Source organism: Mycobacterium kyogaense (assembly GCF_003254575.1).
GTDB lineage: Bacteria > Actinomycetota > Actinomycetes > Mycobacteriales > Mycobacteriaceae > Mycobacterium > Mycobacterium kyogaense.
Genome location: NZ_QJUA01000009.1, coordinates 1 through 113397, shown reverse-complemented (window position 1 = coordinate 113397; position 113397 = coordinate 1). Strand labels below are relative to the sequence as shown.

At 67.4% G+C, this 113397-nt stretch carries 116 protein-coding genes and 4 tRNA genes; 53 read left to right on the top strand and 67 right to left on the bottom strand.

Features of this window, described 5'->3' with window-relative positions; translation table 11 throughout:
• Positions 1-680 precede the first annotated feature (680 nt).
• A complete protein-coding gene (locus DMB80_RS09470) occupies positions 681-1271 on the bottom strand; it encodes a hypothetical protein (protein WP_111509608.1) in 591 nt (196 codons plus the stop codon).
• 376 nt (positions 1272-1647) lie between these two features.
• Positions 1648-1721 (bottom strand) — tRNA-Leu (locus DMB80_RS09465).
• Between the two features lie 70 nt (positions 1722-1791).
• Between DMB80_RS09465 and DMB80_RS09460 the strand changes: the two genes are divergently transcribed.
• The 5 genes from DMB80_RS09460 (at position 1792) to DMB80_RS09440 (ending at position 6533) form a co-directional block, all read left to right on the top strand.
• Complete coding sequence (locus DMB80_RS09460; RefSeq protein WP_111509607.1) at positions 1792-2403, top strand: TetR/AcrR family transcriptional regulator; 612 nt, start codon at positions 1792-1794, stop codon at positions 2401-2403.
• Between the two features lie 83 nt (positions 2404-2486).
• A complete protein-coding gene (locus DMB80_RS09455; RefSeq protein WP_111509606.1) occupies positions 2487-4046 on the top strand; it encodes an MFS transporter in 1560 nt (519 codons plus the stop codon).
• Positions 4047-4114: 68 nt separating this feature from the next.
• Positions 4115-4972, top strand: coding sequence for an ABC transporter substrate-binding protein (locus tag DMB80_RS09450; RefSeq protein ID WP_205538601.1), 858 nt, complete (start codon positions 4115-4117; stop codon positions 4970-4972).
• On the top strand, positions 4969-5796 hold the full coding sequence (locus tag DMB80_RS09445) for an amino acid ABC transporter permease (protein WP_240431091.1): 828 nt from the start codon (positions 4969-4971) through the stop codon (positions 5794-5796). Before DMB80_RS09450 ends, DMB80_RS09445 begins: the two co-directional genes overlap by 4 nt.
• Positions 5793-6533 (top strand): amino acid ABC transporter ATP-binding protein, encoded by a 741-nt coding sequence (locus DMB80_RS09440; RefSeq protein WP_111509604.1) that lies wholly within the window; start codon positions 5793-5795, stop codon positions 6531-6533. Before DMB80_RS09445 ends, DMB80_RS09440 begins: the two co-directional genes overlap by 4 nt.
• A 3-nt stretch (positions 6534-6536) precedes the next feature.
• Here DMB80_RS09440 and DMB80_RS09435 read toward each other — a convergent pair whose 3' ends face one another.
• On the bottom strand, positions 6537-6848 hold the full coding sequence (locus DMB80_RS09435; RefSeq protein ID WP_111509603.1) for a hypothetical protein: 312 nt from the start codon (positions 6846-6848) through the stop codon (positions 6537-6539).
• A 168-nt stretch (positions 6849-7016) separates the two neighbouring features.
• On the opposite strand from DMB80_RS09435, the gene DMB80_RS09430 reads away from it, so the two are divergent.
• Complete coding sequence (locus DMB80_RS09430) at positions 7017-7199, top strand: hypothetical protein (RefSeq protein WP_111509651.1); 183 nt, start codon at positions 7017-7019, stop codon at positions 7197-7199.
• Here DMB80_RS09430 and DMB80_RS09425 read toward each other — a convergent pair.
• Both DMB80_RS09425 and DMB80_RS09420 read right to left on the bottom strand, forming a co-directional pair.
• Positions 7196-8041, bottom strand: a complete 846-nt coding sequence (locus tag DMB80_RS09425) for an alpha/beta hydrolase (protein ID WP_240431099.1) — start codon at positions 8039-8041, stop codon at positions 7196-7198. The genes DMB80_RS09430 and DMB80_RS09425 overlap by 4 nt on opposite strands.
• A gap of 158 nt (positions 8042-8199) precedes the next feature.
• Positions 8200-9216: an alpha/beta fold hydrolase gene (locus tag DMB80_RS09420; RefSeq protein WP_111509601.1), complete on the bottom strand. Its 1017-nt coding sequence runs from the start codon at positions 9214-9216 to the stop codon at positions 8200-8202.
• 83 nt (positions 9217-9299) lie between these two features.
• Between DMB80_RS09420 and DMB80_RS09415 the strand changes: the two genes are divergently transcribed.
• Positions 9300-10187 carry a LysR family transcriptional regulator gene (locus DMB80_RS09415; protein ID WP_111509600.1) on the top strand — a complete coding sequence of 296 codons (888 nt, stop codon included), beginning with the start codon at positions 9300-9302 and terminating at the stop codon, positions 10185-10187.
• 1 nt (position 10188) lies between these two features.
• Here the strand turns inward: DMB80_RS09415 and DMB80_RS09410 are convergent, their stop codons facing one another.
• The 5 genes from DMB80_RS09410 to DMB80_RS09390 form a co-directional block, all read right to left on the bottom strand.
• Positions 10189-10446 carry a DUF7218 family protein gene (locus DMB80_RS09410; RefSeq protein ID WP_111509599.1) on the bottom strand — a complete coding sequence of 86 codons (258 nt, stop codon included), beginning with the start codon at positions 10444-10446 and terminating at the stop codon, positions 10189-10191.
• A gap of 67 nt (positions 10447-10513) precedes the next feature.
• A complete protein-coding gene (locus tag DMB80_RS09405; protein WP_111509598.1) occupies positions 10514-11536 on the bottom strand; it encodes a DNA topoisomerase IB in 1023 nt (340 codons plus the stop codon).
• Between the two features lie 48 nt (positions 11537-11584).
• The gene (locus DMB80_RS09400) at positions 11585-12766 is read right to left on the bottom strand and encodes a zinc-dependent alcohol dehydrogenase (RefSeq protein ID WP_111509597.1); all 1182 of its coding nucleotides are present in this window, start codon (positions 12764-12766) and stop codon (positions 11585-11587) included.
• Between the two features lie 39 nt (positions 12767-12805).
• Positions 12806-13645, bottom strand: a complete 840-nt coding sequence (locus DMB80_RS09395; protein ID WP_111509596.1) for an SDR family oxidoreductase — start codon at positions 13643-13645, stop codon at positions 12806-12808.
• Positions 13646-13708: 63 nt separating this feature from the next.
• A complete protein-coding gene (locus DMB80_RS09390) occupies positions 13709-14209 on the bottom strand; it encodes a DUF6328 family protein (RefSeq protein ID WP_240431090.1) in 501 nt (166 codons plus the stop codon).
• A gap of 73 nt (positions 14210-14282) precedes the next feature.
• Between DMB80_RS09390 and DMB80_RS09385 the strand changes: the two genes are divergently transcribed.
• Together DMB80_RS09385 and DMB80_RS09380 are read left to right on the top strand one after the other, a co-directional pair.
• Positions 14283-14558, top strand: a complete 276-nt coding sequence (locus DMB80_RS09385) for a DUF4235 domain-containing protein (protein ID WP_111509594.1) — start codon at positions 14283-14285, stop codon at positions 14556-14558.
• Between the two features lie 70 nt (positions 14559-14628).
• Complete coding sequence (locus DMB80_RS09380; protein ID WP_111509593.1) at positions 14629-14862, top strand: hypothetical protein; 234 nt, start codon at positions 14629-14631, stop codon at positions 14860-14862.
• 2 nt (positions 14863-14864) lie between these two features.
• Here the strand turns inward: DMB80_RS09380 and DMB80_RS09375 are convergent, their stop codons facing one another.
• Together DMB80_RS09375 and DMB80_RS09370 are read right to left on the bottom strand one after the other, a co-directional pair.
• Positions 14865-15533, bottom strand: a complete 669-nt coding sequence (locus DMB80_RS09375) for a type III PLP-dependent enzyme domain-containing protein (protein WP_111509592.1) — start codon at positions 15531-15533, stop codon at positions 14865-14867.
• Between the two features lie 146 nt (positions 15534-15679).
• Positions 15680-16552 (bottom strand): alpha/beta fold hydrolase, encoded by an 873-nt coding sequence (locus tag DMB80_RS09370; RefSeq protein ID WP_111509591.1) that lies wholly within the window; start codon positions 16550-16552, stop codon positions 15680-15682.
• A 37-nt stretch (positions 16553-16589) separates the two neighbouring features.
• Between DMB80_RS09370 and DMB80_RS09365 the strand changes: the two genes are divergently transcribed.
• Entirely contained in the window at positions 16590-18461 is a 1872-nt protein-coding gene (locus DMB80_RS09365; RefSeq protein ID WP_111509590.1) for a propionyl-CoA synthetase, read from the top strand.
• Between the two features lie 72 nt (positions 18462-18533).
• Positions 18534-19001, top strand: coding sequence for a DUF4383 domain-containing protein (locus DMB80_RS09360; protein WP_046363133.1), 468 nt, complete (start codon positions 18534-18536; stop codon positions 18999-19001).
• A gap of 19 nt (positions 19002-19020) precedes the next feature.
• Here DMB80_RS09360 and DMB80_RS09355 read toward each other — a convergent pair whose 3' ends face one another.
• The 5 genes from DMB80_RS09355 to DMB80_RS09335 all read right to left on the bottom strand — a co-directional run bounded on the left by DMB80_RS09355 (position 19021) and on the right by DMB80_RS09335 (position 23226).
• Positions 19021-19962 carry a Ppx/GppA phosphatase family protein gene (locus DMB80_RS09355; RefSeq protein WP_111509589.1) on the bottom strand — a complete coding sequence of 314 codons (942 nt, stop codon included), beginning with the start codon at positions 19960-19962 and terminating at the stop codon, positions 19021-19023.
• Positions 19959-20450 carry a DUF501 domain-containing protein gene (locus tag DMB80_RS09350; RefSeq protein WP_111509588.1) on the bottom strand — a complete coding sequence of 164 codons (492 nt, stop codon included), beginning with the start codon at positions 20448-20450 and terminating at the stop codon, positions 19959-19961. The genes DMB80_RS09355 and DMB80_RS09350 overlap by 4 nt, the downstream gene beginning before the upstream one ends.
• A complete protein-coding gene (locus tag DMB80_RS09345) occupies positions 20443-21117 on the bottom strand; it encodes an FtsB family cell division protein (protein ID WP_111509587.1) in 675 nt (224 codons plus the stop codon). The genes DMB80_RS09350 and DMB80_RS09345 overlap by 8 nt, the downstream gene beginning before the upstream one ends.
• Before the next feature lie 3 nt (positions 21118-21120).
• Positions 21121-22410 (bottom strand): phosphopyruvate hydratase, encoded by a 1290-nt coding sequence (gene eno / locus DMB80_RS09340; RefSeq protein WP_046363104.1) that lies wholly within the window; start codon positions 22408-22410, stop codon positions 21121-21123.
• Positions 22411-22476: 66 nt separating this feature from the next.
• On the bottom strand, positions 22477-23226 hold the full coding sequence (locus DMB80_RS09335; RefSeq protein WP_111509586.1) for a lytic transglycosylase domain-containing protein: 750 nt from the start codon (positions 23224-23226) through the stop codon (positions 22477-22479).
• Positions 23227-23392: 166 nt separating this feature from the next.
• Here DMB80_RS09335 and efeU point away from each other — a divergent pair, with 166 nt between their 5' ends.
• From efeU to DMB80_RS09310, 5 genes are all read left to right on the top strand, one after another.
• Complete coding sequence (gene efeU / locus DMB80_RS09330; RefSeq protein ID WP_111509585.1) at positions 23393-24316, top strand: iron uptake transporter permease EfeU; 924 nt, start codon at positions 23393-23395, stop codon at positions 24314-24316.
• Positions 24313-25470 carry an iron uptake system protein EfeO gene (gene efeO / locus DMB80_RS09325; RefSeq protein ID WP_046363101.1) on the top strand — a complete coding sequence of 386 codons (1158 nt, stop codon included), beginning with the start codon at positions 24313-24315 and terminating at the stop codon, positions 25468-25470. Before efeU ends, efeO begins: the two co-directional genes overlap by 4 nt.
• On the top strand, positions 25451-26761 hold the full coding sequence (gene efeB, locus DMB80_RS09320; RefSeq protein WP_420812160.1) for an iron uptake transporter deferrochelatase/peroxidase subunit: 1311 nt from the start codon (positions 25451-25453) through the stop codon (positions 26759-26761). The genes efeO and efeB overlap by 20 nt, the downstream gene beginning before the upstream one ends.
• Positions 26762-26912: 151 nt before the next feature.
• Positions 26913-27542, top strand: coding sequence for a TetR/AcrR family transcriptional regulator (locus DMB80_RS09315; RefSeq protein WP_240431089.1), 630 nt, complete (start codon positions 26913-26915; stop codon positions 27540-27542).
• Positions 27539-28444 carry an SDR family NAD(P)-dependent oxidoreductase gene (locus DMB80_RS09310; protein WP_111509583.1) on the top strand — a complete coding sequence of 302 codons (906 nt, stop codon included), beginning with the start codon at positions 27539-27541 and terminating at the stop codon, positions 28442-28444. Before DMB80_RS09315 ends, DMB80_RS09310 begins: the two co-directional genes overlap by 4 nt.
• Before the next feature lie 24 nt (positions 28445-28468).
• On the opposite strand, the gene DMB80_RS09305 is transcribed toward DMB80_RS09310, so the two are convergent.
• The 3 genes from DMB80_RS09305 to DMB80_RS09295 form a co-directional block, all read right to left on the bottom strand.
• On the bottom strand, positions 28469-29458 hold the full coding sequence (locus tag DMB80_RS09305; RefSeq protein WP_111509582.1) for a nucleoside triphosphate pyrophosphohydrolase: 990 nt from the start codon (positions 29456-29458) through the stop codon (positions 28469-28471).
• Complete coding sequence (mfd, locus tag DMB80_RS09300) at positions 29455-33093, bottom strand: transcription-repair coupling factor (RefSeq protein WP_111509649.1); 3639 nt, start codon at positions 33091-33093, stop codon at positions 29455-29457. The genes DMB80_RS09305 and mfd overlap by 4 nt, the downstream gene beginning before the upstream one ends.
• Before the next feature lie 63 nt (positions 33094-33156).
• Positions 33157-33750, bottom strand: a complete 594-nt coding sequence (locus tag DMB80_RS09295; protein ID WP_046361833.1) for a TetR/AcrR family transcriptional regulator — start codon at positions 33748-33750, stop codon at positions 33157-33159.
• A gap of 124 nt (positions 33751-33874) precedes the next feature.
• Here DMB80_RS09295 and DMB80_RS09290 point away from each other — a divergent pair.
• From DMB80_RS09290 to pth, 8 genes are all read left to right on the top strand, one after another.
• Positions 33875-33946 (top strand) — tRNA-Gln (locus tag DMB80_RS09290).
• Between the two features lie 336 nt (positions 33947-34282).
• Complete coding sequence (glmU, locus tag DMB80_RS09285) at positions 34283-35737, top strand: bifunctional UDP-N-acetylglucosamine diphosphorylase/glucosamine-1-phosphate N-acetyltransferase GlmU (protein WP_111509648.1); 1455 nt, start codon at positions 34283-34285, stop codon at positions 35735-35737.
• A gap of 103 nt (positions 35738-35840) precedes the next feature.
• Entirely contained in the window at positions 35841-36821 is a 981-nt protein-coding gene (locus DMB80_RS09280; RefSeq protein WP_046361835.1) for a ribose-phosphate diphosphokinase, read from the top strand.
• Positions 36818-37159: an arsenate reductase (glutaredoxin) gene (gene arsC / locus DMB80_RS09275; protein WP_111509581.1), complete on the top strand. Its 342-nt coding sequence runs from the start codon at positions 36818-36820 to the stop codon at positions 37157-37159. Before DMB80_RS09280 ends, arsC begins: the two co-directional genes overlap by 4 nt.
• Positions 37156-37839, top strand: coding sequence for an LpqN/LpqT family lipoprotein (locus DMB80_RS09270; RefSeq protein ID WP_420812159.1), 684 nt, complete (start codon positions 37156-37158; stop codon positions 37837-37839). Before arsC ends, DMB80_RS09270 begins: the two co-directional genes overlap by 4 nt.
• A gap of 21 nt (positions 37840-37860) precedes the next feature.
• Positions 37861-38730, top strand: coding sequence for an oxidoreductase (locus DMB80_RS09265; RefSeq protein WP_111509579.1), 870 nt, complete (start codon positions 37861-37863; stop codon positions 38728-38730).
• Between the two features lie 136 nt (positions 38731-38866).
• Positions 38867-39538, top strand: coding sequence for a 50S ribosomal protein L25/general stress protein Ctc (locus tag DMB80_RS09260; protein WP_111509647.1), 672 nt, complete (start codon positions 38867-38869; stop codon positions 39536-39538).
• A gap of 8 nt (positions 39539-39546) precedes the next feature.
• Complete coding sequence (gene pth, locus DMB80_RS09255; RefSeq protein WP_073683333.1) at positions 39547-40125, top strand: aminoacyl-tRNA hydrolase; 579 nt, start codon at positions 39547-39549, stop codon at positions 40123-40125.
• Positions 40126-40128: 3 nt separating this feature from the next.
• Here the strand turns inward: pth and DMB80_RS09250 are convergent, their stop codons facing one another.
• From DMB80_RS09250 to DMB80_RS09220, 7 genes are all read right to left on the bottom strand, one after another.
• Entirely contained in the window at positions 40129-40359 is a 231-nt protein-coding gene (locus DMB80_RS09250; protein WP_111509578.1) for a hypothetical protein, read from the bottom strand.
• A gap of 44 nt (positions 40360-40403) precedes the next feature.
• On the bottom strand, positions 40404-40823 hold the full coding sequence (locus tag DMB80_RS09245; protein WP_111509577.1) for a hypothetical protein: 420 nt from the start codon (positions 40821-40823) through the stop codon (positions 40404-40406).
• Positions 40824-40920: 97 nt separating this feature from the next.
• Positions 40921-41958 (bottom strand): epoxyqueuosine reductase, encoded by a 1038-nt coding sequence (locus tag DMB80_RS09240; RefSeq protein ID WP_111509576.1) that lies wholly within the window; start codon positions 41956-41958, stop codon positions 40921-40923.
• A 34-nt stretch (positions 41959-41992) separates the two neighbouring features.
• On the bottom strand, positions 41993-42844 hold the full coding sequence (locus DMB80_RS09235) for an ABC transporter permease (RefSeq protein ID WP_111509575.1): 852 nt from the start codon (positions 42842-42844) through the stop codon (positions 41993-41995).
• Positions 42841-43797 carry an ATP-binding cassette domain-containing protein gene (locus tag DMB80_RS09230; RefSeq protein WP_111509574.1) on the bottom strand — a complete coding sequence of 319 codons (957 nt, stop codon included), beginning with the start codon at positions 43795-43797 and terminating at the stop codon, positions 42841-42843. Before DMB80_RS09230 ends, DMB80_RS09235 begins: the two co-directional genes overlap by 4 nt.
• Positions 43798-43855: 58 nt before the next feature.
• A complete protein-coding gene (locus DMB80_RS09225) occupies positions 43856-45490 on the bottom strand; it encodes a fatty acyl-AMP ligase (RefSeq protein WP_111509646.1) in 1635 nt (544 codons plus the stop codon).
• Positions 45491-45813: 323 nt separating this feature from the next.
• Positions 45814-46782 carry a 4-(cytidine 5'-diphospho)-2-C-methyl-D-erythritol kinase gene (locus tag DMB80_RS09220; RefSeq protein ID WP_111509573.1) on the bottom strand — a complete coding sequence of 323 codons (969 nt, stop codon included), beginning with the start codon at positions 46780-46782 and terminating at the stop codon, positions 45814-45816.
• A gap of 51 nt (positions 46783-46833) precedes the next feature.
• Here DMB80_RS09220 and DMB80_RS09215 point away from each other — a divergent pair, with 51 nt between their 5' ends.
• The gene (locus DMB80_RS09215) at positions 46834-47634 is read left to right on the top strand and encodes a serine/threonine-protein kinase (RefSeq protein ID WP_111509572.1); all 801 of its coding nucleotides are present in this window, start codon (positions 46834-46836) and stop codon (positions 47632-47634) included.
• Between the two features lie 85 nt (positions 47635-47719).
• Positions 47720-49243, top strand: coding sequence for an amino acid permease (locus DMB80_RS09210; RefSeq protein ID WP_111509571.1), 1524 nt, complete (start codon positions 47720-47722; stop codon positions 49241-49243).
• Here DMB80_RS09210 and rsmA read toward each other — a convergent pair.
• The 3 genes from rsmA to DMB80_RS09195 all read right to left on the bottom strand — a co-directional run bounded on the left by rsmA (position 49240) and on the right by DMB80_RS09195 (position 52245).
• The gene (gene rsmA, locus DMB80_RS09205) at positions 49240-50178 is read right to left on the bottom strand and encodes a 16S rRNA (adenine(1518)-N(6)/adenine(1519)-N(6))-dimethyltransferase RsmA (RefSeq protein ID WP_046361847.1); all 939 of its coding nucleotides are present in this window, start codon (positions 50176-50178) and stop codon (positions 49240-49242) included. The genes DMB80_RS09210 and rsmA overlap by 4 nt on opposite strands.
• Positions 50175-51302 (bottom strand): resuscitation-promoting factor, encoded by a 1128-nt coding sequence (locus DMB80_RS09200; RefSeq protein ID WP_111509570.1) that lies wholly within the window; start codon positions 51300-51302, stop codon positions 50175-50177. Before DMB80_RS09200 ends, rsmA begins: the two co-directional genes overlap by 4 nt.
• A gap of 79 nt (positions 51303-51381) precedes the next feature.
• Positions 51382-52245 (bottom strand): TatD family hydrolase, encoded by an 864-nt coding sequence (locus DMB80_RS09195; RefSeq protein WP_111509569.1) that lies wholly within the window; start codon positions 52243-52245, stop codon positions 51382-51384.
• A gap of 17 nt (positions 52246-52262) precedes the next feature.
• Here DMB80_RS09195 and metG point away from each other — a divergent pair, with 17 nt between their 5' ends.
• The 4 genes from metG (at position 52263) to DMB80_RS09175 (ending at position 57212) form a co-directional block, all read left to right on the top strand.
• Positions 52263-53819: a methionine--tRNA ligase gene (gene metG, locus DMB80_RS09190; protein ID WP_111509568.1), complete on the top strand. Its 1557-nt coding sequence runs from the start codon at positions 52263-52265 to the stop codon at positions 53817-53819.
• A gap of 75 nt (positions 53820-53894) precedes the next feature.
• Complete coding sequence (locus DMB80_RS09185; RefSeq protein ID WP_111509567.1) at positions 53895-55085, top strand: NAD(P)/FAD-dependent oxidoreductase; 1191 nt, start codon at positions 53895-53897, stop codon at positions 55083-55085.
• On the top strand, positions 55082-55963 hold the full coding sequence (locus DMB80_RS09180) for an RNA polymerase sigma-70 factor (RefSeq protein ID WP_111509566.1): 882 nt from the start codon (positions 55082-55084) through the stop codon (positions 55961-55963). Before DMB80_RS09185 ends, DMB80_RS09180 begins: the two co-directional genes overlap by 4 nt.
• A 7-nt stretch (positions 55964-55970) precedes the next feature.
• A complete protein-coding gene (locus tag DMB80_RS09175) occupies positions 55971-57212 on the top strand; it encodes an aminodeoxychorismate synthase component I (RefSeq protein ID WP_111509565.1) in 1242 nt (413 codons plus the stop codon).
• Here DMB80_RS09175 and rsmI read toward each other — a convergent pair.
• Positions 57182-58021, bottom strand: a complete 840-nt coding sequence (gene rsmI, locus DMB80_RS09170) for a 16S rRNA (cytidine(1402)-2'-O)-methyltransferase (protein ID WP_111509564.1) — start codon at positions 58019-58021, stop codon at positions 57182-57184. The genes DMB80_RS09175 and rsmI overlap by 31 nt on opposite strands.
• A gap of 24 nt (positions 58022-58045) precedes the next feature.
• On the opposite strand from rsmI, the gene DMB80_RS09165 reads away from it, so the two are divergent.
• Positions 58046-59596 (top strand): dolichyl-phosphate-mannose--protein mannosyltransferase, encoded by a 1551-nt coding sequence (locus DMB80_RS09165; RefSeq protein WP_111509563.1) that lies wholly within the window; start codon positions 58046-58048, stop codon positions 59594-59596.
• A gap of 66 nt (positions 59597-59662) precedes the next feature.
• On the opposite strand, the gene arcA is transcribed toward DMB80_RS09165, so the two are convergent.
• Positions 59663-60871: an arginine deiminase gene (gene arcA, locus DMB80_RS09160; protein WP_111509562.1), complete on the bottom strand. Its 1209-nt coding sequence runs from the start codon at positions 60869-60871 to the stop codon at positions 59663-59665.
• 44 nt (positions 60872-60915) lie between these two features.
• On the opposite strand from arcA, the gene soxR reads away from it, so the two are divergent.
• On the top strand, positions 60916-61350 hold the full coding sequence (soxR, locus tag DMB80_RS09155; protein WP_046361857.1) for a redox-sensitive transcriptional activator SoxR: 435 nt from the start codon (positions 60916-60918) through the stop codon (positions 61348-61350).
• 35 nt (positions 61351-61385) lie between these two features.
• Positions 61386-61994, top strand: coding sequence for an alpha-ketoglutarate-dependent dioxygenase AlkB (locus DMB80_RS09150; protein ID WP_111509561.1), 609 nt, complete (start codon positions 61386-61388; stop codon positions 61992-61994).
• 5 nt (positions 61995-61999) lie between these two features.
• Here DMB80_RS09150 and DMB80_RS09145 read toward each other — a convergent pair whose 3' ends face one another.
• Positions 62000-62659 (bottom strand): DUF5642 family protein, encoded by a 660-nt coding sequence (locus DMB80_RS09145; RefSeq protein WP_111509560.1) that lies wholly within the window; start codon positions 62657-62659, stop codon positions 62000-62002.
• Between the two features lie 29 nt (positions 62660-62688).
• The gene (locus tag DMB80_RS09140) at positions 62689-63348 is read right to left on the bottom strand and encodes a DUF5642 family protein (RefSeq protein WP_111509645.1); all 660 of its coding nucleotides are present in this window, start codon (positions 63346-63348) and stop codon (positions 62689-62691) included.
• Positions 63349-63483: 135 nt separating this feature from the next.
• Here DMB80_RS09140 and lpqN point away from each other — a divergent pair, with 135 nt between their 5' ends.
• Positions 63484-64188 carry an envelope biogenesis lipoprotein LpqN gene (lpqN, locus tag DMB80_RS09135; protein ID WP_111509559.1) on the top strand — a complete coding sequence of 235 codons (705 nt, stop codon included), beginning with the start codon at positions 63484-63486 and terminating at the stop codon, positions 64186-64188.
• Positions 64189-64194: 6 nt separating this feature from the next.
• Here the strand turns inward: lpqN and DMB80_RS09130 are convergent, their stop codons facing one another.
• Both DMB80_RS09130 and DMB80_RS09125 read right to left on the bottom strand, forming a co-directional pair.
• On the bottom strand, positions 64195-65043 hold the full coding sequence (locus DMB80_RS09130) for a shikimate 5-dehydrogenase (RefSeq protein WP_111509558.1): 849 nt from the start codon (positions 65041-65043) through the stop codon (positions 64195-64197).
• Entirely contained in the window at positions 65040-66038 is a 999-nt protein-coding gene (locus DMB80_RS09125; RefSeq protein WP_111509557.1) for a GNAT family N-acetyltransferase, read from the bottom strand. Before DMB80_RS09125 ends, DMB80_RS09130 begins: the two co-directional genes overlap by 4 nt.
• Before the next feature lie 89 nt (positions 66039-66127).
• Here DMB80_RS09125 and DMB80_RS09120 point away from each other — a divergent pair, with 89 nt between their 5' ends.
• Positions 66128-66622: a MarR family winged helix-turn-helix transcriptional regulator gene (locus DMB80_RS09120; protein ID WP_162938467.1), complete on the top strand. Its 495-nt coding sequence runs from the start codon at positions 66128-66130 to the stop codon at positions 66620-66622.
• A gap of 20 nt (positions 66623-66642) precedes the next feature.
• Complete coding sequence (locus DMB80_RS09115) at positions 66643-67059, top strand: DUF5313 domain-containing protein (protein ID WP_111509643.1); 417 nt, start codon at positions 66643-66645, stop codon at positions 67057-67059.
• A 3-nt stretch (positions 67060-67062) separates the two neighbouring features.
• Here the strand turns inward: DMB80_RS09115 and DMB80_RS09110 are convergent, their stop codons facing one another.
• From DMB80_RS09110 to DMB80_RS09100, 3 genes are all read right to left on the bottom strand, one after another.
• Complete coding sequence (locus tag DMB80_RS09110) at positions 67063-67776, bottom strand: PE-PPE domain-containing protein (protein WP_162938466.1); 714 nt, start codon at positions 67774-67776, stop codon at positions 67063-67065.
• A 332-nt stretch (positions 67777-68108) separates the two neighbouring features.
• Positions 68109-69113, bottom strand: coding sequence for a cation diffusion facilitator family transporter (locus DMB80_RS09105; RefSeq protein WP_111509555.1), 1005 nt, complete (start codon positions 69111-69113; stop codon positions 68109-68111).
• Positions 69110-69508, bottom strand: coding sequence for an ArsR/SmtB family transcription factor (locus DMB80_RS09100; RefSeq protein WP_111509554.1), 399 nt, complete (start codon positions 69506-69508; stop codon positions 69110-69112). Before DMB80_RS09100 ends, DMB80_RS09105 begins: the two co-directional genes overlap by 4 nt.
• Before the next feature lie 100 nt (positions 69509-69608).
• On the opposite strand from DMB80_RS09100, the gene DMB80_RS09095 reads away from it, so the two are divergent.
• Both DMB80_RS09095 and DMB80_RS09090 read left to right on the top strand, forming a co-directional pair.
• Complete coding sequence (locus DMB80_RS09095) at positions 69609-70016, top strand: DUF302 domain-containing protein (RefSeq protein WP_111509553.1); 408 nt, start codon at positions 69609-69611, stop codon at positions 70014-70016.
• Between the two features lie 66 nt (positions 70017-70082).
• Entirely contained in the window at positions 70083-71546 is a 1464-nt protein-coding gene (locus DMB80_RS09090; protein WP_111509552.1) for a multicopper oxidase family protein, read from the top strand.
• A gap of 40 nt (positions 71547-71586) precedes the next feature.
• Here the strand turns inward: DMB80_RS09090 and DMB80_RS09085 are convergent.
• Positions 71587-71671, bottom strand: a tRNA-Ala gene (locus DMB80_RS09085).
• A gap of 250 nt (positions 71672-71921) precedes the next feature.
• On the opposite strand from DMB80_RS09085, the gene DMB80_RS09080 reads away from it, so the two are divergent.
• Both DMB80_RS09080 and DMB80_RS09075 read left to right on the top strand, forming a co-directional pair.
• Positions 71922-72824, top strand: coding sequence for a hypothetical protein (locus DMB80_RS09080; RefSeq protein ID WP_111509551.1), 903 nt, complete (start codon positions 71922-71924; stop codon positions 72822-72824).
• 37 nt (positions 72825-72861) lie between these two features.
• Entirely contained in the window at positions 72862-73746 is an 885-nt protein-coding gene (locus tag DMB80_RS09075; protein WP_111509550.1) for a hypothetical protein, read from the top strand.
• Positions 73747-74357: 611 nt separating this feature from the next.
• Here DMB80_RS09075 and DMB80_RS28065 read toward each other — a convergent pair.
• The 5 genes from DMB80_RS28065 to DMB80_RS09050 all read right to left on the bottom strand — a co-directional run bounded on the left by DMB80_RS28065 (position 74358) and on the right by DMB80_RS09050 (position 78715).
• Entirely contained in the window at positions 74358-74723 is a 366-nt protein-coding gene (locus DMB80_RS28065) for a hypothetical protein (RefSeq protein ID WP_162938465.1), read from the bottom strand.
• Positions 74724-74729: 6 nt separating this feature from the next.
• Complete coding sequence (locus tag DMB80_RS09065; protein WP_162938464.1) at positions 74730-75158, bottom strand: hypothetical protein; 429 nt, start codon at positions 75156-75158, stop codon at positions 74730-74732.
• Entirely contained in the window at positions 75155-75412 is a 258-nt protein-coding gene (locus tag DMB80_RS09060) for a hypothetical protein (protein WP_111509547.1), read from the bottom strand. Before DMB80_RS09060 ends, DMB80_RS09065 begins: the two co-directional genes overlap by 4 nt.
• A 1067-nt stretch (positions 75413-76479) precedes the next feature.
• A complete protein-coding gene (locus DMB80_RS09055) occupies positions 76480-78135 on the bottom strand; it encodes an AAA family ATPase (RefSeq protein ID WP_162938463.1) in 1656 nt (551 codons plus the stop codon).
• 325 nt (positions 78136-78460) lie between these two features.
• Positions 78461-78715 (bottom strand): helix-turn-helix transcriptional regulator, encoded by a 255-nt coding sequence (locus tag DMB80_RS09050; RefSeq protein ID WP_338043862.1) that lies wholly within the window; start codon positions 78713-78715, stop codon positions 78461-78463.
• Between the two features lie 60 nt (positions 78716-78775).
• Here DMB80_RS09050 and DMB80_RS09045 point away from each other — a divergent pair, with 60 nt between their 5' ends.
• Both DMB80_RS09045 and DMB80_RS09040 read left to right on the top strand, forming a co-directional pair.
• On the top strand, positions 78776-79324 hold the full coding sequence (locus tag DMB80_RS09045) for a hypothetical protein (RefSeq protein WP_111509544.1): 549 nt from the start codon (positions 78776-78778) through the stop codon (positions 79322-79324).
• A 73-nt stretch (positions 79325-79397) separates the two neighbouring features.
• A complete protein-coding gene (locus DMB80_RS09040; protein ID WP_240431088.1) occupies positions 79398-80480 on the top strand; it encodes a tyrosine-type recombinase/integrase in 1083 nt (360 codons plus the stop codon).
• 24 nt (positions 80481-80504) lie between these two features.
• Here DMB80_RS09040 and DMB80_RS09035 read toward each other — a convergent pair whose 3' ends face one another.
• The 6 genes from DMB80_RS09035 to DMB80_RS09010 form a co-directional block, all read right to left on the bottom strand.
• Positions 80505-82130 (bottom strand): ORC-CDC6 family AAA ATPase, encoded by a 1626-nt coding sequence (locus DMB80_RS09035; RefSeq protein WP_162938462.1) that lies wholly within the window; start codon positions 82128-82130, stop codon positions 80505-80507.
• Between the two features lie 192 nt (positions 82131-82322).
• Positions 82323-82395 (bottom strand) — tRNA-Ala (locus tag DMB80_RS09030).
• A 52-nt stretch (positions 82396-82447) separates the two neighbouring features.
• A complete protein-coding gene (sepX, locus tag DMB80_RS09025; RefSeq protein ID WP_111509541.1) occupies positions 82448-83461 on the bottom strand; it encodes a divisome protein SepX/GlpR in 1014 nt (337 codons plus the stop codon).
• Positions 83462-83614: 153 nt separating this feature from the next.
• Positions 83615-84268 carry a GNAT family N-acetyltransferase gene (locus DMB80_RS09020; protein WP_111509540.1) on the bottom strand — a complete coding sequence of 218 codons (654 nt, stop codon included), beginning with the start codon at positions 84266-84268 and terminating at the stop codon, positions 83615-83617.
• A 21-nt stretch (positions 84269-84289) separates the two neighbouring features.
• Positions 84290-85558: a molybdotransferase-like divisome protein Glp gene (gene glp, locus DMB80_RS09015; RefSeq protein ID WP_111509539.1), complete on the bottom strand. Its 1269-nt coding sequence runs from the start codon at positions 85556-85558 to the stop codon at positions 84290-84292.
• Positions 85559-85620: 62 nt separating this feature from the next.
• Entirely contained in the window at positions 85621-86544 is a 924-nt protein-coding gene (locus DMB80_RS09010; protein ID WP_046361877.1) for a UTP--glucose-1-phosphate uridylyltransferase, read from the bottom strand.
• 65 nt (positions 86545-86609) lie between these two features.
• On the opposite strand from DMB80_RS09010, the gene DMB80_RS09005 reads away from it, so the two are divergent.
• From DMB80_RS09005 to DMB80_RS08995, 3 genes are all read left to right on the top strand, one after another.
• A complete protein-coding gene (locus DMB80_RS09005; RefSeq protein ID WP_111509538.1) occupies positions 86610-87197 on the top strand; it encodes a 5-formyltetrahydrofolate cyclo-ligase in 588 nt (195 codons plus the stop codon).
• 72 nt (positions 87198-87269) lie between these two features.
• Positions 87270-87623 carry an FmdB family zinc ribbon protein gene (locus tag DMB80_RS09000; protein WP_111509642.1) on the top strand — a complete coding sequence of 118 codons (354 nt, stop codon included), beginning with the start codon at positions 87270-87272 and terminating at the stop codon, positions 87621-87623.
• Positions 87624-87692: 69 nt separating this feature from the next.
• Complete coding sequence (locus tag DMB80_RS08995) at positions 87693-88352, top strand: SAF domain-containing protein (RefSeq protein WP_111509537.1); 660 nt, start codon at positions 87693-87695, stop codon at positions 88350-88352.
• Here the strand turns inward: DMB80_RS08995 and DMB80_RS08990 are convergent, their stop codons facing one another.
• Entirely contained in the window at positions 88353-88649 is a 297-nt protein-coding gene (locus DMB80_RS08990) for a hypothetical protein (protein WP_111509536.1), read from the bottom strand.
• A 117-nt stretch (positions 88650-88766) separates the two neighbouring features.
• Here DMB80_RS08990 and mscL point away from each other — a divergent pair, with 117 nt between their 5' ends.
• The gene (gene mscL, locus DMB80_RS08985) at positions 88767-89225 is read left to right on the top strand and encodes a large-conductance mechanosensitive channel protein MscL (protein ID WP_111509641.1); all 459 of its coding nucleotides are present in this window, start codon (positions 88767-88769) and stop codon (positions 89223-89225) included.
• Between the two features lie 58 nt (positions 89226-89283).
• On the opposite strand, the gene DMB80_RS08980 is transcribed toward mscL, so the two are convergent.
• The 11 genes from DMB80_RS08980 to rpmF form a co-directional block, all read right to left on the bottom strand.
• The gene (locus tag DMB80_RS08980) at positions 89284-89796 is read right to left on the bottom strand and encodes a hypothetical protein (RefSeq protein ID WP_240431087.1); all 513 of its coding nucleotides are present in this window, start codon (positions 89794-89796) and stop codon (positions 89284-89286) included.
• Positions 89797-89839: 43 nt separating this feature from the next.
• Complete coding sequence (locus DMB80_RS08975) at positions 89840-90487, bottom strand: porin MspA (RefSeq protein WP_048423725.1); 648 nt, start codon at positions 90485-90487, stop codon at positions 89840-89842.
• A 215-nt stretch (positions 90488-90702) separates the two neighbouring features.
• Positions 90703-91350: a porin MspA gene (locus DMB80_RS08970; RefSeq protein ID WP_048423725.1), complete on the bottom strand. Its 648-nt coding sequence runs from the start codon at positions 91348-91350 to the stop codon at positions 90703-90705.
• Positions 91351-91568: 218 nt separating this feature from the next.
• Positions 91569-92216 (bottom strand): porin MspA, encoded by a 648-nt coding sequence (locus tag DMB80_RS08965; protein ID WP_111509535.1) that lies wholly within the window; start codon positions 92214-92216, stop codon positions 91569-91571.
• An 86-nt stretch (positions 92217-92302) separates the two neighbouring features.
• Positions 92303-92950, bottom strand: coding sequence for a porin MspA (locus tag DMB80_RS08960; RefSeq protein WP_111509534.1), 648 nt, complete (start codon positions 92948-92950; stop codon positions 92303-92305).
• Between the two features lie 393 nt (positions 92951-93343).
• A complete protein-coding gene (locus tag DMB80_RS28060; RefSeq protein WP_162938461.1) occupies positions 93344-93511 on the bottom strand; it encodes a hypothetical protein in 168 nt (55 codons plus the stop codon).
• A gap of 160 nt (positions 93512-93671) precedes the next feature.
• Complete coding sequence (locus DMB80_RS08955) at positions 93672-94169, bottom strand: MogA/MoaB family molybdenum cofactor biosynthesis protein (RefSeq protein WP_162938460.1); 498 nt, start codon at positions 94167-94169, stop codon at positions 93672-93674.
• Between the two features lie 77 nt (positions 94170-94246).
• On the bottom strand, positions 94247-95590 hold the full coding sequence (locus tag DMB80_RS08950; protein WP_111509532.1) for a S1C family serine protease: 1344 nt from the start codon (positions 95588-95590) through the stop codon (positions 94247-94249).
• Between the two features lie 158 nt (positions 95591-95748).
• Positions 95749-97200 carry a HAMP domain-containing sensor histidine kinase gene (locus DMB80_RS08945; RefSeq protein WP_111509531.1) on the bottom strand — a complete coding sequence of 484 codons (1452 nt, stop codon included), beginning with the start codon at positions 97198-97200 and terminating at the stop codon, positions 95749-95751.
• Positions 97200-97886 carry a response regulator transcription factor gene (locus DMB80_RS08940; protein WP_046361906.1) on the bottom strand — a complete coding sequence of 229 codons (687 nt, stop codon included), beginning with the start codon at positions 97884-97886 and terminating at the stop codon, positions 97200-97202. The genes DMB80_RS08945 and DMB80_RS08940 overlap by 1 nt, the downstream gene beginning before the upstream one ends.
• 84 nt (positions 97887-97970) lie before the next feature.
• Positions 97971-98144, bottom strand: a complete 174-nt coding sequence (gene rpmF / locus DMB80_RS08935) for a 50S ribosomal protein L32 (protein ID WP_046361907.1) — start codon at positions 98142-98144, stop codon at positions 97971-97973.
• 276 nt (positions 98145-98420) lie between these two features.
• On the opposite strand from rpmF, the gene DMB80_RS08930 reads away from it, so the two are divergent.
• From DMB80_RS08930 to DMB80_RS08900, 7 genes are all read left to right on the top strand, one after another.
• On the top strand, positions 98421-100136 hold the full coding sequence (locus tag DMB80_RS08930; RefSeq protein ID WP_240431098.1) for an acyclic terpene utilization AtuA family protein: 1716 nt from the start codon (positions 98421-98423) through the stop codon (positions 100134-100136).
• Complete coding sequence (locus tag DMB80_RS08925) at positions 100133-101281, top strand: acyl-CoA dehydrogenase family protein (RefSeq protein WP_111509530.1); 1149 nt, start codon at positions 100133-100135, stop codon at positions 101279-101281. Before DMB80_RS08930 ends, DMB80_RS08925 begins: the two co-directional genes overlap by 4 nt.
• 56 nt (positions 101282-101337) lie before the next feature.
• Entirely contained in the window at positions 101338-102870 is a 1533-nt protein-coding gene (locus DMB80_RS08920; protein WP_240431097.1) for an acyl-CoA carboxylase subunit beta, read from the top strand.
• Positions 102871-102934: 64 nt separating this feature from the next.
• Complete coding sequence (locus DMB80_RS08915; protein ID WP_111509528.1) at positions 102935-104896, top strand: acetyl/propionyl/methylcrotonyl-CoA carboxylase subunit alpha; 1962 nt, start codon at positions 102935-102937, stop codon at positions 104894-104896.
• Positions 104896-106056 (top strand): acyl-CoA dehydrogenase family protein, encoded by a 1161-nt coding sequence (locus DMB80_RS08910; RefSeq protein ID WP_046361893.1) that lies wholly within the window; start codon positions 104896-104898, stop codon positions 106054-106056. The genes DMB80_RS08915 and DMB80_RS08910 overlap by 1 nt, the downstream gene beginning before the upstream one ends.
• Complete coding sequence (locus tag DMB80_RS08905; RefSeq protein ID WP_111509527.1) at positions 106056-106823, top strand: enoyl-CoA hydratase family protein; 768 nt, start codon at positions 106056-106058, stop codon at positions 106821-106823. The genes DMB80_RS08910 and DMB80_RS08905 overlap by 1 nt, the downstream gene beginning before the upstream one ends.
• Positions 106824-106909: 86 nt before the next feature.
• Entirely contained in the window at positions 106910-107488 is a 579-nt protein-coding gene (locus tag DMB80_RS08900; protein WP_046361895.1) for a DUF1707 SHOCT-like domain-containing protein, read from the top strand.
• 3 nt (positions 107489-107491) lie between these two features.
• On the opposite strand, the gene DMB80_RS08895 is transcribed toward DMB80_RS08900, so the two are convergent.
• The 4 genes from DMB80_RS08895 to purN form a co-directional block, all read right to left on the bottom strand.
• The gene (locus DMB80_RS08895) at positions 107492-109465 is read right to left on the bottom strand and encodes a vWA domain-containing protein (RefSeq protein ID WP_205538597.1); all 1974 of its coding nucleotides are present in this window, start codon (positions 109463-109465) and stop codon (positions 107492-107494) included.
• Between the two features lie 53 nt (positions 109466-109518).
• On the bottom strand, positions 109519-110910 hold the full coding sequence (locus DMB80_RS08890; RefSeq protein ID WP_048424022.1) for a sigma 54-interacting transcriptional regulator: 1392 nt from the start codon (positions 110908-110910) through the stop codon (positions 109519-109521).
• A gap of 92 nt (positions 110911-111002) precedes the next feature.
• Positions 111003-112586 carry a bifunctional phosphoribosylaminoimidazolecarboxamide formyltransferase/IMP cyclohydrolase gene (purH, locus tag DMB80_RS08885; protein WP_111509525.1) on the bottom strand — a complete coding sequence of 528 codons (1584 nt, stop codon included), beginning with the start codon at positions 112584-112586 and terminating at the stop codon, positions 111003-111005.
• Positions 112583-113212, bottom strand: a complete 630-nt coding sequence (purN, locus tag DMB80_RS08880) for a phosphoribosylglycinamide formyltransferase (protein WP_111509524.1) — start codon at positions 113210-113212, stop codon at positions 112583-112585. The genes purH and purN overlap by 4 nt, the downstream gene beginning before the upstream one ends.
• Between the last annotated feature and the right edge of the window lie 185 nt (positions 113213-113397).

Here is a 113397-nt window from a genome sequence, read left to right as displayed (position 1 = left end):
GAGATGGTCCGGTCGACATCTGTGCCCCCTCTCGAATGGAAGCAGCGTAGCAATGCCGTGAGCACACGACCACGACGTAGTGGCTCGCCCTGACTACCAGCTAGAACATATCGATCTACAAAGACCGCCGCAGCGAGGGAGCACCGCACATCGGCAGTAGGTCGTATGTCACCCGGTGGGGTGAACGCCCCAGGCGGCACCGACTGTCGCGGGTCTTATCGGGATGGCCACCAGGCCGCACCTTTGACCTGAAGCGGGCCGCGTGGCGCCAAAGACGCTAGTAGTTAACCGATCTCACGTCTTCGGACTGAAATTGACGCTAGGGGGATATGGTGCTGTCGCACCGGTGTCCCGCCAACACCTCGAAAGAGGTTACCCCCCAGGCATCCGGCGACCAAAGCAGCGAGTTCGGCTACGGGCCAGGCCTCGTCCCGCAACACCTCAATGGCCGGGCACCAAGTGACGGCGGCGCGTATCAGCCAAAGGCACCGCCGGTTGAGCTTGTCGAGGGGTCGCCCATTCCGCGGCAGCAGCGGCGACCGCGCGGCGAGGTTCGCGGATACCCCGGCGAGCAGATCGCCCGCTAGAACCTCCGACCGGGGTGGGTGCCCTCAGACCCCGCCCCGGTTGGACCGCCTAGTCGCGGCGCACTTCAAGCCCATAGTGCAGCCACCGAAAAATCACATTCGGCGGACGCGACCGTCGGTATCGACCTCCCAGCGCCGCCCGGACGAGTCGGTGTATTGCACTGCCACGTAATCGGTCTGCTCGATGGCGAAGGTCTTAATCAGAATGTTTAAGGACTGGTCTGTATCTAAGGGCTGCGCGGGGTCCGACAACTCCTGAAGCTGCCCCTGCGACCCCAAGTGGAACTCGACTTCATCAAGCGAGGTATCGGAGAGTCTGTCGCTGCCGCCGGTCGCGAGTCGGATCAACTTGATATCGAAGATTCGATTTGATCGACGGTTTTCAATTTTAATCCCAGGTATGTCGTAGTCATGCCATATGTCGGGACGGTACTTGGTTATCTCGACTCTGACCAAAGCCGCTTCCCGCTTCAGATCTGCCTCAGTTCGCGCGTCGATCTGGCGACGATCCGAAACTGCAATCCACAATGCCGCACCGGCAGCGATGAGGCTACTGAGCGCGCCCAACCATTGCCCGAATCCGGTGTACCAGTCAACGTTCTGTCCCATCCAGACCGCGACTTGCGATCCGACCCATAACGCAATAACCGAGCCGAGGGTGATGACGGCGGCCCAGAACCACACGCCCCTCGAACGCATACAGTCAAGCGCAGATGACTTTCTAGCAGGAGGTTCGCCAGACACGTGTCGAACGTAGCTCAACAGCATCGGAAGGCGGGCCACTTCGCGCAGGCGTCCGACGTCGCGCGTCGGCTTCGCAGGCTTTAACCCAGCGCGCCCTTATTCGCCCACTGACATGTGCGTTGACCTCGCCCGCCCCCTCGGAGCGGGTCCCACGCCGCATCACGCCTACGCAGCCATGAGCGGGCCAGGTGGGCGTGTTAGCTACGGGCGCGGTCCCGCCGTCGCGATCCCGCGACCCGCCGGGGTGACGCCGGGGTGAAACCGTCCGTCTCGCCGATTGGACCGACCGATAACGCCCCTATCAGCGGTTTTACAGTGCCCCCAATCGGACTCGAACCGACACTTGGCGGATTTTAAGTCCGCTGCCTCTGCCAATTGGGCTATGGGGGCGTACGCCCTCAGAACATACTTCAGGCCGCCTCGGCTTTGATGTGGCGTGTCCGATGTAAGACTGGTCAACATGGCGGCGAGCTCGTATCACCACGGCAATCTGCGTCAGGCGCTTCTCGAGCAGGCCGTCGAACTTGCTCGCGCCGGCGGCCCCGACGCCGTGGTCATGCGCGACGTTCAGCGCGCCGTCGGCGTGAGTAACGCTGCGGCATACCGGCATTACTCCGATCGTCACGCACTTCTGGCCGCCGTCAAAGAGCACGCCATGGGTCTCCTCGGCGACCAGATGCTCGAGGCGCTGGCCCGCATCCCCAACCGCGGGCCGCGCGGTCCCCGCGCCGTGGCCCGTCTGCGCGCCACCGGGCAGGCCTACGTCGACTTCGCCCTTGCCGAGCCCGGCCTGTTCCGCGCCGCGTTCGCCCCCGGCGGGCCGAGCCGCACCGATGACGCCACCCCGTCGAGCCGCCATCCGTTCCACATCCTCGGCCGTTGTATCGACGACCTGGTCACCGTCGGCCTGCTCGACGAGCGCAAGCGCGACGGGCTCGACGAAGCCGCCTGGGCCTCGGTCCACGGCCTCTCCGTCCTCTATCTCGACGGGCCGTTGGCAACGACCGACGACGCGCGCAAACAGGTGATCACCGGTCGCTTGCTCGACGTCATCGGCGAAGGCATCCGCTAACGGCTCGCCGCACATGTTGACAGCGATAACTTCCACTGTCATGCTCGACGAAGTTATCCGCGTCAACATAAGGCGGTTCTTCCATGACCTCACACGCGCTCGACCGTTCCACGGCCGGCAGCATCACGCGCCACACGAAACGTCCCGGCGCCGTACTGGCCGTCGTCCTCGTCGCCGCCCTGGCGATCAACGTCGAAACCACCATCGTCAATGTCGCTCTGCCGACGCTGAATTCATCACTCGACGCATCCACACGCGGCCTCCAGTGGATCGTCGACGCCTACAACCTGGCGTTCGCCGCACTCGTTCTGGCCGGCGGCACCATCGGCGATAAGTTCGGCCGCCGTCGCACACTGATCGCCGGCCTCGTCCTCTTCGCGGCAGCCAGCATCGGTGCGGCGTTGTGCACCACCACCGGTGAGCTCATCGCGATGCGGGTGGTGATGGGCGTCGCGTCAGCGATGATCTACCCGACCACACTGGCGATCATCACCGACACCTTCCGCGAACCCCGCCAACGCGCCGCGGCGATCGGAGCGTGGGGCGCCGTCACCGGCCTCGGGGTAGCCATCGGCCCGATCCTCGGCGGCGCTCTGCTCGAAGCATTCTGGTGGGGCAGCCTGTTCCTCGCGCTCGCCCCCATCGCACTCGCCGCGGCCGTCGCGGCGCCGATGGTCATCCCTTCCGCGAAGGCCGACGCGACATCGCGCCTCGATCGCGGTGGCCTGCTGCTGTCCGTCGTCATGCTCGCCGCGCTGGTGTACACGATCATCGAGGCACCGGAGCGGGGTTGGACGTCGATTCCGACCCTCGCCGGCTTCGCGGTGACGCTCCTCGCGGGCATCTGGTTCGCGGTCTGGGAGCGCCGCCAGGCCGACCCGCTCATCGACGTCAGCCTCTTCGCGAACCTGCGGTTCAGCGCCGCCAGCGGAGCCGTCACCGTGGCGTTCTTCGCGCTGTTCGGCTTCATCTTCTTGATCACTCAGTTCATGCAGTTGCTGCAGGACTTCGGTCCGCTGGAGACCGGCGTCCGCATCCTCCCCGTCGCACTGTCGATCGCCATCGGTTCAGTGCTCGGCACCCGGCTCGCCGTCGGGCGCATCGGCACGAAAGTCATTGTGGCGCTCGGCCTGGTGCTGATGGCGGCGGCCTTCGCCTGGGTGAGCGTGGTCGACGTCAGCGTGAGCTACCCGGTGATGGCGGCCCAGATGGTGCTCCTCGGCGGCGGACTCGGCCTGACCAGCGCTCCGGCGACCGACTCCATCATGGGTGTCGTGCGTCCCGAGCAGGCCGGCGCGGGCTCCGCCGTCAACGACGCCACCCGTCAAGTCGGCGGCACCCTCGGCGTCGCCGTGCTCGGCAGCATCTTCTCGACGCTGTATCTCACCCGGCTGAACGACGCTGCAGCCGTGCAGATCTTGCCGGAATCGGCGCGTGCCATCGCGGGCGAAGGGCTGGCGCAAGGGCTTGCCGTCGCTGCACAGTCCCCCGCGGCGATCGCCGGCTCTGTTCGCAGCGCTGTGGGCGACGCGTTCCTGTCCGGCATGAGCGCGGGGTGCCTGACCGCGGCCGTGGTGTGCCTCGCAGGAGCGTTCTTCGTACTCTTCGCTCTTCCCTCGCATCCGCTGGAGAAGCGGTCATGAGCACACCGATCCGATCACGTCGCACCGATACGTAGCGTGCGGCGGCCAGATGCGCGATGATGCCGCGCATGCATCGCCTCACTGGTGTCCTCTGCGCGCTCGCCCTCGTCCCCGCGGCCATGACCGCGTGCGCCCCGGCCGACGAGCAACCGGCCGCCTCGTCGTCGGCGTCGGCCAGCGCCGACACCTGCACCAAGGACAACCTCAAGACACTGAAGCCGGGCACCTTCACCGTCGCCGCCGACCAGCCGGCGTACTCCCCCTGGTTTGACAGCGACGACCCCACCAACAGCAAGGGCTTCGAGTCGGCCGTCGCCTACGCCGTCGCGGGCGAACTCGGCTACGCCAAGGAAAACGTCACCTGGATTCGCGTCCCCTTCAACGCCGCGATCGCACCCGGGCCCAAGCAGTTCGACGCTGACCTCAACGAGTTCTCCATCACCGACGAACGCAAGCAGGCCGTCGACTTCTCCTCCCCCTACTACGACGTCACCCAGACCGTCGTCGCGTTGAAGTCCTCCCCCGCAGCCAATGTCACCACCGTCGACGGACTCAAAGGCCTCAAGCTCGGCGCGCAGGTGGGCTCCACCAGCTACACCGCCGCCCAGAAGATCGACCCCGGCGTCGCGGTGTTCAACAACAACGACGACGCCAAAGCCGCACTCGCCAACGGCCAGATCGACGGCCTCGTCGTCGACCTGCCCACCGCGTTCCAGATCCAGGCCGAGCTCACCGACGGCAAGATCGTCGGGCAGCTGCCGGCCGGCTCGGACAAGCCCGAACAGTTCGGGATCGTCCTCGACAAGGGCAGCCCGTTGACGGCGTGCGTCTCCCGCGCCGTCGATCAACTCCGTGACCGCGGCGAGCTCGCGGAGCTGCAGAAGACGTGGCTCGCCCAGGCGGGGAACGCACCGGTCCTGTCGTGACCACCGTCGGCATCGACCGCGTGGCCTACCGGCAGGCGCGGGCGCGCCGCTCGACCCTGGTGGCGCTGCTGTCGACGGTCGTGTTCGCCGCGGTGCTGCTGTTCGCGGTCACCTCGGCGCCGGGTTGGCCGCGGGTGCGCGATTCCTTCTTCAACCTGCGCATCGGCTGGGACAGCCTACCCGCTCTGCTATCCGGCCTGTGGCTGAACATCCGCGTGCTCATCGTCTGCCAGATCCTCGTGCTCATAGCCGGGCTCACCCTCGCCGCGCTGCGCACCCTGCGCGGACCCGTCTGGTTTCCGTTGCGCGCCTTGGCCACCGGCTACGTGGACCTGTTCCGCGGGCTGCCGCTGCTCATCTGCCTCTACCTCGTCGGCTTCGGCCTGCCCGGCCTGCGCCTCACCGGTCTGCCTACCAGCGCCGTGATCCTCGGCGGTCTCGCCCTGGTGCTCGTGTATTCGGCCTACGTCGCCGAGGTCCTGCGGGCGGGCATCGAATCGGTGCACCCCTCTCAATTCGCCGCCGCACGCTCACTTGGCCTCGCCTACCGCCAGACCATGCGCCTGGTGGTCCTCCCCCAGGCCACTCGCCGGGTCACCCCCGCCCTGCTCAACGACTTCGTCGCGCTGCAGAAGGACTGCGGGCTCATCTCCGTGCTCGGTGCCGTCGATGCCGTGCGCGCCGCGCAGATCCAGTCCGCCACCACGTACAACTTCACCCCGTACGTGGTGGCCGGCCTGTTGTTCGTCGCGCTCGCAGTACCGTCGGCGCGGTTGGCCGACTGGGTCGCCCGACGCTCCGCGACACGGCAGGGCGCGCTGTGACCCCGCTGCTCCAGATCCACGGCCTGGTCAAGGCGTATCACGACCGCACCGTACTGGCCGGTGTCGATCTCGACATGAACGAACACGAGGTCGTGGTGCTCATCGGCGCGTCCGGCTCGGGCAAGTCGACGCTACTGCGCTGCGTCGACCTGCTCGAAGACATCGACGACGGTCGAATCCTGTTGAACGGCCGCGACATCAGCGATCCGCGGATCAATGCCGAAGAGGCACGCCAGGCCGTCGGAATGGTCTTTCAGTCGTTCAACCTGTTCCCGCATATGACCGCGCTCGGTAACGTCGCCCTCGCCCCGCGGGTTGTCCATCGCAACAGCCGCCGCGACGCCGAGCAACGGGCCCGCGAACTCCTGGCCCGCGTCGGCCTGGAGTCACACGCCGACTCGTATCCCGACAAACTCTCCGGCGGTCAACAGCAGCGCGTCGCCATCGCCCGCGCGCTCGCATATGAACCCAAACTGCTTCTGCTCGACGAGATCACCAGCGCGCTGGACCCTGAACTGGTGGGTGAAGTGCTGACCCTGGTCGGCGAGCTAGCGGCGTCGGGAGCAACCATCATGATGGCCACCCACGAAATGGCCTTCGCCCGAGACGTGGCCGACCGGGTGTGCTTCCTCGACGGCGGTCAGATCGTCGAATCCGGTTCGGCCGCCGATGTATTGGACAGCCCGCGGGAGGAGCGGACGCAAAAGTTCTTGCAGCGGTTCACTGGCGGCCGCTGAGCATCAGCTGGTCGGCGGCTCGTACGGCACGTCGGGGTGGTTTCGATACCATTCCTCGTTCTTTGCCACGACCTTGCGGTGCCGGAAGGTGATCCATCCGAACCCGGCAGCGGCCAGCACCACGGCGAGGATCACGGCGATCACCCCGGTGGTCCGCGATCCGTTGGCGAACGAGAACAGGGCGATCACCAGCGACAGCACCCCGAGCCCGATGCCGATCAGGCCCAACGCGTTCTTACCTGCCTTCATCGTCTCGCCGGAGTATTGGCGATAAGTGCGGGAGTGGTCGACGGGATCTCTCGATGTATCTGGCATGGGCGCTCCTCTCACAGTCTGGGCGTCACTCCGGGCCATGCAGAGGCGATACCCGAGGCCCTACCCCCCAAACGATGATCGACAGCCGGTCACAACTCAGTCATCGTTCGAGGGGGTTTGGTCACGGGCGGTCCGGGCATGCCGTGCGGAACCGATCAGGAGGCAGCGATGAGCAATCCGGAATCCGAGAAGGCCGAATCGGACGTCGAACCCGACCCCAAGGTGGCCGGCTCACGCGCCAGTGAAGGCGACGACGATCAGGCCGAGGGTCCGTACGTGGGGCGCGCCGGTTCGGACGACCACATCGACACCCAGGAGTCCGGCGCAGAAGCGCGCGCCCAGCAGGACTAGCGCGTCCCGACGCGCGCGACGTGCTCGGCGATCTGCGCGTACACCCGTTCCGTGACAGCCGTATCGGCGCCCATGATGTTGTAGCCGTGGTCCACCCCGGCCACCTCGATGTAGTCGACCAGCGACCCCGCCGCGGCCAGCCTGTCGGCGTACCACCGCGCCTCATCGCGAAGCCGGTCGAATTCTGCGGTCACCACTACCGCAGGAGCGATACCGACGATGTCGTCGGCGTTCGCACCCCAGGCAGGTGACACCAAGCGATCGCGTCGGCGTGACCGGTCCGGGGTGTAGGCGTTGTCGAACACGTGCCCCATCCACGGCTTCATCACCGCTCGCGAGCCCAGCGGTGAGGGCTTGTCCCCTACCGCGGTGACGAGATCCAACGGTGCATAGTGCAACACCTGCAAGCCGATCTCAGGACCGTCGCTCTCGAGTGCCTGGCGCGCTGCGGCGGCGGCGAGATTTCCGCCGGCGCTCTGGCCACCCACCGACAACCGGGCACCGTCCCACTCTCGCGCTGGGTCGGCGGCCCAGCGCACGACGTCGTAAACCTGTTCCGCCGCAATGGGAAAGCGATACCGCGGGGCGAGCAGATAATCGGTGTTGACGACCACCACGCCCGCGGCCTCTGCCAGGTACCGGCACCACGGATCATCCTGCTCACGGTGCCCCACGACGAAGCCCCCGCCGTGGATGTTCACGTACACCGGCGGGCGGTGCACCCGCGGGTCCGGCCGGTACACGGTCGCGGTGACGGGGCCGTGTCGCGTGGGGACGCTGACCAGAGACGTGCGACCCACGATGTCGGGAAATCGCTCCGCCGGCTTCGGGGCGGGGTTGATCGTTGCGGCGAACAGCCGCGCCAGCGGATCGGTGAACACGTGATGCACGAAGAGTCCTTCGGGTCAGACCGCCGCGATGCCGGCGCCCAGTCCTGACGTCGAGCCGGTCACCACGGCGGTGTGGCCGGTCAGGTCGGTTGATGTGGTCATGGTGTTCCTCACTTCTGGCGGGTCACGTCGGTGATCGCCGACGCGAAGTCACGGGGCGCTTCCTGCGGCACGTTGTGACCGATGCCGTCGAGGACGCGATGCTGGTAGGGGCCGGTGTAGAGCTTTCGGTAGGCGGCATCGTTCCTGGCGGGGCCGTCGAAGTCGGAGCTGATCGTGATGGTGGGCACGGTGATCGCCGGCATGGCGGCCAGCCGCCGCTCGTCGTCGTCGTAGCGGGCTTCGCCCTCGGCCAGACTGAGGCGCCACCGGTAGTTGTGGATCACGATGTCGGTGTGGTCCGGATTGGCGAACGCGGCGGCCGACAGGTCGTAGGTGGAATCGTCGAAGTGCCACAGCGGCGAAGCGTTGCGCCAGATGAGCTTGTTGAAATCTGCGGTGTTGCTGCGATATCCACGCTCGCCGCGCTCGGTGGCGAAGTAGTACTGGTACCACCAGCCGTATTCGGCCTGCGGTGCGAGCGGTGCCAGGTTGGCCTCGCGGTTTACGATGATGTAGCCGCTGACCGCGACCAGCGCGGTGCATCGCTGCGGCCACAGCGCGGCAACGACATTGGCGGTGCGACCGCCCCAGTCATACCCGCCGAGGATGGCGGCGGGAATGTGGAGCGCATCCATCAGCGCGATGACATCGCGCGCCAGCGCGGCCTGCTGTCCGTTGCGGGCGGTGCGATCGGACAGGAAGCGGGTGCTGCCGAAGCCGCGCAGGAAGGGCACGATGACGCGGAAACCCTGCCCGGCCAGAATCGCGGTCACGTCGGCGTAGCTGTGGATGTCGTAGGGCCACCCGTGCAACAGGATGACGGGCTGACCGTCCCGCGGCCCGGCGTCGACATAGCCGACGTCGAGGTCACCGGCTGCGATCTGACGGACCGGACCGAGTGCGTGCGTGGGCGCTGGTGGCGGGGTCGCGCCGGCCGGCGTCGACGAACACGCGGCCAGCGTCGCCGCCCCTGCTGCGGCCGTCACCAAGAAGCCGAACTGCCGCCTGTTCACTCCGTCGCTCATGCATCCATGACAACCCAGACAAGCAATCAATGCCAACGATAGATATTGATTTTTGTCATCAACAGATGAGATAGCTTGGCACGATGGAGTTCCGTCAACTCGAGCACTTCCTCGCCGTCGCCGGCGAGATGAGCTTCACCCGCGCCGCCGAGCGCGCACACGTCGTGCAGTCGGCACTGTCCACCTCGGTGGCCAAACTGGAACGGGAACTCGCCGTCGCGCTGTTCGACCGCTCCCGACAGCAGATCACCCTCACCCCCGCCGGAGAACGGTTCCACACTCACGCGCACGACGTGCTGCGCGCCGGCCGGGCAGCCGTCGATTCCGTCGGCGAGTTCCGCGGCTCGCTGATGGGCACCGTCGAATTCGGTTCACTCATCGCATTCGGGCCCCTGGACGTCGCGGGGGCTCTCGGGCAGTTCCATCGCCGGCATCCACACGTTCGACTTCGGTTGCGGCTGAGCCAAACCGGCGCATCGTCCTATCTGTCAGCGCTGCTCGAGGGATCCCTGGACCTCGCGCTGGTGTCCGTGCCGGATCGCTTCCCCGCACCCTTGACCTTGCAGAAATTGTTCGATGATCCGCTGGTGTTCGTCTGCCGCAGCGACCACGCCGTCGCCGGCCGGTGCGAGGTCTCGATCGACGACCTCAGCGAAGAGGATCTGATCGGCTTTCCGCCGGGCTTCGGTCTGCGCCGCCTCGTCGACGACGCGTTTCGCGCCGCCGGCCGCGAGGCCCGCACGCTGTACGAGGTACCGGCTGGCTTCCATGCCGTGGCTGACCTGGTCGGCAGTGGGCTGGGAACCGCGTTCATGCCGAGGTCGGAAGCATCATGCTTCCCCGCGCTGCGAACCGTCGATCTCGCCGACCCGGTGCTGTGGACGGTGTACCTGGCCTCGCCTGCCCGAGGGCGCATGACACCTCCCGCCGCGCAGCTGGCACAGGCACTGCTGGACGCGGCGGGTGGGTAGGTCAGTGGTTACGCAGTTCCGAGATGAGCTTGTTCTTGGTCAACCGCGAATACCCGCTCAGCCCCAGCTCTTTGGCGCGTTTCTTCAGCTCGTCGACGCTCCAGTCGTCATAGGACCCCGAGCGGCCGCCCTTCCTGCCGACCGCAGACGCACCGCGCGCGGCCGCTGCGTTCGCGATGCGGGCCGCTTTCTCTATGGAGTTTCCCTCACGACGGAGATCCTCGTACATCTTCTCGTTCTTGATCGATGAGTTCGGCATCGCAACGATCCTCCTTCGACGTCGTCAATGACGGAAGGATTTCCGCGCACGTCAGCCGCCAAACACCTCACTTGCTCTTCGCGACCCTCCGGATCAGCTGGCGGGTGGCCTTCTCCATCAGCTCCTGCGCCTTGTCGAGGTCGCGCATCGTCTCGGCCCGCTTGGTCGCCGAAGCGATCGTCAACCCGTTCTCGTAGCCGATGACCACCCGCGGATCGACATAGGAGGCCCGGGCGACGGCGGGCGTGTTGCCCAACTCGCCCGACACCTCCTTCATCACCGCCGACGTCTCCCGCTTGATCGTGGTCTTCGAGGTGGGCGGCTTCGCGGCAGCGAATGCCGTCGCAGCCAGCACCGTGCCGTGCCAGGTCCGCAGATCCTTGACCGTGAACTCTGCGCCGACGATCTCTTTGAATCGTGCGTTCAGATCGTCGGCCTTCACGTCGACCCAGCCGCTGTTTCCGCTGCGGCACACCAGAAGACGCTCGGTGCGCTCGGTGCGCCGCATCAGCGAGCGGACGGCGCGCACCACCTCCGGGTCGTCGATCTCGATGGTGCGCTGCACCCCGCTCTTGGCCGGATAGTCGAACTCGACCGCGTCCTTCTTCACCGTGACGTGTTCACACAGCAGCGTGGCCAAGCCGTAGTGCTCGAAATCCTCGGCCGACTGCTCACCGCCGGCCCGGAAATATCCCCGGTCCAGCAACTGCAGGGCCAGCGCGAGCACGCGATCACGGGTCAAGCCGCGGCCGGCCAGATCTCGCGCGATGCGGGATCGCCACTCCGGCAACCGCGTAGAGAGCTCGAGCACCCGATCGAACTTCTCCTCGGCCCGTTCCTGTTGCCAGCGCTCGTGATACATGTACTGACGCCGGCCGGCGGCATCGGTGCCGACCGCCTGGATGTGACCGTTCGGCCGCGGGCTGATCCACACGTTCTTCCACGCCGGCGGGATCACCAGATCCTTGATGCGTTGCGCGGTGTCAGGATCGGCAAGCAGCTCACCGTCGGGCCCGTAGTAGGCGAAACCCTTGCCGCGTCTCTTACGGACGATCCCCGGTGTGTCCAGTTTGCTTCGTGCCAGCCGCATCGTGATGTGCCCCTTGTTGCCAACCCAACGTCAGGCCGTAATACCCACTCAGGGTTGCAGGATCACCTTGACCGCGCCGTCCTGCTTCTTCTGGAAGATGTCGTACGCGTGCGGCGCCTGATCGAGCGGCAGGACGTGGGTGGCGAACGAGTCGACGCCCAGCGGGTCCGCATCGGTCAACAGCGGCATGATGTCATCGACCCACTTCTTGACGTTGGCCTGCCCCATCCGCAGCTGAATCTGCTTGTCGAACAACGTCAGCATCGGCATCGGGTCGGCCATGCCGCCGTACACGCCGCTCAGCGAGATCGTCCCGCCGCGGCGCACACAATCGATCGCCGAGTACAGCGCACCGAGTCGGTCGACTCCGGCCTTCTGCATGAACGGTTTGGCGACGAAATCGGGGAGGAACGCCGCAGCCGTCTGCGCCGCCTGCGCGACCGGCGAGCCGTGCGCTTCCATTCCCACCGCGTCGATGACGGAGTCGGTGCCCCGTCCGTCGGTGAGGTCGCGCACCGCGTCCCCGACCGAGCCGCTCAGCCCCACCATGTCGATGGTCTCGATACCCCGGGCGGTGGCGCGCGCCAGGCGCTCCGGGACGCGGTCGACGGCGATCACGCGGTATCCGAGGTGGGTGGCGATGCGCGCTGCCATGTCCCCGATCGGACCCAAACCGAGCACGGTCACCGATCCGCCGTCGGGAATGCCGGCGTAGGCAACGCCCTGCCATGCGGTGGGCAGCACGTCGGACAGGTAGACGAAGCGTGAATCCGGCGGCCCATCAGGCACTTTGATGTGGGTGAACTGTGCCTGCGGAATGCGTAGGTACTCGGCCTGACCGCCGGGCACCTCACCGTAGAGCTCGGAGTAGCCGAACAGTGCGGCTCCCATACCCTGATCGCGGACCTGCGTGGTCTCACACTGCGTGTACAGCGATTGATCGCACATGAAGCAATGGCCGCAGGAGATCTGGAACGGCACCACGACACGGTCGCCGACCGCCAGATTCTGCACGCCGGACCCGACCTCCTGCACGACACCCATGGCCTCGTGGCCGAGGATGTCACCGGCGTTCATGAACGCGCCGAGCACCTCGTAGAGGTGGAGGTCCGAGCCGCAGATGTTGGTGGACGTCACCTCGATGATCGCGTCCGTCGGCTCCTGGATACGGGGGTCGTCAACGGTGTCGACGCGCACATCGCGCCGGCCGTGCCAAGTGACTGCCTTCATGCCGCCTGCCGTACCCGGGCAGGTGCGGCGCAAACGCGCTCAGCCCGGCAGAGTTTCGCCGCCGATCGGAGTCAGCACCTCACCGCTGTAGTACGACGAGAGCCGGCCGGCGGCGAAGAACACGTACGACGGGGCGATCTCGTCGGGCTGGGCCGCCCGCCCCATCGGCACCTGCTCGCCGAAGGACTCGACCTTCTCGGCCGGCATGGTCGCCGGGATCAACGGAGTCCAGACCGGCCCGGGCGCAACACAATTGACCCGGATGTTGCGCTCGGCCAGCGACTGCGCCAACGAATACGTCAGTGCGATCACGGCGCCCTTGGTCGCCGAATAATCGATGAGCGACTTGTTACCGCGCAACCCGTTGATGGATCCGGTGTTGATGATCGCCGCGCCGTCGGGCAGATGCGCCAGCGCAGCCTTGGTGACGTGGAAGAAGCTGTCGATGTTGACCGCGAAGGTCCGCCGCCACTGCTCGTCGCTGATCTCCGTCAGATCGGACACCGGCGACTGGAAGGCCACGTTGTTGACGACGATGTCCAGTCCGCCGAGTCCTGCGACCGTCTCCTCGACCACCGAGCTGCAGTGCGCGGGGTCGGCGAGGTCACCCTCGAGGGAGAGGGCCTGCCGGCCCGCCGCCTCGACCAACGACACCGTGTGTGCCGCGTCGTCCAGTTCGGACAGGTACGCGATCGCGACGTCGGCTCCCTCCTTGGCGAACGCCACCGCCACGGCGCGCCCGATGCCGGAATCCCCGCCGGTGATCAGCGCGCGTTTGCCGGTGAGCAGTCCTGTGCCGACATAGTCGGCCATCTCGTCGCGTGGCCTCTCGGACATCTCAGCTGTCTCGCCGGGGTAGGAAATCACACCGTCGGGCATCGGGCCTCCTGAACGCTCGTGGGCTGTCAGGGCGTCGACGTACCCGGGGACCGGGCGGCGAAACTACGGGTCGCTGCGGCGTAGCGCGAGCGGCAACGCCACCCAGAACGAAGCGAACAGCACGAGCGCAGCCACCCCGGCGATCAGCGCGGCGGTCAACCCGGCGACGGTGTCGAAGATGATGACCGTCATGCCGGTGACCGCGACACCGAGCAACAGCAGACCGGCGAAGGCGCAGCGGTGCGCCGCGGTGACCAACGTCTCGAGGCGATGGCGCCGGAACAGCAGGCGGTGCATCCCGACCGGGGCGATCAGCAGTGCCGTGGACAGCACGGCCGCGCTCACCGTCGCCAGATAGACCACCTGCATCTTCTGGCCCAGCATCGTGAACCGCTGCTGGAACGGAAGCGTCAGCAAGAATCCGGTGAGCAGCTGCACCCCGGTCTGCACGACCCGTAGCTCCTGCAGCAGGCTCGACCAATTGCGGTCCAGCCGTTCGGTTTCCGTCTCATGACGGGCTCGCCTGTCCCACCCTCCGTCGTCGTCGAGAGGATGTGCGTTCACAGGTCGATCTTCGCACCCGCGCATCAGCGTCGTACGGAGTTTGGTTACCGCAGGCTCGGGTAATCAGCGCCCCATGAGCAGGCTGTCGAGGAAGATGTACACCCCGCTGTCGGTGGCCACCGGTGTCGGCGGCGGCTTGCTGGCCGGGCAGATCTTCGGCCAGATCTGGAAACGGGTCGGCCAGAACGATCCCGAACCCCCTGACCCCAAAGACCTCAGCTACTCGACGTCGTCGGTACTGATCGCCGGCGCCATCCAGGGCCTGATCGTCGGGTTGGTACGGGCGAGCCTGCAGCGGGCCGGGGCTCGGGGCTACCTGGCGCTGACCAATGAGCCGCCGCCCGGCTGAGTAGCGAACTCATAGCCTTTCCACAGCTAGCGATAGGCATGTTCTTAGTCGCCGGTCGGACTGTAGAGGCATGTTTCGCTCGATCGACACCCGGCTGCTCGGGTGTGCAGCTGTGCTCGCGTTTCCCGCCAGCCTCGCGGTGATGTTGATGGCGACGCCGGGTGCCCCCCTGTTGTACTGGACCGTGTCGGCGTTCGCGTTGGTGATCGCCCTGGCCGTACTCGTCGCCGGCGAGCGCGCATGGGAAGACACCGTCGCCAAGGCTCAGGCCGCCGGCCTGGTGGCCAGCGAACCCGGGCACTGAGGTCACGTCGCGGGGCCGAGCATCACCGACGGCCGTGGCAGCCGCCACCGCGCGCATCCGTCGGTGAGCGCACCGTCGACCTCCGCGGCCACCGCCGCGCTGAACTGTCCACCGCCGTAGACCCAGTCGGAGGCGTTCCCGCCGCCCAGGCTGATCCGCGTCAACGGTAGCCCGCAGGTACGCAGCACCGCGGTGCGGCACAGCAGCCGCTCGGCTGCCGTCCCCCACTCCACCGCGCCCGCGGAGTCGTCCACATCGGCGTGCAATCCGACGACCTGGAGTCGGCGCTCGCCAATCACAGCCGGCCCTCGGTCGTCGAGGTAGACCGCGATGCCGGGGTGGCCGACCGACGCCAGCACGTCGACGTGCCGCTCGGTGGCGACCAGGAACCGCGTCACCCCGGCGGCGACCGCGGCCCGGATCAGCGACGTCGTCGCGTCACACCGCAGCATGACGTGTTCGGCCCCGATACCGCAGGATCCGGTCAGCGCGAGATCGCCCGCGCTCGCGGCCGACACGGTGATGCCGTGGGCGCGCACCCAGCCGGCCACCGCCGGATCGATCAGCGCCCCCGCGGGCACGCTGGGAGTGGACATCGGCAGCCGGCGCCGCATGCCCCGGATCGTCGACGGCAGGTGATGGGCGGGACGGGGAACGTCGAGAACGGCCATGTCCCCGGTCTACGCCGTCACGAACCACCCGCACGCGATCCTTGCGACATCTTGACGGGTGCGGGCTGATCTTTGACGCCGAGCAGACGCGGACTCGAGCTTTTCAGGCCCCTGGAGCTCGAGTTCGCGTCTGCTCGCGGGGAGAACTAGCGGGGCGGGATCTCGTTGGCGAGGTCGATCAGCCTGGCGCGCACCAGCTCTGGCTGTTCGTCGAGGATGAAGTGGCCGCCGTCGACCAGCTCCAAGGTGTAGTCGTCGGCGTGGGCGGTCTCGGCAGCGGCCAGCGACGGGTGGATGGCCGTGTCGTCCTTGCCGAACAGCGCGCGCGTCGGCACCGTCGACCGCCGCCGCTCCGGGTTACGCGCACTGTGCCGCGCCTCGCGCAACAGGAACGTGCGGTAGGTGTCCCGGGCGGTCCTCGCGACCATCGGGTCCCGGAACGCGTCGGCGTAGACCCGCGCCGTCGGGCGATCGACCTTGGGAGCGGCGACTCCGAAGATCACTCGCTCCAGATACGGCGTGCGCCGCTGCAGCGGCACCCCGATCGACGCGACGAACGGCTGATAGAGCAGGAAACGCCACAGGTGCGGCGCCAGCGCCTTCGCCGAGACCCACGGGTGCGGGATGTTGAGCACCAGATAACCGTCGATCCGCTCGGGTACCCGCAGCGCCAGCAGATGGCCGATGAAGCCGCCCCAGTCGTGACCGACGAGCAGGACATGCTCCAGACCCATCGCATCCATCAGCGCCACCAGGTCGCTGACCACGTCTTCTTTGGCCCACTTGTGCGGCGCCGGGCCCGACCAGCCGTAGCCGGGCAGATCGGGCGCGATGATCCGCAGACCGGGCGGCGGATCGGCGAGCAGGTCGCGGTACGCCCAGTGGTGCTGGGGCCAGCCGTGCAGCGCGAGCACCGGCCTGCCGTCCTCGGGTCCGGCCTCGGTCACGTGGAATCGGACACCATGCGCGGTCACGTGACTGCGGCGGACCCCTCCGATCGGAGGGGGTTGGTTCGTCATGCCCCTGAGACTAACGGGGAGGGTTTACGGTGCTGCTATGCCCGGGTACCGCGACCTGTTCGACGCCAGCATCACCGACCCCGAAGCCTTCTGGGCCGACGCGGCCACCGCCGTCACCTGGACTCGCGCACCGCAGCGCATCCTCGACGACAGCCGGCCCCCGTTCTACCGCTGGTTCCCCGACGCCGAACTCAACACCTGCGCCAACGCCCTGGATCGCCACGTCGAAGCCGGCAGGGGCGAGCAGGCCGCACTGATCTACGACTCCGCGGTCACCGACACCCAACGCACCTACACCTATCGCGAATTGACCGATCACACCGCGCGATTCGCCGGTGCGCTGCGCGATCTCGGCGTCGGCCACGGCGACCGGGTGATCATCTACATGCCGATGATCCCCGAGGCCGTGATCGCGATGCTGGCATGCGCACGACTGGGCGCGGTGCACTCGGTGGTCTTCGGCGGATTCGCACCCCACGAGCTCGCCGTCCGTATCGACGACGTCCAACCGGCCGTGATCGTCTCGGCATCGTGCGGGATCGAGCCGACACGAATCGTGGAATACAAGCCGATGCTCGACGCCGCGATCGAAATGTCCGAACACCCGCCGCGGCATTGTCTTGTCGTACAACGGGACACGCATCGCTGCGAGCTCATCGAGGGCCGCGACCTGGACTGGTCCGACGCGATGGCCGCCGCGAGCCCCGTCGACCCCGTCCCCGTCGCCGCCACCGACCCGCTCTACGTGCTCTACACCTCCGGCACCACCGGCAAACCCAAGGGCATCGTGCGCGACAACGGTGGCCACGCCGTCGCGCTGCTGTGGAGCATGAAGCACATCTACGACATCGCCCCCGGCGACGTGTTCTGGGCGGCCTCTGACGTCGGCTGGGTGGTCGGCCACTCCTACATCGTCTATGCCCCACTGCTTCTCGGCGCGACGGCCGTACTGTACGAGGGCAAACCCGTCGGCACCCCAGATCCGGGCGCGTTCTGGCGGGTGATCTCCGAACACGGCGTCAAGGCACTGTTCACCGCACCCACCGCGATCCGCGCCATCCGCAAGGAGGACCCCGAGGGTGCCTACGTGAGCGAATACGACCTGTCCGCACTGGAATACCTGTACCTCGCTGGTGAACGCCTCGACCCCGACACCTATCACTGGGCCGCCGACAAGCTGGGCGTCCCGGTGATCGATCACTGGTGGCAGACCGAGACGGGCTGGCCGATCGCCGCCAATCCCATGGGAACAGAACAGTTTCCGATCAAGGCGGGCTCACCGACCGTCCCGATGCCCGGCTTCGACGTGCACATCCTGCGCGAAGACGGCAGCGACTGCGCCCCAGACCAGGAGGGCGCCATCTGCATCCGGCTGCCCCTGCCGCCGGGCACCCTGCCGACGCTGTGGCACGCCGACGCGCGCTACGAGCAGTCGTACCTGTCCGAATACCCGGGCTACTACCTCACCGGCGACGGCGGCCACTTCGACACCGACGGATACCTGTTCGTGATGGGACGCATCGACGACGTCATCAACGTCGCCGGACACCGGCTGTCCACCGGCGCCATCGAAGAGGTGCTGGCAACCCATCCCGCGGTCGCCGAATGCGCGGTGATCGGGGTGCCCGACGAGATCAAGGGGCAGGCGCCGCGCGGGCTGGTCGTGGTCAAGGCCGGCGCCTCCACCGACGGGCTGGCCGCAGAGCTGGTCCAGCTGGTGCGTGACGAGATCGGCGCCGTCGCCGCGTTCCGGCTCGTCGACGTCGTCCCCGCCCTACCGAAGACGCGGTCGGGCAAGATCCTGCGCAAAACGATGCGCGGGCTGGCCACCGGCCGAGACGAACCCGTCCCGTCGACCATCGAGGACCCGACCGTGCTGGAGAAGCTGGGCCCGATCCTGCGCCCCTGAGGTGTTATCCCGGCGCCGAGCGGGGTACCTCTTCAGCACGCACGTCAATATGACGACGTGAAGGAGGACCGCATGGCGGACAAGCCCAAATACATGGCGGTGCAGGGCGCGGCACTCATCGTGGCGGTCGCCTTGACCGTCATCGGGGTGCTCGGATTCATCCCCGGCATCACATCGGGGATCGACCGGCTGACCTGGGCCGGTCAGCAGTCCGGTGCCCTGCTGTTCGGCATGTTCCTGGTGTCGGTGTTGCTCAACGTCGTGCACATCGTGGTCGGCGTCGCGGGGTTCGCCGGTGCGCGCAGCTACGCCGCCGCCCGCGCCTACCTGCTCGGCGGCGGCCTGATCTATCTCGGGCTGTGGCTCTACGGGCTGCTCGTCGAACGTGGTAGCAACGCCCACGTCATCCCGCTCAACGGCGCCGACAACTGGTTGCACGCAGGCATCGGGGCGGTGATGGTGCTCCTCGCCGTCACGCTCGCCGGCCAACACGACCCCACCAAGCGTCGCTCGCGGGTCCGGCGCGCCGCCAGCCACTGAGGGCCGCGGCGGCGGCCGGTCAGGCGATCGAGAGCGCAATCCCGTCGAGGATGTCGTGCTCACTGACCAGGAGCGTGTCGATGCCGGCCCGCTCGCCGAGCACCGCGGCCAACTCCGTCACGATCAGCGCACCGCCACCGATCACGTCGACCCGGCCTTCGTGCATGGGCCCCAGCACGGCGCGCTGGGCGCGCGTCATCGCCAGTAGCTCCGCACAGACCGGCAGCAGATCGTCGAACTTCACCGACGACAGGTGGATCGCGTCGGGGTCGTAGGTGGTCATCTTCCGCGCAAGCGCGGCCAACGTGGTCATCGTGCCGGCGACGCCCACCCACGTGCGGGCCTGCTGCACGGGCACCACCGAGAGCACCGTCTCGAGAGCCTCGCGCACCACCGCGCGCGCCGCCTCGATCTCCTCATCGGTGGGCGGATCGGAGTGCAAGCACCGCTCGGTCAACCGCACGCACCCGATGTCCGCCGAGTACGCGGCCACCACATCGTCGGAGCCCAGCACCACCTCGGTCGAGCCGCCACCCAAGTCGACCACCACGAACGGTGCTGCCGCCGAATCCAATTCGCCGACCGCACCGAGGAAAGACAACCGCGCCTCCTGCTCGCCGGTGATCACCTCGGCCACCGCACCCGGCACCACCGCACCGAGCACCTCGGACGTCATCGCGAAGAACTCGTCCCGATTACCGGCGTCGCGCGCCGCCGACGTCGCCACCATCCGCACCGCCGACACCTCGTGATCACGCATCAGCGCGGCGTAGGCCTCGAGCGCCGCACGCGTTCGGGCCAGCGCCTCGGGCGCGAACTCGCCCGTGGCGTCCACCCCCTGCCCCAGCCGCACGATCCGCATCTCGCGGTGCACGTCGGTGAGCCGCCCGTCGGAGACGTCAGCGATCAGCAAGCGGATCGAATTGGTTCCGCAATCCACCGCCGCCACCCTGGAGCTCATGTCCACACCTCCGGATCGAGAATGCCGGCCATCTCCGGCTCGGCCGCCAGCAGCGCCAAAGCCTCGTCGCCGAACGGATTGACACCCGGTCCCTTGGCCAGCGCGTGGGCGATCACCACGTGCAGACACTTGACCCGGTCCGGCATCCCACCCCCGGAGAACGTCGTGCCCAGCGGCTCGATCGCATCGCGTTCGGCCAGATACGACTCGTGGGCGCGGCGATACGCCGCGGCCAACTCCGGGTCGTCGACGAGCCGCTGCGTCATCTCCCGCATCAGCCCCGACGATTCGAGCCGGCTCGCCGCCGCCGTCAACGCCGGATGCGTCAGGTAGTACAGCGTCGGGAACGGCGTGCCGTCGGGCAGCTTCGGCGCCGTCTTCACCACGGCGGGATCCCCGTCCGGGCAGCGGTAGGCGATCTCGAGGACGCCGCGCGGCTCACGGCCCAACTGCCGCGCGACGATCTCGAGATCCGTCGGCTCAACCACCGGGCGCCGCAGGGGGAAGTGGAGGCGGAGCGGGTGCGAGCGGTGCCGCCGGTGAAATGCCGTGCGGCGCATCGGCGATCGTGTGCCACAGCGCTGTGTACCAGGGATCGGAGCTCGCGGCGGGACCTACACCCTGCGGCGCCTCCCCCGACTGCGTGGCCCCGGCCGGCAACTGCACCTGATACGGGATCTCCCCCGGCATCACGAAACCCAGCCGTTCGCGCGCCTGCGCGGCGATGAACACCGGGTCGGCCAGCTTGGCCTTCTGCGCCTCTAGATCGGCGATCTGATCCCGCAGTTGGGATTCCGACGCCTGCAGCTGCTTCATCTCGGTGCGCTGACTGAAATACGTGCGCACCGGCCCGGCGATGGTCAACGTGAGCACACACACCACCGCCGCCAGGATCGCAGCGCGACGCGCCGTCGAACCGAACCGCTGGTCGGCCGAGGCCTGCATGGACGCAGCGATCGACGCGCGGATGGAGGTAGCCGGAGCGTCCTGCTCGACGTCGGCGGGTGCTGACTCGGCGACACCCTCGGACACCCGTGGTTCCGCCGCGCTGCGCTCACGACGGCCCGTCGCGCCCGGCTTGGCCCGCCCGGGCTTACCCGGCCCGGCGGGCCGAGAGGTGCGCCGCCGAGGGTCGGGCCGTTTCGCTTCGGGCACAGGCTATTTCGCTCCGCCTTCGAATCGCGGGAACGCCAGGTCGCCTGCGTAGCGGGCCGCGTCACCGAGCTCTTCCTCGATGCGCAGCAGCTGGTTGTACTTGGCGACGCGCTCGCTGCGGGCCGGGGCGCCGGTCTTGATCTGGCCGCTGCCGACCGCCACCGCCAGGTCGGCGATCGTGGTGTCCTCGGTCTCGCCACTGCGGTGGCTCATCATCGTCTTGTAGCCGGCGTTGTGCGCCAGCGACACCGCGTCCAGCGTCTCGGTCAGCGTGCCGATCTGGTTCACCTTGACCAGCAGCGCGTTCGCGGCGCCACGCTCGATACCGTCCTCGAGCCGCTCGGGGTTGGTGACGAACAGGTCGTCGCCGACCAGCTGCACCCGGTCACCGATGGCAGTGGTGAGCGCGACCCAGCCGTCCCAGTCGTCCTCGGACAGCGGATCCTCGATGGACACCAGCGGGTAGGCCCCGATCAGTTGCTCGTAGAAAGCCGCCATCTGCTCGGCGGTGCGGGTCTCCTTCTCGAACGCGTAGCCGGTGCCCTCGGTGTAGAACTCGGTGGCCGCCACATCGAGCGCGAGCGCGACGTCGCTGCCGACCTTCAGGCCGGCGGCCTCGATGGCCGTGCCGATCAGATCCAGCGCCGCCTTCGTGCCGGGCAGGTCCGGGGCGAAACCGCCCTCGTCACCCAGACCGGTGGCGAGCCCCTGCTTCTTCAGCACCGACTTCAGCGCGTGGTAGACCTCCGCACCCCAGCGCAGCGCCTCCTTGAAGCTGGGGGCGCCGATCGGCGCGATCATGAACTCCTGGACGTCGACGCCGGTGTCGGCGTGCGCGCCGCCGTTGATGATGTTCATCATCGGCACCGGCAGGATGTGCGCGTTCGGGCCACCCACGTAGCGGAACAGGGGCAGCGCAGCGCTGTCGGCGGCGGCCTTCGCCACTGCCAGCGAGACACCGAGGATCGCGTTGGCGCCGAGGCGGGACTTGTCCGGCGTGCCGTCCAGATCGACGAGCGCCTGGTCGACGAGGCGCTGCTCGTCGGCGCCGAGGCCGATGACCGCGGGCCCGATCTCGTCGAGCACCGCCTCGACCGCCTTCTGCACGCCCTTGCCGAGGTAGCGCGAACCGCCGTCGCGCAGCTCCACGGCCTCGTGCTCACCTGTGGAGGCACCTGACGGGACGGCGGCGCGGGCGACCGTGCCGTCCAGCAGACCCACCTCCACCTCGACCGTCGGGTTACCCCGGGAGTCGAGGATCTCGCGGGCTCCGACCTGCTCGATGATGGGCACTACTGCCTCCTTGGTCTTTCCAGGCTTCCTGATCAGCGTGGGAATCAGCACTGAGCCTAGAGGTTCTTACAGCGGGTGTCCTTCGGCGTACGCAGTCGCCCAGTCGCGCACGGTCCGCGCGTACTGATCCGAGTGGTTGTAGGCGTGCAGCGCATCCATCCAGCCGCGCGGTGTGGCCAGGTCCTTACCGCTCCAGCACAGGTAACCCGCGGCCGACAGGGCCGCGTCGTCGATGTTGTCGGCACTGATCTTGCCGTCGTTGTTGGCGTCGACGCCGTAGAGCCGCCACGTCTCGGGGATGAACTGCATCGGTCCCATCGCGCGGGCGAACGGCTCGTCACCCTGGTCCTCGACGGCCGGGTCGTGGCTGACCGAATCGTGGTCGAGGATCTCCAGGTTGCCGCCCGTGCCGTCGAGCAGCACTCCGCGGATCGGCGGCGTGACATCGCCGTTCGCGCTGATCTGTGCACCCCGATAGGTGCCGTGATGGCTTTCCACCTGGCCGATGCCCGCCAGCGTCGTCCACTTCAGATGGCAGTCGGGGTTCTCCACCTCGGCCACCCGCGCGGCATAGGCGTAGGCCTCCAGAGCCGTCACCGGGATACCGAGCGCCGGCGCGCGGGCGGCCGCCCACTCGTGCAGCGCGTCGGCCGGGCGGCCCTTGGCGTAGGTGTCGATCTGCGGCACCGGGGCCCCGGCAGGGGGCGGCACACCCTCGGGAATCGGGTTTCCGAGCTGCCAGGAACAGCTGGCGCCCAGAAGCAGCGCCGCAGCGCCGATCACGGCCACCGTTCGCAGCCAACGCACCCGTGTCACCGGACTCCTCAACCCCTTCTGGTCTTAGCCATGCTGCCACGCAGCCAAGGACTTAAGACCTATGCCGGGCCGGACGCGGGCGGTGTACATTCACTAAGCGCATCACCAACCAAGGTGAGCCGAACCTTCCTTTGGCTAGCCAAGGCTCAACAACGAGGACGACGCGATGAGCATGAGCACCGATCTGCCGGTCACCATGCATTCGGCCACGCTGGCCGCCTCGCCCGACCTCACCTCCCAGCTGTTCGGCAGCGGTCTGATCGGGGTGCGCGAGGGCCTCGAAGCGGCGATCGTCGTGTCGATCCTCGTCGCGTTCCTGGTCAAATCGGATCGCCGCGACGCCCTCAAGTGGGTGTGGCTGGGGGTCGGCGCCGCACTCGCGATGACGGTCACCGTCTTCCTGGTCATCCAGTTCGGCGAGAACACGATCACCGGCCTGGCCGCCGAAGCCATCGCCGGGGTCGCCTCCCTGGTCGCCGTCTGCATCGTCACCACGATGGTGCTGTGGATGCGGCGCGCGGCCGCCGGCATGTCGCGTGAGCTGCGCAGCGACATGGCCCAGGCACTGGAAACCGGTCCACTCGCCGTCGCATTGCTGGCGTTCTTCGCCGTCGGCCGCGAGGGTGTCGAGACCGCGTTGTTCATGGTCGGCTACGCCGAGGCGACGTCGAACTGGCCGCTGGTCGGCCTGATCGTGGGTGTGCTGATCGCCGGCGCCATCGCCTACGGCATGTACCGCGGGGCGCTCAGCATCAACCTCGCGAAGTTCTTCACCTACACCGGCGTGTTCCTGATCGTCGTCGCCGCCGGAATCCTGTCCTACGGCATCGGCGCGCTACAGACCGTGGGCTGGCTGCCCGGCCTGGCGTCCAAGGCGTTCGACATCAGCACCTGGTTCAACTGGTCCTCCTGGTACGGCGAGGTGGTGCAGGGCGTCTTCAACGTCACCCCGACCCCGACGGTGCTGCAGCTGTGCGGCTGGCTCTCCTACCTCGCCGTGATCCTGGCGCTGTTCCTGCGTCCCACCCCGGCGCCGACCCGCTCGGCCCCGTCGACTCCCCTCCCCGATCCCGAAAGGTCCATCACGTGAAGGTCTCTCCGTCTGTCGCCGTCCTCAGCACGGCCGTGGCCGCGCTGGCACTGAGCGGCTGCCAGGCCAAAGAGGAGCCGGCCAACGCCGCTGAGGGCAGCGATGCGCCCGCGCAGATCACCGTCACCGCCTCCGACAGTTCCTGCGAGCTGTCCGGCACCGCGGGCAAGACCGGCGCCAACACCTTCGTGGTCACCAACAACGGCAACAAGGTCACCGAGTTCTACGTCTACGGCGAGGGTGAGCGGGTGATGGGCGAGGTGGAGAACATCTCCCCCGGCCTGCAGCGCAAACTGATCGTGCAGCTGTCCCAGCCCGGCACCTACCAGACCGCGTGCAAGCCCGGGATGATCGGCGACGGCATCCGGGCCGACTACACCGTGACCGGCGACGCCGTCGAGATCGACACCGAGGGCAAGTTCAAAGAGGCCGCCGACAGCTACAAGCGCTACATCAACAGCCAGACCGATGCGCTGATCCCGGCGGTCGAATCGTTCGTCGCCGCGATCAAGGCCGGCAACATCGAGGCCGCCAAGGCCCAGTACCCGACGGCGCGAACCTATTACGAACGCATCGAGCCCGTCGCCGAGTCCTTCCCCGACGATCTCGACCCGCGCATCGACCTGCGCGAAGCCGACCTCGAGCCCGGCCAGAAGTGGACCGGTTTCCACCGCCTCGAGAAGGACCTGTGGGTCAGCGGCCTGCAGCCCGACACCAACGCGATCGCCGACCAGCTGGTCGCCGACGTGAAGGAGCTCGACGCCGGGGTGAAGGCGCCCGACTACACGATCGACTCCACCCAGATCGCCGGTGGCGCACAGGGTCTGCTCGACGAGATCGCCACCAGCAAGATCAGCGGCGAAGAGGACATCTTCAGCCACACCGACCTGTGGGACTTCAACGCCAACCTGCAGGGCTCCCAGACGGCGGTCGCCTCCGTGCGACCGATCCTCGACGAGCGCAACCCCGACCTCGGCAAGCGAGTGGACCAGCGGTTCGCCGAAGCCGAGAAGCTGCTCGAGCAGTACCGCAAGGGCGACGGGTTCGTCAGCTACGACACGGTGACCGAGCCGCAGCGCCAGGAGCTCTCTCGGGCGATCGACGCGCTGAGCAAAGAAGTGAGCCAGGTGCAAGGTGTCATCGCACCCCAATGATCCTGTGCCGCCCCGGGATTCGACGCGACCGGGGCTGAGCAGACGCAAGCTGTTCGGCGCGGCCGGGGTCGGCGCCGCAGTGGTCGGCGCGGCCGGTGCGGGCGCACTGGCCGGCCGCGCCTCGGCCGCCCAGCCGGCCAACCATCTGAACACCGCCGTCGCGTTCCGCGGCGAGCACCAGGCGGGCATCGTCACCGAAGCCCAGGACCGGATGCACTTCGCGACGTTCGACGTGACGACGAACAGCCGCGACGACGTGATCAAGATGCTGGCCGACTGGACCGAGATGGCCGAGCGGATGACGCAGGGCGAGGAGGCGTTCGCCAACGGCGCCACCGGCCAGAATCCGTACGCGCCGCCGACGGACACCGGTGAGGCGCTCGGCCTGCCGCCGTCACAGCTGACACTGACGATCGGGTTCGGGCCGTCCTTCTTTCTCAAGGACGGCGTGGACCGGTTCCGGATCGCCGACAAGAAGCCCGCGCAGTTGGTCGATCTGCCGAAGTTCCCGAACGAGAAGATCGAGCCTGCCCGCAGCGGCGGCGACATCGTCGTGCAGGCCTGCGCGAACGACCCGCAGGTCGCTGTCCACGCGATCCGCAACCTGGCCCGGATCGGCTTCGGCACCGTCGCGGTGCGCTATTCGCAGCTGGGCTTCGGTCGCACCTCCTCGACCACCCGCGATCAGTCCACCCCGCGAAACCTGTTCGGCTTCAAGGACGGGACGGCCAACCTGCGGTCTGACGAGACGGACAAGCTGGACCGGTTCGTCTGGGTCGGCGACGGCGACGGGCCCGCGTGGCTGACCGGCGGAAGCTACCTGGTGGCCCGCCGCATCCGGATGCGGATCGAGCAGTGGGACCGCACCACGCTGCTCGAACAAGAACGCGTCGTCGGCCGCCAGAAGGGCAGCGGCGCCCCGATGGGTCTGAACGACGAGTTCGACGAGCTGAATTTCTCGCTGACGGACAAGAAGGACAAGCCGCTGATCGACGAGCGGGCGCACGTCCGATTGGCGTCGAAGGACAACCTCGGCGGCATCGAGATCCTGCGTCGCGGTTACAACTTCACCGACGGCTCCGACGGGTTCGGGCACCTCGACGCAGGGCTGTTCTTCATCGCGTTCGTTCGCGATCCGATCAAGCAGTTCGTGCCGATGCAGAATGCGATCTCGCGCAACGATGCGATGAACGAGTACGTGACGCCCACCAGTTCGGCGGTGTTCGCGTGCCCGCCGGGTATCCGCGAGGGCGACACGTCGACGTTCTGGGGCTCGACGCTCTTCGACTAGCGCTGATTGCGCTCCCCCTTTTCGCCCAAACCGACGTTCGGGCGAACTTTCGCGAGACCACGCCGCCATTTCGTCGATCTCGGCGACCATTGCGCACTCCGCACGTCAGCGCTAGCCTGTCTGGAACGATCCTTACAGAGAGGCGAACGCGGTGACATCCGCCCGGAACAAGCGTCAGCAACAGGGAGACACCTCTCGAGAGCAGATCCTCGACGCCACCGAACGGTTGATGTCGGCGAAGGGCTACGCAGCGACGTCCATCAGCCACATCCGTAAGGAATGCGGGCTTCCCGCCAGCTCCATCTACTGGCACTTCGGATCCAAAGAGGGTGTGCTGGCCGCCGTCATGGAACGCGGCGCCGACCGCTTCTTCGCCCAATTGCCGCGACGCGAGCCGGGCGAGCCGCATGAACCAGACATCGAGACCCGACGCGCCGCAGCAGCGAAACTGCTTGCGCAGCATCCGGATTTCCTCCGGTTGACCTACATGCTGTCGCTCGAGCGAAGCACCGACCCCGCCGTCGATGCAGCCATCCGGCGGGTGCGCGACACCGCCATCGCCGGCTTCCGCGAGGCCATCGCGCCGATGATCCCGGGCGGCGTCGCACCCGAGCGCGCCGAGCAGGTCGTCAACGAGCTCGCCGCCTTCGCCACCGCGGTATCAGATGGGGTGTTCTTCGCCGACCACCTCGAACCCGAGACGACGGACGTCGACCGCATGTACGTCCGCATGATCCAAGCCGTGCAGGCCCTCATTCCCATTCTTTTGGAGGAGACATGACATCACGATCGGTGATCATCACCGGCGCCAGCGCGGGGCTCGGCCTCGAATGTGCCCGCGCCATCCTCGCCGACGACCCCACCTGGCATCTGGTCCTCGCCGTGCGCGACCCGGCCCGCGGAATGGCCGCCGTAGACGCGCTCGGCAACCCCCAACGATGCACCGTCCTCCCGTGCGACCTCGCCTCGCTGCGATCGGTCGACGAATTCGTCGACGCATTCACCCGCGCCGATCTGCCGCCCCTGCACGCCATCGTCTGCAACGCCGGTCTGCAGGTCGTCGACGTCAGTCAGACCACAGCCGACGGCGTGGAGATGACGTTCGGCGTCAACCACCTCGGCCACTTCGCGCTGGTGACAAGCCTTCTCGACCAGCTCGCTGCGCCGGCGCGCATCGTGATCGTGAGTAGCGGCACCCACGATCCGACGAAGTTCACCGGCGGCATGCCCCATCCGCTCTACACCTCGGCCGAGGAGCTGGCACGCCCCGGCGACCCGGACGACAAGGACGGGCGACGGCGCTACACGACGTCGAAGTTGTGCAACATGCTGTTCGCCTACGAACTCGACCGCAGGCTCGGCCAGGGCGCCCGCGGTGTCACCGTGACGGCGTTCGACCCGGGCCTGATGCCGGGGTCGGGATTGGCACGGGAATACTCGCCCGCACAAAAGCTGCTGTGGCGCTACCTTTTTCCGATTCTTCGCGTCCTACCCAACGTCAACAGCATCGCGACGTCGGGTCGGCGGCTGGCAGCCCTGGTGCACGACGCGCGCCACGAGGGCGTCAGCGGATATTACGAGGGCAAGCGCCCCATCTGGTCATCGACGGACTCCTATGACACGGCCAAGGCCCAGGACCTGTGGACGACGAGCGAGCAATTGGTGGCCACTGCGAGGGCGTGATCGAACTCGACGAAATGGCGCGATCTACTCGACTTCTTGCGCCCGTTCGTCGGTGTGGGCGTCGTGGGGCTCGTCGACTACCTCATGCGGCCAGTGGGCACGCCACTCGTCAGCGCTGATGACCCCGTGCGGGCTTCCGTCGAGCTGCTCGGCGACATCGTCACCCCGCCGGGCCGCCGCGGCCGCGCGCTCGGCCACGCGCACATCGGCCATGAACTCCAGAATCGCTGTGCGCAAAGCATTCTCGGCGTCATAGTCGGCGCTCACGGTGATCCAGGTGAGGGCATCGGGAACCAGCTCGGCCGGGAAGCCGGCACCCTCGGCGCGCGCGAGTACCTTCTGCGCCAGCGCCAGCGCGGGCTGCGCGGTCGGGATGTCGTCCATGATGGACTCGCGCGCCGACTTCTCCAGCGCCTTGCGCGCCTCCCACTGCGCCAGCTGATCCTCCAGCGAGATCGATTCGCCGGCCAGCACCGCCGGCACCCGGTTGCCGAGCTTGCGCACCAGCGCGTCGGCCACATCATCGATACCGAACGCATCCTCGGGTGCATCCTCGGCGATACGCGCGTGGAACAGCACCTGCAGCAACACATCTCCGAGCTCGTCGCGCAGCTCGGTCAGATCACCGCCATGCACCGCGTCGAACAGTTCGTAGGTCTCCTCGAGCAGATAGCGCCGCAGCGAGTCATGCGTCTGCTCGCTCTCCCACGGCCCGGCGGTGCGCAGCTTGTCCATCATCGCGACCGCATCGACCAGATGTTCCCCGGGCTGCGGGGCCGGTGCGGCGATCACCCGCTCGCCGGCGGCGATCCGTGCGGCGACAGACGGGTGCTCACGATCGGACGACAGCAGCGTCGGCGCCGGGTCACCGCTGTAGGCAGGACGTGCCGACGGCAACGACCACGGCACCTTGATCGGCATCTCTTCCGTGTACTGCACGTCGCCGGCCAGCAGATCGATCGCCTCGATCGGCACCAGCGACGGGCGGCGCGGATCCACCAGAACGACCGTCATGCGCCACCTCCGAACTTCGCGATGTCGACCGGGGCCTGACCATCGCCCGCGATCGCCACGAGCAACCCTGCTACGAACGCGACCAGCTCGAGATCCCTGATGCGTGGAGCCGCCACCCCGCTGCCGGCCCGCGGGATCGGCACCTGCACCGTCGACGTGGTGGCCCGGTAGTTCGCACCGGCGTAGAGCCGCTTGAGCCGCAGCTGCGCCGAATCGGGCAGCGTCAGTGGCGAGATACGCACCGTCGACGCCGACGGCGCCCCGACCTCGGTCACCCCGAAGGCCCGCGCCAGCAGCCGCAACCGGGCGACCGCGACGAGCAGCAGGGCAGGTTCGGGCAGCGGGCCGTAGCGGTCGATGAGTTCCTCGATCACCGAGTCGACAGCGGCATCGTCGGCGGCAGCGGCCAGCCGGCGGTACGCCTCCAGCCGCAGACGATCACTGCCGATGTACTCCGGCGGCAGATGCGCGTCGACCGGCAGATCGATCCGCACCTCCTTCGGCTCCTCCGGCGCGAGAACGGTTTTCCCGTCCGCCGCGGCGCGGTAGGCCTCGACGGCCTCGCCGACGAGCCGCACGTACAGATCGAACCCCACGCCCGCGACATGGCCGGACTGCTCGGCACCCAGCACGTTGCCCGCGCCGCGGATCTCGAGATCCTTCATCGCGACCGCCATGCCGGCACCGAGGTCGTTGTTCTGCGCGATCGTCGTGAGCCGGTCATAGGCGGTCTCGGTCAGCGGAACCTCCGGCGGATACAGGAAATACGCATACCCACGTTCGCGCGAGCGTCCGACGCGACCACGCAACTGGTGCAGCTGCGACAGACCGAACGTGTCGGCTCGCTCGACGATCAGCGTGTTGGCGTTCGAGATGTCCAGGCCCGTCTCGACGATCGTCGTGCACACCAGGATGTCGAACTCGCGGTTCCAGAACCCCTCGACCGTCTTCTCGAGCTGCTCCTCGGGCATCTGCCCGTGTGCGACCACCACCCGCGCCTCGGGCACCATCTGCCGCACCCGCGCGGCGGCCTGGTCGATCGAGCGCACCCGGTTGTGGATGTAGAACGCCTGCCCGTCGCGCAGCATCTCGCGGCGCAGCGCCGCCGCGACCTGCTTGTCGTCGTGCGGGCCGACATAGGTCAGCACCGGATAGCGTTCCTCGGGCGGCGTGAGGATCGTCGACATCTCGCGGATCCCGGCCAGGCTCATCTCCAGGGTGCGCGGAATCGGTGTCGCGCTCATCGTCAACACGTCGACATGGGTGCGCATCGACTTGATGTGCTCCTTGTGTTCGACGCCGAAGCGCTGCTCCTCGTCGACGATCACCAGCCCGAGGTCTTTCCACGTCACGCCGGTCTGCAGGAGGCGATGCGTGCCGATCACGATGTCGACCGAACCGTCCTTCATCCCCTCCATCACGGCCTTGGATTCCGAGCCGGACGTGAAGCGCGACAAGCCTTTCACCGTGACAGGGAAGCCCGCCATGCGCGCGCTGAACGTCTGCAGGTGCTGGTCGGCCAGCAGCGTCGTCGGCACCAACACCGCCACCTGCTTGCCGTCCTGCACCGCCTTGAACGCCGCGCGCACCGCGATCTCGGTCTTGCCGTAGCCGACGTCGCCACAGATCACCCGGTCCATCGGGACCGGCTTCTCCATGTCGGACTTCACCTCGGTGATCGCGGTGAGCTGATCCATCGTCTCGGTGAACCCGAACGCGTCTTCCATCTCGATCTGCCACGGGGTGTCCGGGGCGAACGCGTGCCCGGGCGAGGCCTGCCGCTTGGCGTACAGCGTGACCAGCTCCGCGGCGATCTCCCGAACTGCCCGGCGCGCTTTGGTTTTCGTGTTCGCCCAATCGCTGCCGCCGAGCTTGGACAACGTCGGCGCCTCGCCACCGACATAGCGGGACAGCTGATCCAGCGAATCCATCGGCACGTACAGCCGATCCGACCCGCCGCCACGCTTGGCGGACGCATACTCCAGCACCAGGTACTCGCGGCGGGCGCCACCCACCACCCGCTCGGTCATCTCGACGAACCGGCCGATGCCGTGTTGATCGTGCACCACCAGATCACCTGCGGTCAGCGCCAGCGGGTCGACGACGTTGCGCCGCTTGGCCGCGAGTTTCTTGCCCTCCGTGGAGGCGACGCGATTACCGGTCAGATCGGCTTCGGTGATCACCACCAGGTTCGCGCCCGGCATCACGACGCCCTCGTGCAACGGGCCCTTCAGCACCCCGACCACGCCGTCGCGCGGGACTGCACCGGGCTCGAGAATCGTTGCAGCCGTATCGGCTTCGCCGAGTTGCTCGACCACGCGCATGCACGTGCCGCTGCCCGGGGTGACGACGATGCCGTAGCCACCGGTCAGGACGTGGGCCCGCAGCATCGCGAAGATCTCGGAGAGGTTGTGCTGCTGACCCCGCGCCGAGGGCGCCGACCGGATGTCCAGGCGCAGCGGCTCGTCGGCGCCGCTGTCGAGTTGGCTCAACGTCCACCACGGATGGCCACCGGCCCGCGCGGCGTCACGGCCCTCGTCGAACGGGACGAAGCCCGATGCGCCCAGCGCCTCCAGGTCGATCGGCGCGTCGCCACCCACGGCGGCCGTCGACCACGACGCTTCGAGGAACTCGCGCCCGGTCTTGATCAGATCGGCGGCACGGCTGCGCACCTTCTCCGGATCGCAGATCAGCAGCGGCGTGCCCTCGGGCAGCAGCGAGGGCAGCGTCACCAGACCGACCGGCTTCAGCAGCGGCAGCAGCGCCTCCATACCGTCAACGGGGATGCCCTCGGAGAGCTTGGCCAACATGTCGGGCACGCTGCCCGTCACCCCGTTCTCCACCACAGGGTGCTCGGCGGACAGCGCCGCGGCCCGCTCCCGCACCTCGGCGGTCAGCAGCACCTCGCGGCACGGCACCGCGATCACCGTGGCGACGTCGATCTCGGGGATGGACCGCTGATCGGCGACGGCGAACATGCGCATCTCGGAGACCTCGTCACCCCAGAACTCCACGCGCACGGGATGCTCGGCCGTCGGCGGGAAGAGGTCGAGGATGCCACCGCGCACCGCGAACTCGCCGCGTTTGGCCACCATGTCCACCCGGGTGTAGGCCAGATCGACCAGCCGCGCGACGGTGGCGTCGAAGTCGGACTCTTCACCGATGGTCAGCGTGACGGGCTCGACCGCGGCCAAGTCGGGTGCCATCGGCTGCAACAGCGAGCGCGCCGTCGTCACCAGCACCCGCAACGGCGGGCCCAGCCGCTCGTCGTCGGGACGGGTGAGCCGGCGCAGCACCATCATCCGCGCGCCGACGGTGTCGACGCCCGGTGAGAGCCGCTCGTGCGGCAGGGTCTCCCACGACGGGAACATCGCGACCGCATCGCCGAACACGCCCTTGAGCTCGGCGGTCAGGTCGTCGGCTTCGCGGCCGGTCGCGGTGACGGCCAGCACAGGGCCGGCCTGCGCGAGCGCGGCGGTGGCGAAGAGCCGCGCGCTGGCCGGGCCGACGAGGTCGAGATCGGCGGGCCGGTCGGCGGCGCGGCGAGTGACCTCCTGCAGAGAGGGGTCGCGCAGCGCCAAGTGGACGAGGCCCGCGATCGGGGTGTGGACATGAAGGGTCCCCGATGAGGTCATGATGGGCTCCATCGTAGGCCCCGACGGCGCGATGACCGAACCGGCCGAACCCGAAAAGGCGGGCTACTCCCCCCGCAGTTGCGGGTCGGCCTCCAGATGAGTGAGCCCGTTCCACATCAGGTTCACCAGATGCGCGGCCACCACTTCCTTCTTCGGCTCGCGGGTGTCGAGCCACCACTGCGCCGACATCGACACCGAGCCGACGAGGGCCTGCGCGTAGAGCGGCGCCAGGTCGGGGTCGAGTCCGCGGCGGGAGAAATCGCCGGCCAGGATCGACGACACCTGGTTGACGGCGTCGTTGAGCAACGTCGAGTAGGTGCCCGCGGTGATGCTCGCCGGCGAATCGCGGATGAGGATGCGGAACCCGTCGGTGTGTTCTTCGACGTAGGTCAGCAGCGCCAACGCGACCCGCTCCAGGCGCACGCGAGAGCGGTTGTTGGTCAGCGACGAGGTGATGCCGTCGAGCAGCGCCGACATCTCGCGATCGACCACGACGGCGTAGAGGCCCTCCTTGCCGCCGAAGTGCTCGTAGACCACGGGCTTGGAGACGTTGGCCCGCAGCGCGATCTCCTCGATCGAGGTGCCGTCGAAACCGCGCTCGGCGAACAGCGACTTCGCGATCTCGATCAGCTGCTGGCGACGCTCACTGCCGGTCATCCGGGCGCGCGGGGCGCGGACATCCTTGTCGGGAGCTGGCACGCCGTTCAGGGTAAACCGCGCCACGCATCGCGAGGCGCGGACCGCGTGGTGCGTTAAAGTCGCACGCGTATCTCGTCACCGATCCGTCGTGGTGTAATCGGCAGCACCTCTGATTTTGGTTCAGATAGTTCAGGTTCGAGTCCTGGCGACGGAGCGAGGCTTGCCGAGCGACAATGGGCACGGAGCGAGGCTTGCCGAGCGACAATGGGCACGGAGCGAGGCTTGCCGAGCGACAATGGGCACGGAGCGAGGCTTGCCGAGCGACAATGGGCACGGAGCGAGGCTTGCCGAGCGACAATGGGCACGGAGCGAGGCTTGCCGAGCGACAATGGGCACGGAGCGAGGCTTGCCGAGCGACAATGGGCACGGAGCGAGGCTTGCCGAGCGACAATGGGCACGGAGCGACGAGTTCAATCGCGAGTGTGCGAATCGATACGGCGCAGCCGGCATGTCCCGGATGAACCTGCACAGTCGACAGGCAGGAGCCGCGATGACGCGTGACGCAGCCGTCCTCATCCTCGCCGCGGGAGCCGGCACCCGGATGAAGTCCGACACCCCCAAGGTGCTGCACACCCTCGGCGGCCGCAGCATGCTGGCCCACGCCGTGCACGCCGTCGCCGGGGTCGGGCCCACGCACCTGGTGGCCATCGTCGGCAAGGATCGCGAACGCGTCGCCCCGGCTGCGCTGCAGATCGGCGAGACCCTGGGCCGCCGGGTCGAGATCGCGGTGCAGGAAGAGCAGCGCGGCACCGGCCACGCCGTCGGCTGTGGGCTCTCGGCGCTGCCGGAGGACTTCACCGGGGTCGTCGTCGTCACCTCCGGCGACGTACCGCTGCTGAACTCCCACACCCTCGACGCCTTGATCGCCGCGCACACCGCCGCCGGCGCCGCAGCCAGCGTGCTGACGACGACGCTGGCCGACGCCACCGGCTACGGCCGGATCCTGCGCACCCAGGACGGCGAGGTGATCGGCATCGTCGAACAGGCCGACGCCACCCCGGCGCAGCGGGCGATCCACGAGGTCAACGCCGGCGTGTACGCGTTCGACGCCGCAGAGCTGCGCTCGGCGCTGAGCCGGCTGCGTTCCGACAACGCCCAGCACGAGCTCTACCTCACCGACGTGTTCGCGATCGTGCGCGGCGACGGCCTACCGGTGCTCGGCCAGCACATCGACGATGCAGCGCTGGTGGCAGGGGTCAACGACCGCGTCCAGCTGGCCGCGCTCGGCGCCGAATTGAACCGTCGCGTGGTCGCCGCGCATCAGCGCAACGGGGTGACCGTCGTCGATCCGGCGACGACGTGGATCGACGTCGACGTGACGATCGGACGCGACGCCGTGGTGCGCCCCGGCACCCAGCTGCTGGGGGCGACGGCAATCGGCGCGCGATGCGAGATCGGCCCGGACACGACGCTGACCGACGTCACCGTCGGCGACGGCGCATCGGTGGTGCGCACCCACGGGTCCGAGTCGGTCATCGGCGCCGACGCCACCGTCGGACCGTTCACCTACCTGCGCCCCGGCACGGTCCTGGGTGACGACGGGAAGCTGGGCGCGTTCGTCGAAGCCAAGAACGCGACCATCGGCGCCGGTACGAAGGTGCCGCACCTGACCTACGTCGGCGATGCCGACATCGGCGAGCACAGCAACATCGGCGCCTCGAGCGTGTTCGTCAACTACAACGGCGAGACGAAGAGCCGCACGACGATCGGCTCCCACGTCCGAACGGGGTCGGACACGATGTTCGTCGCCCCCGTCACGATCGGCGACGGCGCGTACACCGGCGCGGGCACCGTGGTGCGCGACGACGTGCCCCCCGGCGCCCTCGCGGTGTCGGCCGGACCCCAGCGCACGATCGAGGGTTGGGTGGAACGCAAGCGACCCGGCAGTGCCGCCGCGCAGGCGGCCGCAGCGGCACGCGCGGCCGCTGAAGCTACCGGCGAGTAGCGTTTCGTCGCCGTTTATTGGCATTCTGGTAACCCGCCAACGTGCGAGCGTCCGCGCTACGTACGATGACCCGAGAATCGACTGCGAGAAGCCGAGGGCGCCCGTGAGCCACGACTGGACCGACAACCGTAAGAACCTGATGCTCTTCTCGGGTCGGGCGCACCCCGAACTCGCAGAGCAGGTCGCCAAGGAACTCGACGTGCCGGTCACAGCGCAGACCGCACGCGACTTCGCCAACGGCGAGATCTTCGTCCGCTTCGACGAGTCCGTGCGCGGCAGTGACGCCTTCGTGCTGCAGAGCCATCCCGCGCCGCTGAACACGTGGCTGATGGAACAGCTGATCATGATCGACGCGCTCAAGCGCGGAAGCGCCAAGCGGATCACCGCGATCCTGCCGTTCTATCCCTATGCGCGCCAGGACAAGAAGCACCGCGGCCGTGAGCCCATCTCCGCGCGCCTGGTCGCCGACCTGTACAAGACCGCCGGCGCCGACCGGATCGTCACGGTCGACCTACACACCGATCAGATCCAGGGCTTCTTCGACGGCCCGGTGGACCACATGCGGGCGCAGAAGCTGCTGTGCGGGTACATCGCGGAGAACTACGCCGACCACGACATGGTGGTCGTCTCTCCGGACTCCGGCCGCGTGCGTGTCGCCGAGAAGTGGGCCGACAGCCTCGGCGGTGTGCCGCTCGCCTTCATCCACAAGACCCGCGACCCGTTGGTGCCCAACCAGGTCAAGTCGAACCGCGTCGTCGGTGACGTCCGCGGCAAGACGTGCATCCTCACCGACGACATGATCGACACCGGCGGCACCATCGCCGGCGCGGTCAGGCTCCTCAAGGAGGACGGCGCGGGCGACGTCATCATCGCCGCCACCCACGGGGTGCTCTCGGACCCCGCCCGCGAGCGGCTGGCCGCCAGCGGTGCTCGCGAAGTCATCGTCACCAACACGCTGCCCATCGGCGACGACAAGATGTTCCCGCAGCTGACCGTGCTGTCCATCGCCCCGCTGCTGGCCAACACGATCCGGGCGGTCTTCGAAAACGGCTCGGTGACAGGGCTTTTCGACGGATCGGCATGAGCGCACGCATCCTGCACAATCCGCGATGCACCACGTCGCGCAAGGCTCTGGAACTGTTGCGCGAGGGCGGCATCGAACCCGAGGTCGTGCTCTACCTCAAGAACCCGCCGTCGCGCAGCGAGCTGACGGCGATGATCTCCGACGCAGGCATCGACGTCCGCGCGGCTGTGCGCACCCGTGAATCGCTCTACACCGAACTCGGCCTGGCCTCGGCGTCCGACGACGAGCTGCTCGACGCGATGGTCGAGCACCCGATCCTGATCGAGCGGCCGTTCGTCGTGACCGGCAAGGGAACTCGGCTGGCCCGGCCGCTGGAGCGCGTTCGCGAGATCCTGTGAGCGCCCGACAGGTGTTCGCCGCAGCCGCCGCAACGCTGACTCTGGCCGCATGCGCACCGGAAGCTCCCGACTACCAAGCGGTCTGGTCGACGACGAGCTCGCCCAGCCCGTCCCCGCAGGCGTCGAATCCGTCGGCGAACCCTTCTGGGGCGCCGGTACCGATCGCCGCGTTCCTCGAGCAGAACGGGGTGACCGGGCAACCCGTCGCCTTCAACAAGGTGACCGACCTGACGGTGACGATGCCGACCCCACCCGGCTGGCATCCCTACCAGAACACCAACCTCTCACCCGGTACCCGGATGATCGTCAAGGGCGACACCTACCCGACCGCGATGCTCATTATGTTCGAGCTGACCGGCAATTTCGACATCGCCCAGGCGCTCACCCACGCCAACGTCGACGCGCAGATGAGCCAGAACTTCCGTCAGCTCGACGCCTCCACGGCGGACTTCGGCGGCTTCCCATCGTCGATGATCGAAGGCAGCTACGACCTCAACGAATCGCGGATGCACAGCTACAACCGCATCGTCATCGCCACCGGGGCCGCCCCGAAGAAGCAGCGCTACCTGATCCAGTTCACCGTCACGGGATACGCCGAGAAGGCAGCCGAGGAGGCCGGCGACATCGAAGCCGTCATCAGGGGCTTCACGGTGAAGGTGCCCACCCCGCCGGCGCGCTGAGCGCCTCTTTACAGTGATGCCATGAGCGACTGGACCGCAGCTGACCTGCCCTCCTTCGCCGGCCGCACGGTGATCGTCACGGGCGCCAACAGCGGACTGGGCCTGGTGACCGCCCGTGAACTCGCCCGGGCCGGCGCACGCACCATCCTCGCGGTGCGCAACGTCGACAAGGGGCGGGACGCGACGGCTCAGATGGCCGGCGACGTCGAGGTGCGCCGACTCGATCTGCAGGACCTGTCGTCGGTGAAAGCCTTCGCCGACGGCGTCTCCGGGGCCGACGTGCTGGTCAACAACGCCGGGATCATGGCTGTGCCGTACGCGCTGACCGTCGACGGGTTCGAAAGCCAGATCGGCACCAACCACCTGGGCCATTTCGCGCTGACCAACCTTCTGCTGCCTCGGCTCACCGACCGGGTGGTCACGGTGTCGTCGTTCATGCACGTCTTCGGCTACCTCAGCCTGTCCGATCTGAACTGGAAGTCCCGGCCGTACCTCGCATGGCCCGCCTACGGCGCGTCGAAGCTGGCGAATCTGCTGTTCACCAGTGAGCTCCAGCGCAGACTCACCGCTGCCGGCTCCCCGGTCCGCGCGCTGGCCGCCCACCCGGGCTACTCGGCGACCAACCTGCAGGGCCACACCGGCAACCGATTCGGTAGCCGGATCTGGGACGCGGGCAACAAATTCTTCGCCACCGACGCCGACTTCGGTGCGCGACAGACGCTCTACGCGGTCGCGCAGGATGTGCCCGGCGACACGTTCGTCGGCCCCCGGTTCTCGATGCGCGGCCCCACCGGGGCGCACTGGCGCACCCCGCTGGCAAGCAGCAGCGCAAAGGCCGCCGGCCTGTGGACGCTCTCCGAGCAGCTCACCGGGGTGGAATTTCCGCTCTAGCCAAGTGCTGGGCTACCCTGGTCGACGCATCACGGCGAGGGTGGTCTGCCAGACCGCCGTTATCGACGGGACCGAGCACGTTTTCGTTCGCGTCGCCCTGGCCGTGTCCGACACCACCGGCACAGGAGTACCGAACATGGCGAAGAACGCCCCCAACAATCTGACCGCTCAGGTCCGCAGCACCACCGGCAAGGGCGCCTCGCGTCGCGCCCGCCGTGAAGGTCGCGTCCCGGTGGTGCTCTACGGCCACGGCACCGACCCGCAGCACCTCGAGCTCGACAGCCACGACTTCGCCGCCGTGCTGCGCAACGCCGGCACCAACGCCGTGCTGACGCTCGACATCGCCGGCACGGAGCAGCTCGCGCTGACCAAGTCGCTGGAGATCCACCCGATCCGCCGCAACATCCAGCACGCCGACCTGCTCGTGGTGCGCCGCGGCGAGAAGGTGACCGTCGAGGTCAACGTCGTCGTCGAAGGCGAAGCCGCCCCCGGCACGCTGGTCACCCAGGAATCCAACGCCCTCGAGATCGAGGCCGACGTCCAGTCGATCCCCGAGCAGCTCACCGTGTCGGTCGAAGGCGCCGAAGAGGGCACCCAGATCCTCGCCGGCCAGGTCGAGCTGCCCTCCGGCGTGACGCTGGTGTCCGACCCCGAGCTGCTGGTCGTCAACGTCATCACCGCGCCGACCGAGGAAGAGCTCGAGGCCGAGGGCGGCGGCGAGTCGCTCGAAGAGCAGGCCGAAGAGGCTGAGGCAGAGGCCGACGGCGAGGGCGGCGAGGACGCGCCCGCCGACGGCGACTCCGAGTAGTCGTCGACATGGCCGAACCCCTGTTGGTGGTCGGCCTGGGCAATCCGGGTCCGCAGTACGCACTGACCCGGCACAACCTCGGTTTCCTCGTCCTCGACGTGCTCGCCGACCGCATCGGCGAGACGTTCAAGGTGCACAAGAAATCCGGGGCCGACGTGGCCACCGGGCGGCTGGCCGGCCGCCCGGTGGTGCTGGCCAAGCCGCGCGTGTACATGAACGAATCCGGGCGCCAGGTCGGTCCGTTGGCCAAGTTCTATTCGGTGCCGGCTCGCGACGTGATCATCGTGCACGACGAACTGGACATCGACTTCGGTCGCATCCGGCTCAAGTACGGCGGCGGCGTGGCCGGCCACAATGGACTGCGATCAGTCGGTTCGGCGTTGAGCACCAACGATTTCCATCGGGTACGGGTCGGTATCGGCAAGCCGCCGGGCCGGCAGTCGGGGGCGTCCTTCGTCCTGGAACCGTTCAACGCCCGCGAGCGGCCAGAGGTCGCCGTGATCTGTGAGCAGGCCGCCGACGCGGTCGAGCTGCTGATCGCCCAAGGGCTCGAGCCGGCGCAGAACGTGGTGCACGCCTGGGCGTGACCGCTACCAGGTCAGGACGATTCCCGACCGGTTGTTGTTCCGTGGAATCTGGTCGGCCACATTGGGTGCCCGCGTTCCCGGCACCGACTTGATCGAGACACTGCCGTTGGTCTCGCACCGCACGATGCTCCCGGCCTCGTGGCAAGTCGGCTGCGCATCGGCGAACGGGGCCGTCGTCAGCGCAGTCCCACCCGCGATCAGCGCCGCCAGCAGGGACTTCACACATCGGCTCATGGCTGCCTTCCTGACTGAAAATGTCACTTGCGCAATGGTTCTGCTCACGGACACGAGGACGCCAGAACCTGGGCACTCGGATCGAGCGTCAGATTCGCCGCCGTGACATGCCGGAATGCGTCGTCGCGAGCCGCCTCGACGGTGGGGCCGGAGCCGCCCGACACCACGCCGCTGCCGTCGTCGGCTCCGACCGACACGATGCAGAACACGTCGTTGGTCTGCTCATCGCTGCTGCACTGTTCGGCGCCGGCACTCTGGCAGGCGGCGATGACGGCCGCGGAGGCCAGGTCGTTTGTCGGGCCCGTCGCTGTGAAGCCGATCAACATCCCGTCACGGACACCGGATCCGACCGCTCTGGACACCACGCCGGAGTCCACCACGCCTCCGGGACCACCGGCCCATGCCGGCGGAGCAAGCGCGAACAGGCAGGACAGCACAACCGTCAGACAACGGACCCACGCCATCGTTCCTCCTCCAGTACAGCGCCTCGAGCTAGAGAGTGAGCCTGGTCGAGAGGGCTCCATTCAACTCCCTCTGCGGCACTCGCGCGGCCATACTGCGCTATTCGGGCACACCGCGAATACCGCTGCCGACGTGCTTGACCGGCTTGTGCGGGAAACGTTTGAGCGCGTGCTCCTCGGCCGCCGAGCCCGGGAGCACGTAGAGCGTCTCTTGCTTCTCCTGCAACGGCTTGAGCACCACGTCCATGAACGCTTTGCGATCGTCGAGGTAGGGCTCGATGACCTCCTCCCCCGCCGGACACACGGCCAGGCAGTAGGCGGCCTTGTAGTTCGCCTTGAAGGAGAGGCTCTGCCACATCGAGGCGTTCTCGGAATCGCTGACGCGAGAGCGGAATTCCTCGCCGTCCGCGCTGTCGGCGACGGTCTGCACCCAGTCGGTGAACCCGCCCATGAACTCGCGATAGTTGTGCACCGAGCATGCGATGAAGTCGAACTCCCCGTTCTTCTTGATCGCCCCGACCGGGCACGCGGCCACGCACAGCTTGCACTCAAGACACGGTGAATAGTCGAGCGGCACATCGTATTCGGTGATCTCCGAGGCGACCACGATGGTGCCGAGCAGGATGAAGTTGCCGAAGCGCGGATGGATGACGTTGCGGTGGATTCCCATCACGCCCATCCCGGCGGCGACCGCGACGGGCTTGTGCGCCACCACCCAGATACGCCCCGGGTAGCGATCCATCTCCATCGGAAACGTCGCCGAGGGGTTGATCACCCGATGACCCGCGTCCTGCAGCACCCGGGTGATGCGGTGGGCGGCCTCGTTCATGATTTCGCCGCTGCGGTGGAACTCCTGGTTGGCGACGCTGCGCGCGGTGGAGCGCACGTTGTCGCGGTTCATCTTCACCACCAGCGACAGATAGCTGACCGCGCCTGGCAGCGCGGCTTCGACGTGCTCGACTTCAGAGGCCAGCGCCGGGTTGTCGACACGGGCGAAACCGACGTCGTCGACGCCGGCCTCCCGACAGACCGCGCGTAACCAGTCGGCGTCGATCACCCCCGGCGGTTGCGACGGCCGCTCCTGGACCGCCCGCACGGTCGGGTGGGCGGCCAGGCGTGGCGGCAACTTCTGCACCATGCTGAGTATGGTACATAATACTCAGATGTGAAGGTCAGTCAGTGGTGCGGCGCCGATAGGCAGCGAGGGCGAAGGGCGCGAACACCGCGGTCAGCGCGAGTGACCAGAGAACCGTCGCCAGGACCGGATGATGCAGCGGCAGTTGAGCATCCGGCGCCGCCGGACCACCGTTGCCCCACAGTTCTCGCATCGCCTGCGCCAACGACGACACCGGGTTCCACTCGGCGATGACACGCAGCCAGTGCGGCATCGGTTCGGTGGGGACGAACGTGTTCGCCAGGAACGTCACCGGGAACAGCACCGTGAACATCACTCCGTTCACCGCCTCCACAGTCCGCATCAACGACCCGACGAGGATGCCGAACCAGATCATGCCGAAGCCGAACACCAGGATCAGCGCGAAGGCCAGCACCGCCTCGGCGATGCTGCCGCGGATGCGCCAGCCGATGGCCAGACCGGTCAAGGCCATCACCACCACCCCCAGCGACGAATGCATCAGGCTCGCGACGCTGCGCCCGATCAACACCGAGGACCGGGATATCGGCAGGGATCGAAAGCGGTCGATGATGCCCTTCTCGACATCGGCGGTGATGCCCGAGGCGACCACGAACGCCGAGAAGACGATGGTCTGCGCCTGGATGCCGGGCAGCAGGAACTCGCGGTAGGACGCCCCGCCGGTGTTGGTGATCGAGGCACCGAACACGAACGCGAACAACAGGACGAACATGATCGGCTGCGCGGTGACGTCACTGAGCATCTCCGGCATGCGTTTGGTGTGGATCATATTGCGTTTCACCATGATCCACGACTGCTGCACTATGTTGATGGGATACGTCGGGACCGCGTCGGTGCGGACTCTCGGGTGCTCGGTGTCCAGCGCGGTCATGCGCCGACCTCCTCGGATTCGTCGGTACGGTGGCCGGTCAGGTTGAGGAAGACGTCATCGAGGCTGGGCCGGGACAATCCGATGTCGTCGACGCCGATGCCGCTGTCGCGCAGCCAGCCGGCGACGGCGATCATGTCGTCGAGACCGTCCGCCGAGGCCGTCAACCGGCGAGCGCCCGCGTCCACGTGCACCTCGGCACCGGTGCGCTGCAACAACTCCTGGGCGGAGGTGAGATCCGCGGCGTCGCCGACGGTGACGACCAGACTGGCCCGCCCCGCCTGCTGCTTGAGCTGCAGCGGCGAGCCCTCGGCGATGATGCGGCCCCGGTCGATCACCACGATGTTGTCGGCAAGTTGATCGGCCTCTTCGAGATACTGCGTGGTCAGCAGCAGCGTGGTGCCGCCGGCGACCAACTCCCGCAGCACGTCCCACAATTCGCTGCGGCTGCGGGGGTCCAGTCCGGTGGTCGGCTCGTCGAGGAACAGCACGGGCGGCGAGGCCAGCAGGCTGACCGCCAGGTCGAGGCGACGGCGCATCCCGCCCGAATAGGACTTCACCACCCGGTCGCCGGCGTCGCTGAGCGAGAACTGGTGCAGAAGTTGGTCACCCAGCTTGTCGAGCGCTTTGCGGCGGATGCCGTACAGCCCGCCGATCATCCGGATGTTCTCCCGGCCGGTGAGCAGCTCGTCCACGGTCGCCACCTGTCCGGTGAGCCCCACGTGACGGCGGACCTGATCCGGCTGGGTCCGTACGTCGTATCCGGCGACGCGCGCCGTACCGCTGGTGGGCTCGGTCAGCGTCGTCATCATGCGGACCGTGGTGGTCTTGCCGGCACCATTGGGGCCCAGCAGGCCGAGGACGGTGCCAGGTGGTACCGCGAAGCTGACGCCGCCCACCGCGGTGTTCTCGCCGAAGCGCTTCACCAGCTCGATGGCTTCGATGGCCGATTCCATACCCCGACGGTATCCGCGAGGGCCGACATCCGGCCAATGCTTTTGGCCGCGCGGTCGCCTAGGTGACGAGCGAAACCGACGTCGAGCGGCGCAGCTTGCCCGACGACGTCTTCGGGATGCTGCCCGGGCCCAGCACGACGACGTTGCGCGGACGCATCTCGACCTCGGCGACGACCTCGTGCGCAACCTGGTGCTCGATGCGGCGCACCTCGGCCGGGTCCTGCCAGGCGTTGGACTCCACGGCCACGGCGAACGTCTCGCGTGAGTGGCCGGCATCCAGGCGCACGGCGACCGCACATCCCGGGCGCACGCCCTCGACACGTCCGGCGGCCCGCTCGATGTCGGTCGGGTAGATGTTGCGGCCGGCCATGATGATGACGTCCTTGACGCGACCACACACCACGACGTGGCCGTCCTCGGTCATGTAGCCGAGGTCGCCGGTGTCGTACCAGCCGTGCTCGTCCTGGGCAGGGATGAACCCACCCATCGTCATGTAGCCCGGCGTCACGCACTCTCCGCGCAGCTCGATGACACCGACCCCGCGGGGCGGCATCACGTTGCCGTGGTCGTCGATGACGCGGGCTTCCAGGTCCGTCAGCAGCGGGCCGAGGTCGGCCAGCCGCTTGGTGTTGCCCTTGGTCGCCGGCACGGCGCGGCGCAGCGCGGCGAGCAGGTCGGCGTCGACCTCGTCGACCACGAGACCCGCGTCGCACGGCGAGAACGACACGGCAAGACAGGTCTCGGCCATGCCGTAGGCCGGCAGGATTGCCGACGCCTTGAGCCCGAACGGCTTGCCGGCATCGATGAGGTCTTCGACGTCACCCGGCTCGACGGGTTCGGCACCCGAGAGCGCGAACCGTAGCGTCGACAGGTCGAAGTCGCCTTCCTTGGCCTGCCGGCGCAGGCGCTTGGCCAGCAGCGCGTAGGCGAAGTTGGGCGCCGCGGTCATCGTGCCCTTGTACTTGTCGATGAGCTTGGCCCACAGCAGCGTGTCCCGCAGGAAGTCCATCGGCGTGACCTTGACCAGCTCGGCGCCGAAGTACATCGGGATGGTCAGGAAGCCGACCATGCCCATGTCGTGGAAGCAGGGCAGCCAGCTGACCATGACGTCCTTCTCGACGTCGTACTGCGCGCCGATGAACATCGCCTCGGCGTTGGAATGGATGTTGCGGTGGGTGATCTGCACGGCCTTGGGCGAGCCGGTCGAACCCGACGTCAGCTGCATCAAAGCCAGTTCGTCCTCGTCGACCTCGATGGGGTCGATGGGGTCGGCTGCGAGGAGGTCGGTGACCGTGAGGACGGTGACGCCCTTCTGCTCCAAAACCGGGATCGCCACGATGAAGGGATCGGAGACGATCACGGCCTTGGCCTCGATCATGCTGATCACGTTCATGGTGTCCTCGGCCCACATCACCAGATCGGTGCGGGGCGTGGGCTGGTGCAGCATCGTCAGACTGGCGCCGCGCATCCACAGGCCCTGGGCGGTCGGTGCGATCTCCACCGGGAGGCCCGCGAGGACGCCCACGGCGTCGCCGCGGCCCACTCCGGCGGCCGCGAGGCCACCGGCGATGCGCCGCGCACGCTCATGAACCTCACCCCAGGTGTGGCGCACCGGCTCGTGCGGCTCGCCGGTGACCATGCCCCGGCTGCTCGTGCGGGCGTTGCGGTACATCTTCTCGGTGAATCTGCTCACGACGACCTCCTCGCCGACATCTGCGCGTGTGCACATGCCCGTTTGCCATGTTCCGCCTGTTGAGCGGCCTTTTCATGCAGGCGCGCACACATTAAGGCAGCGGTTGTGTCTCGAATCGGTGATGGTCCGTTCCGACGATGCGCACGGCGGACAACAGCTCGGCCGCAACCATCAGGCCCTCCGCCGATGACGACGGGGGAACTGAATGCGTCCACTGCTCGACCGCTAGCTCTCACCGTCGCTCATCTTAAAAGACTCTTAAGTAACTGCCAAACGGGTGTCGAGTTTGAGGGATTCGTCACACACTCGTGATCGCGCAACGGTCAGGCCGACGGCGTCGCGCTGGGGACCACCCGCGCGCCGTGCACAGGCCCGCTGGCCACCCGCACCGTCCGGCACACCCCGGCCCCGGCCAGCTCCGTACCGACGTCGACGGCCGCCCCGGCGGACGCGCACAGGAACGCACACGTGGGTCCCGAACCGGACACCACGCCGGCCAGCGCGCCCGCTTCCACGCCGGCCCGCAGGGTGCGACGCAACCCCGGGTCCAACGTCAACGCCGCCGGCTGCAGATCGTTGCCGAGAAGCGGGGCCAACGCGGCGGGGTCTCCCGTGGCCAGCGCCGCAAGCACCGGTTCAGCGGACTCCAGCCGGGCCGGCAGGCTGTGGTCCTGCGCATCGCGCAACCGGTCGATCTCACCGAACACCCGCGCTGTGGACAGCCCACCGTCGGCGAAGGCGAGCACCCAGTGAAACGTGTTGCGGGTCAACACCGTTGCCAGCTCCTCGCCCCGGCCGGTGCCCAGCGCCGTGCCGCCGTGCAGGGCGAACGGGACGTCGGAGCCCAGCTGGGCGGCGAGTGCGTGCAGATCGCGGCGCGGCACACCCAACTCCCACAGCTCGTTCATCGCGACCAGCACGGCCGCGGCGTCGGCGCTGCCGCCGGCCATCCCGCCGGCGACCGGAATCGTCTTCTCGATCGCGATCGCGACGTCGGGTGCGCGTCCGACGTGCTCGGCCATCAGCTCGGCCGCCCGCCAGGCGAGGTTGCGCTCGTCGGTCGGCAGCGAGTCCGCACCCTCCCCGCTGATCTCCAGACTCAGCACATCGGCGGTCGTGACCGTGACCTCGTCGAGCAGCGAGACGGCATGGAACACCGTCGACAACTCGTGATACCCGTCGGGGCGGCGGTCGCCGACCTCCAGGTACAGGTTGACCTTGCCGGGGACCCGGACCGTGACCGAACCGGTGGGAACCCACTCGGGGGCGGTATTGCCGTCGCGCGCGGACACCGCACGACCCTAACGCCGCGGCAAACCGTGAGTGAACCCTAGTCTGGGAAGGTGCTTTCGCCGGGCGATCGCTTCGAGGGCTACATCGTGGACGCGGTGGTGGGGCGCGGAGGCACGGCGACCGTCTACCGGGCGCGCGAGATCCGACCTCCCGAGCGCACCGTCGCACTCAAGTTGCTCACCGACCGTCCCCCCCGCCCGGACGACTCGACCAGGCTGGACCGCGAGTTCGCCCTCGGCCGCAGGCTCGCCCACCCGCACATCGCGGCAGTGATCGCGCACGGGCCGGGCTGGCTGGCGATGGAATTCCTCGCGGGCGGTCCCATCACGAACCTCCCGGTGCGGTCCGATCGCCTCGCTGCCTTGGCCCAGATCGCCGACGCGCTGGATTACCTCCACGGCCAGGGCGTGGTGCACTGCGACGTCAAGCCCGCGAACATGCTGCTGCGTGCGAGCTTCGTCGACGACGGGGCGGCGCTCGCCGACTTCGGCTCGGCGCGCGGACTCGGTGAGGTGGCCCCGCTGCACACCACGCGGGTGACAGCGTCGCTGCCGTACTCGGCGCCCGAACTGCTGCTCGGTCGCCCCGTCGGGGCGGCCACCGACGAGTACGCCCTGGTGTGCAGCGCCGTCGAACTGCTGACCGGCGCACCGCCGTTCACCGCGGCGACCACGATGGGTCTCACGGCAGCACAACTGGCCAGCCCGACACCGCGGTTGTCCCGCCACATCGCCTGGCTACCGCACGCTTTCGACTCCATCGTCGCCAAGGCGCTGGCGAAGCAGCCTGAAGCGCGGTACTCCACCTGCGCTGAACCGGTCGCGCTGATTACCCGTCTACTCCGCCCGTGAAACCTGAAAATCATTCCCGCGCTTCGTAACCGACGCTTAACGTCAGCGAATTCCGGCGTGACACAGTGGCGCTAGCGTGCCGTCCATGACTGCCGTGCAGTACGACAATTCAGCCCTTGCCCACGAGGAAGAGGGCTACCACAAGGGACTCAAACCGCGCCAGCTCCAGATGATCGCGATCGGCGGAGCAATCGGCACCGGCCTCTTCATGGGCGCCGGTGGCCGACTCAACTCCGCCGGCCCAGGCCTGTTCCTGGTCTACGCCGTATGCGGCGTGTTCGTCTTCTTCATCCTGCGCGCCCTCGGCGAGCTCGTGCTGCACCGTCCGTCGTCAGGGTCGTTCGTCTCGTACGCGCGCGAATTCCTCGGCGAGAAAGCGGCTTTCGTCGCCGGTTGGATGTATTTCTTCAACTGGGCGTGCACGTCGATCGTCGACGTCACCGCGATCGCGCTCTACATGCACTACTGGGGCGCGTTCAAGGCGATGCCGCAGTGGACGATCGCCCTCATCGCGCTGGTGATCGTGCTCGCGGTGAACATGATCTCGGTCAAGGTGTTCGGGGAGATGGAGTTCTGGGCAGCGCTGATCAAGGTCATCGCGCTGGTCACCTTCCTGGTCGTCGGCATCGTCTTCCTCGCCGGCCGCTTCGACATCGAGGGGCAACCGACGGGCATGTCGGTGATCTCGGACAGCGGCGGGATCCTGCCGACCGGCGCGCTGGCTCTGGTTCTCGTCACCTCCGGCGTCATCTTCGCTTATGCCGCAGTGGAATTGGTGGGGACAGCCGCGGGCGAGACCGAGAACCCGGCGAAGGTGATGCCGAAGGCCATCAACTCGGTGGTGTTCCGTATCGCGATCTTCTACGTCGGTTCACTGATTCTGCTGGCCCTCATGCTGCCCTACACCTCGTACAAGCAGGGCGAAAGTCCGTTCGTCACGTTCTTCTCCAAGATCGGTGTGCCTGCGGCCGGGGACATCATGAACTTCGTCGTGCTGACCGCGGCGATGTCGAGCCTCAATGCGGGCCTGTACTCCACGGGCCGCATCCTGCGCTCGATGTCGCTGAACGGCAGCGCCCCTCAGTTCACCTCCCGCATGACCAAGCGGGGTGTGCCGTTCGCCGGTATCGCGCTGACCGCGGTGTTCACCGTGGTCGGGGTGTTCCTCAATCTCGTCGTGCCCGCGGAGGCATTCAACATCGCACTCGATCTCTCGGCGCTGGGCATCATCGCGTCCTGGGCCACGATCGTGATCTGCCAGATCCAGCTCTACCGCTGGTCGAAGAAGGGCATCCTCGAGCGACCGTCGTTCCGGCTGTGGGGTACGCCCTACACGAGCTACGCGACCCTGGTGTTCCTGTTCGCCGTCACGGCACTGATGTGCTACGAGAACTACTGGAACCTGGTGGCGCTGGTCGTGCTGGTGCCCACGCTGATCGTCGGCTGGTTCCTGGTACGCACACGAGTGATGGACATCGCGCGTGAGCGCATCGGAATCACGGGCAACTACCCGATCGCCGCGCAGACACCGTTGATGGACGAGTACCTGGAACGCGACAATCCGAAGGTGCAGTCCGACAACGGCCGGGACGGCCAGGACACCCCTTAGGAGGTGACCTGAGCCCCCAGTTCATCGGAGGTGGCCTCGGCGGTGACAGCCGGGGCCGCCTTCGGGACGATGTGCCAATCCGCATTGCGCTGCAGCAGCCGCACGAAATCCGCGATGGCCAACGTCTCGCCCCGCCGCGACGGGTCGATGCTCGCTGCCAGCAGGCGGCTCGCAGACTCGTTGCCCGAGCCCGCCCATTCGGCGAATGCGTTGCGCGCGGTCTTGCGACGCTGCGCGAACGCGACGTCGACGAGCTCGAACACCTGCTGACGGAACTCGGTGTCGGTGGGCCACGGCGAGGTTTCGTAGCGGTCGATCCGGACCAGTCCGGAGTAGACGCGAGGGATGGGCCAGAACACGGTGGGCGACACCATGCCGTAGCGGCGCACGTTTCCGAAGAACCGGACCTTGGCGCTGGGCACCCCGTAGTCCTTGCCGCCCGGCTCCGCGGCGAGGCGCTCGGCGACCTCCGCCTGCACCATCACCATCACGGTGCGGATGGACGGGAACTCCGCGAGCAGGTGCAACAGTGCAGGTACAGCAACGTTGTAGGGCAGATTCGCGACCAACGCGGTGGGTTCGTCGTCGAGATCCTCGCGGCGGAACGTGAGGATGTCGCGGTTGAGCACACGCAGCCGGTTGATCTCGCTGTGCGAGTGGTCGGCGATCGTGTTGGGCAGCTGCTCGGCCAGCACGGGATCGATTTCCACGGCCGTCACCCGGGAGCCCCGGTCGAGCAGAGCGAGGGTCAGCGACCCGAGGCCGGGACCGACTTCCAGCACGTGATCGTTGCGGTTCACGCCGGACGCGGACACGATCCGCCGCACCGTGTTGGCGTCGTGGACGAAGTTCTGACCGAACGACTTCCGGGGACGGAAATCTATCGACTTTGCCAAGTGACGAATCTCAGTTCGCCCGAGCAGCCGAATTGTCATGACGCACCGATCCTTCCACTACAGACCGGCCACGCACCCCAACCCTGGCGCGCCCTGGTCACTTCAGCAATTGCGATCTGCTCTTCTCTCGTTGCCAGATCTGCACGCTGAGCATACCTCAGACCCCCGTTGCGCTCCCAGGTGTTTTGATCAAATTGGACACCACCGAAAAATCCGTTGCCTGTATTGATCGCCCAATTACCTCCGGCTTCGCACCGAGCGAGGGCATCCCACTGACCCGGGCTCGACACCGCGGGCACCTCGGTTCCCGGCTTCGCACCGATACGAAGCACGCCGTCACGGGCCGGAACAACGATGACATTGGCTACTGGCATTCTGCCCGTTTCGATGCCGTTGACGCGGGCGACTGCGAACGTGACGTCCTGGCTGCCCGGCATTCCGGGATCCTCCACGACCTGGCGGCTCATGTTGAGCGTGACGTCGGGAATCTGCTGATTGTTGGGGGCGAGCGGAAGCCGCTCGGTGACCTTCTCGATGCGCACCCGGGTGACCGTGATCCGCATGCCGTCGACAATGGCAGCCGAGGGTGCTGGATTCACGATGTCGCTTTGCTGAAGCGGCGCCCCGGCGGCGTCGAGCAGCGCCGCGACATTCGGCGCCGCGAGTCGCACGGTACGCACCGCGCCACCGTCGTCGAGCTGAACTGTTTTGGGGCTCACCACAGGTAGCGCCATGCCGCCGAGAGGCACGCGGCTTCCACGGGACGCGGCCAGCGGCGCCTTGTCCGTCATCCGCAGCTGCGCGAGCGCCTCCTGCACCGTCGACGCCGTGGTCCACACCTGCTCGGTTCCGCCACCGTCGGTCGAGATCTCGAGCGGGCGACTGCGCCGCAAAACGATGGTGTCCGACTGGTGGACCGGCGTGTCGGCAGCCGGGAACAGGTCGTCGCGCTCCCCGACATCGAAGCCGTTTTCCTTGACGACGTCGATGACACGGCTCTTCATCGTCGGCACGGTCATCGACGCGCCGTCCACCGAGAGCGTCACGGTTTTGTGCATCGCCACCGCCGCGCTTCCCGCGAAAATCAGCGCCAGCAAAGTCGCCAAGACCAGCGCCCGCAGAATGGGCGAGCGCGTCTGATGAAGTCTGGTGATGGCATTCACGATGTCGTCGACCCCAACTTCTTCGACGCGCGCAGATCCTGTACGCGCGTTCTGTATCACGAGACGGTAACGAATAGGCCTATGCGCGGCAACTTTGCAGGCCGTAGACACGCTCCGCCGTCACCGAACTGTCATCGGCGACCACTTCCGGCGCCCGGCCGAGGAGCTCAGCCAGCGCACGAACAGTGTAAGGGAGGCAGTAGGGCTCATTTGGCGCGCCGCGGAACGGGTGCGGAGTCAGGAAGGGCGCGTCCGTCTCGACCAGCAGCTGGTCGGCGGGGATCAGCGCGGCGGCTTCCCGCAGCGCATGCGCGTTTTTGAAGCTCACCGTGCCCGACAGACTCAACAGCCAGCCCTCGTCGATGCAGGCCCGCGCCATCTCCGCGTCCGAGGAAAAACAGTGGAAGATCACACTCTCGGGCGCACCCTCGGCCCGCAGCACGTCGAGTACCTCGGCATCGGCGTCCCTGTTGTGGATCATCAGAGGCTTGCCCACGCGCTTGGCGAGGTCGATGTGCCAGGCGAACGCCTCGCGCTGCACCGCGGGCTCGGCGCATCCCTCCAGACGCCCCGGCCAGTACAGGTCCAGCCCCGTCTCCCCGATCGCCACGACGCGGGGGTGCCGAGCCAGCGTCTCGAGCTCCGCTCGCGCGTCCCCGGTCAGCGCTGCGGCGCGGGTGGGATGCAATGCGACCGCGGCGTAGACCCGCGGATCCCAGTCGGCGGCGTCGACGGCCCACCGCGCCGAGTCCAGATCGTCGGCGATGGTCACCGCGGCGCGCAGCCCGACGCTCTCGGCCCGGTCGAGGATGGTCCGCACATCGTCGGCCGTACGCGCGCCGCAAGCGTCGAGATGGGTGTGCGCATCGATCAGCGGCGCCAGGGGCTCAGGAAGCGGCGGCGGCTCACGCCGCTGTCGGGAGGAGGAGCTCACTGTCCACACCTTAGGGTGAACCACAAATGAGCGAGCCTTACTACATCACGACGGCGATCGCCTACCCCAACGGTGACCCGCACGTCGGACACGCGTACGAATACATCGCCACCGACGCCATCGCCCGCTTCAAGCGGCTGGACGGCTTCGACGTCCGCTTCCTGACCGGCACCGACGTGCACGGACTGAAGATGGCCGAGACCGCCGCGCGCGAAGGCGTGCCGACCGTCGAGCTCGCGCGGCGCAACTCCGACGTCTTCGAGAACCTGCAACGCAAGCTCAACGTCTCGTTCGACCGCTTCATCCGGACCAGCGACGCCGACCACTACGAGGCGTCCAAGGCGATCTGGCGTCGCATGGTCGATGCCGGCGACGTCTACCTGGACAAGTACGCGGGCTGGTATTCGGTGCGCGACGAACGCTTCTTCGCCGAGAACGAGACCGTGCTCGGCGACGACGGGGTCCGTACGTCCATCGAGACCGGCACGCCGGTGACATGGACCGAAGAAGAGACCTACTTCTTCCGCCTGTCCGCGTACGCGGACAGGCTGCTCGCGCTGTACGCCGAGCACCCGGAGTTCATCGAGCCGGACGTGCGGCGCAACGAGATCGTCAGCTTCGTCTCCGGCGGGCTGCGCGACCTGTCCATCTCGCGGACGACGTTCGACTGGGGCGTTCCGGTACCCGACCACCCCGACCACGTGATGTACGTGTGGGTCGACGCGCTGACCAACTACCTGACCGGAGTCGGTTTCCCCGACACCGACTCCGAGCTCTTCCGCCGCTACTGGCCGGCGGACCTTCACATGATCGGCAAGGACATCATCCGGTTCCACACGGTGTACTGGCCGGCGTTCCTGATGTCGGCGGGCATCGAGCTGCCGAAGAAGGTCTTCGCGCACGGCTTCCTGTTCAACCGCGGCGAGAAGATGAGCAAGTCGGTGGGCAACGTGGTCGATCCTCACGATCTGGTCGACTCGTTCGGTGTCGACCAGGTGCGCTACTTCCTGCTCCGCGAAGTGCCCTTCGGCCAGGACGGCAGCTACAGCGAGGATGGCATCATCGCCCGCATCAACGCCGATCTGGCCAACGAGTTCGGCAACCTGGCGCAGCGCTCCCTGTCGATGGTCGCCAAGAACCTCGACGGCGTGGTGCCCGAACCGGGTGAATTCACCCCCGAGGATCTCGAGCTGCTCGCCGCGGCCGACGGACTCCTCGAGCGGGTGCGCGGGCACTACGGCGCGACGGCCATGCACCTGGCGCTGGAGGCGATCTGGTCGGTGCTCGGCGCGGCCAACCGGTACTTCTCGGCCCAGGAGCCTTGGGTGTTGCGCAAGACGGATCAGCAGCGCTTCGCGACGGTGCTCTACACCACGCTCGAGGTGGTCCGCATCGCGACGCTGCTCAGCCAGCCCGTGATGCCGGAGTCGATGGCGCGGTTGCTCGACCTGTTGGGGCAGCGCGCCGACCAGCGCGCCTTCACGGCGGTGCCGGTCCGGCTGTCCCCCGGACTGGCCCTGCCGGCCCCCAGCGGGGTCTTTCCCCGCTACCAGACCGAGGAGAAGACGTCAGACAAGGTGTGATACGCATCACGTCGTGTCACACGGAGGCGGTCGTCGGTGTCTGGAGGTCACAAGCCCCCGGACCAAGGAGACAACATGACCGATCCTCAGCCCCGCGTCGTCGTGATCGGCGGCGGTTACGCCGGAGTGATGGCCGCCAACCGGTTGGCGTCACGTGACGATCTGGCGGTGACCCTGGTGAACCCGCGCCCGCAGTTCGTGGAGCGGATCCGGCTGCACCAATTGGCCGCCGGAAACCACGATGCGGTGGTGCCGTACGACCGCGTACTCAACGGCGGCGTGCGCGTCCTGGTCGACAGCGTCACACGCATCGACGCCGCCACGCGCACCCTCACGCTCGCCTCGGGCCTCGAATCGGGCACGGCACTGGAGTACGACCACCTCGTCTACGCCGCGGGCAGCACCGGCGCGGCTCCAGCGGCGGTGCCGGGCGCAGCCGAGTTCGCCTACCCGATCAGCGAATGGGAACAGGCCGACGCCCTGCGCCATCGGCTGGCCGACGTGGCGCTGCCCGCACCGATCGTCGTGGTCGGCGCGGGCCTGACCGGCATCGAGGCGGCGGCCGAACTCGCCGAGGCCGGGCGGTCCGTCACCGTGGTCAGCACCCAGGTCGGACCGTCGCTGAGCCGGCCCGGTCGCCGCTCGGTGACCAAACGCCTCAACAAGCTGGGTGTGACGATGCTCGAGGGCGAGGGGGCCTCGGTCACCGCCGTCGGGCCCGATCACGTGGTCCTCGCCGACGGCCGCCGGCTCAGGAGTGCGGCGACGGTGTGGAGCGCCGGCTTCGGCGTGCCCGCGCTGGCCACGATCAGCGGCCTGACGACCGACGGCATGGGACGGCTCGTCACCGACGAGACCTGCACCAGCGTCGACGACGACCGGATCGTCGGCGCCGGCGACGCCGCCGCACCGTCACGGCAGCCCTACCGAATGAGCTGCCAGGCGAGCCTGCCGATGGGTGTTCTGGCCGCCGACACCGTGCTCGCTCGGCTGGCGGGAGAGCAGCCCGCGCCACGTTCGGTGCCGATGACCGCGCAGTGCATCAGCCTCGGCCGGGACGCGGGCACCCTGCAGCTGCAGCGCAGGGACGACACCCCCGTGCCCGTGTACGTCGGAGGGCGTGCCGGCGCGTTCATCAAGGAGCAGGTCTGCCGGTGGACGGTGAAGTGGATGGCCGGCGAAGCCGCCGAGCCCGGCTCCTACCGTTCGCTGAAGGGGCCCGAGCGGATTGCCGGCCCCGCCCCCGAGGCGGTGGGCAGCCGGTGAGCGAGCACGCCGAACGGTTCACCGCGCTGCGGCCGCTACTGTTCACGATCGCCTACGAAATCCTGGGCAGTGCAACAGAATCCGACGACGTGCTGCAGGAGAGCTACCTGCGGTGGGCGCAGGTCGAGCTGAGCGGGGTGGCCGACACCAAGGCCTACCTCGCCCAGCTCGTCACCCGGCAGGCGCTCAACGCGCTGCGCGCCCAGTCCCGGCGCAAGGAGACCTACGTCGGCCCCTGGCTGCCCGAGCCGCTGCTGACCGAGGCCGACCCGTCCGCGGATGTGGTGCTCGCCGAATCGGTGTCGATGGCGATGCTGGTGGTGTTGGAGACGCTGCGCCCCGACGAGCGTGCGGTCTTCGTGCTGCGGGAGGTCTTCGGATTCGACCACGACGAGATCGCCACGACGATCGGGAAGTCGACGGCCGCGGTGCGACAGATGGCCCACCGTGCACGCCAGCACGTGCAGTCCCGCCGTAAACGGTTCGAACCTGTCGACCCGCACTACTCCGCGGAGCTGACCACTCGGTTCTTCACCGCCGCGGCGACCGGTGATCTCGAGGGGCTGATGGCCATGCTCAGCCCCGACGTCGTGTGGACCGCCGACAGCGACGGCAAGGTGAGTGCGGCGCGCCGGCCCGTCGCCGGAGCCGAACGCGTCGCCCGCTTGGTGATGGGCCTGGTGCGGCTCGGCGGACCGGAGGCCCGCGTCGAGCCCGCCGTGTACAACAACACGCCGGCGCTGGTCCTCTACACCGGCGAGCGGCTCGAGGGCGTGGTGCTGATCGAGGTGAGCGACGGCAAGATCGCGAACTTCTACGCGATGCGCAACCCCGAGAAGCTCGCCACCGTGATGGTGCCGCGGCGCATCGGCCGATAATGAGCCGGTGCGTATCGACCGGCTCGGCAGCCTCGGCGCCGCCCCGTCGGTCCTGAGCGCCCTGGCGGTCGCCGCAACGCGGCGGGGGCTGGCGCCGCCGGCCGCCCTGATCGGCGACTGGTTCGGCTCACGTGCGGTGATCGCGCCGAGCGTGGACGTGTCTGCCGTGCCGGCCGGTGGCGCCTTCGACGTGGCGGTCGGGACCCGCGCTGACGGCCCCGTGGGCGGCGGCTGGTTCGGCTACCTGTCCTACCCCGACCCGGGCGCCGACGGGTGCGGACCGCGACTGCCCGAGGCCGCCGGTGGATGGTCGGACTGCGTGCTGCGATGCGCTGCCGATGGCACCTGGTGGTACGAAAGCCTCAGTGGCGCACCGGTTTCTGAGTGGGTGCTCGAGACCTTGCAGGTGGCGCCGGCGCCGCGGGCGGCGACGGTGACCTGGCGGGCTCCGGACCGGGAGACGCACCAGCGCGGGGTGCGGGCCTGCCTGGGGGCGATCGCCGCGGGCGAGGTCTACCAGGCGTGCGTGTGCACACAGTTCCGCGGCACGCTGCAGGGCGAGCCGGTGGACTTCTTCGCCGACGCGGTGGCGCGCACGGCGCCCGCGCGAGCGGCGTACCTGTCCGGCACGTGGGGCGCCGTCGCGTCGCTGTCTCCTGAGCTGTTCCTGCGCCGCTGCGGCGAGACCGTGACGTCGAGCCCGATCAAGGGCACGCTGCCCCGGCACGCCGACCCCGCCGCACTACGCGCGTCGGTCAAAGACGTCGCCGAGAACATCATGATCGTCGACCTGGTCCGCAACGATCTGGGCCGGGTCGCCCGCACCGGGACGGTCGTCGTTCCCGAACTGCTCGCCGTCCGTCCGGCGCCGGGAGTTTGGCACCTGGTGTCGACGGTGACGGCGCAGGTTCCCCTCGACGTGCCGCATGCCGCGATCCTGGCCGCGACGTTCCCACCGGCCTCGGTCACGGGGACGCCGAAGACGCGAGCCCGCGAGCTGCTGCAGCAGTGGGAGCCGCATCGTCGCGGAATATATTGCGGGACAATAGGTTTGGCCTCGCCCATGGCCGGCTGCGAGTTGAACGTCGCCATCCGCACCGTGGAGTTCACGCCCAGCGGCGACGCAGTGTTGGGCGTCGGTGGCGGCATCACCGCCGATTCTGATCCTCTCCGCGAGTGGGAGGAGTGCCTGCACAAGGCGGCGCCGATCGTGGGTGATCAGGCGCGGGAGCGCAGCACCGCGTCGTAGAGCTCCCGGCGCGACGGCGCGCCGGGATGCGCCGCCACCACCCGGGCGCAGGCGTCCTTGACCCGCAGCCCGTCGTCGTCGACCAACCGGTTCACCTCCGCGACGAGAGCCTCCGGGTCGGCCGTCGGCGTCGCCCCCGCGAGCACCACCGTGATCTCCCCGAGCACCGGGCCGGTGGCCCACTCGGCGAGCTCGCCGAGTGGGCCTCGCACGATCTCCTCGTGCGTCTTGGTCAGCTCCCGGCAGACCACGGCGCGTCGCTGCGGACCCAGCACCTCGACCGCATCGGCCAGGCACTCCCCCAGCCGGCGCGGAGACTCGAAGAACACACAGGTGCGCAGCTCGTTCGCCAGACTCTGCAGCCACGTCGCACGCGCCGCCTTTTTGCGTGGCGCGAACCCCTCGAAGCAGAACCGCTCCGACGGCAGCCCGGCCACCGCGAGCGCGGTCGTCACCGCGGACGGCCCCGGTAGGCAGTGCACCGGCAGGCCGGCGTCCACGCACGCGGCCACCATCCGATAGCCGGGGTCGCTGATGAGCGGCATGCCGGCATCGCTGACCAGGAGCACCGTCGCGCCGCCTCGGATGTCGTCGAGCAGCGCGGGCACCCGGGACGCCTCGTTCTGGTCGTACAGGCTGACGATGCGCCCAGCGGGACGCACCTCCAGTGCGGTCGCGAGCGTCCGAACCCGCCGGGTGTCCTCGGCGGCGACCACATCCGCGCTGGCCAGCGCACGGATCAACCGGTTCGAGGCGTCCGACGGCTGGCCCAGCGGCGTGGCGCCGATGAGCAGTCGTCCGGCGGTCATGCCCAACAGCCTACGATCGCAGGCGTGACCGCCCCGCCCGACGAGCTCGTTGTCGCGCGCCGTGCGGTCCCCGTGGTCTCTCCCGGGCCGCTGGTCCCGGTGGCCGATTTCGGGCCGCTGGACCGGTACCGCGGCTGGGCGATGACACTGGTGATCACCGCGCTGGCCGCGGTGACACGCTTTCTGAACCTCGGCTCCCCCACGGACGCCGGCACGCCGATCTTCGACGAGAAGCATTACGCGCCCCAAGCCTGGCAGATGCTGCACAACCACGGCGTCGAGGACAACCCCGGCTACGGCCTGGTGGTGCACCCGCCCGTCGGCAAACAGATGATCGCCCTGGGCGAAGCGCTGTTCGGCTACACCGGGGTGGGCTGGCGGTTCACCGGGGCACTGTTCGGCGTCGTCATGGTGCTGCTGGTCGTGCGGATCACCCGGCGGATCAGCCGCTCCACGCTGGTCGGCGGCATCGCCGGGCTGCTGCTGATCGCCGACGGCGTGTCGTTCGTGATCGCGCGCACCGCGCTGCTGGACATCTTCCTGGTGTTCTTCGTCGTCGCCGCGTTCGGATGCCTGATCGTCGACCGCGACCAGGTGCGGGAACGCATGCACATCGCCCTGATGGCCGGCCGGGTCAGCGAGACGCGCTGGGGTCCGCGGCTGGGCGTGCGATGGTGGCGCTTCGGTGCGGGCGTGCTGTTGGGCCTGGCCTGCGCGACCAAGTGGTCGGGGCTGTATTTCGTGCTGTTCTTCGGGGTAATGAGCGTCGCGTTCGACGTCGCGGCCCGCAAGCAGTACCGGGTGCAGCGGCCGTGGCTCGGGACGCTGCGCCGCGATGTCGGACCGTCGCTCTACGCGCTGGTGGCCATCCCCTTCAGCGTGTACCTGGCGTCGTATGCGATGTGGTTCGCGTCCGAAACCGGGGTGAACCGCTACGAGGTCGGGCGCTCGATCGGGCCCGACAGCGTGCTCCCGCTACCGGACGCGATCCGCTCCCTCTGGCACTACACGTACGCGGCGTTCCGGTTTCACAGCGGGCTGACCAACGCCGACGGCAACCACCACCCGTGGGAGTCCAAGCCGTGGACGTGGCCGATGTCGCTGCGCCCGGTGCTGTATGCGATCGACAACCAGGACATCCCCGGCTGCGGGGCCCAGTCATGTGTGAAAGCCGTGATGCTCGTCGGCACACCGGCGATGTGGTTCCTCGCCGTCCCCGTGCTGGTGTGGGTGCTGTGGCGTGCCTTCGTCAAGCGCGACTGGCGCTACGGCGTGCTGCTGGTCGGCTACGGCGCGGGCTTCCTGCCGTGGTTCGCCGACATCGACCGGCAGATGTACTTCTTCTACGCCGCGACCATGGCGCCGTTCCTCGTCATGATGATCGCGATGATCCTCGGCGACATCCTGCACGCGCCGAGACAGAACGCCGAACGACGCACCCTGGGCCTGCTCGTGGTGAGTTGCTATGTGGCGCTGGTCATCACGAACTTCGCCTGGCTCTACCCGGTGCTGACGGGGCTGCCGATCTCGCAGGGCACGTGGAACATGCAGATCTGGCTACCGTCCTGGCGCTAGCCTCCGCGAAAGTGCTCTGACAGTTGCGCTGAGGCGGGTCGAGCTACCGCTGAGGCACTCTCGCGATCAGAGCGGGTCGCGGGCCGCCGGGCACGACATGCAGCGGGGCCCGCCGCGGCCGGTACCGAGTTCCGACGCCGCGATGGCAAGCACCTCGATACCTGAATCCCGCAGCCGCGCATTGGTTTCGGTGTTGCGCTCGTAGGCGACCACCACGCCGGGCGCCAACGCCAGCGTGTTGTTGCCGTCATCCCACTGCTCACGTTCAGCGGTCACCGGATCGAGGCCGGTGTCGATGACCCGCAGCTTCCCGATGCCCATCGCATCGGCGGCGACGTCGACGAACGGTGCGGCGCGGTCGATGCGCACGCCGCCCGCGGACTGGCGGATCGGGAACGCGGTCAGCGAGTCGACGATGTTGGGATACATCACCACGGCATCGGTGTCGACCATCGTGCACACGGTGTCCAGATGCATCTGCGCCCGCTCCTGCGCGATGGGCACCGCGAGCACGGTGTGCGCCAGCCCGTCATCGAACAGGCTGCGCGCCAACGCTTCTGCACCCGCCGGCGTGGTGCGCTCGCCCACCCCGACGGCGACGACGCCGGGCCCGAGCAACAGCACGTCGCCGCCTTCGACCGGGGCCGAACGGGACTCGTAGGCGCGGCGCACCCCGAGGAAGCGAGGGTGGTGGGCGTAGATCAGATCGGTCAGCGACGTCTCCCGCACCCGCGCGTGCATCGACAGCGACGTGATGGCCACCCGCGGCCCGATCCAGAACGACGAATCGCGGGTGAACAACAGGTTGGGCAGCGGGTCGATGACGAAATCCCCGCCGTGGTGCATGCGGCGCACCAGGGACAGCTCGTTCTCCCCGAACGGCAGCTCGTCGAACGTCATGCCAGCCATCAGCACGTGGGCCAGCGCCGCGGCGTCCAGTGTCCGTAGGTACATCGAGAGTTCTTGGGCCAGAGGCGCTCCCAGCCGTCGTGCGTCGACGGCCGCCGAGATGCCGTGCATCCGGGCCGCGCCACTGTGGGCGAGCGCCTGGCTCAGCAGATCGCCCAGTAGGAGCACCTCGACCCCGCGCGAACGGAGCAGATCGGCGAACGCATCATGTTCTTCCTGCGCTCGGCCGACCCAGGGCAGCCCGTCGAACAGCAGGGTGTCGTTGTTGCGCGGTGTCAGCCGTTTCAGCTCCGCGCCGGGCCGGTGCAGGATCACCGTCCGAAGCGTGCCGACCTCCGAGTTGCACCCGAGCACTGGCTCTGTCACAACTAGCACCGTAGCGGGAAAGCGACCTCAACTAGGGTTTACCTATGACCAGGGCGCAAGAGCTCACACCGGGTGAGATGTCGGTGCGCAGCGGCGTGGCGGTCTCGGCGCTGCACTTCTACGAACGCGAGGGCCTGATCTCGTGCCGTCGTACGAGCGGCAATCAGCGCCGCTATGCGAGGGAGACCCTGCGCCGGGTGGCGTTCATCCGGATGTCGCAGCGGCTCGGCATTCCGCTGGCACGCATCCGCGAGGCGCTGGCCACCCTGCCGACCGACCGGACGCCGACGAGCAAGGACTGGGCGCGGCTGTCGGCGGGCTGGCGAGACGACCTGGACCAGCGCATCGTGCACCTCGAGCGACTCCGCGACAACCTCGCCGGCTGCATCGGGTGCGGCTGCCTGTCACTGAAGACGTGCACGCTCGCCAACCCCGACGACATGCTGGCCGCCCAGGGTCCCGGCGCCGCACGCCTGTAGACACGGTCGAACGTCTGTGCGATAAGGTGGCTGCCATGGAGCAGGCGGTGCAGAGCTCTCTGTTCGACCAGGCCGACCGGCGCGAGCTCGGCAACGGGGCGTGGCTGGAAGTGCGCTCCGGCTGGCTCGCGCAGGACGGCGCCGACGACGCAGCGCTCTTCGGTGAGCTGCGCGAGGCGATCCCGTGGCGTTCCGAGCGTCGTCAGATGTACGACCGCGTGCTCGACGTACCGCGGCTGGTCAGCTTCCACCACCTGCTGGACGAGCCGGCACCCCATCCCCGCCTCAAGCAACTCCGGCGGCGGCTCAACGACGCCTACGCCGGCGAGTTGGGCGAACCGTTCGTCACCGCCGGGCTCTGCCTGTACCGCGACGGCAACGACAGCGTCGCATGGCACGGCGACAACATCGGCCGCAGCCGCACCGACGACACCATGGTCGCCATCGTCGGACTCGGCGCGACGCGGGTGTTCGCGTTGCGTCCACGCGGCGGCGGAGCGTCGCTGCGCATCCGTCACGGGCACGGCGACCTGCTGGTGATGGGCGGCTCCTGCCAGCGCACGTGGGAGCACGCGATCCCGAAGACCACTCGGCCGACCGGCCCCCGGATCAGCATCCAGTTCCGGCCGCACGACGTGCGTTAGACCCGTCAGCCCTTGACGAGCTCGACGGCCTTGGTGACGAGATCGCGGGCACGTCCGGTGTCGATGCGGGCAACGGGCCGATCGGCTTGCACGAGCGGATTGGCGGTGACGATCACGATGAACGTGCCGAAATGCGCGACGTAGTTGTAGAGCTCTCCGGTGCGCGGCCCCTCGGCGGTGACGGTTTGCAACACCCGGTGGGTGCCGACCGTCTGGACGCCGTCGACGTCGGGCGCGTCGACCACTTCGACGAGTCCGCGGATGCCCGCGCCCGCGACGGTGACCTTGTGGCACTGGTCGCTGGGCGTGGGCACGGGAACAGGCCCGGAGGTCTCGACGGCGATCACGACGTAACGGACACCGTCCCCCTCGGCGGTGAGCGCCGCCATGTTCCCCTTGACGTCGGCCGGAACGGTCTGCTGCTGGGTGACCTTGCCGCACTCCGCGGGATCGAAAGTCAGCCCCGCAGGCAGCTTTTGGCCGGCCAGCAGGCGCGGGTCGATGGCTGCCGGTCCGGCATCCTTCACAGTGAACGGCGCCGGGAACTCGCTTCTGAGGTCCTTGACGCGGGCGATGTCGGCGCGGGAGTAGTCGTCGGACTTGCCTCCACACGAGGCCAGCAGCCCTGCGCACAGCAGCAGCGCCATCGACTTCGAGTACGACATCGCCGCCAATGTACCCGCCCGCCTACGGCTCAGCCGCGCAGTGCCGCCACCGTTTCGGTGAGCAGGTGCGCGGCGAAATCCGGCGCCAACGCGGGGTGTGGCGATCCGGGGTCGGTGACCAGCGACACCAGACACAGGTAGTCGCCCAGTGTGGCGATGAATGTCTGTGCGTGTAGCCGGGTTTCGGTTCCGCCTTCGACGACGGTGACGGCGTCGGTTCGCATTCCGACGACGTCGGCGCCGTCGATGCGGGGCGCGGGCACGCCGACGACGGTGGCTGTCGTCGGGCCGGCCGACACGGTCCAGCTGCCGCAGTCGTGCGGCAACACCTGGGAGCCGGCAGGCACGCCGGCGACGACCGCGTACGCGATGCCACCCGGCCCGGAACCCGACCAGCCGCGTGCGGTCGACGGGTCGGCGGCCGGCGCCGCGAGCGCGGCGCACTGCGGCGGCTCCGTGACGGCGGGGACACGCATGCCCCACAGCGCCACCGGCGCCGGTGGGCCCTGGTAGGCGGTGATCTCGTAGCCGTCGGGCAGCGCCGCGCGGCTGCGCTCGACCCGGGCCGGGTTGATGGGCGCCGCAGCGTTCGCGGCGGACGGGGCGCCGGCCACCGGAGCCGGGGCTGACGAGCAGGCGGTCAGGCCCGCCGCCAACGCCACAGCAACCATGCCGGAGGCCAACCGCACGCGCTGTTGATACCACGCCGCAACGCCTCGAGGGTCGATCGACACCTCATTGTCGGGATGTCGTGCGACCACAATCGACTGGATCGTCGGTTCGGCCGGTTATGCTCGCGCTGCCATCGGCGGACAGGAGACGACATGACCACCTCTGCGCGGGCCGGGCTCATCGCACTGGCCGCCCTCACTCTCGGCATCGGCCTCTCGGGCTGCTCTTCGGACACCTCAGGTAGTGCGTCCAGCGCATCCTCGTCGGCGACATCGTCATCGGCGGCGTCATCCTCGGCGCAGGCCGCACCGCCCACGTCGTCGGCACCGCCCGCGCCGATTGTCACGCTCGCCGACTACGTGCGCGACAACAACATCGTCGAGACCCCGGTGATGCCGGGCGATGCCGGCTCTCCGACGATCGAGCTGCCGACCCTCGAAGGGTGGGAGGACATGGGCAGCAACGCCCCCGAGGGCTCGTATTCGGCGTCGGTGTTCACCTCCGACCCGCCTGTCGCCGACCCGGCGACGGTCGTCACCAAGGTGATCAAGCTGACGGGCAATGTGGACCCGGCCAAGGTCCTCGAGGTGGCGCCGGGTGAGCTGCGCACGCTGCCGGGTTTCGATGGCCCCGGAGCGGGTCAGCCCAACAAGCTCAGTGGCTTCGACGCGACGGTCATCGGCGGGACGTACACCAAGGACGGCGCGCAGCGGATGGTCGCCCAGAAGACCGTGGTGATCCCCGGGCAAGAGGGCCTGTACGTGTTGCAGATCAACGCCGAGGGCACCCCGGACGAGGCGAATGCGTTGATGGACGCGACGTCGGCGATCGACGACCAAGCCAAGATCACGCCCTGACCGACGTCAGGCCCGAGAGATCGCCGATGCTTCGGCGATCTGCTCCGGGGTGGGGCGAACCCCGGTGTAGCGCTCGAATTGCTCGGCGGCTTGCAGCGCGATCACCTGCGCGCCGGTGATCACGCCGATCCCGGCCTGACGCGCGGCAGCGATCAGCGGCGTCTCGGACGGTAGCGCGACGACGTCGAAAACGGTGTGCGCGTTGCGGATTGCCTGCTCGTCGAAGGCCAGGTCGTGCTCTTCGGCGCCGCCCGCCATTCCTATCGGGGTGACGTTGACGACGATGTCGGCGGTGTGCGGTGCGCCGCTGTCGGATTGGTAGGAGTAGCCCAACCGGTCCGCCAGCGCCCGGCCGGCGTCGGCATTGCGCGCCAGGATCGTGCCGGCCCGGAAACCGCGGTCGGCGAACGCCGCCCCGACGGCGCTGGCCATCCCTCCGCTGCCCCGGATCAGCACCGACTGTCGCGAGGTCAGGCCGTTGTCGTCGATGAGTTGTTGCACGGCGAGGTAATCGGTGTTCGACGCGGTCAGTCTGCCACCCGGCGCAGAAAGGTCGTTGACGATCGTGTTGACCGATTGCAGCGTCTGCGCCGAGGGCTCCACCTCGTCGACGAGCGCGAGCACGTCGGCCTTGAACGGCATCGACACCGAGCATCCGCGGATGCCGAGCGCGCGGACGCCACCGATGGCGGCGACGATGTCGGTGGTGGTGAACGCCTTGTAGAGGAAGTCGAGCCCGAGCACGTCGTACAGATGGTTGTGGAACCGCGTGCCGATGTTGCTCGGGCGCCCGGCCAGCGAGATGCACACGCGGGTGTCTTTGTTCAGCGGCGGTTTGCGATGGGCCGGGCTCATCCGACGGCCCTGATCACCTGGCGCGCCACGTCGCGGATCTGTTGCACGAGCTCGGCGTCGAAGGGCAGCTCGGAGGGTTTGGGCACATCGATCTCGGTGACGACGACGCCCAGATCGTCGCGATGCCAGACGGCCCCGAACCGGTCGAGGATCGCCCGCATGGGCATGTTGTCCGACAGCACACGCGCGGTGAACCGGCGCACACCGTCGTCGTACGCGGCCACCGAGATGGCGCGCATCAGAAACGTTCCGATGCCCCGGCCCTGATAGGCATCCCCGACGATGAAGGCGATCTCCGCCTCCTCGGGATAGCGCTCGTCGCGCACGAACCGTACGTCGGCCACGACGGGACCGTCCACACCCTCGGTCAGCACGAACACGAAGTGGTCGAGGTAGTCCACCTCGAACAAGTACCTCATCAGGGATTTGGTGGGTGAGCGGACGGACTGGAAGCGGCGGTAGAGCGTCTCACTGGAGAATTCGACCGCCCCCTGCGCGATGCGCGCAGTGTCGCCCGGCAGCACCGGGCGGAGGTGAAACATGCTGCCGTCGCGCATCATCACCGGGATCGGTGTGATGAACGCGGCCAGCCGCTGACGTGCCGTGCGCACCAGCTTGTCCATCATGCCGGGGATTTCGAGCATCGTGGCGAAGGCTTCGCGGCCGCCCACCCAACCGGTCAACGGCTCGGTGGCGATCACCGTGGCGGTGCGCGGAGCGTCACGCAGCAGAGCGATCTCGCCGACGATCAGCCCGGGGCTCACGTCGACCACGGTGTCGTGACCGTCGACACCGGTGTGGCTGACTTCGGCGTGCCCGGACCCGATCAACAGGAAGCTCACGGCGAGCTCGCCCTGCTGCATGAGTACCTGGCCGGGGGCCGCCGACAGCGGACGCAACTGCTCGGCCAGCGGCACCAACGTCGGCACCGCAGCGCCGGCGAAGACATCGAGAGCGGCGAGGTCGTCGGCTTCCACGGCAGTCACCCCCGGCATCTCTCGAGGCTACGGGCGGCTGTCGGCACCCGGCAAGGTGGCACGTGTGACGGCGGGCATATTGCTAGGGCACTAACTATTAGGGCACCATGATTGTTGTGACCGCAGCCGCCGACATCGACCCGCTCGCCCTCGAGCAGCAGGTGTGTTTCGCGCTGGCGGTCACCAACCGCGCCGTACTGGCGGTGTACCGGCCACTCCTGGAGCCGCTGGGCCTGACCCACCCCAAGTACTTGGTGATGCTCGCCCTCTGGGACCACCGAAAAGCAGCCGGGGACGACCCTGCGCCGATGTCGGTCAAGCAGATCGCCACCGCACTGCAGATGGATTCCGCCACACTGTCTCCCATGCTCAAACGCCTCGAGGCGCTCGGACTGATCACCCGCACCCGCAGCGCGACCGACGAGCGCGCCACCGACGTCGAGCTGACGTCCGACGGCATCGCTCTGCGCGAACGGGCACTCGCGATACCGGCAGCAGTCGTGGCCCGGCTCGGCGTCGACCTGCCCGAGCTCGAACAACTCCGCAGCGCCCTGACCCGCGTCAACACCGCCGCCCTGGCCGCCGGCGCCCTGTACGAATGAACCCCACCCGAGGAGCCGACATGTCCAGCGACAAGCCGAGTAAATGGCAGTACTTCACCTACATCTACGGGCGGCGACTGCCGAAGTCCATGCAGCGCTGGGTCGCCGAGGACCTCGCCGGCGAGGGTGCGGTCCGCCGGCACATGATCCGCTACTCGATCCCGCCGATCTTCGTCCTGGCTCCGTTCTGGCTGATCCCGGTCAACCTCTACATGCACCTGGAGATGACGGCGCCCATCTATGTGTGGGCCGTGCTGATGGCGCTCGCGTTGAACAAGCCGTGGCGGCGGCACCGCCTCGCCGTGCACGGGCTCGACCCGAATCTCGTCGACGTCATCAAGCGCAAGAAGCAGGCGCAGATGCACGAGGACTACGCCCGCCGCTTCGGCGCACGGCCCGAATCAGCCGAATGGCAGCAGAACAGCAGCCCGTTCTAGCGATCAGCCCAAGCCGGGCGTGGGCACCAACACCTCGGTGACGTTGCCGTTGACAGTGACCTGATTCGCCGGATCGTCGATGTTGATGTCCGAGTAGTCGGTGTGCCGCTTGCTCATCTGGCCGTCGATCGAGCGTTCGTCGCCGGGGATGTAGTAGCAGAAGCCGTCCCATTTCCGGCAGATGTCCACGACCTTGTAGGGGGTGTTCGGCGGGATGCCGAACCCCTGAGGTGCGCGCCAGCGGTTCTTGCCCTCGGGATCGGTGTAGACGAACCCGGTGCCCGCGCGTTCGGGGGAACCGGTGGTGACGAACCGCAGCTCGCTGGGCGGCGGCGCGGTCGGGTCGAACGAGAACTGGCGCAGCCACCGGTTGATGACGTTGGAGCCCAGCGAGTGCCCGAACACGATCTTGGGCCCCGGGGTGTTCCTGATCCATCCGTCGAGCCTGGCCACGCCGTCGTCGAGGCTGGCCTGACCGATGGCCGGGCCCGCGAGGCCGACGTTCATGTAGTTGATCGGCTCGCAGACGTTCGGGGGCGCACACAGCGAGCCGTGCAGCTGCTGCATGGTCCGCTCTGGCCTGTCGAGCGCTCCGGCGAGCACGGCGACATGGGCTCCGGAACCGGCGCCGTCATCGACGTCGGCATGGGCGATCGCGGGAGTGACGCCGCACAGCGCCATCATCACGGTCGCGAGAATCACCAAGCGTGGTCTCATCGCGTCTTTTCCTTGTGCCGGCCGAATACGGGTCTGCCATTGCATCGCAATCGCAGAGTTCAAGGTTACGTCCGAACTGGCGGACGCTGCCACAGATACCCCATGGGGTATATTCGGAGACAAGCCTCAACGGAGAAAGGACACATCATGTGCCGAGCAGTTCAGTGCCGCACGTGCGGAAAGACGACGTGGTCGGGCTGTGGGAACCATGTCGACGCGGTGCGCCGTAGCGTGCCCGCCGGCCAGTGGTGCGGCGGTCATGACGCCGCACCTTCGGCAGCACAGAGATGGAACCCGTTCCGTAAGAGGTAATCCGGTGGTGTTTCAGTGAGCTATCTCGCGGGATAGGCATGCACCAGCGCCGAGGCCAGTTTCGGCACCGCATGCGTCAGCGTGTGTTCAGCTTCGTGTGCGATGCGATGCGCATCGGCGAGACTGACGTTCGGGTCGATGTCGAGTTCGGCATCGGCGTGCAGGCGATGCCCGATCCACCGCATCTTCACGCTGCGGACGGAGGTGACGCCCGGTTCGGCCGCCAGCGCCGCCTCGGCGGTGTCGACGAACCGCGGATCCACCCCGTCCATCAGACGACGGAAGATGTCGCGAATCGCCGTGCGCAGCACTGCGAGGATGGCGACGGTGATCACGAGCCCGATCAGGGGGTCGGCGAGAGGGAAGCCCAATGCACTGCCGGCTGCGCCGAACAACACCGCCAGCGACGTGAATCCGTCAGTGCGAGCATGCAATCCGTCGGCGACCAGAGCCGCTGAGCCGATCTTCCTGCCGACGCGGATCCGGTACAGGGCGACCCACTCGTTGCCGAGGAAACCGACCAGGCCCGCGACGGCGACCCAGGCGACGTGCTCGATGGGCACCGGGTTGATCAGGCGGTGCACGGACTCGATGCCCGCGATGACTGCGGACAGCGCGATCATCGCGACGACGAACAGGCCGGCGAGATCCTCGGCGCGGCCGAATCCGTAGGTGTAGCGCCGCGTCGCCGCCCTGGTACCCAGGGCGAACGCGATCCACAGCGGAATCGCGGTGAGTGCATCGGAGAAGTTGTGGATGGTGTCAGCGAGCAGCGCCACCGACCCCGAGATGGCGACGATCCCGATCTGGGCGAGCGCTGTGGCACCGAGGACGAGCAGGCTGACCTTCACCGCGCGAATTCCGGCGGCGCTCGATTCGAGCGCGCTGTCGATACTGTCGCCTGCGTCGTGGCTGTGCGGGGCGAAGATCTCCCGCAACGCACCGCCGACCGTGGTGCCGTGATCGTGGTCATGGTGGTGGCCATGGTCTGAGTCGTGGTCGTGATGGTGAGCCTCGTGAGTCATGCCCGCTGCCCTCCGTTCGTCTCGGCATGCAGGACCGCGAGCTCGGAGTCGTCGCGGTGATGGCCGGGAACACCGGGTCCGGCGTGTTCGGCGTTGAAGACGGCGTCGGTGACCAACTGCCGCACGTGCTCGTTGTCCAGGCTGTAGTAGATCGTGGTGCCCTCGCGTCGGGTACGGACCAGACGCGCCATGCGCAGTTTCGCCAAGTGCTGGGACACCGAAGGGGCGGGCTTCCCGATGTGGCCGGCGAGGTCGCTGACCGACATCTCTCGGCTGCCCAGCGCCCATAGCACCTGCACCCGCGTGGGGTCGGCGAGCATGCGGAAGACCTCGACGACCAAGTCGACCTGGTCATCGGGCAGCCGCCGAGTGCATCCACCTTTATCTGCATGCATACGCAGATAGTAGAGAGGCCGCTCGTCGTCTCGCAACCGCCGGATACCCCCAGTAGTATCGCGGGAGGAGCCCGACGACGTGCCCAACCAAGGAGCAGACATGAGCTACGCGCTGTCGACCACCGTGCACACGTCCTTCGCGGACGCGGTCGAGCGGACCCGTCACGCGCTCGCAGAGCAAGGTTTCGGCGTGCTCACCGAGATCGACATGAAGGCCACCCTGAAGACGAAACTCGGCGAGGACATGGAGGACTATCTGATTCTCGGCGCCTGCAATCCCCCGCTCGCACACCGAGCCGTCGAAGCGGAACGCCAGATCGGGCTGCTTCTCCCCTGCAACGTCGTCGTGCGCACCGATCCGTCACAGCAGGGCGCGGTGATCGTCGACGCGATGGACCCGAAGGTCATGGTGCAGGTTTCCGAGAACCCCGAGCTTCGCGAGGTCGCCGACGAGGCGGCACGAAAACTGCGGTCGGCCATCGCATCTCTGGGCTCTGACGCCGACTGAACCTCGGTATCCGACGGGGACCTCGGACCCTAGCCGGGACACACCGGCGAGCGTAGATCTGCTCCCATGGCCTGCAGTCGACGCGCGTTCCTCTCGGGCACCGTCGCCGCGGCCGCGGCGCTGACGGCCTGTGGCCGCTCCCCCTCGTCGCCCAGCACAGCCCGATTCGACCTGACGGCAGCGATCGAGCGCACCGAAGCGCAGCGTCCGCATTCAGGCCGCGCCGTGTCGGCGACGCTGACTGCGCAGCGCTCAGCCGTCGACCTCGGCGGTGTGAATGTCCGCACCCTGGTGTACGGCGACAGCGTGCCCGGCCCGCTGATCCGAGCCGACGTCGGCGACGACATCGCGGTGACGGTGCACAACCGCCTCGATCACCCGACGTCGGTGCACTGGCACGGCATCACGCTGCGCAACGACATGGACGGAGCGGCCCCTGCGACGCCCGACATCAGTGCCGGGCAGTCGTTCACCTACCGGTTCTCCGCGCCTCGCCCGGGCACCTACTGGGCGCATCCCCACACCGGCCTCGACGCCGACTACGGCCTCTATCTGCCGGTCATCATCGACGACCCACGCGAACCCGGCGACTACGACGCGGAATGGATTGTCGTACTCGATGATTGGACCGACGGCGTCGGGCCCGACCCGCAGCAGATCCTCGACGGTCTTCGCACCCGCGGCATGGGCCACATGCCGAGCATGGGCGGGATGGGTTCGCGCCTGCTCGGCGGGGACGCCGGCGACGTGCGGTACCCGGCCTACCTGATCAACGGGCGTGTTCCGGCGGCGCCGACCAGCTTCCCCGGAAAGCCCGGGCAGCGCATACGGATTCGCTTCGTCAACGCCGCGTCCGACACCGCGTTCCGCGTCGCCCTGGCCGGCCACACGATGACCGTCACGCACACCGACGGCTACCCCGTCGCACCCGCCGACGTCGACGCGGTGCTCATCGGCATGGGCGAACGCTACGACGTCGTCGTCACCGCAGGAGATGGCGTGTTCGCGCTGGTCGCGGCCGCGGAAGGCAAGGACGCACTCGCCCGGGCGCTGCTGACCACCGGGGCGGGCAGCCCGCCCGATCCTGCGTTCACACCGACGGAGCTGACCGGGCGGGTGGGCACCGTGAGCATGTTCACCGCGGCCCCCGAGGCGAACCTGTGGTCGGGGCATTCCGACGTGAAACTCGCGGCCCGACTCTCCGGCGGCATGATGCGCTACGACTGGGCCATCAACGGGCAGCCCTACGAAAAGCACCAACCCCTCGGGATCAGCCAGAGGCAGACGGCCACCCTGACCTTCGCCAACACGACGATGATGTGGCATCCCATGCATTTGCACGGCCACACCTTCCAGGTCGTCAGGGCCGACGGGAGCCCGGGCGCCCGCAAGGACACCGTGATCGTCCAGCCGAGACAGAACGTCGGCGTCGCACTGGTCGCCGACAACCCCGGAATCTGGATGCTGCACTGCCACAACACCTACCACCAGGCAGCCGACATGATGACCAGCCTGGACTACACGGGATGACGAGCCGGCGGGTGGCCGCCGACGACATGAATGAAATGTGTGGAGCTAAGGGGAATCGAACCCCTGACCTACTCGATGCGAACGAGTCGAAATACGCCGACCTGGGCGTTTGCTGATTCAAGCTCTGTTGGCCATGCAACATCACTGCAGGTCAAAGTGGGGAGGAACCGTTGGCTTAGTTGGCTGTCTCAAACCTGGACGGAATCTCCTGCGGGCCCGACTGCGGGCCGGGTATAGCGGTTGCACTACCCAGCAAACGCTGCTCACCCGACCGTGTGCGTCGGCCCCTGCCCTCCTCGCGCGGCGGCCCCGATCTGCTGAGACACGCCGCCAACCAGCCACGCTCGGGCTCGCCCATCTGGCACGCTGAAGCGGGTGGAGTACGGGGAGGAGCTGTACGCCGAGCGGCTGCGCCGGAAGGCTCAAGAGGCAGCTTTGGCGTCCGGCGCGGTGCAGTGGACAGAGCATCTCGACATGGCCGCTCGCGTGAAGCTAGGGCTGGCGTGGGAGGACATCACGGAGAGCCTCAACAGGGACGCTGGCGCCTTTCTAGACGACTTCATCCCGGCGCGGCTGGTCCGCTCGATTGGTTGGTCACTCCGTCCTGACGCGATGCGTACGAATAGCTCGGGCAACACCAACGAACGCCTCCTGTCCCTGATCGAAGCCGAACACGAGGCGCTGGTTTCGCTCGCAGAGGCCTCGGGCGGGTTCGGCAACGCATACGGGCGCACGGACGATGTGTGGGATACCCGCAGCCTTCACGAACTTGCCAGCGAGTTTCAGACCCGGGTTAACCGCATCTTTCCGGCCCACCTCGTCGGCCTGCACCTTCACCACAACAGCCGTCTCGTGCCGATCGACTCGCACGAGATGCACGACTCCGTCGTCGTGCCCACGCTGTACCTACTCAACAGTCAGCCGCGCTTTGCGGGCGCAGAGCGGGCCTATCAGAATGCGCTGCGGGAGTTGAGGAACCAAGATGCTGCGGACGCGATCACCGACGCAGCCACGGCACTCCAGGAGGTGCTTACTGCACTGGGGTGCGAGGGCGGCGCGCTCGGAGACCTTGTGGCGTCAGCCAGAAGAAAGGGCCTCTTGGTAGGAACGGACACACCGTTGACCGAGTCCATCATCAGAACAGTCCATTGGGTTGCCGCTAAACGCAATCAAGGTGAAGCCCATCGCGGCGATCCGGACGTCGGCATGAGTGACGCCTGGATGCTTGTGCATGTTGTTGGCGCGCTGGCCATTCGGCTGGGCGAAAGCACACAGTGAGCTATCGAATCGGTCACCGGAACCGAAACGCGGCCACATGACCCCGAATGATACTGGGGGCGACGATGCCTCTACGCCTATAGAAACCGGCGTTCAGTGGCTGACCGACCGCACTGAGGCGGCCATTGCTCGATTGACATCGATCGAAATTGCCAGAAAATCAGTCATTTTCGCCGATGACGTCTTCTTTCACCCGATCCGCCGCACTGTGAGTCAGGACGTGTGCCAGCTTCTGCTGAGCGCCCTTGATCACCTGCGATTTCTTGCGTGGAGTCTGCGGAAGCACGAGAAAACTTACCCCTACGCGCAGGCCACACTTATCAGGACGGCGGCGACCGGTGCCGCTACTGCTCTATGGATCGTGGGGGCCGAGAGTACTGTCGAACGGCGCTGTCGCGCCATGGAATTCATGTTCAACGATATAAAGTCGCATCTGACGTGGATGGCGACGGCAGCCGCTGAACCGATGCACCAACAGCGCCCAGCTTCGGAGTGGACCGCCTACGAGAATCAGCGAAGTGAGTTGCAACGTCGCCAGGAATGGCTTGTCCAACAGGCTAATACGCTTCTTCAGCCCGAGACGGCTTTCACCCGTCGGACCTATGGACAGCGCCTGACCAGCGACTCCGACATGGTACGAGCTGCGGGAACAAGCACACCCGCGATAGGCGTGGGCGGATGGGACCCAGAGTTGGTGTTGCTCAGCTCGTGGCAGGTGCTGAGCGGCTACGCGCACGCGCGACCGTGGGCGGTCCCGCTGGGCTCCACCTTGGTCGTTAATGATCCTGAGCCAAACCCGACAACCGGCACGATAAGCGTGACCCCCGAAGGCAACCCTGATCGATTGCTGGACATGGCATTTCGTGCGCTCCTCGTCGCCGAGAACGCGGTCGCGCGGCTGGAGTCGCTGTCCGTGGCGTAGGACACCTCCCCGGCTCTGGGGCCCACGCTGAGCCGCGATCAGGGAGCGACCCCGGGCCCCTTCTGACCAACTAAATTTCTTTGTCCCACAGCATCTTTGGCGTCTCAAATTGTGCAGGGCGACAAGGGTTTTTCGGAACCCCTGAAATACCAGGTATATCCGCGACCCCGACTCTGCCTCGGGCGACTTGCAGCAATAGAAAACGGCCTCATCGTCGCAGCTCAAGGAATTAAATTCGCTGTGCAGCAAACTCACCTGCAGCGCCAAACCGCTTGCAGCAAACACCGCTGAATCACACTGTCCTGGCTCACCTTTGGCGATTAATACACATTCCCCCTTCGGGAGACGACCGTTGCCCGAGGCATCGAGGTTCGCATGATGTTTGCTGGTCGGTCGGGGCGCGGGCGCGCAGGGGCCCACGTCGTCATCTGATGGCGTTGGCCTCGGAAGAATGGCAAATCCCGAGCGCAACAGACGATTTCGTGGGCTTACGCGACAGGCCTACATTCGCGAGCGTCGTGCTGGCTCCAGGTCCGAACTGTCGCCGCTCAACGCTTCTAGTGCAGACTCTCCGCGCCCCGACCGACGGCTTCTCATTGTGCGACAGCCCTTCAGCGAACAGAGACGATCCGGCAGGCTCGCTCCTCCAAGCCGAGGACCTCGCCGCCAAACGCGGCGAACTGCTGCCGCCCGCTATCGTTGCCCCGAGCGTCGCGGAAATTCAGCGGCCCGCCGAACAGAACCGACTCGCCGCGCTGTTCATCCCACAGCGGGGCAGGACGATCGACGGCCCGATGACCATGGTCGACGTGGCGTTGGTGACCGGCCAGCAAGTCATCGATCTGGTCAATGAGTGTCGTTGCACGCGTGCGTAATTCAGATACCTTTGCATGACGTTGCGCTCGCTCGTCGGCGGCGGCTCGTGCCGCGAAGTGTCGCATGAGCGACGGCGGTCCGATAACTCCAGTGTATTCCATTGGTGATCACTCTCTTTCACTTATTCGATGGTAGGTTCCCGTGCCATCTTTCTGCTCTTGCCAAGCCAGGCCGGCCCGATCCATGCGTTCCGTATGATGCTCGAAAGTGACTGCGGCCATGGCGCCTTGAGATAGCTCCGCATCACCGTCGGTACCGAGGCGTTCCTGCTTGGCGCGCAGGGCTCGGATACGGCGGCGGGTGTTCTTGACCTCGCTCATCTCGGCCAAGTCTTCAGCGTCCCGTCGGCGTGCCTCACGTTCCGCGTCAAGTTTGGCGCCACGTTCAGCAATCAGGTCGCGCACTACATCGCCGGGGATGCAACGCATCCCGTACTCGTTGCGGACCATGACATCGCCACATAGTTGTTCCAACTCTCTTGTGCCGACGTTAATCTCATAGGCAACAATGCCAATCGGAAATGCTACTTCGGTCATGCTGCGGTGCCCTCCAAAGCGAGCAGTCGGTGATGCTGGCCAGTTAGGTCGGCGAACGCATCCTGAAGGTCATCGAATAGACGAATCCGGTTGATCCGCAGCGTTGATGGTCTAAGGAGGCCGTAGGGCGAGACGGCAAAGGTCGCATAGTGGTCGAGGCGATGCTGCACGTTGTGCAGGTCCGCGCACATGATGTCGCCGTACGCATCGAGGGCGAATCCGGGGGCCGTCACATCGGCGTGGCAATGATTCATATGAGTTTGTCCTTCACACCTTGAGTTGTGCCGCCGATGGTAAGCCCACTACCTGCGCCGACGCCAGAGGTCGGGGGGCATCTTCTGTTGCAATTGCGCACACGAAAGGCATTGTGCACCCCCAGATCCCGCGTATGTACCCCCAGATGCCGCGTATGTGCCCACAGTCGGGTCGAGCTGAGTCATGCCGACTCAGCCCTCAGGAGCGAGTCAACCCCCTGGCTGATACACCCACCCCCGGCCCGGACTAGTTCGTGGCCCAGCATCGCCCACAGCCCCGGGAACGGCCCGCTCCAGACACTCAGCGCGCGGCCTGTCGTACTGCCCGTCGCTCCTGACGCAGCGCTTCGACGCGGGCGCGTCCTCGTCGCCGACGCGCGGCGTCGGCGCTGGCCTTGCGACGGGCGGCGACCTCCTCGGGGGCGAGCTTCGGGCGCGGCGGTCGCGGAGGCCGAACCGCCTTCGGGCCGCCGACCACCCGACCGGCTAACACCGCTCCTGACGGGAAGCTGGCCACATCCACCCGATCGGCGCAACGAGCCAACGCGGGACCGACGGCACACCGCCAGGGCGCTCTCCCGCGCAGCCTCGTCGGTGACTGCCCTGTCGAAAAGCTCGTGCTGCCCAAGGCATGCGGCCCCGGGCAGCGAGGGCCCCGCGATGGCAGCCAGTACGTCATCCAGCAGCATGCGCCCGAGGGTACGAGGCGACGGCGACGCGGTTGATCGCATCTGCGGCGGACCACACACTTTGCACCTGAACCGTGTTCGGGGTGCCTCCTGGTCTCAGGTCTCCCCGAAACTCGTCACACGTCTCACCCCCTAAAGAGGGGGGTGAGACGAGACGCCTGGGCGGCGATGAGACGACGTGAGACGCGATGAGACGGGACGCTCACTTAATGGTCTGCGAAAGTCGCTCTCACCTGGCGGTTTCGAAAGATACAAACCAAGTCACCGAGTGTGCGGTCATGCGACGACCGTGAGACGGAGATGAGACATTCAGCCCGTTGAGACCGAAAACGTCTCATGACCATGGGACGTTCTGGACACGCTGCGTCTTGGGGTTTGCTAGTCGTCGGGTAGAGCAACGCGGTATATCGGCCTCTTCTCCGATCCGAGATTGTCTAGCCAGCCGGATTCTTCCAGTTCACCGACAACGCGGTAGAAGGTGGACCGCGACATCATGCCGTCCCCGGTCACCATATCTCGCAGGTTCGCCTGAGAGACCCCGGTGATCCGAAAGCGCTCGTTCATGAACGCCTTGAGTCTCACTGTCTTGTCGTCCATCTCGGCGGGAATCGTGCCCGCGTTGAACGCCTTCAGGACCACCGAGCCGGTACCCGGTATCGGGTCTAGGGTCAGTTGATGAGCGTCTAGCTCCGGGCCGTCCTTGCGCTTCTCACGGTTGAGCAGCACAGCCATTTCGTCGCGCGCGGTGCGATAGAGAGTGTCGACACCGTCCTCCAACGCCGAGGACCCACGAACGGTCTTCTTGTCCTTGCCGCTGTGGTGCACACCCAGCACGACACCTCGCCTGTCTGGTGTGGCGTCGAGGATGCGATACATGTTGTCGATGACCAGTCCGGTGTCCTTGGCACTGTTCTCGTCGGCGCCAACCATGCAACGGGCCATCGTGTCGACGACGATGAAGCCGTATCCGCTCCATCCCACCAGGGCCATCAAATCGGCGACATCAGCGGCTCGGGTGAGGTTGACCGGTCTCTGCCACACGGCGAACATCTCGTCGTCGATCTCGACGTGCCAGCCGGTTTCCCAGGCATCGACGCGGCCCCCGAATCCGAAAGCCCCTTCGGCCGCGATATAAAGCGTCTTCTGCTTGTCTGTCGCGCGGGTCTGCCATTTGCGTCCGGTGGCCACGCTTGCAGCCCAGTCCAGAGCGATAAAGGACTTGTAGGTGCCCCGGTGGCCATAGAGCATCGCGACGGTACCTTTATCTAACACGTTGTCAATCAACGGTTCTGGCTTCGGCAGGTTTCTCAGGTCTGATCGACACAACAAGCCGGTGAGCATACGCGGCAAAACATCCTCATCGCCGTCACCGTCGACTGAATCATTCTCGGTTCGGCGGTTACCACTACTGTTCGATTCACCGGCCTCTGATTTCAGTTCGGCTATGAGGCGACGATTCTCGCGTACCTTCACTTCGTTGGCCGTCCATGTGCTGTTGTCGGGAAATTGCGACCAATCGACGTGGATGCCTTCGCGCGCCGCCTTATTGAGCCCACGACGGACCGTATGGGTGAGCTTATCGGGGGTCATGTTGTCGTCTGCCGCGTGACCGTTGACCGCCTCGGCGTCGATGACCGCCTCGACGATCTCCTGTTCAGTCAACAAGCCGTCGTTGACGAACTTCCCACAGAAGTAGATTGCGGCGGTGAGTTCGTTATCACGGGCACCGCGCGGTGTGTGCGCCAACATGTCCATACGCCAACGCAAGAGGCCGCGCGCGCGATTGACAGCTTGGTCCCCAGACGGTGCCCTGTCGAGCGCGGCCAGCCGCGTGGCATCACGCTTCGCGCGCCAGGCACTAAAGGTGGCTATGTTCTCGGCGGCCAGCACCGACTCGTCCTGGTCGTCGGATGCGCTGGTATGGAGAGCAATCTGATCGCTGAAGACAGCCCAGCTAGCCAGCGGCTCGTCCTCGGTACTAAGTCCCAGGTAGTGTTCCCAGGGCATTAGGCGGCAGTCGTTCGACTTGCTCACCGCGTCACCGCGCGCCGGTTGCGTTCACCCCTCGGTGCTGTCACGATGGTCATGCATTGATCTCCTTCGAAAGTATCGATGCGCCGAGAGGCCCGGGCCGCCCCCGGGCCTCTCTGCTGTATGTACACCTGGCGTCTGATGCGCGCCAACCGTTGTTGTACAACGCTTTTTATCCATTTTTTTCCGTAAATTGCTGCAGCCGAACGAAACTGCAAGTCGAACGCGGTGACCCAATGGTGTGAGTGGCACCGAAACCCCAACTGGCGTCGCCAGGTTAGTGGTGCGCGACACCTACGTAACACGTACTGGCGACGTTCGTCGATGTTCACACCGACGCGGCCTCTTCCTGCGCCGCCAGCCATGCCTTGACGACGCCGCGCTTCCAGACGCGGCGGCGTCCGATCTTGAACGAGGCTGGCCCTTGACCGATCATGGCCCAGTAACGCCACGTGCTGGCCTTGGTGCCGGTGAGCGCCTCCAGGTCATGGCAGCTGAGATATTCGTTATCCGTATCCATGGTCGTCCTTCGCTGATTCGGTTTGCCATCGTGGCCTGTGTTGACCACAATGGCATATGCCATTAGTGTTTGCGTATGTCACTAGCGAAGTTCTCAATGGCATACACGGAGAGGGCATAGCTCATGGCCGAGCGGATCGTGCTGACCGAGGCACCGACGACTCTCATTTGCGACGACGACAAGAACACGATTGCGGTCGTCGCCGTCACCGACGACACGATCGTGCCCATGGGCGATGGATACGCATTCCGGCAGATCACCTACACCAACAACACCCCTCGCTATCGACTCGTGTTCGAAGTCCGCGACGGGATTCCTGGCTGCGTACGCATCGAGATTGAAGGCGGTGAATCATTCTTGCGCGCAAAGGATTTAGCAGCAATCAAGATTGACGATTTGCGCAGTGAGGCATTCGGTTTGAGCGGTGTCGACTATGACGAACACGGGAATCTCGTGCACCGGCGCAACTACGTTCGCGACCGCAAACGCGTCGACCAGATCAAATCCCGGCGCAAGGTGACTCCGGACCTGTTGAAACGGGTCGCCGAGATCCACAACGATGCACCCGAGGGCGCACGCACCGAGGCGATCAAGTCGGCGTTCGACGTATCCACGCGCACCGCGCTTCGCTACGTCAGCTTGGCCAAAGAGAAGGGACTCATCGGTGACTAGCCGCAACCGACGATCAGGTGTAGAAGACCGCTGGCACAAGACAATTCGCGACGAGCACGGCAACGAAAAACGCGTGCCCAGCTCAAAGTATGGGCGGGGTCTCCGGTGGCAGGCCCGCTGGGTCGATGATCACGGCTCCGAGCAATCCAAGTCGTTCGACACCAAAGGGGCAGCCAAGACATGGCTCGATACCGAGGTCACTGCGAAGGTCGCGACAGGCACCTACGTGCCGCCACGTGCCGGTGTGCTCACCGTGGCGGAGGTCTATTCGTCGTGGTCAGCATCCCAAGGTCATATCAGCGCCAAGACGGCTGCCACACGAAAGAGTGCCTGGCACAGCAGGGTTGAGCCGCAGTGGGGTCGCGTCGCAGTCGGCGACGTCAAGACCGCCGCCGTGCGGGCATGGGTGGCAAAGCTCAAGGCCGACGGTCTCGGCGTCCCTGGCATCGAGAACGCGTTTGGGCTGCTACGCCAGGTGCTCGGCGCGGCCGTCGAGGACTCACGCATCCCTCGCAACCCCTGTGACGGCGTAAAGCTGCCCAAACGCCAGCATGCCGATCGCGGCTACCTCACACACAAGCAGGTGGTCGCGCTGGCGGATGCGGTCGAGCGGGACGCCACCGTCGTGCGGTTCTTGGCGTACACGGGTCTGCGGTGGGGCGAGATGGCCGCGCTGAGGGTGCAGGACTTCGACATGCTGCGTCGCCGCGTCAACGTGGCACGCTCGGTCACCGAATCGGGCGGTTTGGTGTGGACACCAGGCAAGACCCACGAGCGTCGCTCAGTGCCGTTCCCAGCCCTACTAGCTGACGAGCTGTCCGCGTTGATGGTCCGGAAGGCGCGGGAGGCACTGGTGTTCGGCGACCAGCGCGGCGGGGTGCTGCGTAACTCCAACTGGCGTGCGCGTGTATTTGCGCCGGCCGTCGCGACGTGTCAGAAGTCCGACGAGACGTTCCCGACGATCACGCCCCACGATCTGCGGCACACGGCGGCGTCGCTGGCGATCAGTGCCGGGGCCAATGTAAAGGCGGTGCAACGGATGCTCGGTCACGCGAAAGCCTCGATGACGCTGGACACCTATGCGGACCTGTTCGACACCGATCTCGACGCGGTTGCGGTCGAGTTGGACGCGGCGATCAGGGCGGCTTGCAGATAAGCGGGCCTCTCAGTCACGCTCTCGTCAGCGGGCTGCGCCTTCTCTGCCTGAAGCATCAATCACGTCGAGTATCTCGGGGAGGTCAAGAATTGCGCGTCTGATAGCGCGATAGTCGTCCTCGGGAACGGTCACATCCCCGTACAGGGCCTCAAGCAAGTTAGCTTCGTGCACGTCTTCGCCTATCAGAGTGGTTGGCGCCGCCGCAGTCCCGAGCAGGTGCACGTAGCACCCGTAGTCGATTTGAAGAACGTCGTAGCGCTTGCCCTGCCCATCCTTGCTTGAATACCCCTGCTTGATCACGTGCAGGAGGCGGTCGTCGACTAGCTTCTGTATCAAAGGGTGGTTTGCTTGATCGCGATCAAGGAGAAAAGCTCGCGCCTTGCGCACGCCAATCACATCCTCGTTTATTTTCTCCAGGAGATCACGAGCCTGCGGCACTCCATTGAGTTGCGTTGCCTTCGACGTCAGGTACAACTGCGCCGCCGCCTGACGGACATGGTCAACCGAAATCTTCTCCCCGCCAGCCCGCAGCGCCGCCCGCCCAAGAACGTTGAGCGCGTCGCGGGGCACACCTTCGGCCGCCCTAACAAGTTCGTTCAGCGACGTGACCTGGGTGAACATAAGCGACATCATCTCGCTTGTGCTAGACAACGGCGGCAATTTCATTGTGGACAGGGCGTAGTTCAAGTGTCGGAAAATCAGATTTTGGAAAAACGCCCGCGATCTCCGAGCTTGTTCAGCTCCGGTACGAGCCGGGAAAACTACAAACTCGTCGAGATCGAGCAACGGGAAGAGTTCAGCACCTACCTCAACGCCCAGATATTGGCCTTGCTCCCCGGGAATACGCCAGTTAGAGCGGTGTGGTATCGCTCCGATGCGCACTGTCACCTGCGGAAGCCCGAAGAACAGCTTTCGAAGCATTTCGGCCAGGAACGGCTGGAGGTCGAGCGGAACGCCACTCCACTCGTCCAACAAAATCCAAAAACGCTTTGGGCCCATGCTGGCTAAGAATCGGCGCATCAACCCATTGACACCCCCGAAACTGATCCGATGACGCAAAGAGCCAGAACCAGATTCGGTCAGCTCAGAACTGTGACCGGTTGCGGCTTCCACTCCGAGGCCTGCAGATAGCCCCTGTGCCCCTAGGCCCAATTTCGCTGCATCTTTGACGTTCTCGGACTCTTTAACGGTTCCGGACTGCGTAATTTCTTTCTTTACAACGACTTCCCGAAAATGATCCATCATTTGGTCGAGCAACTCTATGCCAGCGTCGGCCCCGCCCTGGAACGCTGCTTCCAGAAACGCATCATGGACGATGCTAAGCACATCGACAACGAGGCGAGTCGCACGCTCTTCCAGTGATAGGGAAGCATCGACGTAGCGGCCCTCAGTAGAGCCGATGTCTTGTTCCATATCGATATACACGACCGTGTCAGAAAGGCTACGGCGCGTCTCCGCCAAATATTTGAGGGCATGAGTCTTACCTGTGCCGCGCCGACCGGAGATGATGCCGTTGTCCGTAGTGGTTAAAGCACCAACGAGGGAGGAGTCATCGACATATGTGGCGACCACGTATTCGTCCGCCGTGCGTTCTGCCCGCTTGTCAATTGCTTGCAGTGCGGTGAGCAGTTCACGCGTGGTCGCCATCATGCTCCTATTCAAAGGTAAGTCGGGCGCGCCCGTCCTCACAGACTTCGACGAGTACACCGCATCCGGAGCAGAACCGGTTTCTCAACACGGTGCGTGCGCGCGAACCCCGTCTGCGGGCCGTCTGCGGGCCGTACCTCCAACGAGGTGAAATGCAGCAAACAAAAATATTGCTGATACCTGCAATTTCTTCTGTGGAGCTAAGGGGAATCGAACCCCTGACCTACTCGATGCGAACGAGTCGCGCTACCAACTGCGCCATAGCCCCTGATACCGGTAGCAGGCTACCAGTCGCCGGTCACCGGCAGAAATCGCCTGGACTACTGCCCCGCCGCCCGCGGCAGGTCGTAGTGGCGGGCGAAGGCGACGTACTCGAGGTGCTCGAACTCAGGGTCCTCGTCGTCGATCTCGAGGACGGCGGCGCCGGGTCGGCGCAGCCGCGAAGGGACGACGTCGAACTCCTGATCGCTGGTGTTCTCGACCCCGAGGCGCGACCGCGCCATGCGCTGCGCTCGGCGGCGCCGCAGCTGCTCCTCGATGCGGGTCTGACGCCGCAGGTACGCCAGGTACAGCAGCGTGATCGCCGCGATGGTGCCGCAGGCCCACCACATCGACGCCGACCAGGTGAACGCTGCCACCGCGCTGGTGAGGATCAAGACCGCCATCACCGCCAGCGTGCGCGCCCGGAAACGGTACTTGCGGGCACTGACTGCCGCAGCGGTGGCGGATTCACGCCGGCGGCGCCGCGCCTCACTGAGCGAGTCGGCGCCGCGCAGTCCGGGATCGGCCGGCGGCTCGAGACCTGAGGAGTCGTCGACGTACTCGTACTCGTCCTCGGCGCGGACGTCATCGTCCGGCAGCTCCGCCTGCGGTTCGTCGTCATCGGCCGCGGACAGCTCTTCGGCATCCTCGAGATCCTCGAGGTCTTCTGAGTCTTCGCTGTGGGCTCGGACGAGAGGCTCGTCGGCCGTCTGCTCCGCTTCCGCGATGGGCAGCGCACCGGACTCTTCGACGACGTCGACGTCGAGGTAGTCGGGCTCGTCGGCGTCGCGCGTGTCGTCGGCCACCATGACCACCGAACGGCCCGGCGCGTCGTCGGCCTGCGTCTCGTCGTCGTCGGCGGGCTGCCAGTGCGGATCGCTGCGATGCCCGGCTGCCGGCCCACCGCGACGGCGCAGTCGCGCGCCGGCGCCGCTGTTGAGCACCCGGGTGGCCAACGCCACGTCACTGGTGCGTCGCACGGCGTCGCGCTTGCTGATCAGCATCGGCACCAGCACGAACAGCCAGAGCACGACAAGGGAGATCCAGAGGAGAGATTGGGGGATGCTTGGCATGGCGCCTGCTCCTTTCCCCATCAGGCTAGGTCTGTTCGACCAGCGCATCCGTGAGCGGCGCGCCGGGACAATTACACACCTGTAATTCGCTGAGTACAAGCACCAAACGTCACACGTGTCACATCAGCCACAGCTGGCCGGGCAAAGGAGCGGTCACGCCCACGACGCCCGCCCCGCACGCACCAGTGCAGAGGTCACCGAGCCGTTGACCTCTTCGATCGTCAGCGCCACCAGCAAGTGGTCCCGCCACGCGCCGTCGACGTCCAGATAGCGCCGCAGCAGGCCTTCCTCCCGGAAACCGGCCTTTGCCAGAACCGCCCGGCTCGCCCCGTTCTCCGGCCGCACCGTTGCCTCCACGCGGTGCAGCATCACCGGCCCGAAGCAGTGGTCCAGACCCAGCGCCAACGCTCCGGTCGCGACCCCTCCCCCGACGAATTCCCGCGCCACCCAGTACCCGATCCACGCGGATCGCAGCGCGCCGTGGGTGACGTTCCCGATGGTCAACTGGCCGGCGAACTTCCCGTCGAGTTCGATCACATACGGCAGCATCCGCCCCTTGCGAGCTTCGGCCCGCAGTCCCGAGCACACCGCGGGCCACGACGAAACTGCGTGGCGCAGTTGCCAATCCATGTCCGTCGAGGGTTCCCACGGCTCCAGATGCGCGCGGTCGGACAACCGGATCCTGCTCCACTGCGCGGCGTCGCGCAGGCGCACGGGCCGCAGTCGCACTTCGCCCGCGGCGACCCGCAGCGGGCCCACGGGCTGCGGCCACCCTGGGTGCTGCGAACGGGCGCCGAGGAGATTCATCACAGAAGGCGGATTCGGGTCTCAGCCGCGCTGAGCCAGGAACGCGACGTCGACGATCTCGCCGGTGCGGATCTGCTCGGCGTCACTGGGCACGACCACCAGGCAGTTTGCTTCCGCCAGCGTGGCCAGCAGATGAGACGAGGAGCCCGGGGCACCGCCGAGCGCCTGCACCAGGTACTCACCGGTGTCCTGGTCGCGCATCAACTGTCCCCGCAGGTATCCCTTGCGGCCGACCACCGACGTGATCGGCGACAACGCGCGCGCCTGCACGACGCGCCGCATCGGCTGCCGCTTGCCCAGCGACAGACGCAGAAGTGGCCGCACCATCACCTCGAAGACCACCAGCGCGCTGACCGGATTGGCGGGCAGCAGGAACACCGGTAAGCCGTCGGGTCCGAGTTGACCGAAGCCCTGCACCGAACCGGGGTGCATCGCGATGCGGGTCACCTCCATGTCACCCAGCTGGGCGAGCACCGATCGCACGCTCTCGGCGGCCGCGCCACCGACCGCCCCCGCGATCACCACCGCTTCGGCCCGGCTCAGCTGCCCCTCGACGACCTCACGCAATTGGGCGGGATCGGTGGGCACGATGCCGACGCGGTTCACCTCCGCGCCGGCGTCCCGGGCGGCGGCGGCCAATGCGTAGGAGTTGACGTCATAGACCTGGCCGTTGCCGGGGGTTCGCGAGATGTCGACGAGCTCACCGCCCACGCACATCACCGACAACCGCGGCCGAGGGTGCACGAGCACCCGCTCCCGGCCCACCGCGGCCAGAAGGCCGACCTGCGCCGGGCCGATGATCGCCCCGGCCCGCACGGCCACGTCCCCGGGTTGAACGTCGTCGCCGGTCCGGCGGACGTACGCCCCCGAGCGCACGCCACGCAACACGCGCACCCGGGATTCACCGCCGTCAGTCCACCGCAGCGGAAGCACCGCGTCGGCCAGCGTCGGCATCGGCGCGCCGGTCTGCACGCGCGCGGCCTGCCGTGGCTGCAACCGACTCGGCGTCCGCGAGCCCGCCTCGATCAGGCCCATCACCGGAAGGCTGAGGTCGCGGTTCTCGGGCTCGTCACCGTCACCGCCATCCGGGCCACCACCGATTCCCAGGACGTCGACGCTGCGCACGGCGTACCCGTCGATGGCCGCCTGGTCGAACCCCGGCAGCGGCCGCTCGGTGACCACCTCTTCGGCGCACATCAACCCCTGCGCCTCGGCAATCGCCACCCGCACCGGCCGCGGCGCCACCGCGGCCGCGGCCACCCGGGCCTGCTGCTCCTCCACCGAACGCACAGGATGCCTTTCTTCTGTTGAGCGCCTACGCGCTCCGCAGAAGATACGCGTGATCGGTGGCGCTAGTGCTCGGCCGAATCCTGCCCGAGCCCCAGCCGCTCGACCAACCACCGCCGTAATTCGGGCCCGTAGTCGTCTCGCTCCAACGCAAAGTCAACCGCAGCCTTGAGGTAGCCCCCGGGATTTCCCAGGTCGTGTCGAGATCCGCGGTGGACCACGACGTGCACCGGATGGCCCTCTTCGATCATCAAAGCGATGGCGTCGGTCAGCTGGAGTTCGCCGCCCGCGCCCTTCGGAATGCGCCTCAGCGCGTCGAAGACCGCCCGGTCGAGCACGTAGCGGCCGGCCGCCGCGTACGGCGACGGCGCGTCCTCGACCTTGGGCTTCTCCACCATGCCCTTGACCCGCAGCACATTCGGGTTGGCGGCGTCGGGGACGGTCTCGACGTCGAAGACGCCATAGGCACTGATGTCCTCGCGATCGACCTCGATGGCACACAGCACCGACCCGCCGCGCTTCGCGCGCACCTTCGACATCGTCTCGAGCACACCCGTCGGCAGCACCAGGTCGTCGGGCAGCAGCACCGCGATCGCGTCCTCGTCGGGCGAGAGGCTGTCCTCGACGCATCCGATCGCGTGCCCGAGGCCCTTCGGCTCGGCCTGCACCACCGACTCGACCTTGATCAGCGCCGGCGCCCGTCGCACCTTTTCCAGCATCGCGTTCTTACCGCGCGCCTCGAGCGTGCCCTCGAGCACCAGATCCTCGACGAAGTGCGCGACCACCCCGTCCTTGCCCTCGGACGTGATGATGATGAGTCGTTCGGCGCCGGCTTCGGCGGCCTCGGCGGCCACCAACTCGATACCGGGTGTGTCGACGACGGGAAGCAACTCTTTGGGCACCGTCTTGGTGGCGGGCAGGAAACGGGTTCCCAGCCCCGCGGCGGGGACGACCGCGGTGCGCGGTATGGGAACTTCAGGCCGATTCATCGTTCACACACTAACCTCTCGGGGTCGGTAGTTCTCCCCATACCCGGGACGCGGAAGGCTACTCAGTGCCCCTGACGAAAGCACAGGTACGCGCCGCAATCCTTGCTGCGCGTGCAGCCTCGACACCGCACCAGCGCGCCACCGAGGCCGCCGCCCTGACCGGCCATCTGCTCGCGTGGGTGACGCCCGGCTCGACGGTCTGCGCCTATGTCCCGGTCGGCACGGAGCCCGGCTCGGTGCAGCTGCTCGATGCATTGACCGACCGCGGTGTGCGGGTGCTTTTGCCCGTGGCGCGCCAGGACGACGACGGCGTGCCGCAACCTCTGCAGTGGGGCGCCTACCGTGCGGGCACACTGGTCCGGGCGGCGTTCGGGCTTCGCGAGCCGGCGCCGCCGCATCTGCCGGCAGAGACGGTGGGCGAGGCGAGCGTGGTGCTGGTGCCTGCGTTGGCCGTGGACCGTCGCGGGACGCGGCTGGGCCGAGGCGCCGGCTTCTACGATCGGACACTGCAGTGGGCGGCCGCGACGGCGCCGCTGGTGGCGATCGTGCGTGACGACGAACTGGTCGAGGAGTTGCCCAACGACCCGCACGACGTTCAGATGACCCACGCCGCGGCGCCCGGTCTCGGCGTCGTCGACCTGCGGCGGGAATGACAACCACCCACTGGCGGTTCTAGCACTTGAGTCGGTAGAGTGCTAACAAGTGTGACGACCTGGGAGGAAGCTGTGCCCACCTATTCTTACGCGTGCACCGAGTGCGACAACAAGTTCGACGTGGTGCAGGCGTTCACCGACGATTCGCTGACCGAGTGCCCGCAGTGCAACGGTCGCTTGCGCAAGGTGTTCGGCAAGGTCGGCGTGGTCTTCAAGGGCAGCGGCTTCTACCGCACCGACAGCCGTGAGTCCGGCAAGAGCTCGACCGGTTCCAGCGCGAAGAGCAGCAGCTCCGAGTCCAGCTCGTCCGCGTCCTCGGAGAGCTCGTCCTCGAGTTCGTCATCGAGCAGCTCGTCGAGTTCGTCGGACAGCTCGTCGAAGTCCTCGAGCTCGTCCTCGGCGCCGGCAGCTGCCGCGTCCAGCTGATCCGCCTCGTTGTCCACAGGGCACGAACAAGCCGCTGACGGGGCTCGCCTGTCGTCTTAGCGTGGCCGCATGTCCGGCTCGCTCGATCCCACCGCACTGCACCGGCTGTCTCGCGCAGTGCGCCCCGACTGGTCGCGCACTGTGACCGCTCGCCGCGTTCTGGCCGGCGCCCTGGTGCTGCTCGCCGCTGCCGCTGCGTGGCGCGACGATCCCCGTGACGACCGCATCGACGTCGTCGTCGCCGCCCGAGACCTCTCCCCCGGCACCGCACTGAGCGCGCAGGACGTGCGCCTCGAGCAACGCAGCGCCGCAACTGTTCCGGACGGAGCGCAAACCCATGTCGACGATGTCGCGGGGAGCACGCTGGCCGGCCCCGCCCGCCGTGGTGAGGCGCTGACCGACGTCCGCCTCCTCGGGCCACGGCTGGCCGAATCGACGGCCGGCCCCGACGCTCGCATCGTCGCTCTGCCGCTAGCTGATCCCGCACTCCTCGATCTGCTGCGTGCCGGCGACGTCGTCGACGTGGTGGCCGCCCCGGCTTCGGGCGGCAGCGACACCGAGGCTCGAATCATCGCGACCGATGCGGTCGTTGTTCTGGTGTCGGACAAGAGTGGCGGAATCACCGCGCAGAACGGCAATCGTGTTGTCCTGGTTGCCCTTCCGTCTCCATCAGCCAGAACGGTGGCGGGTGCGGCCCTGATGCAGGCCGTCACCGTGACGCTGCACTGATCACTTCACGGTCAGGTAGATGACGCTGCCCGTCCTGGTCAGATGCTGATCCTCGAAGTTGGCGTCCCACACCCGCTTCCAGATGTCTGGACCGGTGGTCATGTTGACCACCGCCGCCTCGTCGAGCGGAACTCGCGACTGGCGCGTGACGATGACCCGGTTGCCTGCGGCCTCCAGCTCGCTGATGGTGTCCTCGGCGCTGGCCGCGGTGGGCGCGGCGAGTGCCGGTGCCACCAGCCCCAGCGCCACAGCGGTGAGGGCGGTGGCTGTTGCGGTGGCGATGCCGATTGTGTTCATGCCTGTTAAACCCGCAGCTCAGGCCGATCATTCCGGTGGCAGAAAGTGTTCGATCGGTGGCAGTAACGACTAACGTGGAGCCCTGTCAGTCCGCATTCTGCGATCGGGAGGATGAGCATGATCAAAGGGTTCAAGGAATTTCTCGCCCGCGGCAACGTGATCGATCTGTCGGTGGCGGTCGTCATCGGCACCGCGTTCACCGCTCTGGTGAAGGCCTTCACCGACAGCGTGATTCAGCCGCTCATCGACCGAATCGGTGCCGGTGGCGACAGGGAGTACGGGATCTTGAAGATCCCGCTGGGTGCCGACAAGTACGTCGACTTCAATGCGGTCCTCTCCGCCTTCATCAACTTTCTTCTGGTGGCGGCCGTCGTCTACTTCGTCATCGTGCTTCCGTACAAGAAGCTCCGCGAGCGCGGCGAGGTGGAGCAAGCGCAGGACACCGAGCTGAGCCTGCTCACCGAGATCCGAAACCTGCTGCAGGAGAACAACGGTCCGGCAGGAAAGCACGTCAGCGGACCCGGTACCGGCCCCAGCCCGGATACCGCGACATACACCAGCGCGGACCGCGACTGACCGCATACACAACAAAAGGCCCCCGGCTTTCGCCGGGGGCCTTTTGCGTGAGAGTCGATCAGGGGTTGTTGATGTCGAACGGGATCGCCATCCAGTTCGCGCACCACGGGCCGTCGTACACGCAGGCGCTGATGTCGCCGGCAGCACCGGAGAACACCCATGCCTTCGTGCCGGGGACGCCACGCGTCGAGGTGCGAACCTCGCCGCCCTGCGAAGCGAGAGCCTCGCCGAACCCGGAGGTGCGGACCTCACCCTGCGCCATGACACCCGACGAGCCGTTGGACACGTCGGGCGAGCGGACTGCGCCGTCGGCCTCGCGGCCGTTACCCGGCGTCGAGGGATCAGCAGACATGTCGTCGGCGCTGGCAGTGCCCACACCGATTGTCATGAGCGCGGCGGCAGCGGCGAGACCGCTCAGCCCCATTGCGATCGGCTTCGCCAACCGCGCGGAAACGGAAGTACCGTACTCGGCCACCGGCCGTCCCTTCTCTTTGAACTGGTTGAAGCTAGGTCCGGTCAGATTACCAGTGTTGAACGCTTCGTGCGCAGGTAGCGCAATGTTGAGAATCATCTTCCTCACCTTGAGTTTTCCCTTGCCGAAGTGGGTAATCCACCTAGTTCATGTTCCAGGGTTCTCCGTAGGTCGTGACGCTGTCGCCGTCCTTGGAGATCAAGCGCGCATAGGGCCGCAGGAGCACGCCGCCGGCCGCACCCGTGACGGTTCCGTGGGCGTTCGACACCGCGACGGCGCCGTGGTCACCGGAGACGTCGACCGAGAACGTCGCGACTTCCTGGATGCCCGGGCCGTTGCCCAGATCCGCCGAGATCGAGACACCGGGCAGCAGCGGCGGCGTCGAGATCGGCGGGAACAGATCGATCGGGCCCTTTGCCGTACCGATGATGTCCTGCTGATCGAGCGCGATGTTCGGCGTGGTGTAGCTGAAGTTGATGCCCACACCCAGCGACCACGGGAAGCCGATCTGATAACCCAGCTCCAACGTGCCCGCGAAGTCCTTGGCCCCGTCACCCACGACCGAGTAGACCGCCTTGCCCGAGTGGAACCACTCGCGGGTCAGCCGGTTGCGGTCAAGGGGGAACACACCATTGAGGAAGGTGTCCCACTGCTGGATGGTCAGCGTGCGGCCCTTACCGTCCACCAGACTCAGTTCGTTGTCCAGCCCTGCGTGCGATGTGCCGGTGCTGACGAGCAGCGCCGCAACGCTCATGCTCAGTGCTACCAACACCCGGATGATCAGCTTCATGCTCTCCTCAGCCCGTTGACGGTGAATTATTGGAAAATTTCTCATCTTTGAGGAGACGAAAGTATCTAGCCGGGCACCGCACCGCTTGTCCGCCAAGCTGTTTGGTAACCAATTGCCAGGCTGGTCACAGGTAGCGGGAGACGACGGTCACAAAAGCGGCCCCCGACTGTCGTCAGGGGCCGCTCCCGCGCAGAGACCGAGAAGTCAGTTCGTGTTCAGTTCATGTTCCAGGGTTCTCCGTAGGTCGTGACGCTGTCGCCGTCCTTGGAGATCAAGCGCGCATAGGGCCGCAGGAGCACGCCGCCGGCCGCACCCGTGACGGTTCCGTGGGCGTTCGACACCGCGACGGCGCCGTGGTCACCGGAGACGTCGACCGAGAACGTCGCGACTTCCTGGATGCCCGGGCCGTTGCCCAGATCCGCCGAGATCGAGACACCGGGCAGCAGCGGCGGCGTCGAGATCGGCGGGAACAGATCGATCGGGCCCTTTGCCGTACCGATGATGTCCTGCTGATCGAGCGCGATGTTCGGCGTGGTGTAGCTGAAGTTGATGCCCACACCCAGCGACCACGGGAAGCCGATCTGATAACCCAGCTCCAACGTGCCCGCGAAGTCCTTGGCCCCGTCACCCACGACCGAGTAGACCGCCTTGCCCGAGTGGAACCACTCGCGGGTCAGCCGGTTGCGGTCAAGGGGGAACACACCATTGAGGAAGGTGTCCCACTGCTGGATGGTCAGGGTGCGGCCCTTACCGTCCACGAGACTCAGTTCGTTGTCCAGCCCTGCGTGCGATGTGCCGGTGCTGACGAGCAGCGCCGCAACGCTCATGCTCAGTGCTACCAACACCCGGATGATCAGCTTCATGCTCTCCTCAGCCCGTAAATCGATGGGGGTTTCGTCATCGAGGAGATGAAAGTAACCAGCCGTTGCGCCGGACTGCTTGCCCGCCAAGCTGTTTGGTATTCACTTACCAACCTGGTCACAGACAGGGAGTCCATCCTGAACGTGTCAGAGTCCATCTGGGCCGTACGCAAAAGCGGCCCCTGACCGAAGTCAGAGGCCGCTTCTGGAGAACCGTTACATCAGTTCATGTTCCAGGGTTCGCCGTAGGTGGTGACGCTGTCACCGGCCGACGAGATCAGACGTGCGTAGGGACGCAGCAGCACACCGCCGGCAGCACCGGTCACCGTGCCGTGCGCGTTCGACACTGCCACCGCGCCATTGGGGCCGGAGACGTCGACGGTGAACGTCGCGACTTCCTGGATACCGGGGCCGTTGCCCAGGTCCGCCGAGATCGACACGCCCGGGAACAGCGGCGGCGTCGAGATCGCCGGGAACAGGTCGATGCCGACGCCATCGACGCCGATGACGTCCTGGCCGTCGAGCGCGATGTTGGGGGTGGTGTAGCTGAAGTTGATGCCCACGCCCAGCGACCACGGGAAGCCGATCTGGTAACCCAGCTCCAGGGTGCCCTCGAAATCATCGGCGCCCTCGCCGGCCACGCTGTACACAGCCTTGCCCGAGTGGAACCACTCGCGGGTCAGCCGGTTGCGGTCAAGGGGAAACACGCCGTTGAGGAACGTGTCCCACTGCTGGATCGTCAACGTCCGACCCTTGCCATCGACCAGGCTCAGCTCATTGTCCAGCCCTGCGTGAGAGGTGCCAGTGCTCACGAACAACGCAGCGATGGCCGCGACCATCGCGATCAGCACCCGAGAAATTGTCTTCATGGTGATCCTTTTCAGGTGGTGAGAGCGACGGAGTGCCGGCCTCGAAGGACCGGCACTCCACCGAACTCGTGGGCGATGCCCGTGGGTCAGTTCATGTTCCAGGGTTCGCCGTAGGTGGTGACGCTGTCACCGGCCGACGAGATCAGACGTGCGTAGGGACGCAGCAGCACACCGCCGGCAGCACCGGTCACCGTGCCGTGCGCGTTCGACACTGCCACCGCGCCATTGGGGCCGGAGACGTCGACGGTGAACGTCGCGACTTCCTGGATACCGGGGCCGTTGCCCAGGTCCGCCGAGATCGACACGCCCGGGAACAGCGGCGGCGTCGAGATCGCCGGGAACAGGTCGATGCCGACGCCATCGACGCCGATGACGTCCTGGCCGTCGAGCGCGATGTTGGGGGTGGTGTAGCTGAAGTTGATGCCCACGCCCAGCGACCACGGGAAGCCGATCTGGTAACCCAGCTCCAGGGTGCCCTCGAAATCATCGGCGCCCTCGCCGGCCACGCTGTACACAGCCTTGCCCGAGTGGAACCACTCGCGGGTCAGCCGGTTGCGGTCAAGGGGAAACACGCCGTTGAGGAACGTGTCCCACTGCTGGATCGTCAACGTCCGACCCTTGCCATCGACCAGGCTCAGCTCATTGTCCAGCCCTGCGTGAGAGGTGCCAGTGCTCACGAACAACGCAGCGATGGCCGCGACCATCGCGATCAGCACCCGACTGATTGCCTTCATGTTCTCCCTTGCTCAGTAGAACGGGTCCCCATGTCGGGGCACCGGTTGCTCGTGCCTGGCCGTACTGCTACACCACACACCTCGCGAGAACTTCATGTGAGTGGAATTAAAAAGCTCACATTTTGTTCTTACGAATCACTCATCGTTTTGACGAGAGGAACATAACGAGGAGGCATCCGACCGGCAACGCGTACGTCTGTGTGGTGTCGTAGGGCGCACACCGCGGCCAACGTTTGCTGACGACCCCTCGAGAGTCAGCGACCCCCTCCTCGCGACGACGGGGGTCGGCAGAAGAACTCCGTCGCTGATCTTGACCCCGCACCAACGTCTTCGCGTTCCGCGGCGACGGCGTTACACCAGGTTCCTGAAATGGAGCTGTGGTGAACCTACAGGTCAGCCGTGATCGCCGTGATGAGGCGGAATGTTGTCCCGCAGCCAGCGATCCCGGTCGTCGTCGTCTCCGTCCCGGTCTGGATCGCGTTCACCGGGCGGCATCTCAGGCAATGTCTCACCGAACACCTTGTTAACTACATCGCGCGATGGCCGCGACTGCTCGGTCATTGAGCCCACCCTGTGTGACAAAGATCACACCCGAGCCGGGATGGCAGTTCACTTTCCGTTAACACTGCTGGTCGGACGCGCGGTCCGGACACGGAAACGCGGGTCGGAGAGGAAGCTCCTCCGACCCGCGTGTGGACTAGCTCCTGCCAGCCCATGGCGTTTAGATCTCCAAACTGGATAGCTGCGCGATGATGTGCGCGGCCAACGGCCCGAGTGTTGCCATCCCGTCGCGCACTGCAGCCCGGGACCCGGCGAGGTTCACCACCAGGGTGCTCCCAGACACGCCCGCGAGACCACGCGACAGCCCGGCGTCTGCGGTGCCCGCCGCGAGGCCGGATGCCCGCAGCGCCTCGGCGATGCCGAGAAGCTCTCGGTCGAGCAGATCGCGCGTCGCCTCCGGGGTGACATCGCGCGGCGTGACACCGGTACCACCGACCGAGATCACGAGATCGACGCCGCCGATGACGGCGGTGTTGAGCGCGTTGCGGATCTCGACCTCGTCGGAGGAGACCACGATGACGCCGTCGACGACGAATCCGGCCTCGCCGAGCAGTTCCGTGACAAGAGGCCCGCTGTGGTCCTCTTCATCGCCGTGGGCGGTGCGGTCGTCGACGACGACGACGAGAGCCCGGCCGACCAACGTGTGGGGCTGTTCCATGGGCACAACCGTATATGTCGGCACGGACAGCGGCGCAGCCACTCGAAGCGTCGGCCGTGGCGGCCCCTGGACCACCCTCACTGTGCGGCCTTACCCAAGGTCACGTCGACCGTCTGCGGCTTCCCGGAGGGGTCCAGATAGGTCAGCGTCACCTTGTCTCCGGGCGCCTTGGACCGCACCGCGGCGACGAGGGCATCAGCGCTGTCGATCACCCGGTCGTCGAGCTTGGTCACCGTCACCCCGGCGGGAAGTCCTGCCGAGGACGCCGCGCCGTTCGGGGTGACCTCGACGATCTTGGCCCCGTCTCCCCCGGCGTTGTTGCCCACCTGGACACCCAGCGACGCGCGCGTCGCGCTGCCCGTCTGGATCAGTTCGTCGGCGATCCGTTTGGCCTGGTCGACGGGGATCGCGAAGCCCAGACCGATCGAGCCACTCTGTGTTGCACCGGAATCGGCGCCCATGGTGGCGATGGCGGAGTTGATCCCGACCAGCTCACCGTTCATGTTGACCAGAGCGCCGCCGGAATTGCCGGGATTGATGGCCGCGTCGGTCTGGATCGCGTCGAGCACCGTGTTCTGGTTCTGCGCATCGCCTCCGGCCGCGACCGGGCGGTTCAGTGCACTGATGATGCCGGTGGTCACGGTGCCTTCCAGACCCAGCGGCGAGCCGATCGCCACCACATCCTGGCCGACCCGCAGATTCGCCGACGAGCCGATCGCGATCGGCGTCAGTCCGGAGACCCCTTTCGCGCGGACCACGGCGATGTCGCTGCCCGGATCGGTGCCCACGATGTCGAACGCAGCGGTGCGGCCGTCGGAGAACGTGACCTTGGTCTGCGGCCCACCGCCCGGCGCCGCCGCGGCGGCGACCACGTGGTTGTTGGTCAAAATCAGCCCGTCGGCGGAGAGGATGACACCCGAGCCCTCCTCGGACTGGCGGCCTTCGTTCACTTCGAGCTTGACCACACTCGGCACGACCTTCGCCGCGACCTGCTCCACCGAGCCATTGGGCACGCTGGCGGCGGGCTGGCTCGGCGCCGCGCCCGACGCGCTGAAGCCCGTCGAACTGTGGGCCGGGTGCACCAGCGTCGCGACACCACCGCCGATGCCCGCGGACACGATCGCTATGGCCACGGCTCCAGCGGCGAGACCTGTTGCGCGCGAACGCTTCTTGGGCGTCGGTGCGGCAGGCGGGAAACCGGGCCGCGGGTACGGGTTCGGCATCGGCGCCCCGGGGTAGGGATCGTAGGGCGAGCGATAGGCCTGCCGCTGCTGCTCCGTCGCGTACCGCCAATCCCAGCCGGGTTGCTGCTCATGGGATCCGGAGCGCACGGGGCCGACCTGACCTTGGGGCGCCTGGCCACCCATGCCGGGCTGCTGACCCGGATGCTGACCCGGTGAGTACCTCGGATGGTTGGTCATGTCGCTGCGGTGTCTTCCTCGAGTAGGGAATGGTGTACTTCGTCAACGAAGTGCGTGGCTCAAGAGTGCCCACCTGTGCTGAGAGTGCCCTGAGATTCACATCGGTACACGCCCAGATTCTGCCGGGCTCACCCGAACATCGTCGCTGGTGACACGCGTCACCGCGGGGATGACGAGTCGCGTGTCGCCGACCCCGTCTGGACCGGGGGACGCCCGGGCAGCACCATGTGCATCGAGGTCCCCGGTGGGTCACCGCCGTCGACGGTGTCGGTGACCAGCAGAGTTCCCCCATGCTTGGCCACCACCTGTTTGACGATCGCGAGGCCGAGCCCTGAGCCCGGCATAGCCCGCGCCGCAGTGGACCGGTAGAACCGCTCGAACACGAGATCCCGCTCGTGGGCCGGGATTCCCGGTCCGTTGTCGGATACCACCAGCGCGGCGTGGTTCGCGTCGATCTGCCTCAGCACTACGCCCACCCGACCGCCAGGAGGACTCCACTTGGCCGCGTTGTCGAGCAGGTTGAGGACTGCGCGGCCCAGCCCAGCCGTATCTCCGTACACCTGCCAGGGCGTGACGGTGACATCGAACTCGATGTCGTTGCGGCGGCGCCGAACTCGCTCGAGGGAGCGGTCGATCACGTCGGAGATGTCGACCACCTCGTGCACCACACGGCCGGCGTCCTCACGGGTGAGGTCGACCAGGTCACCGACCAGCGTGGACAATTCCTCGATCTGCCCCATCACGTCGGCCTGCAGATCGGCCATCTCGTCCTCCGGGATACGTGGTGCTCCCGGCCGCATCGACGCCATCAAGAGTTCGACGTTCGTGCGCAGCGAGGTCAACGGCGTACGCAACTCGTGTCCGGCGTCGGTGACCAATCTCGCCTGGCGATCGCGAGATTCGGCCAGCGCTCGCAGCATCATGTTGAAAGCCTCGGTGAGCCTAGCCAATTCGTCGTGACCGACCACCGGGATGGGTCGCAGATCGTCGGTGCGAGCCACGCGTTCGGCGGCCTGGGTCAGTCGAGCAACCGGCCGTAGGCCGGCGGTGGCCACCATCCCGCCGGCGATCGCGGCGATCGCCACTCCGATTCCGCCGACCCAGAACAGCACGGTTCCCAGCTTCTTGAGAAGGTCGCCGGTCGGTCCCAGGCTCTTCGACAGGATCAGCGACGACCCGTCGGAGAAATGGACGGCGAACACCCGCTGGTGCCCCACTGTCCGCAGCGAAATCCCCAAATTGCCTGCGATTACGGCCTTTTCGGGCTCCCCGATCGGGATGTTGTCCGACGTCTGATACCCGGCCCGGCCGGGGATCACCAGCCGTGCGTTCATGTCGGAGTATGCCGTCGCCTCGATGGCCTTGCCCGGGTCCATCTCCAGCGATCCGCTCTCCACCAGGAGCTGGGCCCGCTTGTACAACTGACTGTCGAGGTCGTCGTAGAGCGCTCGGGACACCACCGCGTACACCGCGACGCCCATCAGCACGACCGCCATCAACACCATCGACATCGCCAGCAGCATCACGCGCCAGCGCAGCGACACCGAGCTACCGGCCGGCTGTTGCGGGTGGGGCTGTCCCGGCCAGGCGACGTCGGGATGTGGCTGCATCAGGGCGGGGTCTCCCGCAGGACGTACCCGACTCCCCGCACCGTGTGGATGAGCCGCGGCTCGCCTTCGGCCTCGGTCTTGCGGCGCAGGTATCCGACGTAGACCTCGAGCGCGTTGCCCGACGTCGGGAAGTCGAAGCCCCACACTTCTTCGAGGATGCGGCTGCGCGTGAGCACCCGCCGAGGATTGGCGATCAGCATCTCGAGCAATGCGAACTCGGTGCGGGTGAGACTGATCGACCGCTCGCCTCGGGTGACCTCGCGGGTCACCGGATCCAGTGAGAGGTCGGCGAATGTCAGCGCGGCCGATTCACTCGAATCGTCGAGTGTGGTGCGGCGCAGCAGGGCCCGCATGCGCGCCAGCAACTCCTCGAGGGCGAAGGGCTTGGGCAGGTAGTCGTCGGCGCCGGCGTCGAGCCCGGCCACGCGTTCCGACACCGAGTCTCGCGCCGTCAGCACGAGGATCGGCAGATCGTCACCGGTGCTGCGGAGCTGGCGGCACACCTCGAGCCCGTCGAGGCGGGGCATCATCACGTCCAGCACGACAGCGTCGGGACGGTCGCTGGCGATCAGGTCGAGCGCTTCACGCCCGTCCTGAGCCAACTCCACGGAGTAGCCGTTGAAAGACAGGGAGCGGCGCAGCGATTCGCGGACCGCGCGGTCATCATCGACGACGAGTATGCGCACTGCCACAGTCTCGACTCCGTGTCTGAGAGAGTGCTGAGAGCCGCGCCGATGAAACCTGAATGTTTCCGATACGCGTCGTCGCGGTTAGCGGCGATCGAGATCGATCAGACCCAGGCGTGCGGCCTTGAGCAACCGCCGCGGCACCTTGCGCTGCTGACCTCCGACGGTCACGCCGACGAGTCCGGTGGCCGTGGCCTTCCACTGCGCGCGCCGGCTACGGGTGTTCGCACGCGACATCCTGCGCTTCGGGACAGCCATGATCGAGCTCCATCTGTGTTTCGGGGTGTCCGTCGGCTGACCGGCGAACATGAACCAGTACTGCCTGCAAGCCTGGGCGGACCGGACGCGGGCAATTGGACACCAGGATAGCCGGTGAGCTGGACGGGCTCCAAACCCCGCGGATGACCCGGCGGCGGAAACGCGGTCGGGTCTTGACGTGCTACCGCCGGTACCAAGTAACCTACCGGTTGGTTGGGCGCCCTGCCCGCCTGAGCGACGGGAGACTGCGTGACGCCGGTGTCGGACCGCGATCCCATCCGGATCGGGAACTGCTCGGGCTTCTACGGTGACCGGCTCTCGGCCATGCACGAGATGCTCACCGGGGGCGACGTCGACTACCTGACCGGCGATTATCTGGCCGAGCTGACCATGCTCATCCTGGGCCGCGACCGCATGAAGGATCCCGATCGCGGCTACGCCAAGACGTTCTTGCGGCAGCTCGAGGAGTGCCTCGGCCTCGCGGTGGACCGCGGTGTGCGCATCGTCGCGAACGCCGGCGGCCTCAACCCCGCGGGACTCGCCGCCGCTGTGCGCGCTCTCGCCGAGCGGCTGCAGATCACCGTCGCCGTCGCACACGTCGAGGGCGACGACCTCCTCACGCGCGCCGACGAGCTGGGATTCGGCCGACCCCTGACCGCGAACGCCTACCTGGGCGCCTGGGGCATCGCCGACTGCCTGAAAGCGGGCGCCGATGTCGTGGTGACAGGGCGCGTCACCGACGCGTCGGTGATCGTCGGCCCCGCGGCGGCGCACTTCGGCTGGAAGCGCGAGGACTACGACGCGATCGCCGGCGCGATCGCCGCGGGCCACATCATCGAGTGCGGCACCCAGGCCACCGGCGGCAACTACTCCTTCTTCACCGAGATCGCCGACATGGCGCGCCCCGGCTTCCCCATCGCCGAGATCCACGCCGACGGTTCGTCGGTCATCACCAAGCATCCGGGCACCGGCGGCGCCGTCACCGTCGGCACCGTCACCGCGCAGCTGCTCTACGAAATCGGCGGCGCCCGCTACGCGAACCCCGACGCCACGCTGCGGGTCGACTCGATCACGCTGACCGACGACGGGCCCGACCGTGTGCGCGTCAGCGGCGTCACCGGTGAACCTCCCCCGCCCACGCTGAAGGTCGGCCTCAACAGTCTCGGCGGCTTCCGCAACGAGATGACGTTCGTACTGACCGGACTCGACATCGAGGCCAAGGCTGCACTCGTGCGCCAGCAGCTCGAGACGAGCCTGACGGTGCGGCCGGCGGAGATGCAGTGGACTCTGGCCCGCACCGACCACGCCGATGCCGACACCGAACAGACCGCGAGCGCCCTGCTGAGCTGCGTGGCACGCGACCCCGACGCCGCAGCGGTGGGCCGCCGATTCTCCGCTGCCGCAGTCGAACTGGCCCTGGCCAGCTATCCCGGCTTCACCAGCACCACTCCGCCCGGCGACGGCCAGGTGTACGGCGTCTTCACCGCTGCTCACGTACCGGCCGAGCAGGTGCCTCACGTGGCCGTGCACGCCGACGGCACCCGGGTCGACATCGCACCCGCCGTGGACACCCTCGAGCTCGAGCCCGTGCCCGACGTCGAGGTACCCCAGCCGAGCGAGGCCGCCGCGACGCGGCGGGTGCCGCTGGGCACGATCGCGGGTGCCCGCAGCGGCGACAAGGGCGGCAGCGCCAACATCGGGGTCTGGGTGCGCGCCGGGACCAGCGGAGCGACGGGAGAAGCGGCAGATCGTGAATGGCGGTGGCTCGCATCCGCGCTGACCGTGGAGAAGCTACGCGAGCTGCTGCCGGAGGCGGCCGGACTCCCCGTGACCCGCCATCTGCTACCCAACCTGCGCGCCGTGAACTTCGTGATCGAAGACATCCTGGGTCAGGGCGTCGCGTCCGCGGCGCGTTTCGATCCGCAGGCCAAAGGCCTGGGTGAATGGCTGCGCAGCCGAACCATCGACATCCCCGAGGAGTTGTTGCCGTGAGCATCTGGACCACATCGGAACGCGAAGACCTCCGAAAGACGGTGCGCGCCTTCGCCGAACGCGAGGTGCTCCCCCACGTCGACGAGTGGGAACGCGTCGGCGAACTCCCCCGCGACCTGCACCGCAAGGCAGCCCAGGCCGGGCTGCTCGGCGCCGGCTTCCCCGAGACGGCCGGCGGCGAGGGCGGCGACGGCGCAGATGCGCTGCTCATCTGCGAAGAGATGCATCAGGCGGGGGCACCCGGCGGGGTGTTCGCCTCGCTGTTCACCTGCGGCATCGCGGTGCCCCACATGATCGCCTCCGGCGACGAGTACCTCATCGACACCTACGTGCGGCCGACGTTGCGGGGCGAGAAGATCGGCTCGCTGGCGATCACAGAACCGGGCGGCGGCTCCGACGTCGGGCACCTGACCACCCGCGCGGTCCGGGAGGGCGACGAGTTCGTCATCAACGGCGCCAAGACCTACATCACCTCCGGCGTACGCGCCGACTACGTGGTCACCGCCGCGCGCACGGGCGGGCCGGGGGCGGCGGGGGTGTCGCTGATCGTCGTGGACAAAGGCACACCCGGCTTCGAGGTCAGCCGCAAGCTCGACAAGATGGGCTGGCGGTCTTCCGACACCGCTGAACTCTCCTACACCGACGTCCGCGTGCCCGTGGCCAACCTCGTCGGCGCCGAGAACAGCGGCTTCTTCCAGATCGCCGCCGCATTCGTGTCCGAGCGCGTCGGCCTCGCCGGGCAGGCCTACGCCAGCGCGCAGCGGTGCCTCGACCTCACCGTCGAGTGGTGTCGCAACCGCGAGACCTTCGGCAAGCCGCTGATCGCGCGACAGTCGGTGCAGAACACGCTCGCCGAGATGGCGCGACGCGTCGACATCGCCCGGGTCTACACCCGCCACGTCGTGGAACGCCAGATCGCCGGCGAGTCGAACCTGATCACCGAGGTGTGTTTCGCCAAGAACACCGCAGTCGAGGCGGGCGAATGGGTCGCCAACCAGGCGGTGCAGCTGTTCGGCGGCATGGGGTACATGGCCGAGTCTGAGGTCGAACGCCAGTACCGCGACATGCGCATCCTCGGCATCGGCGGCGGCACCACCGAGATCCTGACCTCGCTGGCCGCCAAGTCGCTGGGCTTCCAAGCGTGACGCTGCGCTCGACGCTGGACCCTCGCTCCCCCGGGTACCGCGAGGCAGCCGACGCGATGACGATCAAGCTCGCCGAACTCGACGCCGAACACGCCAAGGCGCTGGCCGGTGGTGGTGAGAAGTACGTCAGCCGCCACCATGCCCGCGGCAAGATGACCGCGCGCGAACGGATCGAGGCTCTCGTCGACCCCGACTCCCCGTTCCTCGAGCTGAGTCCACTGGCCGCGTGGGGCACCGACTTCACGGTCGGCGCGAGCGTCGTCATCGGCATCGGAGCGGTCGAGGGCGTCGAATGCCTGATCGTCTCCAACGATCCGACCGTCAAGGGCGGCACCAGCAACCCGTGGACCCTGCGAAAGATTCTGCGCGGCAACCAGATCGCCCTGGAGAACCGGCTGCCGGTCATCTCCCTCGTGGAGTCGGGTGGCGCGGATCTGCCCACGCAGAAAGAGATCTTCATCCCCGGCGGGCAGATGTTCCGCGACCTGACCCGGCTCTCGGCGGCCGGTATCCCGACGATCGCCTTGGTGTTCGGCAACTCGACCGCGGGCGGCGCCTACATCCCCGGCATGAGCGATCACGTCGTGATGATCAAGGACCGCTCGAAGGTGTTCTTGGCCGGTCCTCCGCTGGTCAAGATGGCGACCGGGGAGGAGTCCGACGACGAGTCGCTCGGCGGGGCCGAGATGCACGCCCGCACATCGGGTCTCGCGGACTACTTCGCCGTCGACGAACTCGACGCGATGCGCATCGGCCGGCGGATCGTGGCGCGGCTCAACTGGCACAAGAAAGGTCCGGCGCCGAAGGCCTACACCGAGCCGGCGTTCGACTCCGAGGAACTACTCGGCATCGTGCCGCCGGATCTGCGTATCCCGTTCGACCCTCGCGAGGTGATCGCCCGCATCGTCGACGGCTCGGAGTTCGACGAGTTCAAACCGCTCTACGGCGGCTCGCTGGTGACCGGCTGGGCCACGCTGCACGGGTTCCCGCTCGGCATCCTCGCCAACGCGCGCGGGGTGCTGTTCAGCGAGGAGTCGCAGAAGGCCACGCAGTTCATCCAGCTGGCCAACCGCTCGAACACACCACTTCTGTTCTTGCACAACACCACCGGCTACATGGTGGGCAAGGCGTACGAAGAGGGCGGCATGATCAAGCACGGTTCGATGATGATCAACGCCGTCTCCAATTCGACTGTGCCGCACCTGTCACTGCTCATCGGCGCCTCCTACGGCGCAGGCCACTACGGCATGTGCGGGCGCGCCTACGACCCGCGTTTCCTGTTCGCCTGGCCGAGCGCGAAGTCGGCGGTCATGGGCGGCACCCAGTTGGCGGGCGTGCTGTCGATCGTGAGCCGGGCCGCGGCGCAGGCCCGCGGTCAGCAGATCGACGAGGCGGCCGATGCGGCACTGCGCGCGGCCGTCGAGGCGCAGATCGATGCCGAATCGCTGCCGATGTTCCTGTCGGGCCGGCTCTACGACGACGGCGTCATCGACCCGCGGGACACCCGCACCGTGTTGGGCATGTGCCTGTCGGCGATCGCCAACGCACCGATCGAGGGGACGTCGAACTTCGGCGTCTTCCGGATGTGATTTCGGCGTGTTCGCCGTCGCTGAGCGCAGACAACCACGCCGAAATCGCGAGGAGGGAGCAGCCATGATCACTCGCGTTCTGGTCGCCAACCGTGGCGAGATCGCCCGGCGGGTGTTCGCCACCTGCCGACGGCTGGGTATCGGTACCGTCGCCGTGTACACCGATCCCGACGCAGCGGCACCGCACGTCGCCGAAGCCGACGTCCGGGTCCGCCTCGAGGGCACCCGCGGCTACCTCGACACCGCCCAACTGATCGCAGCCGCGCGGGCCGCCGGCGCCGACGCCGTCCACCCCGGGTACGGATTCCTTTCGGAGAACCCCGACTTCGCGGCCGCCGTGATCGACGCGGGGCTGACGTGGATCGGGCCGCCCGTGGCCGCGGTGGCCGCGATGGGCTCCAAGATCGAAGCCAAGAAGATGATGGCCGCCGCCGGGGTTCCGGTGCTCGACGAGCTCGACCCGGACACGGTGACCGCCGACATGCTGCCGGTGCTGATCAAAGCGTCGGCCGGCGGTGGGGGCCGCGGCATGCGCGTGGTCCGCGAACTCGGCGAGCTGCCCGGGCAGGTCGAGGCCGCGCAACGCGAGGCGCAGTCCGCCTTCGGCGACCCCACCGTGTTCTGCGAGCGCTACCTCGACGCCGGTCATCACGTCGAGGTGCAGGTGATGGCCGATGCGCACGGCACGGTGTGGGCGGTCGGCGAGCGGGAGTGCTCGATCCAGCGCCGACATCAGAAGATCATCGAAGAGGCGCCCTCCCCGCTGGTGGAACGCACTCCGGGCATGCGGGACAAGCTGTTCGAGGCGGCCCGGCTGGCCGCCACCGCGATCGGGTACACCGGCGCGGGCACCGTCGAGTTCATGGCCTCTGATGGGGGAGACTTCTTCTTCCTCGAGATGAACACCCGCCTGCAGGTGGAACACCCCGTCACCGAGCTCACGTCGGGCGTGGACCTGGTGGAGTTGCAGCTGTCGGTCGCCGACGGTGCGGCGCTGGACGCGCAGCCGCCCGCCTCGTCCGGTTCGTCGATCGAAGCACGGCTCTACGCCGAGGATCCCGCCAAGAACTGGCAGCCCCAAGCCGGCACCGTCCATCGTTTCGACGTGCCCACGGCGGTCGAGCATTTCGAGCTGCTCGACCGGGCGGGGGTGCGTCTGGACTCCGGGGTGGGCGACGGCTCGGTGATCTCGGTGTTCTACGACCCGATGATCGCGAAGGTCATCTCGTGGGCACCCACCCGGGAGCGGGCCGCAGCGCTGCTGGCCGATGCACTGACCCGCACCCGGCTGCACGGTGTGCGCACCAACCGCGACCTGCTGGTCAACGTGCTGCGCCACCCGGCGTTCCGCAGCGGCGCCACAGACACGGCGTTCTTCGACACCCATGGCCTTGCCGAGCTTGCCGCACCAGTGGCCGACAGTGCGACGGTCGAGCTGTCGGCGATCGCCGCCGCGTTGGCCGAGGCGGCGGACAACCGCAGCACAGCAACGGTTTTCGCGGGGGTCCCGAGTGGGTGGCGCAATCTCGCGTCGGGCTGGCAGACCAAGGGCTACCTCAACGACGACGGCGAGACCCACGAAGTGGCGTACCGCTTCACCCGCGACGGCGTGCGCGTGGCCGACCGCGACGACGTGACGCTGGTGACCGCGACGCCCGCGCAGACAGTGCTCAACGTCGCCGGCGTGGACCGCCCGTTCGCGGTGGCGCGCCACGGTGACGATGTGTACGTCGACTCCCCCACCGCAGCGGTGCATCTGGTCGCGCTGCCACGGTTCCCCGATCCGGCCGACGCCGTCGCACACGGGTCGCTGCTCGCGCCGATGCCGGGTTCGGTGCTGCGCGTCGGGGCAAATGTCGGCGACACCGTCACCGCGGGCCAGCCGCTGGTGTGGCTCGAGGCGATGAAGATGGAGCACACCATCGCCGCACCGGCCGACGGTGTGTTGGCCGAACTCAACGTCACCGCGGGAACGCAGGTGGAAGTGGGCGCCGTACTGGCGCGTGTCGATTCAGGAGAGGCGTGATGACCGGATTCGTCGAGACCGAGGAACAGCAGGCCCTGCGCAAGGCGGTCGGCGCGATGGCCGCCAACTACGGGCAGGACTACTACCTGGAGAAGGCCCGCGCGGGTCAGCACACCGATGAGCTGTGGGCTGAGGCCGGCCGACTCGGCTTCATCGGGGTGAACCTGCCCGAGGAGTACGGCGGCGGCGGTGCAGGCATGTACGAGCTGAGCCTGGTCATGGAGGAGATGGCCGCGGCGGGGTCCGCCCTGCTGATGATGGTGGTCTCGCCGGCGATCAACGGGACGATCATCGCCAAGTACGGCACCGAGGAGCAGAAGCAGCGCTGGCTCCCCGGCATCGCCGACGGCACGGTCACGATGGCGTTCGCGATCACCGAGCCCGATGCCGGCTCCAACTCGCACCGCATCACCACGACCGCACGCCGGGACGGCAGCGACTGGATCCTGTCCGGCCAGAAGGTGTACATCTCCGGCGTCGACCAGGCCCAGGCCGTGCTCGTCGTGGGCCGCACCGCCGACCACAAGACGGGCAATCTGAAGCCCGCCCTGTTCGTCGTTCCGACGGACACCCCCGGCATGAGCTGGACGAAGATCGACATGGAGATCGTCAGCCCGGAGAACCAGTTCCAGCTGTTCTTCGACGAGGTCCGACTGCCCGCCGACGCCCTGGTCGGCTCGGAGGACGCCGCGATCGCCCAGCTTTTCGCGGGACTGAACCCCGAACGCATCATGGGTGCAGCGAGTGCGGTCGGCATGGGACGGTTCGCCCTGGAGAAGGCCACCTCGTACGTCAAGACGCGGCAGGTGTGGAAGACGCCGATCGGTGCGCACCAGGGCATCTCGCATCCCCTGGCGCAGAACCACATCGAGGTCGAACTGGCCAAGCTGATGATGCAGAAGGCCGCCGCGCTGTACGACGCGGGCGACGACGCCGGCGCCGCCGAGGCGGCCAATATGGCCAAGTACGCCGCCGGTGAGGCGTCGGTGCGCGCCGTCGACCAGGCGGTGCAGTGCCTCGGCGGCAACGGTCTGACCAAGGAGTACGGCATCGCCTCGGTTTTGACGGCGTCGCGGCTCGCCCGGATCGCGCCGGTCAGCCGCGAGATGGTGCTCAACTTCATCGCACAGACCTCGCTCGGGCTCCCCCGGTCCTACTGATGGGGGATCTTGTCACCTACGACCGCGCCGGCGCGGTGGCTCGGCTGACCCTCGACTCACCGCACAACCGCAACGCGCTGTCGGCAGCGTTGGTCGCGCAGGTGCACGAGGGCCTCGAGCGGGCGGCGGCCGACCCTGACGTCCGGGTCGTCGTGCTCGGACACACGGGCGGGACGTTCTGCGCCGGCGCCGACCTCGCCGAGGCCGCCGGCCGGGATCCCTCCGAGCTGGCCGTCGACCGGGCGCGGGAGATGACGCAGCTGCTGCGCCGCATCCTCACCTGCCCGCTTCCTGTCATCGCGGCTGTCGACGGCCATGTCCGCGCCGGTGGGCTCGGGCTGATCGGAGCCTGCGACATCGTGGTGGCGGGCACAGCGAGCACGTTCGCGCTGACCGAGGCCCGCATCGGGGTGGCACCGTCGATCATCTCGTTGACGCTGCTGCCGAAGATGACGGCGCGTGCTGCCGGCCGCTACTTCGTCACGGGCGAGAAGTTCGGCGCGGCAGAAGCCGCACAGATGGGCCTGGTCACCCTCGCTGCAGCCGACGTCGCCGCCGCTGTCGACGACCTCACGGCGGCGATCGCGCAGGGCTCACCCCAGGGCCTGGCCGAGTCGAAGGCACTGACCACGGCCGCCATTCTCGACGAGTTCGATCGGCGGGCGGAGGCCCTCACCCAACGCTCGGCGGAGCTGTTCGTCTCCGACGAGGCCCGCGAGGGCATACTCGCGTTCCTGGAGAAGCGAAAGCCCCGCTGGGTCGGCTGACTCCTCACAGTTTGGCCACGGGTCTTGCATGTATCGCTGATCGTCGTAGCCTGGGTGGCAATGTTGGGACGTAGCAGGAGACGCCGATGAGCAGCCCCGCGTCGCGGAGCCGTTCGATGCGAGCTGCCGACACCGATCGCATTCAGGTCGCGCAGCTGCTGACCGATGCCGCCGCATCGGGCACGATCGGCGTGAGCGAGTACGAATCCCGGTTGGCCAGGGCGTACGCGGCGCAGACCTGCGATGAGCTGGACCGGTTGTCGGCCGACCTCCCCGGCGCGATCACCCGCGGACGCAGCGGCACCTGCCGCCCGGCCCCGTCGAGCACCTTGCTCGCGATCCTGTCGGGCTACGAGCGCCGCGGTCGGTGGAACGTGCCGAAGCGGCTGACCACCTTCGCGCTGTGGGGCGGCGGTGTCGTCGACCTGCGCTACGCCGACTTCACCGCTCACGATGTCGAGATACGGATCTACACGATCATGGGTGGGCAGACCATCCTGGTTCCCCCGGAGGTGAACGTCGACCTGCGCGGGGTGTCGGTGATGGGCAGCTTCGACCACAGCATCGAGGGCGAGGGCGCGCCGGGCGCGCCCTGCGTGCGGATCTCCGGGTTCGCGCTGTGGGGCAGCGTCACCGTCAAGCGGAAGAAGCGCAAGGCCGCCTGAGAGTCAGCGCCGCCGCTTGGACCCCAGGTAGTCGCCGACCACCGCGGCACCGAGCCCGTCGAGGTCCGGCACCACCACGCGACCACCCACCCGTCGGGCCACCTGATCGATGAACCGCGCGAGACCTGGGTCGCTCCCCAGCCGGAAGATCGTCACCTGCGCGCCGAGTCGCGCGACCTCGTCGAAGCCCTTCACGGTGTGCCCGATGGTCCGCGGGTGCGGCGGGTAGTCAAAGAACACAGCGGGACTGCCGTTGCGATCGAAGTCCTCGAGGTGTGCGGTCGGCTCACCGTCGGTGACGACGAGCACGACGGGCTGCGCGTTCGGATGCCTGCGCAGATGCCGAGTCGCCAGGGCCAGCGCGTGGTGCAGATTGGTGCCCTGTTCGTAGACGCCCTCCAACCCGGTCAGTTCGGCGGCGGTCACGGTGCGGGCATAGCGGCCGAACGCGACGATCTGCAGCGCGTCGGACCGGAACCGGGTACTGACGAGGTGGTTGAGGGCGAGCGCGGTGCGCTTCATCGGCAGCCACCTGTTCTCCATCACCATCGAGAACGAGGTGTCCACCAGCAGCGCCACCGCGGCCTGGGTGCGCATCTCGGTCTCGGAGATCTCGACGTCGTCGACCGTGATGCCGATGGCTCCCGTGCGCTCACCCGTGCCGGCTTCTCTGAGAACAGCGTTCGTCAGCGTCCGGGTGACGTTCCACGGTTCGGTGTCGCCGAACTGCCAGGGCCGCGTCGCACCGGTGAGCTCACCGGCCGCACCGGCCCGCCGCGTGTCCCGTTCGCCGTGCCGGCCCGAGAGTTGTTGCGCCACATCGCGCAGCGCGGTCTGCCCGAGCTGACGCATCGCCTTGGGCGAGAGCCGCCACTGCCCGTCGGCGCCGCGGTCGAGGAAGCCCTGATTCATCAGCGCGCGTTCCAGTTCGGCCAGCGTGCGCGCGTTCACGGCGGCCTCGTCGCCGAGCTGACGGGCCAGCATGTCGAGGTCGACGTCGTCCATCGTGGCGCCCGAATAGCTCTGGGAAAGCTGCTCGGCGAGCTGCTCGAGCTCGGCGATGTCGGCCAGCGCCTGCGCACCCTCGCCCATCCCCAGCGGGTCGTCGCCGGAGAAGCGTTCCGAGCCGTTCCAGTCCTCCCCCGGGCGCGCGGCCTGCAGATGCGCGTCGAGCCGGTCCAAGGCGTTCATCAACGATGGCGAGCCGAACGCCTGCTGCGCCAACGAATCGAGCTCAGCGCGCTGCTGTTCCGACAGGCTGTTGCGGAAGCGCTGCGCGGCCGCGGCCCGCTTGGCCAGGGAATCGAGCAGCTCGTCGATGTTGCGCGGGTTCTCGGGAAAGAACTCGCCGTGCTTGTCCATGAAGTTCTCGAAATCCTGCTGGTCATCCTCGCCTTTGGCGTGTTTGTCCAGCAGGTCGTTCAGGTCGTCGAGCATGTCGTTGACGCGCTGGCGATCCTCGTCGGTGGCGTTCTCGAGCGCCTGCTTCATTCCGGCGAACCGCTGATCGAGCATCTCACGGCCCATCAGGTCCTTGATCTGCTCGTACTTCTCCCGCGCCTCCGGGGAGCGCCAGCCGTACTCGGAAAGCTCCTGGACAGCTTTGGCGGGTGACGGTGACAGCGAATCCAGCTGCAACTCACCGAATCTCGCGTCGTCATCGAGCGCGCGGGCCAGCTCTTTGCGTTCGGCGAGCACGGCCTCGTCGAGCAGCTTCTTGATGTCGGCCAGGGTGCCGTCGAGGTTGTTGCGCTGCAACAGTTCCCGACGCCGGCGGTTCGCCTCTGCGGCCAGCTTGTCCGCGCCCGGCATGTTCTTCGACCCGCGGCGCAGCAGTTCCTGCAGTGCACGTCGCGGCGACGTCCCCTCCATGACGTCCTGACCGATGGCCTCCAGCGCCTCGCGCAGGTCGACCGGAGGGGCCAGCGGGTCCGGCCCGCCGGTGTATCGCGAGTACCGCGAAAGTCTCTTAACCACTGCCGCACTCCTCACCGCGGCTCGTCCCTCGCCGCTTTATCGTCGTACGGCGGTCACCCATAGATGGTTTCGCCCTCTCCGGACACCTTGTCGATGCGCTTGGCCAGGTACAGCGCCTCGAGCGCCAACTCGATCGCCGCCGCCCGCTGACCATCCGTGGACGCCTCGAGGCGGCGCTGGATCTCCGCGACGGCGGGGACCTCGGGTAGTGCGGCGAGCACCTCGCGCGCCGATACCCGCTCCCCCGTCGTGACGGGCGAGCCGTTCTCGACCGCGGTGACGATCGGGCCGACATCGATACCGCCGAGCAGCCGCTGCGCGGTCTCGGCCGTGGCTCGCCGAAGCAGGTGTTCGAGCACCGCCTGCTCGCGGCCTTCCTCCCCGGATTCGAACTCCAATTTCCCGCGCAGCACGTCGATCACGGTGCCGAGGTCGACCACGCGTGCCACCGGGTCTTGTTCACCGAGCAGCGCCCCGCGGTGGCGGGCGGATGCGGCCACGGTTTCCGCCGCGGCGATCGCGAATCGTGCCGAGACACCGGAGCGCTGGTCGATCGCTGTCGATTCACGCAGGGCACGCGCGAACCGGGCGAGGATGGCCATCAGATACGGCGGCACCTCGGCGGCCAGGTGCGCCTCCTGGGTGATGACGCCGACCTCGGCGTCGAGCTCGAGCGGGTAGTGCGTGCGGATCTCCGCGCCGAAGCGGTCCTTGAGCGGGGTGATGATCCGACCGCGGTTCGTGTAGTCCTCCGGGTTGGCACTGGCCACGACGAGGACGTCGAGCGGGAGCCGCAGGGTGTAGCCGCGGACCTGGATGTCGCGCTCCTCCATCACGTTGAGCATCGCGACCTGGATGCGCTCGGCGAGGTCGGGCAGCTCGTTGATCGCGACGATGCCGCGATGGGCGCGTGGGATCAGGCCGTAGGCGATGGTCTCGGGATCGCCGAGGCTGCGACCCTCGGCCACCTTGATCGGATCGATGTCGCCGACGAGATCGGCCACGCTGGTGTCGGGGGTGGCGAGCTTCTCGGTGTAGCGCTCGCTGCGGTGCCGCCAGGCGATCGGTAGATCGTCACCGGAATCAGCGGCCCGCCGGATCGACTCCGGGGTGATGGGGCTGTACGGGTGCTCACCCAGTTCCGCGCCGGCGATCACCGGCGTCCACTCGTCGAGCAGTCCGCTCAGCGCCCGCAGCAACCGCGTCTTGCCCTGCCCGCGCTCCCCCAGCAGCACCATGTCGTGGCCGGCGATCAGTGCCCGTTCCAGCTGCGGGATGACCGTGTCGTCGAAGCCGAGGATGCCCGGCCAGATCTGTTCGGCGGTGGCCCCCGAGCTCAAGGCGGCCAGCAGGTTCTCCCGGATCTCGGCCTTGACGCTGCGCTCCTGATGCCCGGAGGCGCGCAGCTCGCCGACGGTGCGGGGCAGGTCGTTAGGTGATGTCACCACTCCACGCTACGACTGTTCTCCGCGAGCGGGCGTGTCTGTACGCAACACACCGCTTCACGCAGGCATTTTGCGCCCGCTCACCGTGATCGTCAGTGCGCGAAGTGACGCGCCCCGGTCAGGTAGAGCGTGATCCCGGCCTCCGCGGCAGCCGCCGTCACCTCGTCGTCGCGCATCGAACCGCCCGGATGCACCACGGCCGTCACGCCGGCCTGCGTCAGCGTCTGCAGTCCGTCGGGAAACGGGAAGAACGCGTCGGAGGCTGCGACGGCCCCCTGCGTGCGATCCCCGGCCCGCTCCACCGCCAGCCGCGCCGCGTCGACCCGGTTCACCTGACCCATGCCGACGCCGACGGTCGCGCCGTCCTTGGTGATGACGATCGCGTTCGACTTGACCGCACGGCAGGTGCGCCACGCGAACACCAGATCGGCGAGGACCGCCGGATCCGCCGGCGTGCCGGTGGCCAGCGTCCAGTTCGCCGGATCGTCGCCCGAGGCGTCCACCGCGTCGCGCTGCTGCACCAGCAGACCGCCGCTCACCTGCCGGAACTCGGTTCCCCCTGGCTGCGGCTCCGACGCGACCAGGATGCGGATGTTCTTCTTTCCGCGCAGCACCTCCACGGCACCGGGCTCGTACGCGGGCGCCACGATGACCTCGGTGAAGATCCCCGCGACGGTCTCGGCCATCTCGACGCTGACCTCGGTGTTGGTGGCGATCACGCCGCCGAACGCCGACAGCGGGTCGCATTCGTGGGCCTTGCGGTGCGCGTCGGCCACCGACACAGACGACACCGCGATGCCACAGGGGTTGGCGTGCTTGATGATCGCCACGCAGATGTCCTCGTGGTCGAATGCCGCCCGCCAGGCGGCATCGGCATCGGTGTAGTTGTTGTACGACATCTCCTTGCCGTGCAACTGTTCTGCCTGCGCCAGACCCGGCCAGCCACCGTCATCGCTGTACAGAGCCGCCTGCTGGTGCGGGTTCTCGCCGTACCGCAGGACCGCGGTGCGCCGGAATGTCGCCCCGAACCACGGCGGCAGAGAGGCCGCGCCGGCCTCGGTGTCAGCCTCGGGGGCCAGGACGGTTTCCATCCACGAGGCCACTGCGACGTCGTACTCGGCGGTGTGACGGAAAGCCAACGACGCCAGCTTCTTCCGCTCGGCGAGCGTGAACCCGCCGGCACGCACGGCGGCCAGGACTCCGTCGTACCCCAGCGGCTCGACGACGACAGCGACGCTGGGATGGTTCTTCGCCGCAGCGCGCACCATCGACGGGCCGCCGATGTCGATCTGTTCCACACACTCGTCGACACCGGCCCCGGAGTTCACCGTCTGCGTGAAGGGGTACAGGTTCACCACGACGAGCTCGAAGGCCTCGACGCCCAGGTCCGCCAGCGCCGAAACATGTTCGGGTTTGCGCTGATCGGCCAGCAGGCCGGCGTGGACACGGGGATGCAGCGTCTTCACGCGCCCGTCGAGCACCTCGGGGAAGCCGGTCACATCCTCCACCGGGGTCACCGGAACACCGGCGTCGGCAATGGTTTTCGCCGTCGAGCCGGTCGAGACGATGCTGACCCCGGCCTCGTGCAGACCCTGGGCCAGCGGCACCAGCCCGGTCTTGTCGTACACGCTGATCAGGGCGCGGCGGATACGTCGCCTGCCGTCGCTGTCGGTCATCCTATGGTCGCCTTTCGTCCCGTCCAGGTGACGCCGCGGGTGGCCAGCGCCGCCAGGACATCCACCAGAAGCTCTCGTTCGATCACCTTGATCCGTTCGTGCAGCGTGGCCTCGTCGTCGCCGTCGAGCACGGACACCGCCTGCTGCGCGACGATCGGGCCGGTGTCGGTGCCCGCGTCGACGAGGTGCACGGTGCACCCGGTGACGCGGACGCCGTAGGCGAGCGCATCGGCAACGGCGTGTGCGCCGGGAAACGCGGGCAGCAGCGCCGGATGGGTGTTGACCACCCGCCCTGGGAAGTGCGAAAGGAATTCCAGGCCAAGGATTTTCATGAAGCCCGCCGATACGACCAGATCAGGCTGGTGCGCTGCCGTCGCCGCGGTGATCGCGGCGTCCCATGCGGCGCGGTCGGGATGGGCGCGCAGCGGCACGGTGAACGTCGGGATCGCGGCCCGCTCGGCGATCTGCAGAGCCGGGCAGTCGCGGTCGGTGCCGACGGCGACGACGCGCGCGGGGTACTCGTCGACCGCGGCCTCGAGCAGCGACGCGAGCAGGGAGCCGGTGCCAGAAGCCAGGACCACGAGCCGCGACGGCACACTCGGGGGGACCCGGACCGGTGGCTGCACGGCTGGAAGCCTAGTGGGTGGTGCCGTCGCGGTCCGAACGCATGTCGTCGTCGGCGACGAAATGATCCTCGGGATCTGCGAAGTCTTCGATGTCTGCGGGCCCGAACGCCTCGCGTACCGGCTTCTGCTGGCCCCGAGGTTCAGCCGCGGGTTCGGCGGGGGGCTCGGAGACGGGTGGCTCGGGG

Coding starts and splice junctions, on each gene's coding strand:
- DMB80_RS09460 (WP_111509607.1), top strand. CDS start 1,792: ATGGCGGCGAGCTCGTATCACCACGGCAATCTGCGTCAGGCGCTTCTC.
- DMB80_RS09455 (WP_111509606.1), top strand. CDS start 2,487: ATGACCTCACACGCGCTCGACCGTTCCACGGCCGGCAGCATCACGCGC.
- DMB80_RS09450 (WP_205538601.1), top strand. CDS start 4,115: ATGCATCGCCTCACTGGTGTCCTCTGCGCGCTCGCCCTCGTCCCCGCG.
- DMB80_RS09435 (WP_111509603.1), bottom strand. CDS start 6,848: ATGCCAGATACATCGAGAGATCCCGTCGACCACTCCCGCACTTATCGC.
- DMB80_RS09430 (WP_111509651.1), top strand. CDS start 7,017: ATGAGCAATCCGGAATCCGAGAAGGCCGAATCGGACGTCGAACCCGAC.
- DMB80_RS09420 (WP_111509601.1), bottom strand. CDS start 9,216: ATGAGCGACGGAGTGAACAGGCGGCAGTTCGGCTTCTTGGTGACGGCC.
- DMB80_RS09415 (WP_111509600.1), top strand. CDS start 9,300: ATGGAGTTCCGTCAACTCGAGCACTTCCTCGCCGTCGCCGGCGAGATG.
- DMB80_RS09410 (WP_111509599.1), bottom strand. CDS start 10,446: ATGCCGAACTCATCGATCAAGAACGAGAAGATGTACGAGGATCTCCGT.
- DMB80_RS09405 (WP_111509598.1), bottom strand. CDS start 11,536: ATGCGGCTGGCACGAAGCAAACTGGACACACCGGGGATCGTCCGTAAG.
- DMB80_RS09400 (WP_111509597.1), bottom strand. CDS start 12,766: ATGAAGGCAGTCACTTGGCACGGCCGGCGCGATGTGCGCGTCGACACC.
- DMB80_RS09395 (WP_111509596.1), bottom strand. CDS start 13,645: ATGCCCGACGGTGTGATTTCCTACCCCGGCGAGACAGCTGAGATGTCC.
- DMB80_RS09385 (WP_111509594.1), top strand. CDS start 14,283: ATGAGCAGGCTGTCGAGGAAGATGTACACCCCGCTGTCGGTGGCCACC.
- DMB80_RS09380 (WP_111509593.1), top strand. CDS start 14,629: ATGTTTCGCTCGATCGACACCCGGCTGCTCGGGTGTGCAGCTGTGCTC.
- DMB80_RS09375 (WP_111509592.1), bottom strand. CDS start 15,533: ATGGCCGTTCTCGACGTTCCCCGTCCCGCCCATCACCTGCCGTCGACG.
- DMB80_RS09370 (WP_111509591.1), bottom strand. CDS start 16,552: ATGACGAACCAACCCCCTCCGATCGGAGGGGTCCGCCGCAGTCACGTG.
- DMB80_RS09365 (WP_111509590.1), top strand. CDS start 16,590: ATGCCCGGGTACCGCGACCTGTTCGACGCCAGCATCACCGACCCCGAA.
- DMB80_RS09360 (WP_046363133.1), top strand. CDS start 18,534: ATGGCGGACAAGCCCAAATACATGGCGGTGCAGGGCGCGGCACTCATC.
- DMB80_RS09355 (WP_111509589.1), bottom strand. CDS start 19,962: ATGAGCTCCAGGGTGGCGGCGGTGGATTGCGGAACCAATTCGATCCGC.
- efeU (WP_111509585.1), top strand. CDS start 23,393: ATGAGCATGAGCACCGATCTGCCGGTCACCATGCATTCGGCCACGCTG.
- DMB80_RS09310 (WP_111509583.1), top strand. CDS start 27,539: ATGACATCACGATCGGTGATCATCACCGGCGCCAGCGCGGGGCTCGGC.
- DMB80_RS09305 (WP_111509582.1), bottom strand. CDS start 29,458: ATGACGGTCGTTCTGGTGGATCCGCGCCGCCCGTCGCTGGTGCCGATC.
- mfd (WP_111509649.1), bottom strand. CDS start 33,093: ATGACCTCATCGGGGACCCTTCATGTCCACACCCCGATCGCGGGCCTC.
- DMB80_RS09295 (WP_046361833.1), bottom strand. CDS start 33,750: ATGACCGGCAGTGAGCGTCGCCAGCAGCTGATCGAGATCGCGAAGTCG.
- glmU (WP_111509648.1), top strand. CDS start 34,283: ATGACGCGTGACGCAGCCGTCCTCATCCTCGCCGCGGGAGCCGGCACC.
- arsC (WP_111509581.1), top strand. CDS start 36,818: ATGAGCGCACGCATCCTGCACAATCCGCGATGCACCACGTCGCGCAAG.
- DMB80_RS09265 (WP_111509579.1), top strand. CDS start 37,861: ATGAGCGACTGGACCGCAGCTGACCTGCCCTCCTTCGCCGGCCGCACG.
- DMB80_RS09260 (WP_111509647.1), top strand. CDS start 38,867: ATGGCGAAGAACGCCCCCAACAATCTGACCGCTCAGGTCCGCAGCACC.
- pth (WP_073683333.1), top strand. CDS start 39,547: ATGGCCGAACCCCTGTTGGTGGTCGGCCTGGGCAATCCGGGTCCGCAG.
- DMB80_RS09250 (WP_111509578.1), bottom strand. CDS start 40,359: ATGAGCCGATGTGTGAAGTCCCTGCTGGCGGCGCTGATCGCGGGTGGG.
- DMB80_RS09245 (WP_111509577.1), bottom strand. CDS start 40,823: ATGGCGTGGGTCCGTTGTCTGACGGTTGTGCTGTCCTGCCTGTTCGCG.
- DMB80_RS09240 (WP_111509576.1), bottom strand. CDS start 41,958: ATGGTGCAGAAGTTGCCGCCACGCCTGGCCGCCCACCCGACCGTGCGG.
- DMB80_RS09235 (WP_111509575.1), bottom strand. CDS start 42,844: ATGACCGCGCTGGACACCGAGCACCCGAGAGTCCGCACCGACGCGGTC.
- DMB80_RS09230 (WP_111509574.1), bottom strand. CDS start 43,797: ATGGAATCGGCCATCGAAGCCATCGAGCTGGTGAAGCGCTTCGGCGAG.
- DMB80_RS09210 (WP_111509571.1), top strand. CDS start 47,720: ATGACTGCCGTGCAGTACGACAATTCAGCCCTTGCCCACGAGGAAGAG.
- rsmA (WP_046361847.1), bottom strand. CDS start 50,178: ATGACAATTCGGCTGCTCGGGCGAACTGAGATTCGTCACTTGGCAAAG.
- metG (WP_111509568.1), top strand. CDS start 52,263: ATGAGCGAGCCTTACTACATCACGACGGCGATCGCCTACCCCAACGGT.
- DMB80_RS09185 (WP_111509567.1), top strand. CDS start 53,895: ATGACCGATCCTCAGCCCCGCGTCGTCGTGATCGGCGGCGGTTACGCC.
- rsmI (WP_111509564.1), bottom strand. CDS start 58,021: ATGACCGCCGGACGACTGCTCATCGGCGCCACGCCGCTGGGCCAGCCG.
- soxR (WP_046361857.1), top strand. CDS start 60,916: ATGACCAGGGCGCAAGAGCTCACACCGGGTGAGATGTCGGTGCGCAGC.
- DMB80_RS09150 (WP_111509561.1), top strand. CDS start 61,386: ATGGAGCAGGCGGTGCAGAGCTCTCTGTTCGACCAGGCCGACCGGCGC.
- DMB80_RS09145 (WP_111509560.1), bottom strand. CDS start 62,659: ATGTCGTACTCGAAGTCGATGGCGCTGCTGCTGTGCGCAGGGCTGCTG.
- lpqN (WP_111509559.1), top strand. CDS start 63,484: ATGACCACCTCTGCGCGGGCCGGGCTCATCGCACTGGCCGCCCTCACT.
- DMB80_RS09130 (WP_111509558.1), bottom strand. CDS start 65,043: ATGAGCCCGGCCCATCGCAAACCGCCGCTGAACAAAGACACCCGCGTG.
- DMB80_RS09125 (WP_111509557.1), bottom strand. CDS start 66,038: ATGCCGGGGGTGACTGCCGTGGAAGCCGACGACCTCGCCGCTCTCGAT.
- DMB80_RS09120 (WP_162938467.1), top strand. CDS start 66,128: ATGATTGTTGTGACCGCAGCCGCCGACATCGACCCGCTCGCCCTCGAG.
- DMB80_RS09115 (WP_111509643.1), top strand. CDS start 66,643: ATGTCCAGCGACAAGCCGAGTAAATGGCAGTACTTCACCTACATCTAC.
- DMB80_RS09110 (WP_162938466.1), bottom strand. CDS start 67,776: ATGAGACCACGCTTGGTGATTCTCGCGACCGTGATGATGGCGCTGTGC.
- DMB80_RS09105 (WP_111509555.1), bottom strand. CDS start 69,113: ATGACTCACGAGGCTCACCATCACGACCACGACTCAGACCATGGCCAC.
- DMB80_RS09100 (WP_111509554.1), bottom strand. CDS start 69,508: ATGCATGCAGATAAAGGTGGATGCACTCGGCGGCTGCCCGATGACCAG.
- DMB80_RS09095 (WP_111509553.1), top strand. CDS start 69,609: ATGAGCTACGCGCTGTCGACCACCGTGCACACGTCCTTCGCGGACGCG.
- DMB80_RS09090 (WP_111509552.1), top strand. CDS start 70,083: ATGGCCTGCAGTCGACGCGCGTTCCTCTCGGGCACCGTCGCCGCGGCC.
- DMB80_RS09075 (WP_111509550.1), top strand. CDS start 72,862: ATGACCCCGAATGATACTGGGGGCGACGATGCCTCTACGCCTATAGAA.
- DMB80_RS28065 (WP_162938465.1), bottom strand. CDS start 74,723: ATGGAATACACTGGAGTTATCGGACCGCCGTCGCTCATGCGACACTTC.
- DMB80_RS09065 (WP_162938464.1), bottom strand. CDS start 75,158: ATGACCGAAGTAGCATTTCCGATTGGCATTGTTGCCTATGAGATTAAC.
- DMB80_RS09060 (WP_111509547.1), bottom strand. CDS start 75,412: ATGAATCATTGCCACGCCGATGTGACGGCCCCCGGATTCGCCCTCGAT.
- DMB80_RS09050 (WP_338043862.1), bottom strand. CDS start 78,715: ATGGCATATGCCATTGTGGTCAACACAGGCCACGATGGCAAACCGAAT.
- DMB80_RS09045 (WP_111509544.1), top strand. CDS start 78,776: ATGGCCGAGCGGATCGTGCTGACCGAGGCACCGACGACTCTCATTTGC.
- DMB80_RS09035 (WP_162938462.1), bottom strand. CDS start 82,130: ATGATGGCGACCACGCGTGAACTGCTCACCGCACTGCAAGCAATTGAC.
- sepX (WP_111509541.1), bottom strand. CDS start 83,461: ATGCCAAGCATCCCCCAATCTCTCCTCTGGATCTCCCTTGTCGTGCTC.
- DMB80_RS09020 (WP_111509540.1), bottom strand. CDS start 84,268: ATGAATCTCCTCGGCGCCCGTTCGCAGCACCCAGGGTGGCCGCAGCCC.
- DMB80_RS09010 (WP_046361877.1), bottom strand. CDS start 86,544: ATGAATCGGCCTGAAGTTCCCATACCGCGCACCGCGGTCGTCCCCGCC.
- DMB80_RS08995 (WP_111509537.1), top strand. CDS start 87,693: ATGTCCGGCTCGCTCGATCCCACCGCACTGCACCGGCTGTCTCGCGCA.
- DMB80_RS08990 (WP_111509536.1), bottom strand. CDS start 88,649: ATGAACACAATCGGCATCGCCACCGCAACAGCCACCGCCCTCACCGCT.
- mscL (WP_111509641.1), top strand. CDS start 88,767: ATGATCAAAGGGTTCAAGGAATTTCTCGCCCGCGGCAACGTGATCGAT.
- DMB80_RS08980 (WP_240431087.1), bottom strand. CDS start 89,796: ATGATTCTCAACATTGCGCTACCTGCGCACGAAGCGTTCAACACTGGT.
- DMB80_RS08975 (WP_048423725.1), bottom strand. CDS start 90,487: ATGAAGCTGATCATCCGGGTGTTGGTAGCACTGAGCATGAGCGTTGCG.
- DMB80_RS08970 (WP_048423725.1), bottom strand. CDS start 91,350: ATGAAGCTGATCATCCGGGTGTTGGTAGCACTGAGCATGAGCGTTGCG.
- DMB80_RS08965 (WP_111509535.1), bottom strand. CDS start 92,216: ATGAAGACAATTTCTCGGGTGCTGATCGCGATGGTCGCGGCCATCGCT.
- DMB80_RS08960 (WP_111509534.1), bottom strand. CDS start 92,950: ATGAAGGCAATCAGTCGGGTGCTGATCGCGATGGTCGCGGCCATCGCT.
- DMB80_RS28060 (WP_162938461.1), bottom strand. CDS start 93,511: ATGACCGAGCAGTCGCGGCCATCGCGCGATGTAGTTAACAAGGTGTTC.
- DMB80_RS08955 (WP_162938460.1), bottom strand. CDS start 94,169: ATGGAACAGCCCCACACGTTGGTCGGCCGGGCTCTCGTCGTCGTCGTC.
- DMB80_RS08950 (WP_111509532.1), bottom strand. CDS start 95,590: ATGACCAACCATCCGAGGTACTCACCGGGTCAGCATCCGGGTCAGCAG.
- DMB80_RS08945 (WP_111509531.1), bottom strand. CDS start 97,200: ATGCAGCCACATCCCGACGTCGCCTGGCCGGGACAGCCCCACCCGCAA.
- rpmF (WP_046361907.1), bottom strand. CDS start 98,144: ATGGCTGTCCCGAAGCGCAGGATGTCGCGTGCGAACACCCGTAGCCGG.
- DMB80_RS08920 (WP_240431097.1), top strand. CDS start 101,338: ATGACGATCAAGCTCGCCGAACTCGACGCCGAACACGCCAAGGCGCTG.
- DMB80_RS08915 (WP_111509528.1), top strand. CDS start 102,935: ATGATCACTCGCGTTCTGGTCGCCAACCGTGGCGAGATCGCCCGGCGG.
- DMB80_RS08910 (WP_046361893.1), top strand. CDS start 104,896: ATGACCGGATTCGTCGAGACCGAGGAACAGCAGGCCCTGCGCAAGGCG.
- DMB80_RS08905 (WP_111509527.1), top strand. CDS start 106,056: ATGGGGGATCTTGTCACCTACGACCGCGCCGGCGCGGTGGCTCGGCTG.
- DMB80_RS08900 (WP_046361895.1), top strand. CDS start 106,910: ATGAGCAGCCCCGCGTCGCGGAGCCGTTCGATGCGAGCTGCCGACACC.
- purH (WP_111509525.1), bottom strand. CDS start 112,586: ATGACCGACAGCGACGGCAGGCGACGTATCCGCCGCGCCCTGATCAGC.